Source organism: Candidatus Venteria ishoeyi (assembly GCF_030378065.1).
Taxonomy (GTDB): Bacteria; Pseudomonadota; Gammaproteobacteria; order Beggiatoales; family Beggiatoaceae; genus Venteria; species Venteria ishoeyi.
On the sequence record NZ_JAUCGJ010000006.1, the window covers coordinates 1 to 110,579 of the forward strand.

The window sequence follows — 110,579 nt, forward strand, 5'->3', positions numbered from 1 at the left end:
GGCGTTGCCCTTGGCTATATTAATGCGCCCCGTTGGGGCTAAACAACAGGGCTTGTCCGCCCTGTATCTCGGCTTTCAGCCGCCAAATGCTCTAACCCACCCGTCTTTTAGCGGGTGGTTGTTTAGTTTACTTTGTACCGGGTTTTCCCAGAAAACCAATAAGTTGAACAACGCTATTTTGTTTATCCTCATCGGCATAAACCCGCATTTCCAGTTTGCGCATTGCCGGGTCGGAGGTTGTTGAAACAGTCATAGACCAATACCAACGCTGGTAGCCCATTTCAGTTTCACCTTCATGCTCACCACTTCCCAGCCATGCCCGTTGTAGACGTAATTCCGTCATATGGTTCACCGCCACCCATTGCGCCAGGGTTTTAGCGCGTAAATAGGACAGGGTTTCTGCCTGAGTGCCCGTGCTTTTGATAACGGCTGCCAGCGTGATGCTCAAAATTGCCAAAGCCACCAACACTTCCAGCAGGGTAAAGCCTTTACCAGACAATGCCTTATATATCACCATTGTGTTTTATTGCGATGTTCAATACGGGGGTGACCATATTGCCCCAGTTCCAGGCGATAGCTGTCATTCTGTTGCTGATCCACTGTCTGTAATATACAAATAAAAGGGGTGGTTTCGCCATCGGGTAATAAGAGAATCTGCGGCAGATTTCCCCCTTCATCCATTGGCATTTCATCCACGCCAGTTTGTGTATAGCTATCTAATTCCGTATAAACCCCTTCAATTTCAATTTGCAGTTCAAAACCTTCGGGTAATTGACGTGGGCGAAACACTTGTTTGATGTTCCCAACATTGTCACCAGTGCTTGTTGTGCCATCCACTGCCTGCCAGGTTTGATCTTCCAACCTTAAAAAACGATAACCGTTGGTTTTAAATTGTACGCCAAGCGTACGGCTATTCAGTATCGCTTCCTCTGTTGCTAATTGCAGGAGTTGTTGCAGGCGTTTTGCTTCAGTTTCTAATATTTTTTGATGTCCGCCCAAATTGGTGGATAAGGCAGCGAGGCCCAGAATCACGCCAATAAGCACCATGACCACCAACACTTCCAGCAGCGTGAACCCCGCCACTTGCCGTTGTCTTAATAACATACGGAGTCACCTTGTCCTGCGGCGAGTGCTTGCGCACGTTGCGCGCTTGCTTCAGCCGTAATTTGTGCCTGTTGCAGACTTGGGGACGCATTTAAATAAGGCGATAAAACAGCGGCTAATGCTTTGATATGCGAGGGATTGTCATTCAGTGCCGGAATATAATGGAACGCTTCGCCACCAGCTTGTAAAAAATACCCCCGGTTTTCTTCATTAATCTCTTCCAGAGTTTCCAGACAATCCGCCGCAAAGCCGGGGCAAATGACATCCACCCGCTTGCAACCGGCCTTACCCAGCGCCTGTAGCGTGTGGTCAGTATAAGGCTGTAACCATTCCTTAGGCCCGAAGCGAGATTGAAAAGTAACGCTCCAGTCCAACTGCCAGGCCACTTGCTGCTCAAGCTGCTGTGCAAGCTGCTCGGCAACCAATCTGGCTGTTTTCTGAGATTCACAAAAATACGGATCACCCGCCAGCATGGTCTCTTTAGGAATACCATGAAATGAAAATAATAATTTATCCGGTCGTCCGTGCTGCGCCCAGTAGTCCTTAATAGCATCCACCAGCGCCTGGATATACAGCGGGTGATCGTGGTAATGTGAAATAAAATGTAATTCCGGTATCCAGCGCCAGCTTTTTAATACCTGGGTGATGCCATCCCAGGTCGCACCCGTGGTGGCTGATGCGTATTGCGGATATAAAGGCAGCACAATAATACGTTGGGCATTGGCTGCGCGTAAAGATTCCAGCGCATCGGATAAGGCCGGTTTTCCATACGACATGCCCAATGCAAATTTTAGCGTGCTTGTCTCTGTGGGTGCCAGTTGTTGCTGTAATAATGCTAACTGGCGACGGCTGATATTCAACAAGGGAGAGCCGGTCGGTGTCCAGATTTTCTGATAATTTTTAGCCACCCGCCTTGGACGGGTACGTAAAATAATGCCATGTAAAACCAGTTTCCATAACCAGCGCGGCATTTCCACGATACGGGGATCGGATAAAAATTCAGCGAGATAGCGGCGCACGGCTTTGGCAGTCGGTGCTTCGGGACTGCCAAGATTACATAACAAAATACCGGTGGTGGGCGCGTTGGCGTGAATATATTTGGGGTATATAAAATCAGTCATGACAAGAGCTTATTTATTGATGTTAAAAAAAATTTGTCGTTTATGGCTTCAATCTGCCGGTTGGAAAATTAAAAACCCCTTGCCGCCGGAAATCAAGCAGGCAATTATCGTTGTCGCCCCGCATACCAGTAACTGGGATTTTATTTATGGCATGGGGGCTTGTGATTTACTGGAATTGAATATCCGTTTTGCAATCAAACAGGAATGGGTGCGCTTTCCATTGCGTAAATTATTCCTATCATTGGGTGCATTGCCGATTGAACGCAAGACAGACCACACAAAAAAACGCAGTGGCATGACAAAAAAAATGATTGAATTATTTAGCGACAAGCAACAGCCATTGATGTTATTGGTGACACCGGAAGGCAGTCGCAGTCGGGTATCACGTTGGCACACCGGATTTTATCACATTGCGCGTCAGGCGCATGTGCCGATTGTTGTTGCCTATCTGGATTATGCCAGAAAAGAAGTGGGCATGGGGCCGATATTTTTTGCCAGTGAGGATATGCAACAGGATATGCGCAAAATTCTGGACTTTTGTAATACGATTACGCCGAAATATCCTGAGCAGTATCAGGCCTTATAAACCCTGTCCAGTTTAAAAATCGACAAAAATATTTTCTTAATGTCATACCTGTGCAGGCAGGTATGATGTACACGGGTCTGCATCTGTAACATGACTTTGAAGGTTAAGCAGCAAAACCCTATGAAATCGGGCGTTCCATAGACCTGACAGGTTTTTGCTCCGGCAGTTCCATTCAAAGCTAAGCTTCAAAGTCGTGTGTCAAGTAATTAAATCTCTTCTCATGCAATAATTATTTTTACTAGTACAGCGAACACTAAGTTCACATAATAACTTTGAGCGTAGGACTGGCAGTCCTTTAAGGACTGCCAGTCCTGAAGTTATTATTTGTTTTTACCAGTTACTGTACTAGGCATATTCAGTTTCCGACTCCTGCTTAGGCGCTAACATACGCTCCAGCCGCTGAATATTTTCCGTACTTTCCAAAATGGCCTGTTGCACCTGATCGGTGCGATGTTGTAATTCACTGGCAACATAAGTCAGATTTTTAGTGGTTTCAACCATGTTTTCAGTAATACCACTGACATATTTCTGTTGCCTGTCAAACAGCGACTGAAAACTTTGCACCCCTGTTGCAAATTGTTGCAAACTGTTTTGCTGGGTTTCGCTGAAACTTTCCAAATTTTGCATAATGGGCTGCAAGTTTTGTAATAGCGCCTGCGAGGACTGCAAAGGCGCTTGCAGCATAGGCAGACTCTGCTCCAGATGACTTAAATGCTGCTCTATTGTGGGCGTCATTTGCGTAATCTGTCCACCGCTAGCGCTTAATGTTTCACTCACATCCTGTATTTGTTGCAGACTGTGTTGCAAACCTTGCTGTATTTTTTCAAATTGCCCACTTAAATCCGTGCCAGCCTCATGAATTTTTTGACTTAATTCTGTGCCTGCTTGTGCTAAAGAGGCAGTGGGCGTTAATAACTGTGCTTGCCAGTCGCTGGCAATTTGCTGAAAACGAACTTCCAGTTGTTGCGCTGAATTATCCATCGCCTCAGGTATGATTTTATTCAGATAGCCCAGCATTTGTACAAAGTCATGTATGGATTTACTGGCAGCATCCAGAGATTCCTGTACAACTTGCGCTTGTGGGCTTTCAGTTTGTCTCTCAGTGACAGTCTTTTTGAACTCGGTTAGCAATTTGGCAAACTGCTGCTGCTGAAGTATTGTTAGTTTTTCTAATTCAGCCTGGTTTTGTTGAACGCTGGTATTAACAAATGTGCTGAATTTTTCCTGTTGACTGGAAAATTCCTCTTGCAGACCTTCTTTTAAGGCATTGGCAAATAAACCCATGCTCACCAGATGTTGACTGAGACTGTTATCCAGGGTATTTGCCAGCGTTTCAGACAATCGCAAGGCACTATCAGCAACCGGAATACGTTGATCCAGACGCAGGCTTAAGGCTTGTAAAAACTGAGATAAATGGCGTTTGACAAAATAAAACTGCAACAGCCACCAGGCACTTGCGATTAAACCAGCCATCATTGGCATCCATAACAAAGGTGCCAATATGATAAGCGCTTCATTAAATGACATTTTTTCTGGAAAAAAATCAGCAAAAAACCACAAGGCCCCACCCCAGATGAATAAGCCGGAAACTAAGCCCAGACTGCTAAACATTTTTGCCGTCTGTGGAATGCTGCGTTTTTTAGTGGAATAGATATTAAGTAAAGCCCCGGTATTAAAAAATAGCGCGGCAGATTCCGGGCTGACATAATGTGCTGGCGATTGATGCTTTAAAAACAACCACCGCGTTTGATAACGCTGCCACAGTGGTTGTAACAAGGGATATTTTGAGAAACTTTGGTCTAATGCCTTAAAATCAGGCTGATTACGCAATAAACCGGGTTCAATCTGGTTTAAGAGTGATTTCAGATCGCCAAGCCACTGCTTAAACCGGAAACCCGGCCATAAGCTCCAATACAAAATGGCTAACAGACAAAATAAGATGCTATATAGCAGTGCTGCCTGTAAAAATAAATCCATATGCGCCGCAGTCGCATCAGTGAATATCTCTTTCATGATAAATCTCATTCCATTGCCAGTTTTTACATCCTGTAATGTCATTTCACAATAAAACCTGAAGAGGTTTTAAGCAAAAAAAACCCGGCATCCTTGCCGGGTATATTTAATTTTCATCCCTGAAAAATATAAAACTTAGTATATCATTACTTTCTAATATAAAAAAGTATTAATATTGATTAATCTATGTATATTAGAATATAATGTTTCAATAATATTAAAACCCAAGGATAGAAACTGATGACAATTGTTCGCCGTAAGCTGATATTTACTATTTTATTGCTATTTATAGATACCAGTGTATTGGCCTCAGATAATAAGCGCACAGCTAAAGCGCAAAAGATGCACGCTATCAAATTGCTGGCAGATAAAATTGCGCTAAAACATGATATTCATCCAGATTTATTTCGCGCTTTGATTTTTCAGGAATCTTCCTGGCGTCCTAAGGTGGTTTCTTCAATGGGTGCGATTGGTTTGACCCAGGTGATGCCAGCAACAGCTAAAGCGTTGTGCAAGCTCAATCGGCGGGAATTATACGAACCGGCTAAAAATCTGGAGTGTGGTGCAAAATATTTTGCCTCCCAGATTAAACGCTTTAACAGCGTAGAGATGGCCTTATGCGCCTATAATGCAGGCCCTTCATTGGTGGCGCGTCTGGGGCGTTGTCCAAATATTCGTGTTACCAAAGCCTATGCGCGAAAAATTCAAAAGCAGTGGCGGGAAAAATTCTGGGCCAATAAAAATCCCGACTGGGAATCGGTATTAAAAGTCAAAATGTTTAAAACCGAGCCTATGCGACAATGGCTCCTTAGCCAATCTTATATCCTCCAGACACCGTTAAAACTTATTAATTCCTAATTTGAATTTGATGTTAAACATCAACTTAGTCAATATCCTCACCAAAGTTAAACAAAACCTTGCAAGTTTTTGACAAACAGCACACAATACGCTCGGGAAATGGATCGGGCAATCGCGGTATATTTTAGATATATCGAGGAAAGTCCGGGCTCCACAGGATAGGGTGCCAGGTAACGCCTGGGCAGTTATAGACTGACGGCCAGTGCCACAGAGAATATACCGCCTGCTGATAGCGATGTTTGCATCGCTGTCACTGGGTAAGGGTGAAAAGGTGCGGTAAGAGCGCACCGCGCTTTTGGCAACAAAAGTGGCAAGGTAAACCCCACCTGGAGCAAGACCAAATAGGAAAACAGCCACATTAACAGGCTGATGTTTGTTAATGCGGCAGATGTGATCCGCATCGTTTTCGGGTAGGTTGCTAGAGATCAGTGGTGACGCTAATCCCAGATGAATGATTGCCTCGTCCGGCTTGCCGGATAGACAGAACCCGGCTTACAGATCCATTTCCTTTTTTACATTAGAGAGATTTATTATGAAAAATACTCAACCTTTGTTGATGATTTTATTCACCTGGTTTTTATCCTGCCAGGTCAGCGCCGCAGACCTCAATGTGGAAAACGCCTGGGTGCGTTCAGCGCCCCCTAATGCTCCCGCGTTAGCCGCATTTATGACCCTCCAAAATACCAGCAATAATGACCTTAAATTATTGTCCGCAGATGTCAAAGGCTATGCTCAGGTGGAACTGCACCGCACCATTGCCGCTGATGGCATGATGAAAATGGTAAAACAAAACTTTATCCCGATACCGGCAAAAACTGAACTGCAACTAAAACCCGGTAGCTGGCATATTATGCTGATTCAACCACAGAAAGTACCTGCTGTTGCTGAGTCTGTCAGCCTAAAGTTGTCTTTTGACAATGGCACGCAGCTTGATGTTATAGCCGTGGTCAAGTCAGGAAAAATGCAACATAAAGGTAATATGAAACATGCGCATGATCAATAAAATCCGCACTGTTATTGTCTTGGTAACTTTATTCTTGGCTGCGACGGCTTACGCGGATAATAACAAGGAAACCAAACCAGCGGCAAAAACAAGCGCATCGCCAAAACAAGCGGATGCGCAAGAAAAGTTACAAGATGAACTGGCGTCTGCGGTACTCATTGGAGCCGATTATACGCCTCTGCCTGCATTCTCCTTGCGGGATCACAATAATCAGGTATTTGACAATCAACGCTTAATGGGACACTGGTCGCTGCTGTTTTTTGGCTACACCCATTGCCCGGATGTTTGCCCGACTGAGCTATACCGCTTAAATACCTTGCTGGAAACCATGACGCAGCAGAAAGCAGCGTCCCTGCCGGAAGTGGTATTTATCTCCCTGGACAGCAAACGAGACAAGCCTGCATCACTGAAAAAATATACGGCGTATTATCATCCTGATTTTGTCGGCATAACGGGTGAGCAAAGTGCTATTGATGCCCTGGCGCACTATTTTGAAGTGTTATATGAACGGGTTTATTATGAAGGCAGCAGACTGGTAACGCTGGAAAATGATGAACCCTTACCCGCAGATAAAGCCAAAACCTATTTGATTAATCATTCCGCATGGCTTTATGTGATTAATCCCAAGGGTAAATTACACGCAGTTTTCCCCAGTCCACATGAAGAAGATGTGTGGTTATCTGACTTGCTGCGCTTAATCCACTCCAAATAACGGCTATGGCGCTATAACCGCGCAATGCGCGGTTTGCCGTCTGAAAGACGGCGCTCCCGGCAAATTAATCTTCAAAATCGTATAACAGCAACTTAAACACCCTATTCCAGGTCAAAAGCATCACTGAATCCCCCTGTTTATCACAGGACAGTCCAGCTTAATTCCAGTCCAGCAAACGCTGCTCCCCTTCCAGGGTTTGTATATCGGTAATATCCTGCGACATTTCCACAACGCCACGGTAGTTACGTTGTTTATCACGCACGGCAAAATAACGAATCATGACAAAACGCCCTTTCACATTAATCCGAAAATCGGCAACATCTCGCGTGCCTTTTTTAAATTCCTCGACAATACGCAGTACCGTATCCACTGATTTTGGAGGATGGCACAGATGCACTGCACGCCCAATAATACCGGCGCTACGTGGAAACAGGCGCTCCTGACCACGGTTATAAAATAATACCTTATCATTTTCATCGACATAAGTAATATCTAAGGGCAGGGTTGTAAAAATCAGATTCACCTGCTCAGGTGTCATATAGCCTTCATCAAAATGAAACATACCCGCAGTATCAAAAGGCAGTTTTTTCTTGGGTTTCACCTGCGAAGGATGCACATAGTCCCCGCTATTTTCCTGAGCATCATGATTCACCGTTGGTTTAACCACTTCGGGTTCTGGTGCAGGCGCGGCTTCTTCTTCAACCAAAACCGGAAAGGGGGGTGGTGTCTGTTCCAGCATCCAGCCGATTTCCTCATCCCCCGTGCGCATATCCAGCCAATCCTCTTCATCCAGCAACTCTAATGCCCCTGGCAATAAACGCTGCTCTTCAACCTGCATCATACGCTCTAGCTCATTAAACAAATTTGCTGCACTTTGTTCAGCTGATTGCGCATTCCCCGCATCAAGCGCCTGACGTACTGTTTTTATTAATGCGCGGTTGTCATCATGAAATGCCCACATGTTTTTGCTTGGAGAATCCCAACCATGTTTTTCCAGGCAAGGAAATAACTGATTTTCTTTACGTTGATAATGTAACTCTACCTTACAGATTTTATTAAAATAGAGCTTAAAATTATCCAGATCCTCAAGCGGATTAAACTGCCAGATTTGTTTAATCCAGGAACGCAGCAGAATATTCTCTTCCATATAGACACGTAACGGATGTCCGGCAGGAAACTGCTTAAGTTGATCGGCAGCTATTTTTTCTTCAACCACATGATGAAAAAAATCAATGACCGGCTTACTCTCACGAAAATCAATACCTTCAGCATCTAATTGCTTAAACACCAAAGCCAGATCATCCTGGCTGACACTGTCACAATCACTGCTAAATTTTGCGATTAAATCAGTGGCACTCTCACCATGACACAATAATTGTATAATTTCTTGAAGTGCATCACGATGTGATTCAATAAGGAATTCGCTCAAAACAACCCCCTCCAGGCGTTGGTAATATAAAGACTGAGTATTTTAGTATGATATACTACTACCTTATAAGGCTTAATGACCTGATATAAGTCAATCCTGATACCGAACAAGCTTATCCTAATTAATCACATGAAACCCCGCCCAATACAATGGATGGGCAAAAGGTGGTTTATCTCCTGTTTGCAACAAGTGGTCGTCAGCCTTGAGACAACAGCGTTGAATACGTTCAATAGGCTCTGCAACGTCCGCAGGCAGATCATTGGTTTTCTGCTCACAGGAAGCCAAATCCTCCAGCAACACTTTGAATTCTGCCTTGCTCATTTGCCGCATCCACTGTTGCGCGGCGTAGGTAATACGGGATAAAGACCAATCCGGCTGCTGTTGTTTTAACTGCAACCAGCCATAAGCAAACACCAGCCCGGTTAAATCCGTAATCGACCATAGCGTGCCCAGCACGGCCTGTACCCCGGCAGCGGCAAATCCCGGCCCTAAGCCTGCTGGTGCGGATAAACCCTGGCTCTGCTGCCCATAAAGATTACTTTCACAGGCGGATAAAATCAGTAATTCCACGCCGGATAAGGACAAAGCCGCGCAAGCCCACATCGGTATCCACTGATGGCCTTGCTTGCCACTGCCTAAACTCAGACCGCTGTCCGCCGGATGCTCAGGTGTATAAGCCCCGTGCGCGGTAATATGTACCCATCGGCTGCGCCTCAGTTGCCGCAGAAATGTAGCGGCAGGCAAAGCCTGTTGCGGCAATTCCGCCGTGCTTTGCCACTGTTTTGCCACCCACAGGGCTTCGGGCAGGGCGCAGCTTAAACGCATTTCCTTTGCCTCATGTAAATGCCCGGTACTCAACACCCAATCCTGCTGCCTGTCTTGTTTTGCTGTTGTCTGCCGTTTTGCCTGCTGTTGCTGCCACCAATGACTGAGGCTGACACTGCGTAGCATTTTGTTTTCCAGCGGCAGCAGGGCTTCCCAGGCTAACTGTCCCAGCGGCGCAGGCAGAATCACCCGCAGATGTTCAGCCTGCGCCACTGCCAGCCAGCTTGCCAGTGCTTTGGCAAACCCCGTTACCTGCGGGCTGTCCATGACTTCGTCCCAGCATTGTTCCTGCAAAGCTGGATTATCCTCGTTGCTATGGTCTGTTTTGTCCTTGTCTGCGCTGGCCCAGTTGTCCGCCCAGAGTTTACACAAATCATCCCAGCCTTGCTGCGCCGCGCAGATTTCCGGCAATTCGCGCAGGCTTAAACCCTGCCCATCCAGCCATAACACTTTAAGTTGTTGTGAACCGGAATCAAAAAATGGCTGCGCCAGGACTTCTCCCTGTTGTTGTAAATGTTTTTGGCAGGCGCTGATGTCCGGCAGCGGCGGCAGATATTTTTCCACTTGTTGCAGCCACACATCCAGCGGCGGCCACATCCGGTCTCCCAGAGAAATCCCCTGTTGCTGTGCGCTTTCAATATAAGAAAAACTGTGTTTTAAGCTACCCCACAAGGCTGTGCCGGTGGTTTCCGCCCAGTCTGGCGGCAATTTCACATGCAGGCCGTGCAAACCAGCGCGGCTGTGTTCCAGCGTTTGCCACAGCGCGGCAGTATCGGTTTCACCACACTGCTGACTGATTACAGTTTGAGTCCAGCCCTGTATTGCGCCTTCCAAAGCCCCGGCATGAGGCGGCGACAACAGGGCCAGTAAACGCTCAAAACGGGCATTCAGTCCGGCGGGGCTGTGGGCATCCCCCACTTGTTGGAGAAAATCATGGCTCGCCTGTTGTATCAGTTTTTTGGTTTTACCTTGCACCAGCGCCAGCAATGCCTGAAATTCATGTTCCTGCAAGCAGGGTTTGGGTTTTGCAGGCTCAAATAATAAAGACTGATAATCTTTCAACCAGGGTTCAGGTTCTGCCGAGTCAAATAATAAAGACTGATAATCCTTATGACTGAGCGCAGTGAGTATACGGGCCAGCGGCTTTGCCTGTTTTAACAGATTTTCCCAGGCCAGCGCCAAATCCGCGCTGACATGCTGTTCTTCTCCATTTTTTAAGGCACTGATGGCCTGCTGTAAATTCGGTTGAGATTCATCGTCTAATAAAGAATCCACTTCCAGTTCCGGCAGGGTGCGGATCCATAAGTTTAATATCGGATGCGGATTTTCCGGGTCTTCCGTCACCTCCCACCAGCCTGCGGCGGTAAATAAGGCTTGCAGCCGGGTTGCATCGGTCCAGGGCGGGTTTTGCTGCCAGTCCTGTAAACATTCCGGTGCTTCAATGTGGCGCAAACGGCAATCACCGACCAGGCACAGACCCAGCATCACCCCCGGCAGGTTGCCAATACCCGCCACGGGCAAGTCCAGGTTTTCCATGATATGCCGCATCAGCCAGTCGCTTAAAGCGCTGCTTGCGCTACGGGTTTCGCGGCTGTTTTGCCAGTTTTCCAGCAAAACCTGCTGTTTGCGGGTTATCTGTACTTGCTGGTTTAAGCCCTGAGTTAAAGACCAGCAGGCCAGCGGGTGGGAGAGACAAGACCAGCGCTTGCCGCTTAAATTGGGATAGACCTGTTGTAGCCTTGTAATCTGTTCTGAAATCTTTTGCTGTTGTTGTGATAACAGTTCAAGCTGGTGTAAATCAGGGTGGTTTAAGGTTTTTTCCAGGTTTGCATACACGCCGCGCAAAGTCGCTTGCGCCTGCCCCTGGGATAAGACATACAAGGCCCGGCTCAGGCGTAGTAATTTGGAAACCGGTAAAAACTTAAAATGTAAGCCGTTTTTTTGTGGATCATGCCAGGATAACAGCCGTTTTTGCAGGGAGGATTGCAGGGAGAAACTAAAGTGGGCGGGGTTGGGGGTGGTTTCAAGGTGTATGTGCCAGTTTTTTTGTAAAATAGGCCAGTCATCAGCGGAAATTTGTCCCGCCAAGGCCCAGGACCACAGACCCAGTTCGGGTAATTTTGCCGTGGCTGCGGCATAAAGTCCGGTGTTGTGTAATGTGCCTGTGTCGTGTTCTAACAGTTTTAATACTTGTTCATGCACCCCGGCGCTGGTTTCTCCCGCTGCCAGAAAAGTTTTTGCCTGCGCCAGACCGTCCCGGTAAGTCTCCAGTGCCTGCGCTGTCCGTCCCAGTTGCCCCAGTGTGAATCCGGCACCAATAAACAATTTCAGCATTTGCTCACGCACCCCGGCGCTGGTTTCTCCCGCTGCCAGAAAAGTTTTTGCCTGCGCCAGACCGTCCCGGTAAGTCTCCAGTGCCTGCGCTGTCCGTCCCAGTTGCCCCAGTGTGAATCCAGCATTAAAAAACAATCCCAGCGTTTGCTCACGCACCTTGGCGCTGGTTTCTCCCGCCGCCAGAAAAGCTGTTGCCTGCTTCAGACCGTCCCGGTAAGTCTCCAGTTTCTCCGCTGTCCGTCCCAGTTGCCCCAGTGTCAATCCGGCATTAACAAACAATTTCAGCGTTTGCTCACGCACCCCGGCGCTGGTTTCTCCCGCTGCCAGAAAAGCTGTTGCCTGCTTCAGACCGTCCCGGTAAGTCTCCAGTTTCTCCGCTGTCCGTCCCAGTTGCCCCAGTGTGATTCCGGTATTAACAAACAATTTCAGCGTTTGCTCACGCACCCCGGCGCTGGTTTCTCCCGCCGCCAGAAAAGCTGTTGCCTGTTGCCTGCCGCTTTTATACAGGTCTAAGGCACTGTCTATATTCTGGAAATTATCTTCGGCTACATCTCCTGCCAGCCTATACAGAAACAGCAATAAAACCTTTTGTTCCGCGCTTTCAGGTTCTGGTGTGGTGGCGATGCTCTGTAGCAATTCCCCGGCAAAGTTTTGTACGCTCTCCAGCCAGTCTTCCAGGCTGGTGTCTGCCGGGTATTTAACGGCTACGGGGATTTGTTCGAGTAACTGTTTGTCATTCATAACACGGGTTCCATGAGACATTTTAGCCCTGAAAGGGATAAACATACCAGCCTGGGGCAGCGCCCCAGGTAGGTTATTTGGTTGAATTAGAGCCCTGAAAGGGCGATACATCAGAGGATGCATCATTGATGTATCGCCCTTTCAGGGCTCTGGTATCATCATATTACAAACCCAGGGTGTCGCCCTGGGCTGGTATGTTACGCCCTTTTGGGGCCGGTATGTTACGCCCTGTTGGGGCCGGTATGTTACGCCCCGTTGGGGCTGGTTTTGCGGAAAATATGTCTGCGTAACTTGTGTATAAGGATGAGATAAAGACGTTGGGAATGAGCGTTAATCAATATTTTATCAAGCCGCAGGCTTGATAGTACGCACCTGCCCCGCTGCATCCTTAAACCGGTTATTATGCAAATAACGCCAGGCAATCTGGTATTTTTCCGCTTGCGGACGCTGTGCCAGGTCGTTGATATTCTCCCGCGCCGCCACTTCCGCCAACGCCGCACCCACCTGGGGATCTAACAAACCCCGGTGGCTGTCAAACAGGGATTTGAAAATCTCGCCATAAACCGCGTGGAGATGCAGAGACAGGCGATACAGCAAATAAGCGGCAAGCCAGGACGCACCAGCCAGTGCCAGCAATACCGGGCCATCCGGCAAATAAGTGTAACTGCCGGGACTCAGCATTTGCATCAAGGCGTAGGCCAGCGCCGCAAGCCCGCAGATTTTCAGCGCCACGGCGGTGTATAAGGTGCTGTCCGCCAGCGCCTGCTGGTTATCAAGCTCTTCGCGTAAATCATTATCCAGCAGCAGCCACAGCCTATACCAGTAAAATATGCTATCCATGCCGTAACAGCGCTTGGGGTATTCTTCATAGGCGGTAATCAGATTGCCTATGCGGGTGGGGGCGGCAGCATAAAATTCGCCCTTGCCATCTGTGGGGAAACGCCGCAGTTCCACCGAGGCTTCCGCTGCTGTTTCCGGCTTGTCCAGCGCAGCCAATAAATGCTGTAAACGCCCTTGCTCCCGTTTGATAAACAGATTATGCACCGGGGCAGGCCAGTAACGCCGCCCTTCAAAACCCATATAAATCTGCATATCCAGCACGACCAGCAGCCAGCCGCAGAATACGCTGGAGAGCGTCAACAGGGTTTCCGGGGCAAGCGTTACGCCGAGGCTGTTGAGCAGGCTGTGCAGCAGCGGATACAAAGCCAGCGCAAACACAAAACCCGGCAACAGCAGACGAAATACCAGTTTCAGGTTAAACGCAAATGGCATTTTCATGTTTCGTTCTCACCGTTATCATCGTTATATTTGTCATTCAGGCCACCACCCGTGCCATGTGGCCCGAAACCGTGCAACCCGCCACCGCGCGTAATACCACGCTCCAGGCCTTTACGGGTCGCGCCAACCTTGGCACGTTGCAGCAGCGCCTGATACAGCGGATCATCCGGCTTCAGTTGTTCGCGTAAAGCCAGCAGCAGTTTTTCATCATCGTCGGGATGCTTGCTGTCCAGGGTTTGTAGTAATTTCAGCGTTTCACGTAAATCAGTCATAAGATAAATGCCTCTTTATTAAAAGTTTTTCTGTTGATAATAGCGTGTATTTATTTAAGCGGCATAAAATACCGTTTATCCATTACGCACGCTATTCAGCACCAAATTACCAGACCAAATTACCAGACAGCCATGTAAATTACCAAGTAATTACCTCGTTCCCGGCATTTGCATTGGAAATACAGACCTTGGAAGCTTCTGCTACTTCCTGTATCTGGCAAGCTAGAAGGCTGTCCGAGAATAGCAAAATCAGTGATTTATCCAAAATTAACTTATTATTTATCAATGACTTAGAAATCCAGTTTTTTAAAAAACCGAGTTCTCAGACAGCCTCCTAGACTATACGCGCTCTATCCCAATGTTGTTTGGTATTTTCCGTTATACTGTCCGTCATGGCTCACTTCCTCTGCTAAGCATTTGTTTTCTTATCTAAAAACTTAGCAGTTTATTGGGGAGTGAGTTACCTGATTTTTTAAACAGCCTTGCCAGCAAAAATATCATTACCTGACGGATTGATGACCAAGGCCAAAACAGGCGCACAAGCAGCTTATGTCACGGTTTTCATAACGCAGGAAATGGAAAAAAAGACCAGCCAAGTTGCTGAAGTTATAAAATTCTCACTCCTAAGAAACACACATGAAGCAATTGCGGCATCTTTAACAGGTCTTTGCTTAAAAGACCTTCAAAACAAGCTTGCTGGTATACTAGTAAATGACTCACCCAACAAATCTTAACCACATAAGCACATAATGAAAAACAAACAACGTCCCATCTTAGGTATTGCCGCATTCAGCGGTACCGGAAAAACCACCTTATTAACCCAATTGATACCCTGGCTGCGGCAGCAGGGCTTAAAGGTTGCGCTGATTAAACACACCCATCACGGCGTAGACATGGATAAACCCGGTAAAGATACCTATCGCGCCAGAGAAGCAGGTGCGCATCCGGTCATCCTGGCTTCCGGTAAACGCTGGGCCTTAATGGAGGAAACCCCGGAGCAACAGGAGCCGGATCTGGATAATTTACTTAAACACTTACAGGCATTTGATCTGGATTTGGTACTGGTGGAAGGCATGAAACACGCTGCTATTCCTAAAATTGAACTGCACCGCCCCGAATTAGGCCAGCCTCGTTTATACCCGGATGATGAACAAGTTATCGCAGTTGCTTGTAATGCGCCATTAAACCCTGAACCCAAGGTTCCGGTATTGGATTTGGATCAGGTTGCAGAAATTGGGCTATTTATTCAGGATTTTGTGAAGTCCTCTTGATGACCTACTTAGGAACGAGGATGAAATAAGAACCGAAACCGGGCGCAGGATTTTTGTTCATTTTCAAGGCATGAAAACAGGCGCATAGCAAGCTATGTAACTGCCTAAGTCCAAACAGGCATAACGCAGAAAATGGAGAAAAAGGCCAGCTTGGTTTCGGGAATTATAAAATCCTCGTTCCTTATGCTTGTCGGTATCTGCCTGTCAGACAACAATGTCAATATAGACTTTATTCAAAAAGATGAGAAAACGCTTTAATACCGCAGGTCCTTGCCGTGATGATATTCATTATCTGATTAATCCCTTATCACGTTTACCCGAAACACAGTCTTTAATTGACAGCCAACAATATTTTGCAATTTACGGCCCACGTCAAAGTGGTAAAACCACTTGTCTTTATGCGCTGATGGGAATGCTCAATCGTGAGGCTACTTATACCGCGCTGACTATTGATGTACAGGTTGCGGCAGACTGCCCTGACGAGGCTGCGGCAATGCACCGGATTGCTAATGCGATTTATCATCAGGCAAAGTTGTATCTACATCGCCCCGAACATCCCCCTGAACCCGATGATCCTGCGCATTCTTTTACGACCTTACAAGATTATCTGAGTCGTTGGGCAAAAACAAACCGTAAGCCATTGGTGTTATTTTTTGATGAAATTGATAGCTTGGGTACACATTTATTATTACCCTTCTTGCGTCAATTACGCACCGGTTTTGAAGCGCGCCCTAAAAAATTTCCGCATTCAATTGTGCTGGTTGGCTTACGGGATATTCAGGAATACCAGTTTACAGAAGCACATATTTCACCTTCAGAACAGGAGGAAATGCTGCCAGGTGTTGAAACACCTTTTAACATTTGCAGCAAATCATTAAGAATAAAATGGTTTAATCTGAACCAAGTCGGCCTTTTACTGGAACAGCACAGTGAAGAGACCGGGCAGGTATTCAATGAAGACATACAATACCATCTATACCAGTTAACGAATGGCCAACCCTGGTTAATTAATGCGCTGGCTAATATTTTAGTTGAGCTAAGCCGGGTTAATTCTGCTGATCCACCTTTGTATCATGAAATTGATTTGAACATGGTTAAACAGGCTAAAATTGAGCTGTTGCAACATAATGCTATTCATCTGGAGAATTTATTTAAAAAATTAAAAGAGCCTAAGTTTAAACTGATTATTGAAGCGATATTAACAGGGGGGATTCCTGATTTTAACCATTTTCGGGATGCACTCAATTATGCCTATAGTTTTGGCATCGTCACCCGCCATACGCCGATTACTTTTTCAACGCCTATTTACCAATATGCTTTTATTATTTCAATGTCTGAGCCATTTCAATGGGTGCTGCCACCAGCATTGACCGAAAGTATGCAGTTTGTGCGTGATGGAAATCTGGATCCTGATCAATTACTCACTGCTTTTCAACAATTTTATTATCGTCATGGGACGCAGTGGCTGAGTCAGTGCCCCTTTCAACAAGCGGGTTGTTATTTGCTGTTATTTGCTTTTTTATTACGCACGCTGGGAGAGCAGGCAGAATTTAACTGGCATACCGCAATGGGTGTTGGCTATTGCTCAATGCATGTAGAGTTTGTCGGTCAAACCCATTTATTTTGCATGAAATTAAGTCGGGATCAATATGCGCGGGAAGAGGGCCTGATACAGCTTAGAGAACAGCTTAAACAGCACCAGTTAAACCGGGCTTATCTTTTATTATTTGATGTTTCCCATCAAAACCGGGTGTACAGAGAAGAGATCATAGAGGATAATAAGCATATGATTTTATTTGGTATGTAAGTTTTTTTCAAATAAAGTATCATAAATTTTATTTTATTGGTTAAACTATAGGGCTGTCACACTGGGTTTTAAAAAGCTGCTTACAAAGAGTAGCATCCAATGAGACTGAGATGTTCTATTTTTATTTCTCACAACATAAGGAAGTTGTCTATGAAAGTAAAAAATATGCTGAAAATTTTGCCTGCCGCATTACTCGTTGCTGGCATCAGTTCAAATGCAACAGCCGCTGACGGTAAAGCCTTATATATGGCAAAAGGCTGTATGGCTTGTCACGGCATGGATGCAAAAACCCCGATTATGCCAGTTTATCCAAAATTGGCTGGGCAAAATAAAGACTATGCTACGGCACAAATGAAAGACATTAAAAGTGGCGCACGCAACAATGGTCAGTCTGCGGCAATGAAAGCGATTATGGCGAGTGTAAGCGATGAAGAAACCGCTGCAATTGCTGAGTGGCTTTCAGGTCTGGCGAAATAAGTTTCAGACTTATAGAGATGCCTTGTCAGGCATCTCTATAATTAAATTGCAATAGTATAATCTTTATACTATTTTCTGATTCAATTCATGTTGCCAGTTCTGGTGACTTAAAGATACTGTTTCAGCGTGTTGCTGAAGTGTTTCCAGCTTATATGTTTTTTGATATAAATTAGGTGCATACGGATTTTTATTACGCCAAATTAAAATCTGATGACCACCAATAAAGTCAGCAAGCAGATAATTTTTAATGCGTAATAATAACACGCCTTGTATCTCATTATTCTCCAAGACATGAGTCTCTTCAAGTTGCGCCGTCAGGTTTAATCCTGGCAATTTTTTATTATGCTGACGGCTACATATTTCATCGCCTAATAAGGGATGAATAACCAACCAGCTTTCGTCAATATGTCCGCGTTGCAGCCAGTCCTGCCAGAAGTTTTGTCGATAACGCCAGCGGGGATCGTTGTGATTATTTTCCAGTAAAGTATAAAATACCTGCAACTGGCTTTCCACAAACCAGCCTTGAAAAACCTTAAGTGCCGGTGGTCGAATTTCCTGCCAATATTGTCTGGCAAGTGCCGGATGACCGATATAACGCAGAATAAAAACTTCAATATAATAACGTAATAATGCCGGTGCTTGGTGCCGCTGTTGCCAGGGTGATAATAAACACTGTAATAACAGCGAACACTCTTGCGGGTAACGTAATTGCCGTCCTTGTAAACTCCATTCCAACAGGTGAGATAATGCCGCTAAGGTATCATCAGGTTGTTGCCTTAAACCTTGCTCCAACATCTTTAACGCATGTCGATAAGCTGAGCGCGCATAACCGCCATTTTGCAACGAACCCGATAAACCTGCCGCAACTAACACGGATACAGATTCTTTTAATAGGCAAGCTTGGGCTAAACGAACAATGCCTTGCCTGGGTTCAAACAAATGATATTGCTGTTGCTGCTGTTGCCAGCGATACAAAACTGATGTCTTATCTAATTGCGCAAGGTTGCTTTTAATAAACTGCGCCACTTGCTCAATGTTGGGTTTATGCAAGGAGAATTCTTGCAAATAAATATAAATCAAGCGTTTAAGCGCAGGTGAATTACCGGAAATCTGGCGCCACAATAACGGTAAAAAATCCGTTTGTATGGCGAGCATGTGCATTTTTTGACCATACCATAAAATCCAGGGCGCGCGCCGCCAATCATACCAGCGAATATGCACCCAGTTATTGGTGGCGAGGGCATGACCGAAACGCTGATAAATTTTGTGTAATTCTTGCGCGTCGGGAGGAATGGGCGGAATATTTGCCCATTGTACAAAACCGGTTTGTTCTTGTATTTGCGTGCAGATACCGGGCTTGGCAATTTGCCTGTGCGCCAGTGTCTGTGCGAACTGCTGACAGTCTGTTAAGGTTGCGCGTAACTTCATCCGCGGGTTTTATCGGGGTTATGCTCACAGTTTTTACGATTACACATACCGTAAAGGTACAGGCAGTGGTCGCTTATATCAAACCCTAACTTGCTTGCGATTTCCTGTTGTTTTTGCTCTATCACCTCATCAGAAAACTCAAAAATTTTTCCACACTTCATGCACACCAGATGATCATGATGGGTTCCCTGATTTAACTCAAAGACTGACAAGCCACTTTCAAAGTGATGGCGATGCACCAACCCGGCGGTTTCAAATTGCGTCAATACCCGGTAAACGGTTGCCAGACCAATGTCATCACCACTGTCTAATAAGGCTTTATAGACATCTTCAGCGCTCATATGACGCTGCTCATTATGTTCTAATAATTGTAATATACGCATACGCGGCAAGGTTGTTTTTAATCCTGCGCGCTTTAAATCATTACTTTCCATGAAAATATCCTTATATTTTCAATTTTCAAAGTGGTATCATTTCTCCACTTTTTTAAATTTTCCGATACGCTGCTGGTATAAACCAGCGCCTTACCAGCGTTTTATCTTACAGCAGTGTCTCCAACAGAAATGGATAATATTGTACATGTTAGCAAAGCGTTTTCTGGCTGTTTTCTTATTTGCTTCGCTGTTATTACTCAATGGCTGTATTTATCAACTGGATATACAACAAGGCAACCTGATTACCCAAGACATGGTTAACCGTCTGGAACTGGGCATGTCTAAACAAAAGGTACGCTTTATTATGGGAACGCCTTTGTTAAAAGATATGTTCCACCCACAACGTTGGGATTATTTTTATAGTTTTAAACCCGGTCATGATGCAGCAAGCAAGCGCCACATCAGCCTGTTTTTTGAGCAGGAAGTTTTAGTGCGCGTGGAAGGGGATATGCAAGTTGATCTCAAACAACCAAAATCCGCGCCGCTTACCGAGCCTCAGGGGCAGCCACCTTTATTGTAGTGGGTCAAAGAAATAACAATAGCCTTGGTTGCTTAATGTGGTTAGCAGGCTTAATAATTCAGGATCGCTTAAATAGCCTGCTAATTCTGCATAATGAAAATCGCGCTGTCCGGTAAATAATTTGGCAAACTCGCTTTGTTGTACAGATAAAGAAAACATCTGACCTTCAACAAAAAGCCGATAGGCTGCGTCTTCGGCAATAAAAAAGGCGCGTCCTTGCCGCCGCAGGTTATCGGCGGCCTGAAATGCCTGTTGCCATGCTGTTGCCGACAAAGGTGGCGTGATTTCTTCTAAAGGCAAGGCATCACTGCTTTCACTGGTATAGCGCCCAAACCAGTGATTGATATGTTGTTCATTTTCTGACAGTTCACGAATGATCGCCTGAATTTTTTGCAGGCTGTCGCCGCTGATTTCTCCAGCGTGTTCCTGTAATTTTAGATCAGGATCCGAATAACGTTGCGCTTCATCTGCCAGGTGAAACAAGCGTTCTTCGACATATTGATCAATTAATTGGCTTTTTGAAGGCGCAAGAAAACCGATGGAAAATGTTAAACTATTTTCCAGTGTCACGCCGTGATGCGCAACGCCAGGTGGTAAATACAATAAATCACCAGGTTCCATCACCCAGGATTGTTGCGGGGTGAATTGTTTTAATAATTTAATATCTAAATCAGGCACCAATTCAGGATCGGGATCGATTTGTATTGACCAGCGCCGCCGCCCTTCAACCTGCAATAAAAAAACATCATAGCTGTCCGTATGCGCGCCAACACTGCCTTGTGGCGGTGAAAAACTCACCATGAGATCATCAATTCTCCAGTTTGGAATAAATTGAAACGCATCCAATAAATCTGCTGCTTCCGGCACCAACCTGTCCACGCCTTGAACTAACAAGCTCCAATGGCTTGTTGGTAACTGCGCAAAATCGTCTTCTGTAAACGGGCCATGAGACACCTGCCAGGGTGTTTTTGCGTCTTTTTCAATAATTAAACGTGACTCTACTGTCTCATCACAAGCCAGGCCAGCTAATTCGTCAGGTGTCAGCGGACTTTGATAAGCAGGAAAAGCCTGACGTATGATTAAAGGTTTTTTCTGCCAATATTGGCGTAAAAACCATGCTGGCGTCTCATTTTGACTGTCAAAAAGGTTAGTTTTTTCCATGTAACTCTCATTTATAAAATAAACTATAATTTTAGCTTTTCAATTGCTGGAAATATGATAACTTTACTAGTATAAAGGTAAAATTAAATATGCGATGATAAAGTTAAAGGCCGAATCCAGACTGATAACATAATGCGCACCTGATTAGCGAAGCAAGTCCTTGGCAAAACGGCTTGTTTCGCTAAGTGGTGCCTAGGAGCAACCCATGAAGACCCGATGCCCACATGCTCTAAATTTAATAGCAGGTACGCTTTTTGCTGCCTTGCTGATAACACTCACACCTTACCCTGTTGTTGCCGACATGGTTAAAATCAGTGACCAACCTGTTTATACGCCACCGGTGGTGCTGGGGAAACCTAAGCAAACAGTTGGTGGTGCAACAAGGGGACATGATGATGTGATTGCAGAAATGTTTCTTGCAGTATTAGCAACACCCGATCATATGGGCCGCACCATACATGCTCAGCCCACCCTATATTGGGTGCTGACAGTACCATTAAATGAGCAAATAAATATCACTTTAAGTAATATGGAACAGGACATGCGGGGTGATCCGCCTTTGCTTGATTTCTATATCGAAAAACCACACGCTGGCATCCATAAGCTGGATCTTGTGCAACATGGCGTCACGCTGGAACCGGATATTGAATACACATGGGGCATTGAAGTATTGTTAGATACTCATAACCATTCCCAGAACATCAGCGCAATGGCTGATATTGTCCGAATACAACCGGATTTCACGTTACGCCAAAGCCTGGATGTCACACAATTGTCACAACAGGCTTTTATCTACGCAAAGGCTGGACTTTGGTATGATGCAATCAATGTATTGGGAAGCATGATTGAAAAATACCCGGATAAGTCAAAGTTTTATCAACAGCGCGCCGCCTTATTAACTCAGGTTGGGCTTAAGCGGTTAGCGAATTACGACAGGATGGCACCTGCCTTTGAAAAATACGATGCAAAAATCTATTAAAAAAATATTTTCTTCTCACCTGTTTATAAAAATTCATCATTTTTTATTTCGCTCCGAACATTTTCGAGGCATTTCTGTCACTGTCGCAAGCTTTGTTTTGGTCTTTTTGTTACTGGGAGGGAATCAGCTTGGCTGGTTTCAATCCATAGAGCTCAAAATGTATGATTGGATGATGCGTCAGCGTCCTGCCTTAGCTCCTGATCCCCGTTTATTAATCATTTCCATCAGCGAAGCTGATATTCAAAAACACAATAGTTGGCCACTCTCTGATGCAGTGGTCGCGCAAACATTAAAAATTATTGCAGCTCACAAACCCACAGCCATTGGTTTGGATATTTACCGTGATGTGCCACACCCACCTGGACAAGCTGCGCTGCTTGAGCAGTTACAAGCCTCCAATGTCTATTCTGTGTTTAAGGTTGGGAAAGAAAATACCCATGTACCGCCACCAAAAGGGGTGGACAGTTCTCATTTTGGCTTTAGTGATCTGGTACTCGACTCTGACAGGGTGTTGCGACGTAATTTATTATACTTGAGCGATTATGGCAAAACCCAGTATTCTCTAGCCTTGCGCTTGACGATGTATTATCTCTGGCAACAGGGTGTCGTCATGAAAAATAACCCTAAAAACCCAGAGGAATTTAAGCTAGGCGATCTCACCGTTGTCAAATTGACACAAAATGCAGGGGGCTACCGAACATTTGATAATAATGCCGGTTATCAAACGCTGCTGAGTTATCGCTCAAAAGGTGCCATTGCCCGCGAAGTCAGTTTAAGTGATGTCTTAGATGGTAAATTAAAAGCTGAATGGGTCAAAGATAAAATCGTACTTATCGGCACTACTGCGCCCAGTGAAAAAGACATGTACTTCACCCCTTTTACCGGGCAAACGACTGATGGCATGGTGCCTGGCGTGATGATACACGCACATGCAATCAGTCAATTATTAACCGGCGCACTGGATACGCCGCAACAACGTGGCAACTGGCCATTGCGCTATCAGGCAATTTTTGATTTTTTGCCGGAATGGGCCGAAGCCTTATGGATAGTTTTATGGCTATTGTCCGGTGTATTACTGGGTTGGTTTATTAAACAGTTAATACGCCAATTTATCTTTTTCAGTATTGCTGGTGGTTTGCTGTTACTGATTGGCTTAGGCTTTTTTATACAAGGCATCTGGCTGCCTGTCGCAAGTGCCTTCCTGGCCTTTTCTTTGGCGCTGATCTCGGTAATTACCATTCGCCGCGCCTATCTTGCGCTGTATGATAACTTAACCGGTTTACCTAATCGGACGCTGTTTAGCCAACAATTGCGCAAAGCGCAATATGGCCCCATTTTTTCCTGGCTCCGCAAGAAAACATCCGGCAAACAAATTGAATTAGCAGTGCTGTTGCTGGATTTAGAGCGCTTTAAAGTGATTAATGCAGTTTTAGGCCCGGAAACCGGAGATCGTCTGTTACAGGCTTTTGCTGAGCGTCTGTGTACACAAAATCATTTGTTTAATCAAAAAAATCCACAGGTACGCAGTTATCTGGCGCGAGTGGGTGGTACTGAGTTTGCGCTGCTATTGCACCGCCCGTTAAACAGTGAAAATACACTGGCGTTTGCCAAGAAAATTCAACATCATATTATGCAACCTTTTCAGGTGCAGACCCAGGATATTTTCACCTACACCAATATTGGTATTGCCCTTTATCATGGAGAAACAGATCGCGCTTTATTACGTGATGCCCACGCGGCGATGAATCGCGCTAAAGCCCTGGCTAAAAATACACCGGAAATTTTTGAAGATGCCACCGGCATGGATGAAATTGAACATTTTCAGGTCGAAAGTGATTTACGCCGTTCAGTCAGGCGTTACCAGGTAGGGTTTGGTTTCACACAGGGCACGGTGGTTGATTTCCCGGTGTATTATCAACCTGTGGTATCACTGAAAACAGGTAAGATTGCAGGTTTTGAAGCCTTGGTACGCTGGCGTCACCCGGACAAGGGACTGGTCTCGCCAATTAAATTTATTGCCATTGCTGAAGAAACCGGTTTAATTGTCTCCATTGGAGAATGGGTTTTAATTGAAGCGTGTCGGCAGGCACAACGCTGGAAAGATCAATATCCTGAATATGAGGATCTCATTTTAAGCGTCAATCTTTCCGGTAAGCAGTTTGAGCAAACCGATCTGACAGAACGTGTCACCCGCGCCCTGGAAAATAGTGGACTGGCACCACACAGCCTGAAACTGGAAATTACAGAAAGTATGATGATGAAGGATTTATCAACCACAGAAGCGGCATTGGAAAGGCTTAAAGCACTGGATATTCAACTCAGTATTGATGATTTTGGTACAGGTTACTCCTCATTGGCTTACTTAACGCAGTTTCCAACCAATACCTTGAAAATTGACAAGGCCTTTATTACCAATATGACCTTAAGCAGCCAGGATCGCACGATTGTGCGTACCATTACCTCTTTAGCCCATGATCTGAAAATGGATGTGACTGCTGAAGGCATTGAAGAACCTGAGCAATTTAAACACCTGCGCAGCCTGGGCTGTGAATACGGTCAGGGCTATTTATTTGCCAAACCCTTGCCCGTTGAAGAGGCCGAAGCGCTACTGGCCAGTAATCCCATATTCTCCCCGTAGAGACGTAGCAGTGCTACATCTCTACAACAATAATGATTAATAACACTGACAATATCGATATGATATATAAAGATTTAAGAGAATTCATAGACTTGCTGGAGCAGCGAGGTCAATTAAAACGCATTACCCAGGCGGTTGACCCGGTACTGGAAATGACTGAAATTTGTGATCGCACTTTGCGTCGCGGCGGCCCTGCTTTATTATTTGAAAACCCCAAAGGCTTTGATACGCCAGTGCTGGCAAACTTATTTGGCACCCCGGAACGGGTGGCTTTAGGCATGGGGCAGGACTCTGTACAGGCACTGCGTGAAGTGGGCAAGCTACTGGCTTTTCTGAAAGAACCCGATCCACCTAAAGGCGTGAAAGATGCCTGGGAAAAACTGCCAGTATTCAAACAAGTGTTGAATATGCCGCCTAAAATTATCAAATCTCCACTGTGCCAAAGCCAGCAATATCATGGGGATGAGGTGGACTTAAATCAGTTACCCATTCAAACTTGCTGGCCGGGTGATGCCGGGCCGCTGCTGACCTGGGGACTGGTGATTACCAAAGGGCCACTTAAAAAACGTCAGAATCTGGGGATTTATCGCCAGCAGTTGATTGCTAAAAATCGGCTGATTATGCGCTGGTTATCCCACCGTGGCGGGGCGCTGGATTTTAAGGAATGGCAACAGGAACACCCTGGAGAACCTTTTCCCGTGTGTGTTGCCTTAGGTGCTGATCCCGCAACAATTCTCGCCGCAGTAACGCCGATTCCCGACACCTTGTCAGAATATGCCTTTGCTGGCTTATTACGCGGTAGCCGCACAGAATTGGCGCACTGTTTAAATAGTGACTTACAAACCCCTGCCAGCGCAGAATTTGTGCTGGAAGGGTTTATTTACCCCGATGATATGGCTCCTGAAGGCCCTTTTGGCGATCACACGGGTTATTATAATGAAGTTGAATCTTTTCCGGTATTTACCGTGGAAAGCATCACCCATCGCCCCAACCCGATTTATCACAGCACCTATACCGGACGTCCGCCGGATGAACCCGCGATTTTAGGGGTTGCACTTAACGAAGTTTTTGTGCCTATTTTACAAAAACAATTTCCTGAAATTACTGATTTTTATTTGCCACCTGAAGGCTGTTCTTACCGGCTTGCAGTCGTCAGCATGAAAAAACAATATCCCGGCCATGCCAAACGGGTGATGCTGGGCGTCTGGTCTTTTCTACGCCAGTTTATGTATACCAAATTTGTAATTGTTACGGATGATGATGTCAATGTACGTGACTGGAATGATGTCATCTGGGCGATTACCACGCGCATGGACCCGGTTCGCGATACAGTAACCATCGACAATACACCGATTGATTATTTAGATTTTGCCTCTCCCGTATCGGGTTTAGGCAGCAAGATGGGATTGGATGCAACCAACAAGTGGCAAGGTGAAACGCAAAGGGAATGGGGAAAACCAATAGAGATGGATGCGCAGGTAAAACAGCGGGTTGATGCGTTATGGGATGAGCTGGGTATTTTTCCTGTAGAGACGTAGCACTTGCTACGTCTCTACCACCAGGAGCCTGATAGCCCTATTTAGGCAATGGCAGCGGTGGCGGCGTATTGTTATTCTGTTGCGGCAGATAACCATAAGGATACGCACCAGGATAACCATAAGGCGCACCATAACCACCATAACCACCATAAGGGCCGTGACCATGGGGGCCATAACCGTAAGGTCCATAGCGATCATAACGATCATAGCGGTCATAATAATAATCTCGATCATTATTATTATTATTACCCATCCATTTAGAAGGATTCATCATTCCAAAAAAACTCCATGCTGTATGGCTGTAAGCCAAGGCCAGCAAGCCCATGCAAGCGAACAATAATTTTTTTGTCATATCATATCTCCATAATTTACCAATCAGATAGTATCTATTTTAACGCCTATGATTCATCATAACAATATAAATGCGAAGAGGTGCCTTCAGTACTGACGTAAGTCACCAAACACGCTTTTTTAGCTACGACATCATGAACTTTACGTACAATCAGATCTTCTTGTTGCAGGTGTTCCGACTGATATAAGCCGCCTTTGGTACCAATCGGTGAGTCATAACACAATACCGCAGGTGAAGTGCCTTTAGTGACAACATAAGCCACAATGCAGGTTTTCATAGCGGCACCATCAACAATACGGCGCACATCCAGATCACCTTCACGCAAATGACCTTCTTCTATCATGCGTCCTTTAGCAGGCGGTGCTGCTGGTTGCCCTGTAGAATAACAATCAACTGCCGGGGAAGTCCCTGGGGTGCTGATATAAGCAACCAGACAGGCCACATTATTTTTAGAATCTTCCAGCTTACGAATAACCAGTTCATTGGTTTTAATATGCCCCACTTGACTGAGTCTCGCGCCAAAACCGGAAACGGCTGGATAACATTTAATGACAGAACTGGTACCTCCTGTACTGATATAAAAAGCCAAACAGGTCTGTTTGCTGTTTAAATCAGTGATATTGCGCACAATCAAATCCCCTTCGCGCATTTCTCCCGTCTGTACCAACAGGGATGAGGTATAATCGGTGGCCAAAGAAGACAGGGGAAGACCCAACAGGGATAGGCTTAATAATAAAGCAGGCAATCTAGTCATAACAGTGTCTCCAATTTTTATGAAATCGATTATATTGCCCACTTCCACTGATGAAATCAAGCTGCATATTGATGCCGGTTCAGCACCGCAGGGAATGCCGACTGACATTGCCTTCAGAAAAGTTCAGCAAAATATTCACAAAACAAGAAAGAAAAACAAAAACTCAGTGAAATCGACCTTCAGTTCCAGGAGTCTGTCCGAGAACTCGGTTTTTCAAAAAAACTGGATTTTTAAGCCATTGATAAATAAGGGGTTAAATTTAGCAAAATCATTGATTTTGCTATTCTCGGACAGCCTCCTAGGAGGTTGTCCGAGAACAGAGGCCGTAGCGAGGGAAAGCTGGTTTGAGGCAGATTTTTTCATTATTTGAGGCGAATATTGGGTATATTTAACGAAAATAAGGGAGAAACCTGACCAAATCCAGCTTTTCCGCAGTAGGTCTTGTGTTCTCAGACAGCCTCCTAGCTGCAATGCCTTACTCCTTATTCCATTTTTACTCCTAATGCAGATTATTTGCTAAACTATAACAAAGCCATTCTGGAATCATCATGACTGAAGAAACTGAAGAACACGAAGAAGAATCTGAATCAGAACATTCGCCCAAGCGGCGCGGCATTTATTTATTACCAAATTTATTCACCACAGCCGCTTTATTTTCGGGTTTTTATGCCATCGTTGGTGCGATGCAGCAAAAATTTGAAATTGCGGCGGTTGCCGTATTTATCGCCATGGTTCTGGATGCCATGGATGGGCGTATTGCGCGTTTAACCAATACCCAAAGTGCTTTTGGCGCAGAATATGACAGCTTGTCTGACTTGGTGTCTTTTGGGCTGGCACCGGCTTTATTGATGTATCAGTGGAGTTTATTCAGTTTGGGTAAAGCCGGTTGGCTGGCGGCGTTTATTTATACGGCGGCGGCTGCCCTGCGTCTGGCACGTTTTAACACACAACTGGACACCATGGATAAGGCACATTTCCAGGGCTTGCCAAGCCCTGCTTCCGCAGCGGTTATGGTAGGGCTTATCTGGGTCTGCGTATTATATGAAATCAATGGCGCTGCACTAAATTTTCTGGCCTTTTTTATTACTATTGCCACCGGTTTGTTAATGGTGAGTAATGTGCGTTATCGTAGTTTCAAAGATTTGGATCTTAAAGGCAAGGTGCCTTTTGTACGCATTTTGGCTGTAGTTTTGATTTTTGTTTTGATTTCAATCGATCCCGCACAGATGTTATTTTTTTCTTTTCTGATTTATGCACTATCCGGCCCATTGCTTACCTTGTGGGATTTACGTAAAAAGCACGCACACAAACAGCATAAAAATCATGAAACCTGATAATATAACCGTTATTGAGACAATGGATGTCGCTGATTTAATATTAGCCATTGAAGCGGAATTGCGTATACTGGATATCTGGGACAAACAGCAGCCCGCTCCGGCAGCACTGCAAAGTACAACGCCATTTTGTTATGATACGTTATACCTGCACCAGTGGTTGCAATGGATTTTTATTCCCGGGATTAAAAATCTGTTGGAAAATAATGCGGCCTTACCTGCAAACTGTGCCATCGCCCCTTTAGCCGAAGAAGTGTTTCCTAAGCAAATTCAAGGCGACTGTACTCACTTATTACACTTATTACAACGTTTTGATGTCGTTTGTCATAGCAAATAATTTGGGAAAAATCATATAAAAATGCCCTACAATAAACGAAAAATTTTAAAATCCAATTATTTTTTCCATTCATGTTTCAGTTATTAAGAACGCTTACAACCCAGTCACAATATTTATTGTTGACCTTACTGAGTGGATTCAGTGCCGCTGTATTTGTGAGTATTTTTTTGGTCCAGGAACATTTTCAGCATCAGCATCAGGTACATCTTGAAAGTATTCAGACCTTGGCTGCATTGACCATTGAGCAACTGCACCTGCCTTTGCAAGCACAACAGGCAAAGCAGGTGTTGCAAGGCTTAAAGACCCAACCAAGTATCACTCAGGCACAAATCTATGACACCCAGGGTCAGTTAATTTCAGCTTATACCGCCACTGTGGGTACTTCCTTCCCTGATTTGAGCATATCTGTTGCGAACAACAGCTTGATAAACTGGAAAGAACAATCTAATTTTATCACCCTAACCGTGCCTGTTTATGGCAAGCAAACCAACCCCCAAGCCTGGCTGCAACTACAATTAGACTTATCAAGTCTAAAGCAAGGCACGCTTGCTTATTTAGGTTTTGTCAGCTTGATCTTGCTGGCAGCTTTGATTTTTCCATTGTTAATTAATCGCCTGCTGTGTCGACGCTTAAATACACCTTTATTAAATCTGAATCAGGAACTACAGAAAATTCTATTGGAAAAAAACTATAATTTGCGTATTCCCGTTGCCGATGAGATTGCAGGTACTACGACGGTAGTAAATGAAGTTGACCAATTAGTTTTTGCCTGTAATCAACTGCTGGATAAAATACAAAAAACAGAAATCCATGTAAATCAGGCTTTATCTGAGGCTTCACTTGCAGCTAAAACCAAATCCCGTTTTTTATCCACCATGAGCCATGAAATCCGCACACCAATAAACGGGGTGCTGGGTATGACGGAACTTTTGCTGGAAACTTCGCTGAATAAACAGCAAAAACAACTGGCTAAAACGGTACAACAATCCGGGCAAAGCCTGCTGAGCATTCTCGATAATATTCTCGACCTTGCCCGCCTGGAGGCAGGGCGTCTGGAATTAAATATTACAGAATTTAAGCTGGATGACTTGACCGCCAGTATTGCGGAACTTCATGCCACCACGGCTCAGCAAAAAGGGCTGGGGTTTTATATTTTACTGGCAGATAATCTGCCGGAAGTCTTGTTGGGTGATATTGCGCGCCTGCGCCAAATCCTGTCACATCTCATCAGTAATGCCATTAAATTTACCGATGCCGGTTTTATTTTCATCCGCGTTAACTTATTTAAAGAAGAAAAAGAGCGAATGCTGGTTGCTTTTGAAATTGAAGACAGCGGTATCGGCATCAGCACCCACGCCTTAAAGGAATTATTTCAGGCTTTCAGCCAGGGGGATTCTTCGTTTAACCGCAAATATGGCGGCACGGGACTGGGGCTGGCTTTGAGTCGGCAACTGGCTGAAAAAATGGATGGTAAAATTGGTGCGCAAAGCAATTATCAACAACATAAAGGCACCACATTCTGGTTTACGGCATGGCTGGGTAAACATCCCTCACGCTCAGTACCCCCTTACCAGGAACACCTCACCCTGGCTTACAAACGTATTTTGTTAGTCGATACAGATCGTTATCAACAACAGGTATTACAACAATATCTGACTTGTTGGGACATGGCGGTTGATATTGCTGAAAGCAATGAGCAGGCTTTAGAAAAACTGCAACAGGCTTCAGACAAAACGACATACGATGTTTTATTATTACAGCATCAAGCTGAAGACGGTGAACTAAACCCCTTAGTGCAGAATATTCGGAAAAAAATGGAATGGGCTTCATTAAAAATTATACTGCTGTTGGAAGCAGGGCAGCTATTGCCACCTTCTGGTTTTAAGGCGGTACAGGGTTGGTTGCATCGCCCTATACAGCGTCAAGCATTTTATCGTTGCTTATGCCATGTACTGGAAGAAGGGGAAGGACAGGATGAGGATACGGAATTTGCACATTTAAGCCTGAAAAATATTAAACTGTTTCAAGCCAATGTCCTGCTGGCAGAAGATAATCCTGTCAACCAGCGGGTGACAACCATTATGCTTAATGCCCTGGGGTGTGAGGTTGATATCGTTCATAATGGCCTGGAAGCCATAGAAACCCTGGAAAAACGTATGACTATCGGGCAAGTGCCCTATGATCTGGTATTTATGGACTGCCAAATGCCAGAAGTTGATGGCCTGGAAGCAACGCGTCGTATCCGTATCTGGCAAAAAGCCTTAGGGAAAAAAGTTAAAATACCCATTATTGCATTAACAGCACACGCCATGAATGGTGATCGGGAACAATGTCTGGCGGTGGGTATGGATGATTATTTAAGTAAACCTTTTACCAAAAAAGCACTTTACCAGATTTTAAAAAAATGGCTGAAACCAGCAACAGGTATAAATCATGATGGAGAATAAACAATATTGCGTTTTAATTGTGGATGATGACGCAACCATGCGCCTGTTGATGTCTCATACATTGAAAAAAGCTGATTTTCAGGTAGAACAGGTCGAAAATGGCCCATCTGCATTAGAATTTTTTAAACGCCAAATCCCGGACATTATTCTGCTGGATGTGATGATGCCGGAAATGGATGGTTTTACCGTCTGTCAGACGATTCGCGGTTTACCGGGCGGTGAGCATATTCCCATTTTATTAGTCACCGGCCTGGATGATATTGACTCCATTAACCAAGCCTATGAAGCGGGTGCGACTGACTTTATTACCAAGCCCATTACTTTCCCACTGTTGCCACACCGCGTGCGTTATGTCTTACGTGCCAGTCAGGCCATTGAAAATATCGGTAAAAGTGAAGCCAGATTGGCTCATGCGCAAGCCATTGCGCATATGGGAAACTGGGAATGGGTACCCAGCAAAGAAAAAATGCATTGGTCTGATGAAATTTACCGTATTTTTGCACTGGATAAAATAACACAACATGCGAGTGCAGATACCTATTATACCTTGGTGCATCCTGAAGATTTGGAAGAGGTGAAACAAACGATTGAAGGCGCCTTAAAAAATCGGGCCTGCTTTAATATGGATCACCGTATTATTTTAGGTGATGAACAGATACGCAGTGTGCATATACAGGGTGAGTTCGGCATGGTAGACGGGCAACCGTGGCTCAACGGCACATTACAGGATGTCACTGAACGCAAACGCACAGAAAATGAATTGCAGCTTTATCGCCAGCATCTGGAAGAACTGGTTGAGCAACGCACGGCTGAACTGACCGAAACCAATGTTCAGTTAGTGGAAGCAAACAAAGAAGCAGAACAGGCAAACGCCTTAAAAGACAAGTTTGTATCACTGGTTGCACATGATTTACGCTCACCGTTGGCAGGTATTTTATCAGCGTTGGAATACATTCATACTGATGAAGAAACCCCCTTAAACCAGGAACACCAGAAAATTGTCGGGCGTTTGCTGGAAATTGGCAAATCACTGGTGCAGATGATTGGCGACGTGCTGAATATTGGTCGTCTGAAAAGTGGCAAAATGAGCATACAACGTGAATATATCAATTTAAACGATTGTATTGAGCAGGTGATTGCTAATCTCAGCTATTTAGCCCAACAAAAAGGGGTCAACTTACATAATAAAGTCCCTACAGACTGGTTTCTCTGCGTTGATTCCACTTTATATGGCGAGGTAGTACAGAACCTGACTTCAAATGGCATTAAATTTTGTAATAAAGGTGAAGAAATTCATTTTTTCTGCCCGGAAAAGTATCCGCGCACCCTGGCTGTGCAGGATAACGGCATGGGTATTGAACCTGAAAAAATACAAAAATTATTTAATATTGAAGAAAAAACAAGCACGCCAGGGACAGCAGGAGAGCAGGGCACTGGTTTTGGTTTACCATTCAGTCAGGATATTATCCAGGCACATGGTGGAAAACTGTGGGTTGAATCCATAAAAGGAGAAGGTTCAACTTTTTATATCCAACTTCCTGAAGAAAGTCATCAGGAACACAACTGTGTATCCACAGAACAATAAAACCCATGAAAAAAAATCTCACATTCGTAGCTGGCAGTCTCCTTGGAGGGCTGATACTTGTCGCCTGTCAGCCTGACGCGATTAAAAACCCAAAATCCGGTTTATCCACGCAACAAAGCATGGCAGCGCAGCAAGCGACTGTCAGTGGACAATTAAATCATGCTGAAGTATTAGCACTTTTTAATGACCGCAGCGTAGAAGGCCGCAACCTGATTAAACAGTTCACCTTTAAAGCCTGGTATACCGATGACGGTCTGGTGCGACAGCGCGTCACAAAAGGAGGAGAGAGTGTACGTCTGCACGGATGGTGGCATATTGATGAACAAGGCAGGCACTGCCTCAAGTGGTCAGGTCGTGATGAACATTGCCGTATCATTATTCAGGAAGATGACATGTATAAAAAAATATATTCTTCTCCCAATGGTGAACAAACCACCATTTCTGAATTTTGGAAATTTGCAGATGGGAATTTCTATGGCTTGTAACAAACTGATATGAAGTAAGGTAGATATATTAATGTCCACTCAAATCCCCACCGTCGGTTTTATTTCTCTGGGCTGCCCCAAAGCCACCGTTGATGCAGAACGCATCCTCAGTCAACTGCGTAGCGAAGGTTATGCGATTGTGCCTGATTACGCCGATGCGGAACTGGTCATCGTTAATACCTGCGGTTTTATTGATGCCGCTGTGGAAGAATCGCTGGACGCCATCAGTGAAGCACTGGCAGAAAATGGGCGGGTCATTGTCACCGGCTGTCTGGGCGCGCGTGGAGATGTGGTAAAAAGCGCGCATCCCGCAGTGCTGGCAGTTACCGGCCCGGACAGCCTGGATGAAGTGATGCAGGCGGTACATGAAGTCCTGCCACCACAACACGATCCCTATCAAGACTTATTACCCCCCGGTGGCATTAAATTAACCCCGCGTCATTACGCCTATATCAAAATTGCCGAAGGCTGTAATCAATCCTGTAGCTTTTGTATTATCCCCAGCCTGCGCGGCAAACTTAACAGCCGCCCCGCAGGAGCCGTGCTGGATGAAGCGGACAGTCTGGTTAGCGCGGGAGTGCGTGAACTACTCATCGTCTCACAAGATACCGCCGCTTATGGCGTAGACAGCCGTTATGCCCTGGATTTTCAGGGTGGCAAGCCGGTACGCCGTAAAATTTTTAATTTGGTACGCGAGCTGAGTAAATTACCCGCCTGGTTGCGCCTGCATTATTTGTATCCCTACCCACATATTGATGAACTGGTGGAACTGATGGCAGAAGGTCTGGTGCTGCCCTACCTTGACGTGCCACTGCAACATGCCAGCCCCGGCATACTCAAAGCCATGCGCCGCCCGGCAAATACGGAAAACATGTTAAAGCGGATACAGGGCTGGCGAGAAACCTGTACTGAACTGACCTTACGCAGCACATTTATTGTCGGTTTTCCCGGTGAAACCGAGGCAGATTTTGAGCAGTTATTAGACTTTATCAAAGCCGCGCAATTAGACCGCGTAGGTGCATTTGCTTATTCACCGGTAGAGGGCGCGCCAGCCAATGCCTTGCCGGGACTAGTCTCAGAAACAGAAAAAGAAGCACGTCTGGCACAGTTCATGGAAACTCAACAAGCTATCAGCAGCGCCAAGTTACAACAACGTATCGGCGAACAGACCACGGTATTAATTGACGATGTTGTTGATGGTACCTGCTATGCCCGCAGCCCTGCCGAAGCACCGGAAGTGGATGGTTTTGTGTTATTAGCGCAAGACCCGGAACAAGTCTGGCAAGTGGGAGATTTTGTTAATGTCCAAATCACCGGAGCTGATGCGCATGATTTATATGCGGTTGCTGATTGATATGTAAATTCAGTGCCGTATAAGCAGTGATTTTTTTGCTGAGGGATAACACCCCTTCAAGGGGTGTTATCCCTGATTCAACGCTCCAGCGTATAACGAATATCCATGCCATTAGCCTTAGCGCTGGTATCTGCTTCAACCGTGATATTCCGGGTCAAATTGTAACGCACCTTAAAAATATTCACGGCATCAAATAAACCGATGCCGTAACCCATATATAAATCCGGGGTGAGGTATTTGCCTAACATGAAGGTGCTGCCTTGCTCTCCATCCTGAGATTCCAGACCCGCAACATCCAGACCCAGTTCGTTACGCAGATTATTAACCACTGAGCTATCTTCATCCAGTGCCATTGCACTGACTGCCTGCATCAATACCTCGCTGTCATTACCCCCACCTTTCCCCAGTTCAGAAGCGGGGCGGCCTAATACCAGCCAGGACAGAATGTTCGTTTGATCCATTTGTGGTTGCGAGAACAGTTCCAGGTGTGGTTTTTTGGCATTACCGGTGACATCAATACCCACTGTAACATCTTGTAGTTCACGCACTGCGCGGACATCCAGACCGGGGTTGTCCAGGGGGCCATCGGTATATAAAGCATAACCTTTGGTAATTTTAAGATTTTGCCCATACGCCTTGTAAGTACCTTCAGCCACGCCAATGCGACCATTGCCGGTGAGAATTTCCCCCGGCTGCTGGGTGATGCCAAGCTCGCCTTGCAGACGGCCTTTAAAACCCATGCCTTTGACCCGCACCTTGTCACCTAAAACCACCTGAATCTGGGCATTCACGGGCATGTTGCTGCCGGTTTTCTGTTTTTCTTCTACCGCTTCGATAGGATTGATGATACGCACATCGCTAGATGGCTGCACGCTGCCTTGTAATTCCGGCGGCGTGATCAAGGCTTCAGGAATCAGCAACTTGCCATTGACCTTAATTGCCTTTGCATCGGCTTGCAGCATAATATCAGGTGAAGCCAGCAACCAGATTTGTGGCGTATTAAGCATTTCAAAGTTTTTACCCGAAATACGGCCTTGAACCTGCCAGTCTGGTTTCAGTCGAATGGCAGCATTTAAGTCAAGCTTGCCGGTATCAGTATTTATTGAACTTTTGGCTTCGCCAGATACAATTTGTCCTTGTAATTTTAAGCTGCCCGTTTGATCGCCAGCTAAAGCCACCTCAATATCACGTAGTCTTAAGCCCAGCGGCTCAATTTCAATTTTGCCATCCTGGAGCTTGATTTCACCCGTGATAAGCGGCTTTTCCAGATCACCATTGATTTTGAGCTGGCCTTTAATCGTGCCTTGTGGGTTGTTAAGGTCAGGCAGAAAAATCGGTAACAGGGAAAAATCCTGCATGTGCAAATTTAACAGGCCATTCAGGGGTTGCTTTTTTGCCAGGGGGTAGTGATTCAAAGCCGGTAATTTAAGCTGTGCTTCCAGTTTATCCTGCTGGTTAAACCGTAACTGAAGCTGACTGTGTAAGCCTTTGTTATTTAAGCGAGCCTGTAAATGACCACCTTGGTGTTCCAGCAATTGCAAACGCTGTTGTTCTGTCGTTTCTTCCGGGTCTAAGTAACTGATTTTACCCGCAGACAGTTGAAATGCTGCCTTGCCATGTAAACTGCCGTTTTTATCCAGTTGGGCTTGCAGTTGTCCATCCAGTTGCGTGCCACTGATGTCTAAGCCAGCAGGCAATAAACTACCGGCTTGCGCGGCGGTCAGTTGCTTAATATCCAGAGAAACCTGCACCTGTTGTTGTAACCAGCGTCCGTCAGCACATAGTTTTGCTGTTTGTTGTTTTTTGGGGGGCGTTGTCAGTTGCAGGCAAAGTGGAGTGAATTCTAATTGCTGCTCTGCAAACGCCAGCGTGACAGGCTTTTCCAGTTGTAACTGATATTTTTTCAGGGCATTCAATTGTAACTGTGACAAGCTGCCGCGCCAATGCTTTGTTTTGGGCTGCGTACCTGAGAGTTGCAATGTGCCATTAACATCCTTGCCCTGCACATCCACTTGTAAGGTATGTTGTTTCAGGTTGCCTTGTGCCAGAAGATTGATGTGATTGATATTGATATCCTGGTGTGTCAGTTCTCTGGCAGTGAGTTTCAGTTGTAAAGGCTGGGTTTCACTGAGTGTACCTTGCGCCCGCAAAGTCAATTTGTTCAGTTTGCTATCCTGCCATTTCAATTTTTTTCCATCAAGTTGCATATCCACAGCAAGCTGTTTTAATGAACCCGCTAAAGTCCCTTTGCCCTGTACGCTGCCAAATAATTGCGGCAGCATGTCTTCCAAATGCCTGGCATTTAACTGCCATTGCAAATTCAGCTTTTCCTGCCCCTGCATGTGTCCTTGCAACTGGAATTTGGTCTTGCCAATTTGTGCATCAAATTGTTGCAAATGATATTGCTGCTCATGAATTTCAACCTGGCTTTGCAAATGTAGCGGATGTTTTTGTAAAGTACCATGCAGCAATAGTTTGGGAATGCTTGCCTGCAATTGACCCTTATCTCCCAGTTTCCCGCTACTGCGCATGTTCAATGCCAGTTGCCCCGGCCATGCCTGCCATTGCACGGCAGGATTGATGTGTTGTGCATCCAGCGCAAGCTCCCAGGATAAATGGGGTTTTAAGCCCACATCACCGCTGAGATTGAGCTTACCACCCAATATTTCAGCACTTAGGCTTTGCAGTTGCAGGTGTTTTTGACTACCACTGACAGTCAGTTGCCATTGGCTCTCTGGAATATCCAAACCTTGAAAGTCACTGTTGCCTTGCAGTTGCCAGTTATCCGGGGTACCGCTGATTTGCAGTTGACCTGTTGGACTGAAAACCTGCGGTGTTTTGCTTTGCAGTGGCCATTGCAATGATTTCCAGTTAAGCGTGGCATTAAACTCAGGTGTTTTTTGTAAATTCAGCGCAGCATTGGCATGAATTTCCAGCGCAGAATCCGGCTGAGATAATGTCATCTCATCAACAGCCCAGTGTAACCAATCGTTTTTGTTTTTCCCGCTGATGTGTAATTGCAGCGGGCCATACGGTGTAATATGACCGTGTGTTTCTGATTGCACCTGGATATTTTTTAAATCCCCGTTAAACCGCCACTGACTACGCCCCTGGATGTCAGGTAAGTCTTTGACCAGTGCCTGTAACCAGGGTTGGCGGCTGTCAAAATCTTTTAGCATCAAATCTGCCTGCCATGCCAATTGTGGCTTTAACAGGTTTTCAGCCGAAAAATTTAATTGAATCTGAATGGGGTCTTGTGGACTGTCTAACTTTAAAAGGCCGGATAATTTTTTGCTGTCTCCCGCCAGTTGTAATCGCCCTTTGCTTTGTGGCAATTGCACAGACGCAACAGCCTTGCCTTGGGATACTGCTGCCAATAAATTCCAGTGCCCTTCCAGGCTGATATCATAAGGTTTTTGCAGGTTCAGCCTGCCTTGTAAGCGTAATGCCGGGATGTGTATATCCGGTTCTAGTTGCACGGACTTTAAGGCCAACTGATTTAATATCAGGTGGTTTTTCTCGCTATGTACAGACAAATTTGCCTGTTGCAACTGGTAAGTTTGCTCACCCTGCTGTAATTGAAATTGCCTTAATAAGACATTATCAATTTGCAGGGCAACAGGCAGTTGTATGTCGGGGATTGTTAACGGGGTTTTATTTTCGCTATCAGCAGGCGCAGCAGCAGGTAATTGAATATGCAGCACCGTTGCGCTGAAAGTTTGTATATGTAGCTTCAAACGCAGCAGAGACGCTGGTTGCCAGCGCAGTTGCAATTGTTCGCTATGTACCTGCATTTCACCAGTTTGCCAATGCAGGCCCTGCAAGCGACTATTGCCCAGAATTTTGCCTTCAACCTGCCGAACCTGCAAGTTTGGCACCCAGGCCAGAACAGCGCGCAAACCTGTGGTGGTATTGAATATAAAATAAAAAAGACCCACAACTAGAGTCACTATAAAAAGCGCCGTATAAAGACGCCAATGGCTACGCACGGCAAGGTCCTTGTGAAAATTGCTTAAACTGAGATAACAATATCCGTATGATAATACGATAGCTTGTTTATGACCCAGAGAAATTTCCAATAAAAATCATCAATATCATAAAATAATTCGAGTACACTATTCTCACTCAAAAAACCGCTAAAAAATAAGAGTGGTATGAGTGATAAATAATCAGGAGATACCACCATGTATTTTTTTCATTGCAGCTTAATCCGGCACCTTTTTTTTATTACCGGGTTAATCAGTCTGTTATTAATAACGATGATCGTGTCAGGAGACAAGGCGCAAGCTGCGCCTGTATTGTTTAAAAATCCGATTACGCTGGTTACTGGCAACCATTACGCACCTTTTGCCGATAGCAGCCTGTCTGGAGGCGGTATGAGTGTTGAAGTGGTTAAAGCTGCATTCAATGCGGTTGGGCGTCGGGCTTATGTGGCGTTTATGCCTTGGCGGCGTGGCTTTATTGGTGTTCAGCGTCGATCCTATGCAGGCACCTTCCCACATTTTCGCAGCGCGGAACTTGCTGAGGAATTTTATTTTTCTGACTCGCTGTACCCGATACAACAACGTATTTATGTCAGTGCAGGCAGTAAAATTGATTTTAATACGCTGGATGATTTGACCAGTTACCGCTTGTGCTCCCCAATTGGGCATACCATAGACAAAGGTTTACAAAAACGCATTGATACGGCGGCAATTTCAGTTATTTCGCCCAGCTCTACTAAACTGTGCGCCAAAATGCTGGAAAAAAACCGAGTGGATTTTATGGCACTGGATGAAACGGTTTACCGTTATATGTTTAAAGGCTTTAAATTAAAAGCAGTGGGTCGTCCACTACAACGCGCGGACTTGTTTTTATTATTGCCCAAACAGGATCCAGAGAGCAAAACCTTGTTACAGGAATTTAACGCAGGGCTTGCGGTGATTAAAAAATCTGGACAATTTGATAAAATTGTAAAAAGACATCTTAAATATCCGTAGACTTTTTTCTTTTTCAGACAGAACACACTATATGAATATATTGTATATACTTATTCCACTTTCTTTTGTATTACTTGGCGCAATTATCTGGGCGCTGCTGTGGGCGATTAAAAGTGGTCAGTTTGAAGATATGGAGGGTCCCGCACATGAGATCCTGATGGATGATGATGACATTAAAAAAACAACAAATAATGAGAAACAAAACTAATGCCTGTGTATGCCAGTAAAACGGGAAAACGCTATCCATTGGGGGCCGTTGCCGACAGCAATGGGGTTAATTTCTGTATTTTCAGTCGTAATGCGGAAGCAGTGGAACTGCTATTGTATGAAAAAGCTGAAAGTCCCACCGCTTTTCAGATCGTTTGCCTGGACCCACAGGCCAACCGCAGCTTTTTCTTCTGGCATGTGTATGTGGAAAAATTGCCACCCGGTATCCATTACACCTGGCGGGTGAACGGATTATATGAACCCCGCGCAGGTCATCGTTATGACTCCAGTAAGGAACTATTGGATCCCTGGGCGCGCGCAGTCACTGATTGTTTATGGAAGCGTGAAGAGCATACAGAATGTTTCGAGTCCTATCCGGGAATGCGTGCTATCGTACTACCACCGGACACTTATGATTGGGAAGGCGATGAACCACTGAAAAGTCCGCATGAAGACAGTATTATTTATGAGCTTCATGTCGGCGGTTTTACCCGGCATAAATCTTCCAAAGTCAAATACCCAGGCACTTTTTCCGGTATTATTGAAAAAATCCCTTACCTGAAATCATTGGGTATCACCCATGTGGAATTATTACCCATCATGGCTTTTGATGAACAGGATGTTCCCCCAGGTGCGGCGCGGCTGGGTTTGCATAATTACTGGGGATACAGCACCCATAGTTTTTTCAGTCCACACCCGACTTATTGCAAACATCCGAAAAAAGGCAAGCATCAGCAGGAATTCAGGGACATGGTCAAAGCCCTGCATCAAGCGGGTATTGGCGTGATTTTAGATGTCGTATTTAACCATACCGCAGAAGGTGGTAATGGTGGCCCGACGATTAATTTCAAAGGCCTGGATAATGCTATTTTTTATCATCTGGATGCCCTGGATCAAAGTATTTACCGAGATTATACGGGTTGTGGCAATACCATTAACTGCAATCATCCGCTTGTCACCCAGTTTATTATTGACTCATTAAAATACTGGGTGCAGGAAATGCACGTTGACGGTTTTCGTTTTGATCTCGCCAGCGTTTTGGTACGCGATGAAAATGGCGAGCCGATGCACAATGCGCCCGCTACCTGGGCGATTGAGTTCTCCCGCGAACTGGCAGGCACTTATCTGATCGCTGAAGCCTGGGATGCTGCCGGTTTATATCAGGTGGGCGCGTTTCCAGGTTATCGCTGGATGGAATGGAACGGACTTTACCGCGATGTATTACGCCGTTTTCTACGTGGTGAACGCGGTCTGATTGGCGAGCTTGCCATGCGCTTGACCGGTAGTAATGACCTGTATCAGGTAGATGGGCGTTTACCGGTTAACAGCATCAACTTTATTACCTGCCACGATGGTTTCACCCTGCATGATTTAGTCAGTTATGAATATAAAAACAATGAAGGCAACGGTGAAAATAATAACGATGGTTGTAACCATAATCTCAGTTGGAATTGTGGTATTGAAGGCAAAACCTCAGATCAGAATATTCTGACGCTGCGCAACCGCCAGATACGCAATGCTTTCACCCTGTTATTGCTCAGCCACGGCGTGCCCATGTTACTGGCAGGGGATGAAGTGCAACGCACGCAAAAAGGCAATAACAATGCCTATTGCCAGGATAATGAACTGAGTTGGTTTGACTGGCACCAGACTAAAAAACACCCCGGACTGTTACATTTTGTGCAGGAAATGACTGCATTTCGCAAGCGCCACAAAAACCTGATGCGCCGCCATTATCTGACCGGACAGCCCTGTCCCGGCAGTGGTCGCCTGGATGTGCGCTGGCATGGTTATCAGCTCAATCAACCCTTATGGGATGATCCAGATGCGCAATTACTGGTTTACACCTTAGCCGCTCCAGATGAAGACGAAGAAGATTTACATATTATGATCAATATGTCAGATCGCCCCATACGCCTGTCACTGCCCAGAATTAAAAACCAACGCTGGCATCGGGCGATTGATACCAGCATGGAATCACCACAGGATATTATTAGTAAAAGCGAGCAACACACTTGGCCAGGGCTGCATTATCAGGTTTCTGCGCACAGTATTGTGGTAATGGAAAGTCGGGTATGAGCAAGAACACAAACCTGCGTTGGCACAGTATCTTATTTGATTTAGATGGCACACTGATTGACACCAGCCAGGATTTAGCGGCAGCACTGAATACCGTGCTCCAGAGCAAAGGGCGTGACCCCCTGCCTTATCAGACCATACGCCCCTGGGTGAGTTACGGCGGTAAATTCATGATTGCTCAGGCTTTTGCTTATCCTTTTGGCGATAGCATTATTGATCCACTGTGGGAACACCTGGTTGCGGACTACCGGCAAAATATCGCAGTTCACAGCCGTTTGTTTCAAGGCATGGACAGGGTGTTAGAACAGATAGAATCTGCGGGTAATAACTGGGGTATCGTCACCAATAAAGCCAGTTGGCTCACCAATCCCTTATTAATTGCGCTAAACCTGGATAAACGCAGCGGCTGCACGGTCAGCGCCGACAGCCTCATTGCCAAAAAACCTCACCCCTTGCCCTTGTTATACGCCGCTGAGCAATTGGGCAGCGCACCTGAAGACTGTTTATATATAGGTGATGCGCAACGTGACATTGAAGCCGGACAGCGCGCGGGCATGGATACTGCCGTGGCTTTGTTTGGTTATCTGGAAGCCGATGCCAAACCGCAGGCATGGGGCGCGGATTGGTTATTAGACAGCCCGCAGGCTTTGGCTGAAATACTGTAAATGCGATTATCTTTATTGGTGCTATCTGCCTGCCTGCTGCTCGGACTTGCTTATTTTCTTCTATGGCCATCTCTGGATATTGAACAACTCGATAAACGTGGACGCAGCGCCTTATCCCGCGCTGCTGAAAGCGGAGATGTGGTACAACTGAAACAACTGCTGGCACAAGGCGCGCAGGTGAATCAACGCGATTTATGCCAATGGACACCGCTGTTACATGCCGCGCTTAATGGGCGCACGGAAGTGATTCATTATTTGTTAAAACACGGCGCTGCCGTCAATGCGGTGGATAAGGGCGGTTATTCCGCGCTTATGCTGGCAGCCTCTAATAATCATGTGCAAAGTATTGTTTATCTGGAAGCCAAAGGTGCGGATTTAAATTTACAGGATGACAGCATGGGCTGGACGGCCTTAATCTGGGCGGTAAAGCAAGGCCACCAAGACGCCATGACCGCTTTGTTTGCCCTGGAAGCCGATGCTTCACTGACTGATCATGAAGGCAAAACTGTGTATGACTGGATACGGGCGGGAAGTTTAGAACCGGAATGAACTATTACAGCGTAGGACTGCCAGTCCTGAAGTTATTATTTGTTTTTACCAGTTACTGTACTATTAAATTCAAAAAGGATGAATCATGTTAAACAATAAAAACCCATTAAAACACTTTTTTATCTTAATCGGATTAATTGCTATTAATACCGCAGCCTATGCTGAAAATCCAAAAATCAGCCCAGCGCAGGTATTGGGTGTCGTGACCCACGATTGGAATGATGATGGCGCATTTGACAGAGCGGTTTTAGCCTTATCAACAGCAGATGACAGTGAAACGGAGCTGTTTATTTATCTATCAGATGCAACAAATAACCGTATGCAATTAGCCCTGCATAAAAAAAATATTGCCTGGGTTGGTGGTTTATGGGGTGCCTTGCCGTCAATCACCACTAATGGCAGGGGTTCGCTGATAGTGAATGTGGCTAATGACAGTATTGGGCGTAATCGCTGGAGCCAGAAATTAACCATTGCCTATCGCAAGCAGGTGTTTATGGTTGCCGGTTATACTTACATGGCGCGTGATACCCTGAACCCGGATTATCAACTGGATTGTGATGTTAACTTACTCACCGGGCGCGGTATCAAAAATGCTAAGTTATTCCAATCCTCAACCAAGGCAATGCTGCTGTCAGCCTGGTCTGATGCCGCTATTCATAAAGACTGTCAATAATGTCACGGTCATTTGAGTGTTTTTATTTCAAAGCCTGTCAGTTTGATGCAAAGCAAGGTTTAATTACACTGGAATACGCGCTGGATGACGAGCATGTCTTCTGTGAAGAAATCCAGTTTCCCAATCCCCCTGCACAACTGCCAGCCAAACGTTTGCAGGCCATTGAGCGTTTGCTGCCTTTATTACATTTTATTGCCGGTATCAGCTATTACAAAGCCGCTGTGCCGCCCAGAATTGCCATTGAAACCGCCTTACCCGACCCGGAAACTGCGGCATTTTTGCACAATCTGTATTGGCAGGGATTGGGCGAGTTTGCCTGGCAAAATGGCCTGGATTTAAAAGCGCGTTTACAATTTCCAGCACAAACCCAGGATTTAGCCCCCGCAGTGTTCGCTGGAGAGAAACAGGCTTTGCAACGGCGTTCACTGCTGCCGGTGGGCGGTGGCAAGGATTCTATTGTCAGTCTGGAAACCCTGCGCGCCAGTGGTGAAAGCTTGACTCAGATTTCAGTGGGCAATCCACATATTATTCGTCAAGTTGAGCGCAGCTCAGGTTTACCCTATATCGTTGTGCAACGGCGTATCTCGCCTTTGTTGCTGAAATTAAATGCACAAGGCGCGCTGAACGGTCATGTACCGATTTCTGCCATTCTTGCCAGCATCCTGGCGATTGCCGCCGTGTTATACGATTATGATCGCATTGTCATGTCCAATGAACGCTCTGCCAATGTGGGTAATTTCCGGCAGGGGGCGCTGGATGTGAATCACCAGTACAGCAAAAGTCTGGATTTTGAACAACAGATGCAACAACAACTTGCGCGGCGGGTCGCAGGCTTGCACTATTTTTCCTTGCTGCGCCCCCTATCTGAACTGGATATTGCCCGCCGCTTTGCAACCATGCCCAGCATTCAACAATATGACAGCGTATTTTCCAGTTGCAACCGCAATCATCGCCTGCACAACAAAAGTAATCACCCAGGCAACTGGTGTCTGGATTGTCCAAAATGCCGTTTTGTTTTTCTTGCGCTCGCACCTTTTATGCCGCAAGCGCGTTTATTAAAAATTTTTACTAAAAACATGCTTGACGACCCGGCGCAGCAAGATGGTTTTGACGCTTTAATCGGCGTAGGACAACACAAGCCTTTTGAATGCGTGGGCGAAGTGGAAGAATCACAAGTGGCTTTTTATCTGCTCAGCCAGCAAGCTGACTGGCAGCAAAGCTATCTGGTCAAACGCTTCCGGGCAGAGATTTTACCCGGCTTAAACAATCTTGAAACATTATTGGAAACTGCCTTAAGACCTGCTCAGGCGCATCAGTTGCCTGAAGATTATTGGGACTTGATAAGCTGAAAACGACGACATCAGCAACCTTATTTTGATGGGCTTTCCAGGTTTTCAAAACCTGGAAGGTCTTTTGAGAAATTATCTGTTTTCAGGTTCAATTTTTAATTGCCTGACCACTTGTTCCATTGCACTGCCGCGTGAGCCTTTAATCAACACCTGACAATTTTCCGGCAGGGTTTGTTGTAAATGGGCAATTAAAGCTGTCTTGTCGCTAAAGTGCTGCGCATTGCTGCCAAAATTTTCCGTGGCTGCCAGGCTTAATTCGCCCAGAGTCAATACCCGTTCTATACCCGCCTGTTTTGCCAGTTGCCCCACCTGCGCATGAAGTTCCTGGGCCTGTTCACCTAGTTCCAGCATATCACCGAGTACCAGCCAGCGCGGGGTTGGGCAGTTTGCCAAAACATTTAAGCCAGCTTTGAGTGAACCGGGGTTGGCGTTGTAACTGTCATCAAAAATACGACTGTTGCGCAGACCAGGCTGGGCCTGTAGACGCCCTGCCACTGCCTGTAATTGCGATAAACCTGCCTGAATGCTGTTTAATGATAAGCCGCAACTCAGGCAACAAGCACTTGCCGCCAGGGCATTATAAATATTATGCTGTCCAGGCAGTGGCAATTGAATTTCACAGTCACCGACCGGGGTGTGCAGATGGAAAAAGCTGGATTCACTGTTGAGGCGTATATCACTGGCAAAAATATCAGCCTTGTCTGTCAAGCCAAAGGATAAGTGACGCGCTTCAGTCAAACCTGACCAGTAATCTGCATACTGATCATCCTGATTAATAATCGCCATACCCTGCGCGTTTAAGGCTTGATAAATTTCACCTTTGGCCCGTGCCACGCCTTCTATGCTGCCAAAGCCCTCCAGATGCGCGGGCGCGCATTGGGTAATCAGGGCGATTTGTGGTTGCGCCCAGTGGCTGAGTCGGGCGATTTCGCCGGGATTATTAGCCCCCATCTCTATCACTGCAAAGCGATGATGGGCATTTAAGTTTAATAAGGTCAGCGGTACGCCGATTTCATTATTTAAATTACCCTGGGTTGCCAACATGGTGTCTGGCTGGCTGGTGGACTGGCGTAAAATCGCTGCCGTCATTTCCTTGACGCTGGTTTTGCCATTACTGCCGGTGATGGCAATAATTCTTGCAGGGTTTTGCTTGCGCCACCAGGCGGCAAGTTCTGCTAATGCGCGGTGGCTGTCCTGGACTAATATTTGTGCGACGTTTAGGGCTTGTCGTTGTTCCACCAGCAAGGCTACCGCGCCTTGTTCCACGGCGGCGGCACAAAAATCGTGACCATCAAAGCGCTCACCACGTAATGCCAGGTACAAGCTTCCCGCCTGTAGGCTGCGGCTGTCTATGCTACAGCCTTGGAAACGGGTATCATCTGCACCGGAAATTTTAAGTGGCAACAAAGCCCGGCTGATTTGCGCTAAAGAAGCTTCAATCATATTAACGCTGATCCATTGCCACATAATCGCGCTGTGCAGCACCGGTATATAACTGGCGCGGACGACCTATACGCATATTGGGTTCTTCCATCATTTCTTTCCATTGCGCAATCCAGCCAGCGGTGCGTGCCACAGCAAACAATACGGTAAACATTTCGGTTGGAATGCCCAGGCTGCTTAAAATAATGCCCGAATAAAAATCAACATTGGGATAGAGTTTGCGCTCAATGAAATATTCATCTTCAAGTGCGATACGCTCCAGTTCCATAGCGATTTCAAATATGGGTTTGAGTTCAGGGTTATCCAGCTCTTGCAGTAATTGATGACAGATATTGCGGATGATGGTGGCGCGGGGATCAAAGTTTTTATAAACACGATGCCCAAATCCCATCAGGCGGGTGTGATTATTTTTGTCTTTAACTTTTTCAATATAGCCCGGTACATTTTTTACATCGCCAATTTCATACAACATTTTAATCACAGCTTCATTGGCCCCGCCATGCGCAGGCCCCCACAAAGTTGCGATACCCGCAGCCACGCAGGCATAAGGATTGGCTTGAGAGCTTCCTGCCAGACGCACTGTTGAGGTACTGGCATTTTGTTCATGATCGGCATGAAGAATTAACATAATTTCTAATGCTTTAATCGCCACTGGACTCATATTCAGTTTACGATTAGGCAGATGAAATAACATGTGATAAAAATTTTCCACATAGCTGTATTTATAGCTGGGATGCACATAATAACGCCCCATTTTATAACGCAGGGTACGGGCGGCAATGGCAGGTATTTTGCCAATCAAACGCAGCGCGCAGAGATCCCGGTGCGCAGGGTCTTCAATATCTAATTCCTTATGATAATAACTGGATAAAGCACCAACGACGCCAACCATCATGCCCATCGGGTGCGAATCGCGGCGAAAACCATTATAAAAATTAACCAGACCTTCGTGTAACAGTGATACATTACACAGACTTTTCTGAAAAGTCGTAAATTGTTCCGGCGTGGGCAGTTCTCCGTTTAACAATAAATAACACACTTCAATATAGGAGCTATTTTCAGCTAATTGCTCAATTGGATAACCGCGATAGAGTAAAATGCCTTTTTCACCATCAATAAAGGTAATTTTACTGGTGCAACTTGCGGTTGTCACATAGGCGGGATCATAATTGAACATGCCCAGCTCTGTAGATAAGGCCCGGGAGTCTATCACCGGCTGCCCATGCGTGCCTTCCAGCACGGGACATTCCAATGTTTTACCTGTAGCATTATCAGTAATCGTGACGGTTCTGCTCATCATCATCCCCTTCTGTCTTAGGCTCTTTTTCAAATTCTCTGTGTGGTAATATACTTCATTTGAAATAACTCAAATAAAAGTAATAACCGCAGGCATTATAACAGCAAAATTTATTGGCACAGGAACCCGAGAACAATGAAGCAAAACCATTTTAATCAGTGGACAAGACAAAACCTTATCCATTACCCCCTATTTTGTCTGTTGTTTTTACTGAACAGCGCGGCCTGGGGTGGTCTTGTTGAAAACCCGGGATTTGAAACCGCAACAGATATCGCGCCCTGGTTTGTATTTGGTGGCAGCGCAGATTTATCAGTGGATAGGGAAAACCAACACAGTGGCAGCTATAGTCTGCGGGTGGAAAACCGGCAAGATAACTATGTCGGCCCGGCACAGGATTTATTGGGGAAACTCGAAACCGGTGTGAACTATACGATATCCGCCTGGGTAAAATTAAAAACAGCGCAGGAAGCACCGCCTTATTTTAAACTCAATATTAAACGTGAGGATAATCGCGGTAAGCAGTATATTGAAGTTGATAGAATGCTGATTCAGCACACAGGCTGGATCAAATTATCCGGCCCGTTTCAGCTTGATAGTCAGGATAACTTAAAAGCTTTAAGCTTATATATCAGTAACGAGGATGCATCTATTGATTTTTATGTAGATGATATAGCCATTGAAGCACCACCGGCTTATGTGCCTACAACAGCAACCGCCACGGATATAGTTCGTGTACAGGGCCGGGATCTGGTGATTGGCAATTCTGCACAAAAAATACAACTACTGGGTATTAATTTCACAGCTTATAGCGATGATCTCAAAGACTCGGCTGATGTTGTGTTTAAATCAAAAAATTATGAGGAAATTGATTATCAGCGCGTTGCAGACATGGGTATGAATGTCGTGCGTCTGAACATGTATTACAAAGTATTTGAAGATGATGACAAGCCGTTTCAATATAAACAGGAAGGCTGGGAGTGGCTGGAGAAAAATATTGTCTGGGCGCGTAAATATGGTCTGGGTCTTATTCTCGATATGCACGCCCCGCAAGGCGGCTATCAAAGCTGGGGTTATAACGGGCCATTTTGGAAAAAAACCAGCTACCAGCAAAGGCTGACCGCATTATGGGTTGCAATTGCTGCCCGCTATCGCCTGGAGCCTACCATTGTTGCTTATGATCTGATTAATGAACCTGCACCAAAAAAGATGGCGCAATGGCAAAGCTATGCCACGCAACTCATTGCTGCAATTCGTGAAGTTGATCCTTACCATGCCATGATCATTGAAGAATCTTTTAGTGACGATGGCGAACCTTTTGTGCTTGATGATAATAATCTGATTTATGATTTTCACCTTTATGAAACCTGGGCCTATGTCAATCAGCTTTTATATCATCAAGGTCGGGGGGATGGTGGCACTTATCCCGATCCCGGCATTAGCGCATTCCCTTATCATTCACGACAACAAGACGGCGATTGGGTCGGCAATGCTTCAATTCCGACAGGTAACAGCGACTGGACTTATTACGAAGGGCAACTACACCCGATCAGCAGCGAACGTATTTTTGCAGCAACCCCGGTTTTTATTTCAGAAAAAAATAGTGGCAAAGCCTATTTTGATGAATTTGTGGTGCATGAATATGACAGTGATAAACGTTATGTACGCCAGGTGATTCACGCGGAAATTGAACCCAAACCGTTTGATTGGTATTTTTTAACCAGCTTAAATCCCTTTCTCAGTTATGCAGAAGAATGGAAAAGTCGTAAACTCAGTGGCAGCGGTAAGCGCAGTGTTGAAACAGAGGCCAGAGTGGGTGAAAAATCCATTGCTATCAGTAACGCCAGTGGCGTGTATCTGTTGCGTAATGAAAAAATGATGTTTCCGGTTAAAAATGGTCATTTTTATCAAATCAGTGGCTGGATGAAAGGTGAAAAAATTCAGGGTCAGGGCGCAAAGCTGGGCTTTGAATTTAAGGTGCTTAAAGATGGCGTAGAGCGTTCACCTTTCACCAAACAGCATCTGGAAGAAACTTTGTTAAACGCGGGATTAAGCTTTTACCGTGAACATAATGTGCCGGTTAATGTGGGAGAATTTGGTATTTCCGTGAATGCCTTTACCGCAGAGCGTGGCGGCATCCGGCAACTCAATGACTGGCTTGATTTATTTCAACAATATGGTGTACATGCCCAATATTATCGCTATCATGGGGTTAATTATGGTTTACACAGCAATGTCATTGGTTTTCCGACAAAAGAAACCGGCAATCAGGATGTAATTGATTTTCTCACCCAGAAATTATCTGGGCAGGAACCGGTCATTCTTCCTGCGCCGCCAGCAGGTAGTCTGCCCGCCCCAAGTGGTGCGCCGGAAAATACACCGCAAATTCCTGGTCAGGATATACTATCTACGGAACCGGAGGACTTGATTCCAACGCCACCTGATACAGAGCCAGCAGAGAGAAATGTCTCAGACGCAACCCCGATTTTTTCAGAAACCTGCATGGCAGCTTATACCAGTCATGCCAATGGTGCGACCTTAAGCATTCCCTGTGTTGCCGTTGCCGAACAGGTTTATCAGGTGGTTCTCCAGGAAAGTTTCTCCCCTTTTATTTTTTTGCTGGATTTGCTACAGATTAATGATGTCACTGCCAGTATATCCAACACCGATCCCTGTTTAGGACGCTATTTTGCAGACTCCAGTTTATATCTGCCGTGTGTTCGGCAAAATAACACCCAGTTAATATGGGAGGCTTATTTTGCTCATCTGATTCCAAGTGCTTTGTTCTGGATTAATCTTGAACAACTGACGTTACGGTGATAGAAATAGCTAGCTTATCCGTTTTATTAACTTTTTTATAAACCATTGATTTTCAGGCTTTACCCTATGCATTTAACCAACGCACAAACCCGCCATTTACGTGGGCTTGCTCACCACCTTAAACCGGTTTTACAAATCGGTGACAAAGGTATCACCCCTGCGCTGCTCAACGAGCTGGATCAGGTGCTCAATGATCATGAATTAATTAAGGTATCCATTGCCGGTGCGGATCGTGAAACCCGTCGTGAACTCACCCAGGAATTATGCCAGCAAGCGCAGTGCCAGTTGGTACAAATTATTGGTCGTATCAGCGTGCTTTATCGCCGCGCTAATCCTCCAGCGATTTTATTGCCTTAGAAACTGTTGCTAACGCTGGATTTAAGTGTTTTTTGGAGAAAAAACTTGAGATGGACAGGGAGGGTAAATTGAAAACTTACCCTCCTTGTGAGTCATAAAACAGGGCAGTTTACAAGCCAATCATGGTTGCTTTAACGCTGTGACTTTGCACACAGTCTAAAATATCATGGCCTTTAAGTTTATCGCGATTAAAGTCAACTAATACCAAATGCGCGTTATCAGTCTGAAACCTTACAGAAACCACGCCATCTAGTGCCCGCAGACTATTTTCAATATTGGCTTGCGTTTCCAGATCGACTGGGTTGATGATATGCACGTTAACATCAGCTAAGTTAATGTCCATGAGAAACCTCCTTATACCTTTGATCTTTATGATGGTATATTAAGAATATGAAAAAAATCCTGCACCCATTGCGCAAGTTATTTAATTCCCATTCCTAAGCTTTTATATTTTTTTATATAAACGGTGACCAAGCCGCTTACTGATAAACCTGACAAAACAGCTTTAGCAACACCTTTGATGAATAACTCAGGGTTTTATCATTCAGTACCCAGCCACTATTCTAGAGTGTAGTTTATAATTCAGAATTTTTCCTGGGGTCGCTTGGCTTTTCTTAACGCCAGCATTATAATTGCTGCGGCAATGTACTGATATGTTGCCGTATCACACTTTAATAGAATGACTATTTGCTCTAAATGAATAAAAAGTTTCTCTCAATCCTGCTGCCCCTTGTTATGATTTTCTGAATCTGACAGCGTTCGAGTACCCACAATGCAAATTTCCAGTATCTTAACGCCAGGGCGGATGGCTCATTGTCCGCAAGTTGGCAGTAAACGGCGTATTTTTGAAAAGCTGGCAGACTTATTGGCACAGGATCAACCCTTGCTAGAGCAAGAGGAGATTTATAACCGCCTGCTGGAACGGGAACGCCTTGGCAGTACGGGGCTGGGCAAAGGTATTGCAATACCCCATGCACGAATATCAGAATTGACGCATACTTCGGGGGCTTTCATTCAATTACAGCAAGGCGTGGACTTTAATGCCCTTGATGAGGAACCTGTCGATATTGTATTTGCTTTATTAGTACCCGATCTTACAGAAGCAGAGCAAGCTGGACATCTGCAAACTTTAGCAAATCTGGTTGCCATGCTCAGCGATCAACGGCTTTGTCAACAGTTGCGTAAACCAGAGCTGGAATTAAGCGAGAAATACCGCTTAATGGAACAATGGCACAAATCCACCGCAGTCAACACATGAATACTCCCCCCGAACCTTTAGCCGAAACCAGTCAAGAGACAGCGCCTGCACCAAATCCTGATAACGCTGCTGCAACATTAGCGCAATTACAGATCACTATCGAGGCGGCATTAATGGCAGCAGGGCGGGCGCTGACGCCGGATCAAATTTGTAATTTATTCCTCACGGTGCATGATGATGAAGCCTTAGCCATTAAAGAACGTAAAGCTTTACGCAAACCCGTGCGCCAAGCTTTGAGCGCATTACAAGACAGTTATGAAAACCGTGGCGTGGAACTCATTGAAGTCGCCAGTGGTTATCGCTTTCAGGTTAAGCAAAATATTGCGCCACAAATTGCCCATCTGTGGGCTGAACGCCCCTCGCGTTATTCCCGTGCCTTATTAGAAACCCTGGCAATTATTGTATATCGTCAACCGATTACACGCGGTGATATTGAAAAAATTCGTGGCGTGAGCGTCAGTTCAGAAATTATTCGAAAGCTGCTGGATTATGAATGGATACGTGTTGCCGGGTATCGCAAAACACCGGGAAAACCACGTTTATATGCCAGTACGCCAGTATTTTTAGACCATTTCAGCTTAAAAGATTTGCAAGACCTGCCAGCATTGGCAGAATTGCAAGACAACGCACTGGAAGAAGAACGCCAATTGCGTTTGGAAGAAGCGCCCGCGCCAGAACCTGAACAAGAGTCGGCGGATAAGGTAAAACAAAAATCAGTGGCAACTGCAAGCAGCGAAACACTGCAAGGGGATTTATTTGCAGAGAATACACATTTGGAAACCCCGAAAACCCAAGAAACCCAAGAAACCCCAGAAACCCCAGAAACCCCAGAAGGTTCAGAAGGTTCAGAAGGTTCAGAAGGTTCAGAAGGTTCAGAAGGTTCAGAAGGTTCAGAAGGTTCAGAAGGTTCAGAAGGTTCAGAAGGTTCAGAAGGTTCTGCGAACTCAGCACATTCAGAAAATACCCCCTAATGGATACTGAAGCCCCTATTTTTCCCTGGCATGATAAGCTTTGGCTGCAACTGCTCAACAGTTTCCAACAGCACCGCCTGTCTCATGCCACGCTGTTAGCCGGAACGCAAGGTATGGGAAAATTACATTTTGCACAGCGTCTGGCGCATTTAGTGTTATGCAAAAACCCTGATGTTCATGGCAAAGCTTGCGGGGTATGCAAATCCTGCTTGCTGTTAGCTGCACAGACGCACCCGGATTTGCATATTGTGCAGCCGGAAACAGGTAAAAAAATCATTCGCATTGACGATATCCGGGCCTTATTACCCAAGGTGGCGTTAACCCCAAAATATCATCGTTCCCATGTGGTGATTGTGTACTTAGCGGAACAAATGAATGACAATGCCGCTAACAGTTTATTAAAACTACTGGAAGAACCCCCACCGCATACACTGTTAATATTAATCAGTCATCAAACTGCGCAATTGTTACCGACCTTGCGCAGTCGCTGCCAACACATGGATTTCAGCCAGCCACCCGTTGCAGTCTGCCAAGCCTGGTTGCAAACACAACTGCAAGCACAAAACAAACAACTGGATATGCCGGTAAATTGCTTATTAACGCTCTCTGCTAACGCACCATTATCCGCTTTGCTTTTGCTTGACAAACTGCCACAGCGTGATGCCGTATTTCAGGCTTTAATGGCGTTAAAGCAAGAAAAACAAGATCCGATTAATACCGCAATCCACTGGCTGGAAACCGCGCCAGATGACAGTATATTATGGTTGACAGACTGGCTTATGGATATGATTCGCTGGCGCAGTGGTGGTTTTACTGCTTCAAGTCAGGCGCAATGGCATAATCAGGATAAGGTCGATGCATTACAACAACTGGCAGATAGCTATGCCTTGAGTGATTTATTTCAATTATTGGATTTGCATTTACAAAATTACCAGCAACTGAAATATAGCAATGTCCGCCCACAAGGATTGATGCAGGAACTGGCCTTGGCCTGGGTTGGTATCATGCCAGCGTGAAAGTTAAAAAACCTATCGTAGCAACTTGTAAATCTCAAGCAAGCCGTTAAACTTGTACATTATTAAGTACAGGTTATTTGGAGGCAATTATGCGCATTGTATCTTTTACTGAGGCAAGAAATGGTTTGAAATCCGTGCTGGACGGTGTTGTGAATGATGCTGACTGTACCGTGATTACCCGGAGAGACACAGAAGATGCTGTAGTGATGTCTATGGCCTATTATAATAGCTTGATAGAAACAGTTCATTTATTAAAGTCACCAGCAAATGCCGCGCATCTGGAGAAATCTATAGCACAATTTAACGCAGGCAAGGTGGTGCAACGAGATATTATTGATGAATAGGTTATTGTCCTGGACGGATGATGCCTGGAGTGATTATATTTATTGGCAAGGTCAGGATAAAAAAATATTAAGACGTATCAATAAATTAATTACTGATGTAAAACGCTCACCTTTTGATGGCATAGGTAAACCTGAGATACTCAAAGAAAATTTATCGGGCTTTTGGTCGCGGCGTATTGATGAAACAAATCGGTTGGTTTATGCCGTAGATGACGTGAATATTACCATTATCTCTTGTCGTTACCATTATTAAAAATTATTAGAAATAAAAATTTTATAATCCCGGATACTCATGTCAGCACAACAAATAGCGCCCGATTCAGCAAATGAAGCCTCCTCGGAAAATATCTCATTAGCATCTCCTTCAAGCAAGCAGGAAATCCAGGAAGTAGCCGATAGTATATCAACAGAACCCGTACAGGAAGTTCTGGCACTGGTTGAAGGTGAAGCAATCACAGAATTACCAGGGGATTTATACATTCCCCCCGATGCTTTGCAGATTTTTCTGGAAACATTTGAAGGCCCGCTGGATTTATTGTTATACCTGATTCAACGTCAGGATCTGGACATCCTGAATATCCCGGTTACAAAAATTACCCAACAGTATTTGCAATATATAAAACTCATGCGAGAGTTAGAGCTGAATCTGGCGGGTGAGTATCTGGTCATGGCGGCCTTGTTGCTGGAAATTAAATCCCGGTTGTTATTGCCAAGGGATGAAGAAGAGGATGGGGAAGAAGAAGCCGATCCCCGTAAACAACTGGTACAACAATTACAGGAATATGCGCGTTTTAAAAAAGCGGCAGAGGATATTGGGCAATTACCGGCAATGGGGGTGGATACTTTTTTACTGGATGTGGAGATGCCGCCCATTCCACAAACTAAAAAGCCCCCTAAAATTCCACTGGAGGCACTACTGCAAGCCATGCAGGATGTGTTATTGCGCATAGAAATGCACAGTGCGCATCAAATCTCCCGTGAACCGCTATCCGTGCGGGAGCGCATGACCCAGTTGCTGGAATTATTAAGCCAACACCCGGAACTGGATTTTCAGTTACTGTTTAATACCGAGGAAGGGCGTGCGGGTGTGGTTGTGGCGTTTTTAGCTTCACTTGAACTGGTCAAGGAGAAATTGGTAAACATTCGTCAGGAATATGCTTTCGGGCCAATTCAATTGGTGGAAAAACTCGAAATGGAAGTCGCAATGGAAGCAATGGAAGCAGGGGAAGCAGGGGAAGCAGGGGAAAATACAGCTATCGATACTTAGTACAATACTTACTTATACAAGTATCTCACACTTGTCTCTCCAGTCTTTTCTTGTATCTCAAATAAACATTCACAATATTCCTGATTTTCTTCAACGGGTGAGGGATCATCGGCGCAATTGCACCCGGCAATGACACCGCTATAAAAAATACCCACCTGGGCTAAAATAATGCCCTCAGCTTCAGAGACTTTGAGTATCATTGCCTGTACTGGCGTGTCTGTCACATAACTGCTGTGCGCTAAACCTTGTTGCAGTGGTAATTGCGCAATGCCTAATTGTTCAATTTCCTGTTTAAGTACGGCTGCAAATCCTGCTGTTCCCCATGCTATAGCGGCTTCTTTTAAGTTAGTCATATCCAATGTATTAATCTGAAGTTGATTAGAAAAGCCCTATTTTACCGTGTTAAACTATTGCGATAAAACTTAACTTTAACCTGAACCCAGGGAGAACCCGATGGAAGCCTATGAACAGATTATCAGTGTCCTTGCGTTAACGATGGGGGCATCCTGGGCCAGTGGCATTAATCTATATGCAACATTAGCCGTTTTGGGATTAAGCGCACAAGCTGGCGGGGTCGAGTTGCCGCCTGATTTGCAGGTCTTAGAAAGCCCGATGGTAATTGGTGCAGCATTATTAATGTACGCAGTGGAATTTGTGGCGGATAAAATTCCGGGTGTCGATTCCGCATGGGACAGTCTTCACACCTTTATTCGCATTCCTGCCGGTGCCATGCTGGCAGCAGGTGCTGTTGGCGAAGTCGGGCCAATCATGGAAGTAGCCGCTGCAATTCTGGGCGGCGGCATGGCAACTGCAACTCATGCCACTAAAGCGGGCAGTCGAGCAGTCATTAATACCTCGCCAGAGCCGTTTTCCAATTGGACAGCTTCTGTGGGTGAGGATATAGCGGTCGTTGGCGGCTTATGGACGGCTTTACACAATCCGGTATGGTTTCTGATTTTTCTGGCAGTCTTTATTTTATTAATGGTGTGGCTGTTGCCAAAAATCTGGTCAGCAATTAAAGGTATTTTTAGTTTCCTTGGCAGGCTACTGGGGGGCAAAAGTGCACCTGAACCTGAACAGAAAACAGACACATCTGTCAATCTTAATGATGATAAGCTGGCACAACTGGAAAAATTGAAGTCGCTACTGGATTCTGGTGCTTTGACCGAAAAAGAATTTACTGAGCAAAAACGTAAGTTATTGGATAATTAATCGGAGTTAAATATAAGGTTTTTTATCTAAAAATGCCAAAATAAACCATATACTATCAATAACTTAGCGTAAAGTAAAAGCGACTTTTAATGCGATGAGTGACGCTTGAGCTTACGTGGAATTTGGATTAATTAATATGAAAAATTTAGGCTGGCTCCTGTTATTATTGCCGCTGCTGGCAACAGCAGAAGGCATACGCATGGAAATTAACACAGTGCGTAATGGTTATGATTATCGCAGTTTTCCAACGCATAAACCGGGTAAGTGTCTCAAGGTCTGTCAACGTGAAAAGCAGTGTAAAGCGTTTAGTTATATTCTTGATCAACAGCGCTGTTACCTGAAATCAAGCGTGCCAAATGCCTCACGCGATCATAATGCTGTTTCCGGGGTAAAGCCAAAACGCAGCAGAGACAAGCATCGTGATAAGCACCCACCGAAACGAAATCGACCTGATAAACACCGACCAGATAGAAATAAACCCGGCTGGGATAAGCCCGATCAGAGAAAACCGGATTGGGGGCAGCCCTATCGTGGCAGACCTGATAAACACCGGAAACCTCATAAAAAGCAACGCATGTTTATTGAATACGATACGGATCGTTATGGTAATGATTATCGCAGTGATCACCGTCGTTCTACCCGTGCCTGCGCAAATTGGTGCCAACGGGAAGCAAGGTGCCGTGCTTTCAGCTTTTTAAAAACCAGCAAACGTTGCCATCTAAAAGATGGGGTTCCTCGCGCCAGTTTTAACCGGGATGTTGATTCCGGTATTAAAAAAGAACGACGTAGAGGCAGAGGCAGAGGCAGGCATCGTAACACTGACAAATATCGGGACAGACCATCCAATGCTTATGAGCAACCGGATGCGCCACCTTATCAGGGTGGCTTTCGCAGGCTACCGTAAACATCCAGGCAAAAATCATGAAAACTGACTTTTATACTTGCTTGGAACCATTAAGCCAATGCTTATTAAGTAAAAACTGGTTACTGACTACTGCTGAATCCTGTACCGGGGGCTGGGTTGCTCAAGCCGTCACTGCGCTTGCAGGCAGTTCCAACTGGTTTGATCGGGGTTTTGTCACCTATTCCAATGCTGCAAAACAGGAAATGCTGGGGGTTGCAGCCAATACGATTGCAACTCAGGGCGCGGTAAGCGAGGCAACTGTGCGCGCGATGGTACAAGGTGCCTTAAAACACAGCCATGCCCAAGTTGCAATCGCTATCAGCGGTATTGCCGGCCCTGGCGGTGGCTCCGTGGATAAACCCGTGGGTACAGTCTGGCTGGCTTGGAAAACGCCTGAGCAGGAACTCGCCAAATGTTTTGTTTTTGCCGGTGATCGCCTTGCAGTGCGACATCAGGCCGTTACCATGGCTTTGCAACAGTTATTGGAGTTGTTGGAATCATGAGCCTGTTAATGGATGCGCTGAAAAAAGCAGAAAAAGATCATGAAGGCGTACCGGAAAGCCAAAATATTGAGTTGGATCATGAAGATACTGTGCCTGAGCTGGAGCACGCAGCAGACGAACACAAGCCCACATCAGATAATGAGCAGGCCAAGATACAAGCCGAAAGCATCAGTGACAATGAAGTAGATAAAGCGCTGGAACACCATTATGCCTATGGATGGGTGGATGGTGTTTTAAAAATGGAGGAAGAGGACGGCGTAGATAATCAGCCAAATACAACCACAACGCCGCCGCTATCATCTACGGAAAACCCACAGCAAACAGCCACACCTATCTGGTCTCATGAACTGGCTGAAGATGAAGTGTTAGAATGGGATTCCAGTATAGATAGCAGTGCAAATGATGTGCAAGATAATGTAAAACTCAATGCTGAAGCAACGCAGCAAGAAGCGACAGTTAGTACACCAGAAAATAGAGCCAGGTTAGAGGAAGCCAGATCAGATAAGGTATTAGAAAAACCAGGGATACAAAAAAAGCGTTCAGCAACGCCTACACTGGAATGGCTGGATGAAGAAGGCCCCGAAGGATTGACAGGCCGCAGCGCAATAGATAGTGTGCAATGGCTGGATGAAACGGATAAAGAAGATATCACTTCAACTTATCCCAGTCCCGAAACCCAGCCCCAGCAACAAGCCGCAGCAGTAAAAATTTTTTCTGCGGGCAAGCGGGTGAACAATGGTATGCATCGCGGCATTATCTGGTCTTTAGTTGCGCTGGGGGTATTATTATTTGCAGCTGGCGCAGCTTATTATTTTTATCAGGCCTTTAAAGATTTATCTGCCACGCATTTTGTTAATGGCCCTCAATCAGGTGCCAAACCTGCTTTCACTAAATTTGCAGAAAAAATACAATCCCTGAAAAGCCATCAAACAGATAGTAAAACTTTAAGTTCAGAGCAAGCAACTGCAACAGCAGAAAAAACTGAAAAACACCTAAAGCCTGCGACAACAACAACCGAGCATCCTGAAGTTGCGCAATTAAAACCAGCACTGACAGAAAAACCGGTCACTAAAAAAACTGAACCTGTCCAACAGCCAAAATCTTTACCGCCCCCTGCAAGACCGTCAAAAGCTTTAAGCCCTTTTTTAGCACTGAAAAAAACACCAAATCTATCTGAAAAGCCACTATCGCCTAAGCTTTCTACGATGCCGTTCAATACCCAGGCCGGGATACAGGATAGCGAGGAAGCAATACCAACCCCACCTTTATTGGAGGCACTGAGCAAAGCAGACTTGGATGCCTTATCCAAAAAGGGGTTTGTGGTACAGCGTGCACCTAAAAATAAGCGCCTGCAAGCGCGTCTGCAACAAGCCTGGCAGCAATACCAATTAAAAAACTACCAACAAGCCTGGAATCTCTGGCAACAGGTATTAGCATTTGCACCCAACAACCGGGATGCTTTATTAGGCGCGGCAAATTCAGCATTACAGCTCAACCAGCAGCAACAGGCGCAGCAGTATTATCAACGGGTATTAAAATATTATCCCGATGATGCAATTGCGGAAGCGGGTCTTGCGCGTTTATTAAAATCGTTGCCAATTCAGAGCCGGGAACGCCGCCTGCGTCAGCAATTACAGAAACAGCCCGATGCTGCGACCATACATTTTGAATTAGGTAACTTATATCACCAGCAGGGGGATTGGTCAAAAGCGCAGCAAGCCTATTTTGATGCCTGGCGCTATGATAAACAGCAGGCAGATTATGCGTATAATCTTGCAGTCAGCCTGGATCACTTAAAGCAGACACGTACTGCACTGGATTATTATTACAAAGCCTTAAATTTAATTAAAACAAAGCCACTCAACGCCACTTTTGAACCGCAAAGGGTTCAAAAACGAATTCAAACCCTGGAAAAGCAAATACATGGAAATTGATAACAACTTAAACCCTTTAGATCATGCAGTGATTGCTGTTGTTGATGACAACCTGACTAACTTAAACTTATTACGCAGCATATTGGAATTTAGTGAATGCGTTGTGCATAGTTTTGTTGATGGCAACAGTTTTTTACAAGCCATGCCTAATCTGCAACCCGATTTGGTGTTATTAGATATCATGTTGCCGGACATTTCAGGTTATACCTTGTGCGAACGATTAAAAACAGATGTCAATACGATGAATATCCCTATCATCATGATCAGTGCGCTTAATGAGGTTGATGACAAGTTAAAAGCCTTTTCAATGGGTGCTGTTGATTACATCAGTAAACCTTTTTATGATCAGGAAGTGCTAGCGCGTGTGGCAACCCATTTAAAATTACGTGCACTGCAACAACGCATGAGTAAAGAAGTTGAAGAGCGTAAAGCAGCACAGCAAAGCTTACAGGAAACCCACGATGTATTAGAAACACGCGTTGCAGAACGTACTGAAGAGCTGAATGAGCTGAATAATGCTTTAAGCAAGACACTAAATTTTAAAGAAGAATTTTTATCACTAATGAGCCATGAGTTGCACACCCCGCTCAATGCCATTTTTGGTCTGGCAGAAGCACTGCAAGATGGTATCTATGGCGAGGTAACACCCTTACAGCAGCAACGCTTGATAATGATTCAAAAAAGTGGAAAACAGCTTTTACAATTAATTGATACCATTTTAAACTTTTCCAAACTCAGTAAAACACAACTGAACCTGCAACATGCCATTGACCTGGAAAAAATATTTTCAGATAGCTTGGCGGGTGTTGCACAAGATGCTGAGCAAAAACACTTAGTCGTAAAGCAACAATTTAATGCTTTGACACAATCCCGTGTCTATCTCGATGCGCCACGTTTACAACAGATTGTCGATAAATTACTCAGTAACGCCATAAAATTCACACCAGAAGGCGGAGAAATTGGATTAGAGGCTTCTTTACTCAGTGCGGAACGGCAGTTGTTATTGACGGTATGGGACACTGGCATTGGCATCAAGCAGGAAGATCAGGAAAAAGTTTTTCAACCTTTTTTACAACTGGATCACAGTCTGGCAAGACAATATGAAGGGCTTGGCCTGGGTCTGGCGCTGGTTTCCAACCTGGTTAAGTTACATGGCGGCAGCGTGGAATTAAACAGCAAAGCTGGAGCAGGGAGCCGCTTTAGTATTTATTTACCCTATTAAGGAGTGAGAATTTTATAACTTCAGCAACTTGGCTGGTCTTTTTCTCCATTTTCTGCGTTATGAAAACAGTTACATAGCTTGCTATGCGCCTGTTTTCACGCCTTGAAAATGAATAAAAATCCTGTGCCCAGTTCCTGCACTTATTTCATCCTCACTCCTAAGGTATAAGCTCAGTCAGTACTAAAGATGCTGAAAGCTGCTTCTACCTCACGTTTTACCCTCATTCCATAGCATTTTATGTTATCCTGCTGGGTTCTTTAATAATTTTAGCGAGTTTCTTTCATGTCAGCTTTAGTCTGTGGTTCTTTTGCATTTGATACCATCATGGTATTTGAAGATAAATTTGCCAATCATATCCTGCCGGAAAAAGTACATATTCTGAATGTTTCTTTTATGGTGCCCAGTATGCGCCGCGAATTTGGCGGTTGTGCGGGTAATATTGCCTATACCCTGAATATGTTGGGTGGCGATGTCATTCCTATGGGGACGGTGGGTAAAGATTTTGGCGCTTACGGACAGTGGATGGACGAATGCAGTATTGATCGCTCCTTTGTCATAGAAATTGACAATACGTATACAGCCCAGGCTTTTATTACCACTGACATGGCGGATAACCAAATCACCGCATTTCATCCGGGTGCGATGAATTTTTCACATCAGAACCGTGTTAATCAGATTTCTGGCGTATCAATGGGCATGGTCTCACCTGATGGGCGTGATGGTATGATTGAACATGCCGCACAATTTGCACAGGCCGATATTCCTTTTTTCTTTGATCCCGGCCAGGGTATGCCGATGTTTGATGGTGAAGATCTCAAACGTTTCGTTGAACAGGCAAGCTGGGTCATCGTTAATGATTATGAATTTCAATTACTCAGTGAACGCACTGGCTGGTCAGCCGAAATAATTGCTGCTAAGCTTGAAGCACTGATTGTGACACGGGGTAGTGAAGGTTCCATTATTTACGCCAATAATCAAGAAATTGAGATTCCATCTGCACCCGTTACTAAAATTAATGATCCAACCGGATGTGGCGATGCTTACCGTGGTGGTTTATTATATGGTTTGCAACGAAATCTGGACTGGGCAACAACCGGGCGTATTGCCGCTTTATGTGGTGCCATTAAAATCGAACAACACGGTACCCAAAACCACCAATTTACCCTGGAAGAATTTCATGCTCGCTTTCAACAGGCATTTCAGTATGATTTTTAAGCCTGATTTAAAACAGGTTTGCAGATTAAATATCTAAATATAATGGTTAAATAAGAAGGCCCACCATGTCAATTCTTGTTTGTGGCTCATTGGCTTTTGATACCACGATGTTGTTGACTGAAAAAGTACAACGTCCTGTACACAATGCTGTGTCCCAGAACCCAAAAAACACCCCGGAAGATACGGAAACTTATTATCTGGTACCCGATTTGCGCCGGGAATACGGTGGTTGTGCCGGGAATATTGTCTACAACCTCAAGCAACTGGAAAAAAGTGCTGAAATGATGTCCACTGTGGGAACTGATTTCAGCACTTACCAAACCTGGCTGGATAAGTGCGCAATTTCAACACAATATGTGAAGCGTATCGCCCATACTTATACCGCACAGACTTACATCACACAGGACATGGATGATCACAAGATCATTGCGTTTCATCCTGGTGCGATGAATTTTTCACATTATAACCAGGTACCCACCGAGGCGCGTTTCAATTTAGCGGTGATTGCGCCCGATGGCGAGGAAGGTATGCGCACCCATGCGCGCCAACTGGTGCAACTGGGGATTCCCTTCTTATTTTATCCCGGTCAAAGTCTGTATGAAATGCTTAATGAAGATATTATGACCTTTATTGAGCAGGCAGACTGGGCCGTATTTAATCAGGATGAGTATCAATTTCTGACGCAAATCACGGGCTTGCAACCTGTGCAAATCAGTCGCCGTATGCAGGGATTAATTATCAATAAAGGTGAACAAGGCAGCATCATTTATGTTGATGATCAGGAATACAGCTTACCCGGTGTGTATCCGCGTACGATGTCAGATCGCTCAGGCTGTGATGATGCTTATTGCGCGGGTTTATTATATGGTTTATATAATGACATTGACTGGGAAACCAGTGGACGCATTGCCAGCCTGATGTGGTCAATTAAAGCCGAACATCACGGCACCCAGCAACACAGCTTGAACCTGGAACGCTTTAAACAATTTTTTCAGCAGGTTTATGGTTATGCGCTGATTAGCTAATGAAAATGAATTCGACACAAGCTTCATTTAGTGCTTATCGCACTGAAAACCGCTTCCGTCTCATGCTATATTGATAATTCAGATACCAGATTTCAGCATTTTAAACAAGGATTTTCCAGGCAGCTTAAAAATGCCTTTTCCGGGCTGTCGCTCTGATAATACTCCAGAAATGCCTGCGGTGTGCCGGTAAAATACACTTGTCCTTGTTCCAGTATCAGCATCCGATCACACAGGCTGATGACATCTTCCAGGCTGTGCGCGGTAAACAGCAGCGTGCCACCCGCTGTTTTCCAGCCTTGCAAGGCTTGTTTTAATAATAAACGCGCTTTAGGGTCCAAGCCACTCATTGGCTCATCCAGGACAAAGACCTGGCGACCACTGAGAAAGCAACTGATTAAGCCCAGTTTTTGCTGTGTACCTTTGGAATAGGTGCAGATTTTTGTTGATAATAAATCGGGCTGAAAATCCAAAGTTAAACAAGCCGCCTCAATTTCATCTGCAACCCGGGGGCGTTGATAAAAACGCAACATTAAATGCAGAAAGTCTCGCCCGGTCAAATAGTCCGGCAGGCTGCTTTGTTCTGGAAAAAATACCAGGTGCTGGCGGGATTGTGGGTCTTGATGACTTTGTCCATACCAGAGAATTTCTCCACACTGGACGCTTAATATATCTAAGGCCGCTTTTAATAAGGTGGTTTTACCCGCACCGTTTAAACCGGCTAAACCCAGCGTTTCCCCTTCAGCTAATTGCAAATTGACTTGATTGAGCAATAAACGTCGATTACGTTGCAAACTGAGATTGCGGCATTCCAGCGCAAAATGTGGCCTAATCATCACGCGCCCTGTAAGTCATTAAGAAAAACCTGTAATTTTTCCAGCCAAAGTCCGCTATGTGATAAAAATGGCATGTGTCCGCCATTGTCGATAATACAGCTTTGTAACTGCGTCAGTCCATGTCTATTCCAGTCTTGTGCTACGCTGACTGGCACCAGGGTATCGCGTTCACCTAATGATAGCCAGACGGGACAGGCAATATGTGCTAACTGCGCTCTTAAATCACTGGTTTGCAGCAATCTCAAGCCATTTTCCAGTGTTGCACTGCTGGGTGGGGGAGATTGGCTTAAGTCCTGGCGTAATTTGCGCAAATGCACACGCGCATCAACGCTACCTTTGATTTGCAAGCTCATAAAACGTAATAAGGTGGCTTGATAATCAGTTTTCAGATTCTGCGCAAAATTTGCCAGCGTATCAGCAGGCATGGCATGTGACCAGTTTTTTGCCTGCATAAAACAGGGGGTGCTTGCCACCAGACAGAGGGCGGAAACCTTGTCAGGATAACTGACAGCCAACTGCTGGGCCAGCAGACCACCGAGTGACCAACCCAGCCAGATTCCCGTGGGTAGTTGCTCAGCCAGCCATGTGACCTGCGTGAGCAGTGAATTATTGCCTGCTGGCAGAGGATCGCTGTTGCCATATCCCGGCAAATCTACTTGATGGACACAATAATGCTGACTTAACGCCGCTGCAACCGGATCCCAGACCTGGTGCTGAAAGCCCCAGCCGTGTAATAAAATCAGCGGTCTTCCCTGACCTGAGGTGTGTATAAATAACTTCAAAAATACTTTCCTATACCAAACTCAAGTTTACTTGAGTTTTGCCATCATTGCTCGTTGCAACTGTCGGGAATCAGGATGTTTGAGTTTTTGCAGCGCGCGCACAAGGCGGCGATCCCAGTTATAAACATCCTTGCGAAACTGCACCTTATCCTGTTCATCAACCCAGGCAGTCCAGTAGGTTAAATATACAGCAATCGGCACTTGCAATTTAACTTCTTGAGTTTGACCTTTTTGGAGTTCTATATCCAGACGTTTTTGATTCCAGTTTTTTCCCAGCAAATGATTTGCCAGTGCCAAGGGTTTTTCCAGGCGAATACACCCGGAACTGAACGTCCGCTGGTTTTTTTTAAACAGTGCGCGTTTGGGCGTGTCATGCAAATAAATACTAAATGGGTTGGGGAACATGAATTTAACCTGCCCCAGCGCATTGCCATTACCCGCCATTTGCTGTAAACGGTAAGGAAAATTATTCCCCTGAAACAAAGCATTTTGCAAGGTTTGTGTATCAACCAGATGATTACCATTAAAAGCCTGGATACCTTTGCGCAACAGATATTCGGCATCTTGACGGGCCTTGGGTAAAATATCACGCAGAGCGATGCTGCGCGGCACTGACCAGGTTGGATTGAGTACCAGATAGCTTATTTTTCCAGAAAATACAGGCGTGCGTCTATCCTTGCGCCCGACAATAACGGACATTTGCTGGGTGACTTCCTGATTTTCAATCACTTTTAAGCTGAAATCAGCAATATTCACCCAGATATAACGTGATCCCAATTGCCGGGGAACCCAGCGCCAGCGTTCCATATTCAATCGAATTTGTCCAATGCGCTGTTCCAGACCGACATTAAGCATTGCGCGGGTATCCCGCCCCAATTGTCCATCAACCTGCAAGCCGTGACGCGCTTGAAAATGACGTAAAGCCTCAGTGAGCATTGGGTCCAGTTGTTCCGGTCGGTCTGCGCATTGTTTAATCTGAAAATCCCCGGTTTCCTGTAAATGGGTGCGCAATAAACCAATGGTTGGGTGGGACTGCCCCGGCTCAATTTTTTTTCTGCCAGAGAATAGCGGCCATAGCGTATTGTCCTGATGACGTAGATAGTTTGCCAGGAGATTTTTTAATTTTTGATATTGGGGATGGGGAGGGGCTAAACTGTGCAAGAAAGGAGATAAACGGCCTTGCTCTAAAGCGACTTCCAGCATATCCAGGGCTTTCCAGTTCTCATCCTGCTTTAAGTGCCAGTCACGAATAACCTGTTGCGGATCTAAGCGTCCAAAGCGTACATGCTTACTGTAACGCAGATAAGCTTCACTGAGTAACAACTCTAAATCAGCCTCTTCACAAGTGCCTGTCCGTAAGTGGTTCAGGCATACGCTAATCAGTGAAACATAATAGTCTTCCGGCTCCAGACCTTCACGCCAGGCCCAGCGTAAAACCTGGAATAATATCTGTCCCTGCTCATTAATCCCTTCTGGCTGAATCCAAATCGGGCGATAAGCGCGTTTACCATAAAGTTTACGGAGTAAATCGGGACTTTGCAGCATAATACCCGCCACGCTTATACGCTCAGAAAATAAGCGCTGCGCTAAACGGTAACTTTGCAGGGAAAAGGTTTGGGCCAACTCCGTGACCGGTGGCGGTACAAAAGTTTCAAAGGGATTGAGAGTGGGTGCGGCAGAGCTTGCGGACGCGCATAGTAACATCAGCCACAGAGCTTGCAGCCGATGCGATAAACAGGCAGTGATGCGCGTTGGAAACATAATATTTAATCTGAACTCGACTTAAGGTTTTTTAATAAAAAACGATAAAACCCGGTACCCACTATCAAAAACTTCGCGTAAGACGGCAGTGGTTTTTTGTGCCATTAGCGCAAATCGAGCTTATGCCGAAGTTATTGAATTTGTATGGATAACCCCTGCAAGCCTTCTGCCCTGGCTCGCGTGAGCGTGGTTTTCGCCTCAATATGTGCCACTTCATTATGCCTGATACCCTGGTAGAACTCAGCGAGAAAACCCGCATTGGCATCCCGGTATTCCAACCATTTACGCTGTGCATGGCGTAATTTTTTCTGGCTGTTTTTATCCAGTTTTTTCATTAAGTCTCCATAAACCTGGTTTAAAACCTGATCAGCTTTTTGGTATTCATTATCAGCACATTTTTTCCGGGAAGTGGGGGCGCTGGCATATTGGCATAAAAACTGGCTTGCAAAGTCCGCATCATAGGTTTTAATTAATTTTTCCAATCCCTGATAAAACTGTGCTGCCGTACCATCAATACCGCGCCGCAGCCAAAATAAAACCGCACCTGAAACAATATTGCCGTCATAACCGGCTTGTTCTAAACCTGCAAATTCATAATATTCATCACGGTAATATTGCGGCAGGGTTTGATTGACAATCAGATCCTCATATTTTTGCTGCTGGGCAATATGAAAAGCTGGTTTCGACTGTAATTCCTGGTAAACCATATAATAAATTCTGGCAGGTATACTAACAAATTGAGCATACATTGTTTGCGTCAAGGAACGGAATGTCTGGTCTTTTTCACCGGGAATCGCATGTTCTACCAGCCAGGTGACAAACTCAGGATTGTAATAACCAAAATTATAACGCGCATGTAAATTCAATTGTGTATTGCTGTGTGGGCCGCGCAAAAATATGGGTATATTCGACAACTGTTGCAGTTGTTTATAATCCATAAAATTTTTAATATGACAGTAAAATATACGCATACCACCATTAGGATAATAGTCATATTCATCAGGACAATTATTCTGCGTTTTATCCAGACTGGCCCAGATTTCACGAAATCCTGCGCTGAATTGGCTTAAGTTTTGTTTGGGCGCTGCAATGGGTGATTTTGCATAAACACTGATAGATTGTGAGACAAACCCAAGCACTATCAGACTTATACTCAAAATTAAAGTACGCATACCATCCCCCCTCCTTAAGAAAAAATACCAAACATAAAAAAACATTGCATGAATTGTATACCATGCAATGTTTGAACACACTTGAAATGCTGAAAAGTTTATTTTCCATGCACAAGGTTAAAACCTTCGCCTTTCAGGCGAACAGATTTATCTCTAATGTTTAACGGTAAAACTTAAAATATGGGTTTTAGCGCTAACACCCCAAAGGGGTATTTTAATATAGCCTGGGGCAACGCCCCAGGGTAGAGAATGGCACGAATACAATTTCAGGGGCGTTGCCCCACTACCATTAACTTAAGAAAATATTCAAGCCCCAAAGGGGCAAAACATACCAGCCCAGGGCAACGCCCTGGGTGTGTAATGTGATGATACCAGAGTCCTGAAAGGGCGATACATAAATGATGCGCCCTCTGATGTATCGCCCTTTCAGGGCTCTAATTCAACAAAATAACCTGCCTGGGGCGCTGCCCCAGGCTAGTATGTTTATCCCTTTCAGGGATATACTTGCTCACCCAATGAGAATAAAGCAATAATTTTTAACCAAAAGTCTAAACTTAATACTGGCACAAAAGTTTAAAGGAGGTCAAGCCTTGGCTTGGGTGTGCTTTTTAGACTCCCAATCCGAGGATTGGGCTCTTTAAGTTAATGGCAGTGGGGCGTTGCCCCTGGCTATATTAATGCGCCCCGTTGGGGCCAAACAACAGGGCTTGTCCGCCCTGTATCTCGGCTTTCAGCCACCAAACGCTCTAACCCACCCGTCTTTTAGCGGGTGGTTGTTTAGTATCTATAACTTAGCGCAAGGTAAAAGCACTTTTTAGCTGTGCAACGGCGGATGAAGCTTATTAGTCAGCTAAAGACAAAACCCAACTCACCAGAATGTTAATATTTTCATCTGAAACCGTAGCATTAGGTGGCATAGGAATATTACCCCAGGTGCCACTGCCACCATTTTTCACCTTATCCCGCAACTGCTGAATCATGGCTTCATCCGCACCTTTGTATTTGTTGGCAATTTCTTTATAAGCCGGGCCAACAATTTTATTATCAATACTATGGCAGGCCAGACAAGAGTTTTTGCGTGCCAGTTCGACACCATCTTCTGCTTGTGCCAAAGCACTGACTGCTAACATGGAAAAACCTGCGATACTACTGAACATAACTTTAGAAAAATATTTCATCAAATCGTTCTCCGTTTATGATGAGTGTGTAAACCTAATTTTATTATAAACCAGAATATTTTAACTACATGCTAAAACTGTGCCTTACGTTTTTGTTCCCTGGCCTGTAATTGTTCAACAATTAAACGATAAGCAATAAAATACTTATAAATATTACTGACATATTGCACAGTTTCACGACCAATAATCTTAGCAGCTGCGACCTCAACATTACCAAACCAGATATTGGGATTCAGTTTCATCGTTTTAGTACGCTTGCGCAATTTGCGTACTTTTGCAGGGCCTGCATTATAGGCGGCAAAACTGAACAGCATTTGATTGAGCAGGTCAATTTCTGACTTATCAAAATAACGCTTATGTAAAAAATGTAAATAACGGGTACCGGCATGGATATTATTTTCCAGTTTGTGAATGTCTGGAATATTCACATTCGGATCTTTAGCCGTGCTGGGTAAAATCTGCATAATACCGACAGCCCCGGCTTTGCTGCGCTTACTGTGATCCAGTTGTGATTCCTGGTAAGCCAGGGCACCCAGCATCAACACATCAAAAGCATATTGATCGGCATATTTTTTAAATAAATTAAGGGTATCCTGAAACTTTTTAATTTCTCCAGGACTCATGGTGTTACGCGCCCATTTATTGTGTTTCAGGTAACGCTTGAAAATAATATTACCAAATAAGGTGCCTTTTTTATGTTTTTTAATAAAGCTGTTGAGCTGTTGTTTTAATTGTGGACTATTTTTACGAATTGCCCAGCCAATGCTGCCACCGGTATTAACCGCAATATCAGAATAGACCCGAATCTGGTCAAAGACTTCCACCCAGAATTTTGCCTTATGGCTATCAACAATCACCATTGGAATCATGCTGGCATTCACCATTTCCAGCAAATCAGCATCTTCTAAATATTCATCGGCTGCAATAATCTGCACCGGCTTTAGGTTTTGTTCCTTAAACTGCTGATTTAGACGCTGTAAGCTGCTGTAATAACTACTAGATTGCCTGACATGAAGTGTTTTTCCTGATAAGTCTTGCAGGGTTTTAACGGGGGGTGCATGGATGCCCGTTACCAATACTTCATCAACGCCGCTAAATACCGGATCACTGAAATCCACTTGTTGCTTGCGCACTGCGGTAATGGTTAGATTACTGACAGCAATATCACCCAAGCCCTTGATTAAGGCGGGAATCAGCTCATCGCGCCGCACCGGAATAAAAACAACTTTAATTTTCAGCGTGCCATTATTCAGTTTTTTATTCAGATAGTTTTCAAAGGTTTTTAAGGCTTCGTAACTAGCACCCCGTTGCCGCATTGCATCAAGAAAATATAACATCTTGTTATATACCACCAGGACGCGGATAAGGCGACGCTGTTTCATGCCCTCAAAGTCCCCAAGCCAGGGCGCGTCTGCTAAAAATATTTCCCGTCCATCAGCAGTGACAGGAATTTGTTCAATTAAATCCTGGGCTTTTTGCGCTGCTATGGAGGGGTCTATATTGGCATTATCGGGCGCAGCAAAAACCGGGTTATGCGTCAGGAACAATAAACATAAAAAATAATAAAGCGGTTTCATGGGCAGCACCTTGCTTATCAGGTATTGGGGAGTTTATGCTTTTGACGGTTTCAGCGTTGGTTTTCATCTGCCAGACGATGTTCCTGGCAGCAATAAACCTTATCGCCACGATGAATTGCTTCTTGTTCCGGTATATGCATACCACAAAAAGCGCAGGGCAGCATGTGCTGCTTTTCCGGCATTGCCTGATTTTGTTTTTTCTGCTTGGTCTGGTTTTCTGCTTCATTTTCCAACGAAGCTTTATAACCCTGGAAAATTCGCCATAGCATCCAAATTCCGATAAGGATGATCAATGTGCGTATAAACATAAGGCATAATCCTAAACGGATAACACCCCTTCGAAGGGGTGTTATCCATAAAACATTTACAGGTTATTTATTTTGCTTGCTTCTGGCGATCCGGACGATTAACCGAAGCCCGATCCAAAATGCCATTAATAAATTTGTGACTTTTGTCCGCACCAAAACGGTGGGCCAATTCCACTGACTCATTAATAACCACCCGCCAGGGCACTTCCGGGCAATAGTTCAATTCATACAGACCCATACGCAAAATAGTATGCTCAATGGGATCCAGGCGGCGCAAGGGGCGATCTAACAAAGGCTCCAATTGTTTGTCCAAGGTTTTAACCTGTTCTGCAACTTCATAGAGCAAACGCCGGAAATACAGCACGTCAACCTGTGCAATATCTACTTCATTTTCATCATCAGCCGCAAGAAATTGTTCTTCAATATCAACCAGAGAGTGTTTAGCGATCTGCCATTGATATAAAGCTTGCAGTGCGCGATGTCTGGCATGGCTGCGTGGGCTGGTTTTACGTTTTTTTCCGGCGCGTTTTTTACTTGTTTTTTGCATTATGAATCTGCTGACAGTTTATGCACTAAACTGACCATTTCCAGCCCGGATAAGGCTGCTTCCCCGCCTTTATTACCCGCTTTGGTGCCTGCGCGCTCAATCGCCTGCTCGATAGTATCGACGGTTAAAACACCAAATACCACAGGCATATCATATTTTAAGCCAACCTGAGTTAAACCTTTGGCGCACTCTCCCGCAACATAGTCAAAATGCGGCGTACCGCCACGAATGACCGCGCCAACCGCAATAATGGCATCATATTTATCGGTTTCAGCCAGCTTTTGCACCACCAGCGGAATTTCATAAGCACCCGGTGCCCAGACAACGGTGATATTTTCTGATTTAACGCCGTGACGTTGCAGCGTATCCACTGCGCCTTCCAGCAGTTTTTCAGTAATAAAGCTGTTAAAACGCCCGGCAACGATGGCATAAGAGGCGGTTTCCTGTACCTGGGTCATAAAATCCCCTTCTATGGTTTGATATTGGCTCATATTTGCTCCGTTAAAACACAAACGCTTGGCGCGAGATATGTTTATAAATCATTAGTCGTTGATGTATAGTTGATCCATTTTAGCGTAATTCAAGGTTTTGGACTTAATGCCTGGATCTGTTCTATGGGTAAACCTGTAACCTCTGCAATAGTCTCTATCGCTATCCCTGCCTGCTTCAGGTTTTTCGCCGTCATTAAAATACCTTCTGCTTTTACGTATCACCCACCCTCATACCCCTGCTCTAATACCACAAATGCCACCACATGACTGTGTTCATCACTAAGGCTAATATGAGATTTGCCAATTTCCTGCTGCAATACCCGGAGATTGGTTTTGCCATAAAAATATAACAGCGGCTTACCCAGCTTATCATGGCGCACTTCAATATCCTTAAAAGCAATACCATCACGAAACCCTGTACCTAAAGCCTTGGCAGTGGCTTCCTTGGCGGCAAAACGCTTGGCCAGAAAAGCACTGACTTGTTGTGGATCGCTTAATGCCTCCAGTGCTTTTTGTTCATTAGGATGCAAAATACGCTGGGCAAAACGCTCGCCAAATTCTTTCTGACTGCTTTGTATGCGCGCCAATTCGACAATATCAACGCCAATACCATAAATAGACATTTATAGACTCCGACATAATTTACGCAATTAAGTTGGCAGTTATTTACCTGAAAACCTATCGGTTTAATTTTGAGAAAAATACTGCGCCAAATAATCGGAATAACTGCTGCTGTCTTCAGCTTCTATCGTCTGCTGGCGTAGCAGAGAATCTTGTGCTGCTTTTTGGAAAAAAGCCTGTTTTTCCGGATTTTTGGGCAGATTCATAAAATAGTTTAAATGTTGTTGTGACAGGCGGCGCGTAAATTCATAAAAACCTTCGCGGGTATCACGCATCTCGGTCAGCATTCTTTGCGAAGGCGTGAGTTCACTATTATGTACCACTTCCTGCTGTTCTTCCAGCGCATCCATATAAGCGGTTTTTCCTGTACCATAATCCAAAATCTCGCAAACGCCTTGCATAGCGCAGCATAACTCTGTGGCCCAGGTGCGCAATAAACGGGTTTTACCCTTGCGGCGTAATAATAAAGAGGGATCGCGCCCGTAATGTGCCGCCTGGGTCTGATTACTATCAATTTCTTCAATCTCTTCACAACTGAGATCCGGGCTTTCATGCAACAGGCAAAATAAAATCAAGGCTTCCAGAAAACGCAGTTGGGTTTCATTAATACCCAGCGGATCATAAGCATTGACATCTAAAGAGCGCAATTCAATATAACGCACCCCCCGGCGACGCAGGGCCAGACTCGGCGTTTCCATATCCTGCGTGATTTGCTTGGCGCGCACCGTGCTGTAATATTCGTTTTCAATCTGCAATTGATTGGCATTAAGTTGCCGGTAAACCCCCGCAACCTGCACTCCGATTTTTTCATATTCCGGGCAAGGGGTGCGGGTGGCAGTCATTAAGCTGTCGGTATAGCGTTGCAAATCGTTATAACAGGCTTTTACCCCGCTATCGACTTCTTTATTATTCTGATAACCAATATCACCCATGCGCAAAGAAGTGGCGCGGGGCGAATAATAAGTGCTGTCATCAAAAGGTTGTAAACTGCGCGGACGTTGATCCTGTAAAAAAGAGGTGCAAACCGCAGGGGAAGCCCCGAATAAATAGGGAATTAACCAGCCAAAACGTTGCAGATTACGTAATAAGCCAAAATAATGTTGATCAATAAAACTTTGCAGCGGTTGCTGATCGCCTTCCAGGGTTTGATAAGCCGCCCAGAAATCCGGTGAAAAAGAATAATTAAAATGCACCCCGGCAATCACCTGCATGATGCGTCCATAACGATAACCCAGACCACGCCGATATACGGTTTTCATCACACCGGGATTGGATTCACCATAATAAGCCAGCGGAATGCCTTCATCGCCACTACCTGCAAGTATACAAGGCATACTGGTGGCCCAGAGAATTTCTTCATCCAGGTTTTGATACACAAACTGATGGGTGGCACAAAGAAATTCCAGGCTCTCTCGCAACGACTCAAAGGGCGGCGTGATCAGTTCCAATAATGCTTCAGAATAATCTGTGGTAATCCAGGGATTGCTTAAGGCTGAACCCAAGGCTTTAGGATGCGGCGTTTGCGCAATTGAACCCCGCCTGGCAACCCGTAGGCTTTCTTTTTCCAGACCAATCTGGCTGTTTTGCAGCAGGTGCTGAAGTTGGTTATCTGACAAGGCTTGGAGACGTTGCTCGGCGCGAGAATACAAAATAAAAACCTTTAGACGTTAGCGACGTTGATAACGCAGATCCCAAACGCCATGTCCCAGCTTAAGGCCGCGCTGCTCAAATTTGGTCAGCGGACGTTGGGGAATACGTGAAGAAAAGCCTGAACCCGCCAGATTATCAAAATCCGGGTGCGCTTCTAACAGCGTTAACATTTGCCGGGCATAATGCTCCCAGTCGGTCGCCAGATTCAGTACACCATCAGGGCGCAGCGCTTTTGCCAATACATTTAAAAACGGCGTTTGAATCATGCGGCGTTTTTGATGGCGTTTTTTAGGCCAGGGGTCAGGAAAATAAATATAGACTGCATCCAGCGCGGAAAGCGGCGTATGCATGGACAACACCTGCATGGCATCGGCGGTAGAGACCCGCACATTTTCGACTTCATATTTTTCCAGCAAAGATAACAAATGCCCAACGCCGGGTTGATACACTTCAATGCCAATATAATTATTTTCAGGATGGGCGCGGGCCATTTCCAGCAAGGCATCGCCCATGCCAAACCCGATTTCCAGATGCAGGGGTTTATCGTCGCCAAAAATAGCAGCGGCTGTCATTTTTGCATCGGGTTGAAGCACATAACGATCCCACAGTTGTGACAAGGCGCGTTTCTGGCCTTGCGTGGTGCGCCCTGAACGGCGCACAAAACTGCGTATGGTCATGAAAATTTCCTGTTAAAGAGGGTTAAACTATAGGGAATAATGATAGCACTTAGTGCTTGGGTAAAACTTATTAAGTATACCTGAATCCATAAGGTGGGGCAGCAAAAATGCTGAGCTATAGATTTTCAGGTGAATCATTTCGATGTAGGGTGGAATAGCGCAGCGTATTCCACCATTTTCAACTTTTCGGTGGAATACACTGCGTGATAGGGCATTGCCAAAATCAAATATTACAGACGCACCTATTCCACCCTATATTTTTTTCTCGTTTTTTTCTCGTTCCCACGCAGAGCGTGGGAACGAGAGGAATATCTTGCTCATGAGGCCATGCCACTGTTCCATCAATCACTTTTGCCTTATTGAAATAATGTTTGTATTTCAGTTCCTTAAATACACCAAAATTGGGAGCTGATTTTTATTGATGTTATATTTTTGGTGAATTTCCTTCATCAACGTAAAAATTACAAGGGAGTAAATTCATGACTAAAATTCTGAAAACGCTGAAAAAGTCCGTAAATCATTGATTTTATTAGAGGTAAAAAGTTCTTCGGAGTTTTCAGTTAGCACTGAAATAAGCTTAGGAGTGAGGATGAAATAAATACAGAAACTGGGCGCAGGATTTTTATTCATTTTCAAGGCGTGAAAACAGGCGCATAGCAAGCTATGTAACTGTTTTCATAACGTAGAAAATGGAGAAAAAGACCAGCCAAGTTGCTGAAGTTATAAAATTCTCACTCCTTAGGTAACTCAGATTGGATTACTCCAGGCGTTGTGGCGTGGATTCCGCAGTCGCTTCAATATTATCATGTAACTCCTGTGCATAATGTTCCTGGATTTCCCCGGTACTGGTGTCCATATGTTGTCCAGGTTTAAGTCTGACCGCACGCTCCAGACTGTGAATATAAACCGGAATTGCGATATCTGCGCCATTTTGCTCCTGAAGATTTTGTATATCAATATCGAGGCCGTATAAACTGCTTTTCTGGGGGTTGCGCTGTTCATTCAGCCACAATACGTTTTCCCCATTTTGTTTAATGATTAGACCATTGACACGTACTCTAGGCGGGATAATTTGTTCTTCTTCAATGAATATACTGATGTCTTTGTTCATACTGCGCTGGCGCAGCAAATCCATCTGTTTGCGTTCATTGGCAGTAAAAAACAAACGGATCACATCATCTTCAGCGGCAACTGGCACGGCAACCGCTGCCAGCAAACCTGAAAGTAATAACAGTAATAAGCGGCTTTGTGCTTTATTCCATGTCATCTTTCACCTCAGCAGTATACCAATGCAAATCACAATGCGCTTCCAGATTTTTTTTACCGGGTGATTTTTTCCATTTGTAATTAAGGGCGTGCAGCCGATTGATACTGCAACTTTTAAAGGTATATAGGCGATTAGTTTGTTGGCGGGCAATACTTTTTATAAAACGAAAAAAATCATTCATGTGCAATAAGGGCAAATCAAAGCTGGAAGACCAGAGCTGAACCTTAAACCCTTTGCTGACAGGGATACCTGGCACATGATAAATACGGTTTTCCGTATCCCGGGGATTAAGCCGACCAGGTAATTCAAGTTCATTTTGCATATTACGCAACACCTTAATCCAATCATTAAGGCGTTGCTCCGCTGTCAGAAAGTGATGCTGTTCCAGTTTTTGGAAATCCGGGTAAAAATCCTGGGCGATGCTCAGCGCTTCCTGAGTCTCCTTAAAACGCTCATCAGCTTGTTGCTGGCGTTTCTTCTGTTCAATATTATGTTGTCGCGCCTGCGTTTCATAATAATCACTGACTTTGACTATCGCTATTGAAATAATAAAACTGAAAATAAACAAAAATAAAGGAAAACGTAATAAGGAAAAATCAATATCCAGTTGTATTCCAATATTCATGCGATTTCCTTAACTGTGCTTTTCCGGGATCAGTTCCAGTTTCAAACTGGACGCAGGCATATGTCCTACTAAGCGCCAGTCATCCGTTTCCAGTTGCACTGTCCATTCACCTGCAATTTCCTGGGTATCACGTTCCAGTGCTGCGTCATAAATACCCTTATCCGTCTGGGTCAATTCAATACTTTGATCAAAACCCGTGCGGGTATGATGTGTGAACGATAAATTTAATTTTTCCGGTAACGCATAACTGGCATCAGAACGCAGATAAAGGCGCGCTTTTAAGGTATTTGGACTGAGATGTAACACACCACCAATACCGTACTGGCTGGCTGCTTTGTCGCGGGCAAAGCTGCGATTAAGCTCCAGGCCACGTTTATAATAATCATCGACTACCAATCCATCATCAGATTTTATTGCGATCCAGATGGTGATTGAACCTGCCAACACAGCAAGAAAAGGGAAAAAGATAATCATCCAGACATAAGGCTCGCGATACCAGGGTCTTGGCTGGGTGTTCTCTGTACTCATAAAAAATCCTTTTTGTTGAAAAAATTGAAATCAGATTATTTTAGCATATACAAAATCCAGGCTTGGATAAGCGGGTGTAGATTTTCAGATATTACAATCTCCAAATTAAGTTCGGTGCTTCGGTGCCGGGAAATTATTTGCCTGAAAATCTATAGTATAATGGGCATTTTTATCACAAACAAAATACCAGACACGGATAAGCAATGCTGAATATCTACAATACCCTGACCCGAGAAAAAGCCCCGTTTCAGCCGATGGAAGATAAAAAAGTACGCATTTATGTATGCGGGATGACGGTCTATGATTACTGTCATGTGGGCCATGCGCGGGTGATGGTCGCCTTTGATGTGATAGTCCGTTATCTGCGCGAACAGGGATATGATGTCACCTATGTGCGTAATATCACGGATATTGATGACAAGATCATCGCCAGAGCACAGGAAAATGGTGAAGACTTTTCAGCATTGACTGCGCGTTTTATCCAGGCCATGCATGAAGATGCCGCCGCCTTGGGCGTATTACCCCCGGATCAAGAACCACGCGCAACCGACTCGCTGGATTTGATTATTGAAATGATTCAAAGTCTGTTTGACCAGGGTTATGCGTATGTCGCCAAAGATGGTGACGTGTGTTATACCGTCAATAAATTCAAATCCTACGGCCAACTTTCTGGTAAAAATCTGGAAGATTTGCAGGCGGGTACCCGGGTAGAAGTGAATACCGCCAAGAATAATCCGCTGGATTTTGTATTGTGGAAAATGGCAAAACCGGGCGAGCCAGGTTGGGACTCGCCTTGGGGTAAAGGCCGTCCCGGCTGGCATATCGAATGTTCCGCCATGTCTACCCATTGCCTGGGGAATCATTTTGATATTCATGGCGGCGGCATGGACTTACAGTTCCCCCACCATGAAAATGAGATTGCACAATCAGAAGCGGCAACTGGTGAAAAGTTTGTGGACTTGTGGATGCACAATGGTTTTGTACGCATTAATGAAGAAAAAATGTCTAAATCATTAGGGAATTTTTTCACTGTGCGGGAAGTACTGAAAGCCTATCACCCGGAAGTTGTGCGCTATTTTATTCTCACCAGCCAGTACCGCAGCCCCTTAAATTATTCCGATCAACAACTGGATAACGCACAACAGGCCCTGACCCGTTTATATACGGCGCTGCGTGGCTTGCCAAATAGTGCAAATGCTGCCACGGGTAATATCTACCAAACCCAGTTTCATGAAGCGATGGATGATGATTTTAATACCCCGGAAGCCTTGGCGGTATTATTTGAAATGGCACGAGAAATTAACAAGCTGCGTACAACTGATATGGATGCAGCCGCCGCTTTAGGCGCACAATTATGCAAGCTTTCCAGCGTCATGGGCTTGCTGGAAAATGATCCGGAACAATTTCTGAAAAATGCCTCACCGCAAACAGAAGGTGACTTGTCCGATGAAGCCATTGAGCAATTGATTATTGATAGAAAAACTGCGCGCACAGAAAAAGACTGGGCTAAAGCCGATAGCATTCGCGGACAATTGGATGCAGCCAATGTGATTTTGGAAGATGGCGCGGATGGCACTACCTGGCGGCGAAAGTAATATATTTGAATATACCTGTCACGTAAATATTCCGTCTCCCCATTCCCAGTAATATCAACTGATTGGCACTTTATTTAGGCACCATTTCAAGGGATTACCCTATAAGTCTTTGATTTGAATACGCTATTTGTTAAGTTGTGATGATAAAACTGAGCAGGACGATTGCCTGGTTTCCAGCAATGCAGGATATCCCCATTCAACAGACACAATGGCAGCAGAGTATCCTCAAGTATCAGAGTTATTTACTGCTGAAATTGTGTCTGCAGTAATGCTTGCTCATGAGTTGAGATGAGTTTGTACTGAATTTGCAGGAGGTGCTTGGGAGGGATAGGGACGAGTCAATTCTGCCCTGCGCGTTTCATCCATCAACCAGGGGATGAATGAATTTATGTCTTGGGGTGCTTTGCCAGCATTTTCGGCACAGGCAGTAAGATAAGCCATTAACCAGTGGCGCTGATTGATGTCCCAAACCCCCAGGTTGGCGGAAATGCCAGCAGTAGTGATTTTGTGAGCTTCGTTTTGCACTAAAATAGTGCGATACCGCGAAGGAAACCACTTCAGTAAAGTGGTTTTTAGATACGCTAATCAATAGATATAAAAATCAATCATTTATTACTGAAACTTGATTCTATTTATTGGATTTCTCCGCGGCACCTATAAAATCAATTGCTTACAATTGATTTTGACTGCTTTTTGAGTGATTTTTTGAGGATTTGTGAAAAATGACAGCTATTTTAAAGAGCTTCGCGGAAACGGGGTCTAAAGTGCTTGATTTCAAAGGGGGAATATGGTGTACTGTTTCAGGCATGCTGGCCGCTAAGGCTATTGAAACAACACGATGAAACTTCCTGCTTTCACTGATTAAGTTTCAGGCATGCTGGCCGCTAAGGCTATTGAAACAAAAAACGTGGTAAGAACTCTAGATGGTTGCCAGCGTTTCAGGCATGCTGGCCGCTAAGGCTATTGAAACTTCGTGTTGTGGCTGTTGCTATTATCTGTGTCGCCGTTTCAGGCATGCTGGCCGCTAAGGCTATTGAAACAATCTGTGTTATATTTGGTGGTGGATTATATTCGAGTTTCAGGCATGCTGGCCGCTAAGGCTATTGAAACGTTGAGGAATATCCATAGGCTGAGAAATCCGTACAGTTTCAGGCATGCTGGCCGCTAAGGCTATTGAAACTCCGGCTCAGGGGCGGAAACGGGGGCAACCCGATGTTTCAGGCATGCTGGCCGCTAAGGCTATTGAAACTCTAATTTCAATGTCATCTACCAGGCGCACGGTATGTTTCAGGCATGCTGGCCGCTAAGGCTATTGAAACAGCTAAACCAAAAAAAATATAGACAGCCAAGAAAATAAAAAAATAAAACTACACTATCGTTCCAATATTCTCAACCAGTCAAATTATTGAAATTCAGAAATAAGTTAGAAAAAAAAGCCTAATTGTATGGAAAAAACCAAAAATCAGCCATAACCTACCTATGGCAGGCTATTTGGTGCCATAAATATAACTTAATGAGAAATGGAAATATCAGCTATTGGTATAACAAGCGGGCAGCACTTTGTCCCTTAAACCATTTTCGCCCTTGCCGTTCAGTTTCTTCCAGCAAATGCCGCATAATGCCAACAACCTTATAAAAATGATTGCCATAATGCTGTATGCCATCTATCCAGTTGTCTTGCTTGATTTCCAGACGTTGCAAAATAGGCTGAATATGTGCAGGAATAGCGCCACGCTTACCATCACGAATACAACGCCCTGTCCAATCGACCAGTTCAAAGTATTCTTCCTGGCTGATGGGCAGGCAAACATGTGTATTTTGCGTGGCTTGAGGTTTCCCGGTCTTTTTAGTCTCAGCAAAAGGTAGCAGCCATTGGCTTTGTGGTTCTGGTTTTGAGACTGATTTCTTTTGAATCTCAACTCTTGCTGCAAAAGAAGTAAATTCAGAATCTTCCGGAGTTTGTGCAATCGCGGCTCGTACCGGGTTAAGGTCAACATAGGCCATGCAGCTAACTAAAGCGGCATCATCCAATAAAGCCTGAGACTTAAAACGCCCTTCCCAAAACCGCCCGGTACACTTATCTTCTTTATTCGCCTGGCGTGCAACCGGCTCATTCAGACAACGCATAAACCAGCTTAAATCTGCCAGACGCTCGCGCCATAAAGTTACTTTTTCCTCATCGGCTGCCAGACGTGAAAAATAAGCGTTAACCACTTCAACATCAATTTGATTGTCATCAGAATCTTTCAAAGCCTGCGGTGGAAACAAGGTACACCAACGCTTGACCACTTCATCAGCATCCCAGGTCAAACTCTGCTCATAATCAACATGCAGTACCAGATGATAATGATTACTCATAATGGCATAAGCACAAACCTCAACTGAAAACTGTCCGGCAAGTATTTCCAACCTGTCCAGTATCCATTGCCGCCTGTGTTCGTAATTACAACCACTTTGCTTATCAAAGCCGCATAAAAAAGCCCGGCGCACGGCGCGACTGACGCAGTGATAATGACCGTTGCTGTGTTTGCTAACTTGTTCTTTGCGAGGTGTAGGCATGGTTTTATCCCTCTTTAGGTTCAGGTTTTAGGACAGAATAACAGGAATGGTGTTTTTTCTAAAATTTACATGGATGTCTCCTAAATTTTCGAAACTCAGGATTGGCTCATTGGCTTGTCGTCACTTATGGTTTCAATAGCCTTAGCGGCCAGCATGCCTGAAACAGCGCGCCGGTGGGGCGGCAAGGTTAAGCTGGTAAAGTTTCAATAGCCTTAGCGGCCAGCATGCCTGAAACACAGTTTTCACAAGTGGATTGAAACTCCAACAGGTTTCAATAGCCTTAGCGGCCAGCATGCCTGAAACGGTACTGCCCAGTATTCGCAAAGGCATCTGAAAGTTTCAATAGCCTTAGCGGCCAGCATGCCTGAAACAAGTTAACAACCCAGACAAAAAAAGATGGCGGCTTTGTTTCAATAGCCTTAGCGGCCAGCATGCCTGAAACGGAATAACCTATAATCAATGGGTGTTTGGGGGAAGTTTCAATAGCCTTAGCGGCCAGCATGCCTGAAACAAAGGGAAAAATATTAGTGAAATCTCCGAGGATGTTTCAATAGCCTTAGCGGCCAGCATGCCTGAAACAGTACACCATATTCCCCCTTTGAAATCAAGCACTTTAGACCCCATTTCCGCGAAGCTCTTTAAAATAGCTGTCATTTTTTACAAATCCTCAAAAAATCACTCAAAAAGCAGTCAAAATCAATTGTAAGTAATTGATTTTATAGGTGCCGCGGAGAAATCCAATAAATAGAATCAAGTTTCAGTAATAAATGATTGATTTTTATATCTATTGATTAGCGTATCTAAAAACCACTTTACTGAAGTGGTTTCCTTCGCGGTATCGCACTATTTTAGTGCAAAACGAAGCTCACAAAATCACTACTGCTGGCATTTCCGCCAACCGATCACCCTCTAAGGTGTGGGAGTCCTGCCGACAATTAGCGCATAAACGATATAAACCAATTTTGGTGTCTTCATCGGCAATGATTTTGAGACGATTACAGAGTATCTCAAGCTCGTTTTCGTTTTTCAGGGAAATTTCAAACACGGAATATTGCACCCGATCACCGTATTCTTTGAGTACCCTGGCGATACGATTACGGATTTTATCTTCCGTGACATCGTAACAGACGATATAGGCTCTCATTTGATTTTCCAAGCCTGAAAATGATCGGTTTTTCCATGTATCCAGTCTATCAATTGCAGATTTTGCCGGTGCAAATGCTCGTGCAGTTTATAGGGTTGTTCATCACGATACGCCTTAAACGGTTTTTCAAAGGCTTCACTGAGCAAAATCAGGTATTTTTTACGTGCTTCGTTTGCCATGTAACAACTGCCATCGGCTTTTATGGAGAAATCATCCGGGTTAATCTGGTTTTGGCGCACGGCAGTAAGCGCGACCCGTTCGATGATGTGGCGAAACGGTTCCATTAAGTCCGAGGCGAGCACGGCATGGCGACCGTGGGGCTGGTGGTATAAACCCACCCAGGGTTGCAGACCGCTGGCGTAACAGAGGGTTTCGACATGATTGTATAAAATGGTGTACCCCAGTGAGAGCAGGACGTTAAACGGATCTCGGGGTGGGCGGCGGTTGCGTCCTCCAAAACCCAGTGCTTCAGGGACGAGTTTTTGTAATGCCTGGAAATAAATTTTTGCGCCCTGGCCTTCGTAGCCATTGAGGTTTTCAAAATCCTGGGTATAACGGGCTTTTGCCAGCAGATTTTGCAGTTGGGTGAGACTTTGGTTAAATTGTTTATCGGTGTTGTAGCGGCGCAGCACTTCGCCCTGGTGACGCAGGCGTGATTGCACGAGGGATAAAGCGGCATTAAGGCTTTGCTGTTTGTCCTGAAAGCGCAGGTGTTGTTCCAGCCACAGGCGGCTGTGTTGGTGACGGGTGTGAATGCTGCTTGCCAGCCCTTGATATTCGCCACTGCGGGTGGCGTAGTGTATCGCAACCTGGTGTTTGAAAGCGGCTTTCAGGGCGGGGGTGGTGAGGTGATGACTGCCAAACAGTATTACCGTTTCGAGGTTGCGCCAGGGGTAGCTATGGGTTTCCGGTTGTTCCGGGTCTTCGGTTTGTTGTTGGATATGCAGGCGTTCTTCGCGGGTGGAGAGCAGGGCGGAACTGCCATTGATAAACAGGTAGATACCGAGTTCTTCGCGTTCGCCAATGCGGGTGTCGGGATTTGTTTCAGGTGCTTGCGTCTTGTGGGACTGGGTTTGTAATCCGGCGTTGTTAAAACGTTCGGGCGCAGGTTGCAAACCTGCGCCCGCCTGCGCATTTGTTGTTTGTTGCAGCGTCTCAGGCGTTATTGTTGTGTCTGCCAGCCAACTGCCGGGTGGGATTTGTGGTTGGTAATCGGGGTCTTTTTCACCACCTGCATCCAATGCCAAGCCGTTGACAAATAAGTAGCCGAGAAAACGAAAGCCTTGTTCAAAGTCGGTGATGGCAGTTTTTTTGGGGTTGAATGTCATGCCCAGTTCGCTGATGGAGGCGTTCGCGTGGCGAGCGGCATCTTCAACTTCAGCGCGAGTTTTGCCGAGGATGACAAAATCATCGGCAAAACGCAGCAACAGGTAGCCTGCGGTATCCAGGTCACTGTCAAAATCATCCAGTAGCAAGTTGGCGAGCAATGGGCTGAGAGGACTGCCTTGCGGTAATCCTGCGCGGCGTTGAATCAGTTTACCGTCAAACTGCACCGGCGCGCTAATCCAGGTCATGATGAGTTCGATTAGCGGTTCATCACCGAACAGGGCGTGCAGGCGAGTGTGAAGTTGTTCCCAGGATACGTTATCGAAAAAGTCTTCAATATCGGATTCAAATACCCAGCGATAACCTTGACGGTAGGCTTGCTGGATTTTTTGTGCAACTTGATGGCGTGAGCGTCCGCGCCGGTAGCCGTAGCTGTGCTCATACATCAGGGTTTCCAGCGCGGGGGTGAGAATTTGGGTGGTTGCGCGTTGGCTGATGCGGTCAAAAAACGGAGGCACGGCAAGTGGGCGCGGATCGCGTCCAGTTTTTTGCAGGATAATGCCTTTAAGCGGGGGGATGGCGTAAGTCTGGTTTAGCAGTTGCTGCGCTTGTTGTTCGAGTCTAGCGGCAACTTTGTCCGTGGGGATGTCGGATTCCATCTGGTGCATGGTGCTATCAGTTATGCGCTCTACTTGTTGTTGGCGCGAGACGTGCTGCCATGCGCGTTGCATGTTGTCAGGCGTGCAGACGCGCTGGAGCTGGGTGCTGGCCTGCTCACTGCGTTGCAGGCTGATTTCACCTTCCATGCCTTCGATTTGGTAACGCCCCCAACCAAAAATACGAAACCGCCCAATGCCAAGGTATTGACCTATTATCCAGTTTTGCCAGTGTTGTGGGGTGAATTGGCGGCAGTCAAGTTGCAGTAGACCGAGAAATCCGCCCATAGGTTTTTGTTGTTTGCCGTAGTGTTGATCCATCCAGAATAGTTGATGATGATTAAGTGTTCCAGAGGGAATGTCGGGCAGGGAAAAGCCAGTTTGCTCACGTTGCCGCAGCAGGGTGTTGATTGTGTTATAAAGGGCTTCGTTGAGGTGTTTGTAGTTAAGTTCACTTGCTTCGCGGCAGAAACGGGCTTCACCTTTGGCATTTTTATCGCGTTGTGCTTTTGGCAGCAGTAAGCGCAAGGGGGAGAGCCAGCGGATGTAACAGGTCTGGGCGTATTGCCAGAGATTGGTTTCAGCTTGCAGTTGCGGCAGGTCATAGACGCTGAGTTGTGTTGTGTGTTCAATCGCTTTGCCGGTAAACAGATCGCAGGCTTGATGCAGACGCAGGTTGTCGCGCAACGGCTGCTTGGTTTTGCTGTGGCGGACACTGTGCGGCAGTTGTTGTAATTTTTCCAGCAGGTGTTGCAGGCCGGTTTCACCGCCGCGTATGGCAATCAGGGTAAAGCGGTAATAGTCTTTGGCGCGGTAGTCTATGCAGCCGGTTTCAGGCGTGTCGATACAGAGATAGTTTTCGTAGGCAGTATCAGGCAGTTCAAATAAATAACGCAGCCAAGCGTTGACGATGGATTGGTGGTAAAACGGCAGTTTGCTGTTTTCAGTGAATTGCAGGGTGACGGAGATGGCACGAAGTGGAAGCAGGCTTGAGAGGGGCATGGTTTAGTTTTTTAGCTGATGTTATGCAATGAGTTTGTATTTTTCTTCAATTGCTTGTTTTTTGGTTTTTATTTTGGTGCAAAAATCCAGGCAATAAACCATCAGTGAGCATTGGTCTAATTGAAGCATATTTTCCTGTGGCAGAAAATCCAGTGATTCAATAGGTTCATCAATCATGGCTGATAAGAGTAAAACCGCACTGGCGCTGTCTTCTTGCAAAAATTTGAATACACTATCGTAAATGGGATTGGCAATTTGCATGGTAAAATTTCTTGTATCAGCTTATTTTTCAAAAATCAGAAAATCTATTGTGAATGGTTATTTTGGTGTCACTACCTTGATCTCATATTGTTCTAAACGGGCATCACAAGCCAACATCTCTTCAACACTAAGTTCTTTACCACGCAGATCAGGTGGTATATTTAATGACAAATGATAATACAGGCCGCCTCTGGCGCAGACAATTGCGGCAAGGTGAACCGGTAATGTGCCCAGTATCCTATCACCGGACTGGGTATCCCGGGGTTCAAAGTGACTGACCTGCTTGTCAATTTTAAACCCGGTTTGCGCTGCCCAGACTTTGGCACCGAGGTGGCGACTGATGAAATAGGTGGTCATGGTTTTAGTTCAGATAGGTGACATCATAGGCGCGCACTTTATAGTCATGCATACTGACATATTGAAATTGCCTGCCTTCCATAAGTGCGATGGCGGTTGCCGCCGCGCTTGAGGGTTTTTGACCACCAGTAATATCAACGATGATGTCACACAATGACATGTCTTTTTGCTGTAAATACTCATAAGCATAATTCGTTACATCTGCCAGTTCACGAATGTCTTCAAAGTCAATTCCAGAGGCGTATTCAGGCTTAAGTTCACTGATACTTTTGATGTCTGGAGAAAATGGGTGGATATTGCAAATAAGTTGCCTAAAATCTTCCATGTCTTTAATGGTGCCTATTTGCTTTCTGGTTTGCGTTTCAGTGGTTTTGGAAGGAATAATGATAATGGTTTTAAGCCGCCCCAAATGATAATTAATAGCTTCAATAGGCATGCGCCAAGGGCCTGAAAAACTTTCCCGGAATACCTTGTCCGTCATATTATGAGTTTTTTTATCTGGTGCCTGATTGATAGCTTTTATGGTTTGCTCATCTCTACCCGGTGGACTGAGAAATAAAATCAGACCTTTGACTTCAGCCGGTTTGTCATCCTGTATCACTATAGGTCTAATTTGCCCGGTTTCCACTCTTGCCCGGTATAGTAAAATAATGAACATTATTGGGAAAGTCCCCAGACTGATAATCATTTTCCAACTCCATAACTGCTGCCAGTCCTGGTTATCAAACAAGGTGAGCATTTCATAAACACCATTAATAAAAATGCCAACAGCAACAAGTACTACAATCATAACACTGACAATCAGTAAATTAGCTGAACCCAATGTTTTTTGTAGTACACGAATGGCATATTCGGCTTGTTGTTTATGGGGGCGATTATTGTTCATATTTCCTCATCATAAATTTTACGGGTTTTTGTCATTTTTTTTGACATATTAGGTTTATTCCACCAATCAAAATCGATAGACCACCTTTTTGCAATTTCTACCCGTAATGCTGGTTTAATAGTTTCATCGGCTTGTTGCCAGCGTTGCGCCAACTGTTTCCCTGTTATGGCTTTAAATTCATCTGATCCCGCTGCCATTATTTCTTGTATTTGCTTATCAACCCATTGAACATAAGGATTTATCTCTTCTACAATGGTGGGAACCTCATCTATTACCTGTTCTGTGGCCTTTTCTTCACTTTCAGTACTGGCAGCTGCCAAATCATCTTCCGAATAAGAGGCTGAACGCTGATCCAGTGGACGCTGTGGACGTGAAAATATCTCTTTATCATCCTTCTGCATCGAAATGTAGGGAGGTAAAACCAGGTGATCTTTCTTGGCCTCAACAAAATCATTTAATGGCATATAGGCTAAATTTCCTTTATTTGCCTGTGCTAATGTTGGATTAGCCATTGCCAGTAATTGTTGCATTTGTGGTGAATTTAACCAGTTAATGCCACTTTCCTGGTTATATTGCGTATTAATATGTTGTTCAAATTCCTTACAGAGCTTTTCTAAATTATTTTCTGCCAGGGGGTTTTCATTAGGATCATTTGCTTGCGCCTCCATTTTTGTAATATCAAGCTTGATTTGCCCTAAACCAAAAGGTTTACCCATGCCTATGGCATGATAGCAGTCAGGCTTAAATCCCCATTTTAATACCCAAATCAATGCGCCTAATTCTAAACGGGTGAGGTTATGAAAACGGGTTGTACCTGCAAATACACTGCCTTTTTGCAGTGGAAATAATTTTACTTGTGTTGCTTTGCTTTCCTGCCCCCGGTTATTTGCATTAATCGCACCGCTGGGTTCTGGAATATTGATTTCTTCCTCGTTTCTAACCGGATAACGTTTCCAGCCACGAATCTCGCTGTCATGCTGCATATAAGTCCGATATTGCTGTTTATTGTCCACCTTATCTCCAGCAGCATTGGTTTCCTGGGTGATGTAATTAGGAAAATATGTGGGTTTTGGCCCATTTAAGATGGTTGCTTGCCCATAGCGTTGCGTGGTTTTAAATTGTGCCATGGGTGCTGCCAATATTTTTTCACCTTGCAGGCGACAACTGCCAAAACTAACCCGGCTTTTCAGGCTGGGTTTATTTTCATCAGGATGGATTTTGCCCAGTATCAATTCAGCTAAATCACTTTTATCAGGATTGGCGTGTTCAGGGTTCGTGTAATCTATGGTTTCACCGATGCTGTAGTTATAGGCCAGTTTGTACATGTAGGCCAAACCAATAGATTTGACTTGATCAGGTTTATGTTTATCAAAGCGGTAGAAAACGGGGATTTCCTGGTGATTAAAGAATTGTTTTCTCCAATATCCGCACCAGGGGCTTTTTTGTGTATTAATATTTTTATCACAACTATCTTCCCCATGAATTTGCAGGAAGTCTTTTAATGTTTGTGGGCGAATTTTTATAGGACTGCTTTCATCACGGTCAAAAAAAACAAAATCATGTTTTTTCTGAGAAATAGGGCCTGTAAAAACGACAATACCTTCATGACTCCCCGTATCATCAGGATTGGCTATGGGTAAATTATTACCTTTGGATAAATTAAATCGAATGGTAGGTAAATGATGTTGAATCTGGGTTGTGTGGTTATTAGCTTTTACTATTGCTTTTCTATACCTATCAGCAATACTGGTTGAATCATTTATCCAGTTACCCAGATCATCTGATTTGCCCTTAGCCAAGCCTGTGCAAGGCACAATTTCAGTCTGCCCCGTTTTTTCATTTAAACGTAAAAACCCCGCTTTTTGCCCTGTATGAATATAGTTGTCCCCAATACTGGCGGAACAGGAAATATCCCGAATACCCAAACGCTGATCATTAACCCTTTGCATTTTGCCAAAGCTGATGATTTCCAATACAGCGCGTGTCATGCCTTTTAGACTGCTACCGGGAATGGTCGGCATATTGTTCATTTCAAAAAAGTGAACTTCTCCTGCATGACGACTATCAGCACTTTTAGGCTTTCCCCCCACTAAAACAGGCGTATTGGCAGTAATTTTAATCTGTAGACTACCGCTAAAACCTTCTTTGAAGGGTATGTCATGCGAGACTTTATCCGCCCATTTTGGGAAATAAATAAAGTGGGACAGTGGCACAAAGTTATAAGGTGAAGTAATTTTCTCAGGCATGACGATTTCTCTTATAAAAATCCACAAAAATGAGCATGGGCTTGGCAATAGCGTTGTGTTTTCGGATCAAACTGCCAGTAAACCCGGTAATTGGGCTGGCCAATTTCATCAAACTCTGCCATTTGGGTGATTGATTCAAGCAGGTAACTATCATTATCTGTTGGCGCGTATGTCGTAACAATCCAGCCTGCCTGTCCATCCTGGCGTATATGTAACGCGGCATCACCCTTAGCAAGTTCGCCATAAAGCAGATACCCATAATGTTCTAAATTAAATTGTTTAAACAGGCTGGCATGATCATCATAAAACTGGACTTCATTGAGTCGCTTATCATAGAGTTTAAGTTGACCCGCTTCAGTTTTAACGGCAATAGGTTGTTGTTGAAAACATAACCAGGCTTGGGTTGTCTCAAAAGCTTGTACATCGGCTAATAATTGTTCATGTTGCTCAAAATTATAGTTTTTTGTTTGGATAGATAAACCCGACAGTTGTATTTCATCAGATAATTGCAGATGTGCTTTTACTTCTTCAGGTAGTTTTTTTAGGTATTTTGATAAGTCATCAGCTTGCATAGAAATACTTCCTTTAATCCGTTACAGCACAAAAATAGCCCCAGCCACTGCGACCACTGCCAGCCCCTAAAGCCAATCTGGAGTTTTTCAAATCGTCCAGACTTAACTCAAAGGCCTTGAGAATATCTTCATCTTCTATTGTTTGTAGCAGACTGATATCAAGCTTAAGTTTGATATTTGGATCATTGATAATTTCTTCCACAAACAATGCACCATTTAATACCCCACCGGTAAAACGATCAATGCTGTTGTGAATTAAGTCCCCGGCTTTACGGCTGTCAATATCCAGATATAAGTCATCAAATAATACAATGCCCCGCCGTCCTTTTTCTTTGTCTTGATCATTGCTGTCTTTGGCATAACCAAACAGGGCTTTAACGGCCTCATTATTTTCACCGACATGACAGGCATAATTATCAGATTCAATTTCTTCACAAAAAACCTGTTTAAGCCGATTGTAATGAAAGGCGGTACGGTGACTGATTGCGCCTTTAATACTGCTGGCAGGCACAAGCACATAGCGTTTGGTATCTAAAGTACCTTTGTCTTCAGTCCAGCTAATCTTTTGCTCTAACACTGGAACATCATCAGCCTCACTGGCCGGGTTTAAGCTGCGTTTACCGCCACCAAACCGAAATGGCTCTAATGGCTTGAGCTTTAGCTGATAAGTTGTCACAGCACTGCTGTCAGTATTGAGTGCGGGGAGGGTGGTTTCAGTATCCAGGCTATTTAAATGACGCGCTAACGCACTAAAGTCATCAAAGCCCTGCTCAGTGCTTAAATCAAAGCAGGTTTCCTGGCATTGAATCAATTTAACCTTACCCAAACCGCTACGAGTATTACCTCCCAGGCGAAATTCAGGGTGTTGCAAAAGGGTGAGCAGTTGCTGCCAGGGTTTTGGGTCTTGATCAGAGCCGCGCCAGAAAGATAATTCAACACTAAAACGGTGCCCTGTTCTGAGGCTGGTACGATCAAATTTACCTTGTTCGTCACTGGCCGCCACACCCTGGTGATTAATCCTTACTTGATCACGGCTAATACCCTGCCCCAGCGCATCTTTTAATACACTATCAGTAAGCGTTGCCAAGTTGGGATCAAATTTTTCTACGGGTTGATTATCTTGATTATGTAATACGCCCCAAGAGACTTGCACCGTAGAGGCAAGTTCCCGTTCATCATTTTTATCTTTTGCTTTGCCAAACAATTCATTGGCCGATGTTTCAGTATAAACTTGTTGGTATAAGTGGCGTAAAACACCCGCGAGGCTGCTACCAGGAATAGCGGGTAAACCATTGGCATCACGTACCAATAAATTATCAAATAAACCATCACCCCGCCCGGTAGCAATGGATAATGGCGTGAGGGTTTCTAAAACCAGTTGGGCAATATGAAAACAGGGCTTGCTGGCTATCATTGGCTGTTTCCTTGGATTTGTTTAATATCACGACGGATATGATGAGCGAGGCGGGCAATAGTTGCAGCAATGGTTGCGGGTGTTTGGTTTTCTTTTTCACAAAGCTTAACTTTTGCTTTTAACCATGCGCGAAAGTTCTTGATGTCGCCAGGTGCATAAAAAGCAAGCCCCCAGGCCTCATCTTTTTCTTTACAAACCGCATGCTCACCTGAAAATAAGTTATTTTTAAGCATTGAGAGGTCGGAAACAGTTTGTGCAACCTCCAATACCCGCCCCCATTGATTAGGGCCAGGGCCTGCGTAGTCACCCGGTGCAATTTTATGGAGTTTAGTGGCTTTGAGATAATAAGTTTGATACTCATCAAGCCAAACTTTCACAGTTTTTTCAATTTCATCATCTTTTCTAATTTTATCGTGCTGATTAACAAGCCACTGTGCCAAAGGATGTTCAGGCATTGAAACCGCAGGCACGGGTGGTTTTTTTTGCGCTTTATAAATATAGGGCCTGGGTGGATTAATCCACACCCGTCCCAATCCTGCCTGACGATAAAGCCCCAGACCTTTTTGTTGCAGTTGCTGCAAATCTTCAATACTTGGGGTGTTTTCACAGTCAAAATGTAACATGCTACCCATTTGTAACACGGGGCGTTCCAATTCTCGCTGACGATAATGCCCATTAAAAGGGCTGTAACTACGATGACGAATAAAACTTTTAGCCAGGTTGAAAGAAGCTTTCCAAGCCTCAGGAAAACTGAGATGGGCAGGCTCAGGATAAAACGAAACTTGTCCATGCGAATCTTGCAATGCCATATCCGCCAATAACCAAATGGAGAAGCCTTTATCTGCCTCTTGTATCAACAAATCATCTTCTTCCCAATCTGCAACAGAAACCTCAACCCGACCATATTGTGCCGAGCGGGAACGCCCCAGGTGCAGGATACCTTGCAGACAATTTTTTACCTTGCTTAATAAGGCATCATCAATATCTGTATCAACATCAAGACTGAAACCAAAAGATAAACCCGCAGGCAAACTGGCATAACCGAATAATGCTGAAGTTTTATTACGCCCTGTTTCAGGATCTACGGCGGTTTTCATTTGTAATTGTTTATTGGGCGAAACATATTCACTACAAAAACTGATATAACCCCGGCGCAATTGTTTGGGCTGCTGCGTTTTATCCGCTAAATCACAAAGGTTTTCCAGGCAGACATGATCGTCACGAACAACTTTTGTACCCGTTTTGGCTTCATGCCAGCTAAAAGGGATAGGGTAAGTTGGATGACGATGCGGACTAAGCGGTAAGGCATTGTGGAATCTCAGTTTGCCGGAATGAAACAGGAAATAACTGTCTTTGGCACTGAGTTGGGTATACAGACGATTGGCAACTGCACCCAATAAACTCGCGCCGCTGATATAATCCAGACTGCCATGACCACCTTCATTTGCGCCACGTTCGCTGATGATTACAGGCTCTAATAATTTCAGGGTATAGTTAAGACGCTGCATGATTATTCTCCACCAAAGTCACAACCGCACGCCCCAAACCACGATTGCGCCAGGAACCCACTGCACGCATTAAAACTAAACATTTTTTTAGATTACTTTGCCAATCAGGATAAGCCGTCAATTGTTCGGGTTTGATATTATCTAACTGTGCATAAAGTGTCAGCGGGATACTTGCTTCAATACTACGCAAAGACTTATCAAAAGCTGTACCGCTATCATGCTCAATCCGGGTTGCATATAAAGTGGTAAAAAGATGTTTTTGCAATGCGGCGGCATCATATGATGCAGGGTTTTTAAGCCAGCTTGCCAGTGCTGGTTCCAGTGTTGCATTACAAAAACGCAAAGCACCTGAATCCGTGTCATGACGGCGTTTTCCCTGTTCTTCTGCGCGTGTGCCAAATAAGGTGTTGGTCAGGTTTTTTGGAACCCGCCCCCATTCCTCAGCACAATACACCGCATCCCGCACCAGGCCTTTTAAGTTACGCCCCGGTAAATACGGTATACCATCATCTTTTTCTACCAGTGCATCTATAGTGGCTCCGCCAGACTTACCGGCTCCCGTGTGCCAATAAGATAAAATTTCTATTTTTAATTGCATTACAGTTCCCTGCCCTGACTGACTGCATTTAACATCAACGCATCACCGATAGGGGTTTTATCATCGCTAAACAAGCAAGATAAGTTCATCGCTTTACTACCTGTCAGTTTGCTGAGCTTATCAATAAATCCTTCCCAATCCTGTAATTGGCTTTTTTGCATATTTTCACGCCAGCGATTAAAGGCATGTTCCGCCTCAATTGGATTTAAATGCAGTAGATTAAGCAGTTCGCGTGCTGCGCCTTTGCTGATATGATTATCTTCATCTTTCATAAAACTGGCAAAGTCCTGCAAGTCTTCCAATGAAGCTAAAGCGGAAGCATCCATTTTATTGACTTTATAGGGTTGCATAGTCAAGAACTTCTTATCCGCTAAGCTTAATTCTTCACGGAGAAGACCTTTATAGTCGCCGATCACACTGTTGGTAATGCGATGAAAAGCCAGGCATGAAGTCTCACGTTTTGATTCATCTTTAGCATGATCACAGAGCTTCCCAGCCAATTGATAAGCCAGATAAAAAGGTTGATTCGCTTTAACAAAAGCAATACCGGCACAAGCTGTTAAGGATTTAATTTTAATGCCATACTCACTCACCAAAGGTGCTAAGTTTTTTTGGCTAAGCCGCTCAAAATTTTGCAGAAAATCTGAACAAAAATCCAAAGCCAAATCACCGCGAACAACAAACGTCACATCATCACCACCAATAACCAAAGGGCGGGCGGGCATGGTATCTTTTCCATCAGGATGGAGCTTAAGGCGGGTAATTAATTTATTTAGAGTTGTTTTTATCGCCTGTAAAGTCGTGTCTTCAATCGCTTTAGAAAATGCTAAAAAGGCAGCTTTATAAGCTTTATCATTCAAATCTTGCGCTTTAATATTTACTTCTAAATCACGCAATAGCTGCCCTAAAGCATTGCCATCGGCATGGATAATCCCGACATAACGGTTGTCACCCAAAAAAGGAAAACTATCTTGCTGATAATTTTCCACATCGGCATCTGCGTCTTCAGCATTTAAGTCCACTGGCCAGTGAAATTTAGCAAGATCCTGATTATCGCCCTCAACATCAAAAGCTAATTTTTTGAATAAGCGACTGTTACCCGCTTCATACACCTTGGAGCCAAAAGTACACCGATAAAATTCATGTTTTTGGGTAATCGCCGCATCCATTTGTTCTTGTTGCTGGTCTCGACGCTTACGGCTGCTATAAGCCGCCTGCCCTGTTCTGGGACTGCGGAAACTAAAAGGACTGGCTTGTGGTAAAGAAGGGAAGTGAATATTACGATTGCTCACCAGTTTAGCCCGAACTTGCTCAACTGCTTTGGGTAAAGTCTTATCGCTGGCAAACCCCTGAGCAAAACTGACACCGGGTAAAAATCGCTGAATAGCAAGAGTCCAAACAGCTTGTAATTGTTGAGCCTGTTCTTCATCATCCAAACAGATTAAAAATGCCCCACCTGCCTTGCGAACAAACTGCGGTTGCGGATTATTAATTCCCAAGACTGCCAGGACTTCATCAATTAAACTTAAATTTTTAGTATTGTTTGTATTAAAGCAAATATATTCAATTTGTTCACTCGCCCCAACCATATCCCTTAATTTATTACCATCCAAAATATAATTTTGGATCGATTTTATTTCAAATCCATAAACAGTGGGCATTACAACTCCTTAGCAACTATTTTTGTTTTTGTGTGAATTCACCTCATTCACTATGTCCACATTAGGAACGCAGAAGATAAATTCTGATTTGTTATTTTTTTCTGTTTGGTGCTACCACGCTAATTTACCCTATCAAGTTTTTATTGCTATATCAACTGTAAAAGCAAGGGAAATGCGTGGGTCTGAGTTTGTAACTCAAATCTGGATATTTCAACATTTGGGTTGCAGTTATAAACCACGACCCATTGGTGGAATATTAAAAATCAGGTTAGAGGCAATAAAAAACCCCGGTACTTAAACAGTACCGAGGTTTTTTGTTTTCAATAGCCTTAGCGGCCAGCGTGCCTGAAACGTTGTATTGGTTGGTGGTGTTTTGTTGATCGGAGTTTCAATAGCCTTAGCGGCCAGCATGCCTGAAACGGCGTAGCTTACCCACTACGGGCTATTAAAAAGTTTCAATAGCCTTTAATATTAAAAGATAAATCTGAATATTTTGTTAAACCCATGCCACTTCAATGGTTTTCTCCGCAAAATCGCACCATTTCAGTGCAAAATACTGATTACAAAATCACCACCGCTGGCATTTCCGCTAATCGATCACCATTTAAGGTGTGTAAAAATATAGACTAAAAATATACAAAATATAGACTACAAAATATAGACAGCCAAGAAAATAAAAAAATAAAACTACACTATCACTCCAATATTCTCAATCAGTCAAATTATTGAAATTCAGAAATAAGTCAGAAAAAACAGCCTAATTGTATGGAAAACATTAAAATATGGATGTCATCAAAATACGTTATTAATGCGCCCCGTTGGGGCTAAACAACAGGGCTTGTCCGCCCTGTATCTCGGCTTTCAGTCACCAAATGCTCCAACCCACCCGTCTTTTAGCGGGTGGTTGTTTATTTCTGCATTGTAAAAACCATTACATAGCTTACTATGCGCCGGTTTTCACGCCTTGAAAATGAATAAAAATCCTGCGCGCTACGAGGGTGTTATTTCTTGCGAGTTACTTTAACCCGGTTCCTCTCCCATTTGAGACAGGGCATTTTTACGCATTTCCTTCAGCTCGTGAGAAAAGCCACCAGAGAGTATAGGAAAACGGCACCAGGTTTTGGGGTCGAGGCTTTCGTCATCAAGGTGAAAACTCGGTGCGTAACGCTCGCGTTTCCATTGGTTGCGTATCCAGAGCTGGAAAAAACGTTCTATCCATGTCAGCAATTGTTCGGCTGTATAATCAAAACGGCTGTTTAATAAGCAATAAATTTCCCAGGGTGTTTGCCGATCCCGAATCGCGGCTTTTTCAATGGCGTTGAGCAATACATAGGGCATTAGATCCGCTTCGTCAGTTTGTTCCGCGCCGGGACGCAATTCTGCGGTGGGTTGCTGGGTGTTGATATAAGAGAGCGCGGGGATGGGGTTCACGCCGGGGCTGTTTGGTGCGTTTTGCTCCAGCCAGTGCAACCAGTGGCGAATAAAGTGTTTGTCTATGCCTGCCAGCGGACTCAGGCCGCCGCTGGTATCACCATCCATTGTTGCATAACCCACTGCCGCCTCGGAACGGTTACTGGTGGCGAGCAATAAGGCATTACGCAGGTTTGCCAGCATCCACACGCCAGGGGCGCGGGCGCGGGCCTGGATGTTTTGCAGCGCCAGATCGTCTTGTGCCCAGTTCAGGGAGCGCCCAATAGCCTGCTCAATGTGTTGCCGATAACCGGAAACCATGTTTTCAATATCCAGTTCGAGATATTCCGCGCCAACGGCATGGGCTATTTTTTCAGCCGCGTTGCGGGTGGTTTCCGAAGAGTTACGGGTGGCCTGATACACGCAGACCAATAACACCGGCATGAGTTGTTCTATGGTGTTCAGCTCAGTTTGCGGCAGATTCAGGCGGGCGCAAAAGTTTTCTATGCCCACTTCTGCCACGCCCAGTTCCACCATTAAACGAATCAGGCAGGCGACAGCCGCAGAGTCCGCGCCACCACTGAGCGAAAGCGCAAAGCCTTGGGAACGGCTTTTGGCTGAGTAATCATATAAACCCAAGGCCACGGCACGGGCAAATTCTTCTTGCTTGAGAGATTCCCCCGTTTCCCAGGCGGGATATACCGGCTTGCTCTCGCTTTGTTTTTCCGGCAAGCGTTGCGGGTAGTTAAAATCCAAATGTACACATGCTTGCGGGTTGCCAACAAAACGACTGGTGCGCGCCTGGTTCATGCGGGTACGATCCACGTCCACCAGCGCAGAAATCAAACGCCACGATGCAAAACTGAGGCGCTCGCCAGCCGCTAACATCTCGCCGTTGCTGGCAATCAAGGTGTCGCCATCATAAATCACCCGTCCGGCTTCGTTGCCCAGCAGATTAGCGTAGACATAACTGCTGCTGAAGGCGCGTGAACCTTCCAACACTAAACGTTTGCGAGTTTCACGTTTATCGAAGGCAAAATGGCTGGCGGTGGGGTTAAGGATAATGTCGATACCCGCCTGCGCCAGACGGGTACCGGGACGACGCGCCACCCAGGCTTCTTCACAGATTTCAAAACCAATGCGCACCCCACCGCAATTAAAATAAATGTCACCAAAAGGCACGCAGTCTTCGCCAATTTGCAGACTGTCCTGCACTTCAACGGGCCAGGGATGAAACCAGCGTGGTTCATAATGAATGCCATCACCGGGTAAAAAACGTTTGGCAACAAAACCACCGATTTTGCCATTATTAAGCAGGCACACGGTGTTATATACACGGTTTTGATGTAATACCGGCAGACCGACTGCAACGATAATATCCTGGGTGAATGGTACAATTTCCAGCAGCACCCGCAACGCCTGTTGTAATAAACCCGCACCCAGAAAAGCGTCTTCACAACCATAACCGCTGATACACAGTTCCGGCAGACACAGAATATCTACTTGTTGGGAGCGCGCTTGTTGAATGGCTGCCAGTATATTTTTTTGATTGCCGTCCCAATCCATCGGTGTCTGGTTCAGACAGGCGGCAGCAAGTTTAATCAGATGCATGAGTTTAATCGTAGTTTTTTAGTTGCGTTAATTAAGGAGTGAGAATTTTATAACTTCAGCAACCTGGCTGGTCTTTTCCTCCATTTTCTGCGTTGTGAAAACAGTTACATAGCTTGCTATGCGCCTGTTTTCACGCCTTGAAAATGAATGAAAATCCTGCGCCCAGTTTCTGCATTTATTTCATCCTCACTCCTAAAGAGAGCATAATAGCAATTTATTCATCATGCTTAATTATCTTTATATCACACCATTCGGGATCGGCTGATGAATTGCTGGATAAAATCATAGGCATAATTCACTTATCTACTAAAGATGCTATTAACCTGTTCGTGTCTTTCAGGCTATAATGCACTATTTCTTATATAATCTTATTTTCCCAAGCCTGTTTCAACTTGGCAATCCGGTCAGGAGTATAAACCGTATGAATAAACCCCTTAATCCGTATAGTTCCCGTATCACCCAGCCTAAATCTCAGGGCGCATCGCAAGCGATGTTATACGGTACAGGTTTAACCACCGAAGATATGGACAAAGCCCAGGTAGGCATTGCCAGTGTCTGGTATGAAGGTAATACCTGTAATATGCATTTACTGGAACTGGCCGGGGAAGTGAAAAAAGGGGTGCAGGCGGCAGACTTAGTGGGGATGCGTTTTAATACCATTGGTGTGAGTGACGGTATTTCCATGGGTACGCGGGGTATGAGTTATTCCCTGCAATCGCGGGATTTAATTGCCGACTCCATTGAAACCATTATGGGTGGGCAATGGTATGATGGACTGATTGCGCTGCCTGGTTGTGATAAAAATATGCCGGGTTGCATTATTGCCATGGGACGGCTGAACCGTCCAGCCTTAATGGTTTATGGCGGTACCATTAAACCGGGGTATGATAAAAATAATCAGCCGCTGGATATCGTTTCTGCTTTTCAGTCTTATGGTGCTTTTCTTGCTGGCAAAATCACTGAAGAAGAACGCCAGGATATCGTGGCGCACGCTTGTCCCGGCGCGGGTGCCTGTGGCGGCATGTATACTGCAAACACCATGGCTTCCGCCATTGAAGCAATGGGCATGAGCCTGCCTTACAGCTCTTCCATGCCTGCCGAAGAACACGGTAAACGGGAAGAATGCGAACGCGCAGGCAAGGCAATTCGTTATTTGCTGGAGCAGGATATTAAACCCCGCGATATTATGACCCGTGCCGCATTTGAAAATGCGATGGTGTTGCTCATGGCGCTGGGTGGCTCCACCAATGCGGTATTACATTTAATTGCGATGGCGCGTTCAGTTGATGTGGAACTGAGCATTGATGATTTTCAGGCTATCAGTGATCGCATCCCCTTCATTGCCGACTTAAAACCCAGTGGTCGTTATGTAATGGAAGACCTGCATAATGTGGGTGGCACGCCAGCGGTCATGAAGTACCTGATGAGCAAAGGTTTGATTAATGGTTCCTGCCTGACAGTCACCGGTAAAACCGTAGCGGAAAACCTGGCTGAAGCAGCAGATTTAACGCCTGGGCAAGAAGTCATTTTGCCACTGGAAAAACCGATTAAGGAAAGCGGTCATATCCAAATCTTAAAAGGTAATCTGGCTCCCGGTGGCAGCGTTGCTAAAATCACCGGCAAAGAAGGTTTACGTTTTTCAGGCCCGGCTAAAGTCTATGATTGCGAAGAAGACATGCTGGCAGCACTGGAGCGCAAAGAGATCGTAAAAGGTGACGTAGTCGTGATTCGTTACGAAGGGCCTAAGGGCGGCCCTGGTATGCCGGAAATGCTAACGCCCACCTCCGCCATTATGGGCGCAGGGCTTGGCAACGATGTTGCACTATTAACCGATGGACGTTTTTCCGGTGGTTCTCACGGCTTTATCGTGGGGCATATTGTCCCGGAAGCACAGGAAGGCGGCCCTATTGCATTGATTCAAAATGGCGATCAAATTACCATTGATGCCGGAAATAACCTGCTGGCTGTGGATGTCAGCGACACTGAAATGGAACAACGCAAAGCCGGTTGGACGATGCCTGAATATAAAGCCAAACGCGGCACCTTATACCGTTTTATTAAAACGGTGAAAAATGCCTCGGAAGGTTGCGTGACTGATGCCTAAAAGGCCATAGCCGATATTACGAGACCAGCGTTATCAGAAGTTGTTGCTAAACCGTCATGAGCGAAGGCAGAGCAAGGCGCAGCCAGTGCGAAAAACCGGAGTGTATATAAAATACATGAGGATTTTTCACACTGACTGCAACGCCGCTATGTCGAGCGCAATAGGTTTACCAATAGCTTCTCAGGCTGACCCCTGATAACGCACTATAATATATATAAAGAGGAACATTCAGATGAAAACGATTAAAGTGCTATTAAGCATTTGCCTATTAAGCTTGTATGCGCAGACAGCATTTGCCGAAAAAGCAAATATCAACCAGATTAAACAGAATATCAGCAGCGATGTCGATAAACGTATTCAGATTTTAAACACCTATAAAATCTGTGTTCAGGCCGCTAAAGTCAGGCCAAATATCAAGACCTGCCGTGCCAATAAAAAGGCAGCGATGCAAGCCTTAAAAGCTGAGCGAAAGCTTAAGAGAGCACCACATAAAGGGCAGTAGCCATGGAACATCGAGAGCAACGACGTAAAAATCTGTTTTTATACCTGGATGTCTTTGACCGGGAAACTGGACGTTTATTAGGCCATCTGGGCGATATTTCTGACGAAGGCTTAATGATTATTGCCGATCATGCCATGCCTTTGAATGTACTGCGTAAATTAAGAATCAGATTACCTGAAGATGAGGATTTTGATCAGGATCATCTGGATGCTGAAGTTGAAACTCGCTGGACGGCACCGGATATTAATCCTGAATTACATTGCACCGGTTGTCTGTTCATAGAAATCAGCAATGCTGATTTAGAACGTGTTGAAAAAGTCAGTCAGTTGTTAAGCTTTGATGGTTAAAACTTAGGAATTGCCCAACAAGACCAGTAATAACGGGAAGTTGTTGCAGGCCAGTTCCTTATTGCAGCCATTTTGCGCATACCCACAAGCAAAAAATCGCAGGAAACGCAGTCGCATGAGTGATGAAGCAAACACTTCCGACAGGGAAGAAACACCTGTTTCCAATGTTTCGGAAACAGCGCAAGTGACAGAAAACAAGCCTGTCAATCCACCGCCAACACAAAAAAAACGGGTCTGGTTGTGGTTGGTTTTATTAGCCGCTCTGGCTGCGGGTAGTAGCTTCCTAAGCTGGCAATTATGGCAGCAGTTACAAACCATTTACGCCAAACTGGAAACCGGGAGCCAGCCGGATCGTGGCTCGCTGGGACAACTGCAACAACAATTTGCCGATTTGGAACAACAACAGCAACAACAAACCCCGTTGCAAAGCCAGTTCCAGCAACAAATAAAAACCCTGCAACAACAACAGCAACAGTTACAGCGTGCCTATCAGACCTTATACCAGCGTCTGCATAAAGTCGGTGATGAGGATGACTGGAGTTTGGCAGAAGTGCGTTATCTGCTGCGTATTGCCCATCAACGTCTGTTGCTGGGACAGGATGCCCGCGCTGCTTTACTGGCATTAACCACCGCAGATAGCAGAATGCAAAATGCAGGGCCGCTGTTTTTATCCGTTCGCCGGCAACTGACCGAGGATATTGAACAACTACAAAAAGTTAAAGCCCCGGATATTAATGGCATGGCATTTAAACTGGCAAGTGCCAGCCAAAAAATTGGGGATCTACCGCTTGCCCAGGGTATGCTGCATCAGCGTCCAGTGCTGGAGAAAAAACGGCGTAATGATACCGGTAACGAGCAAAAGCAAGCCCCCGTATCCGAAGATGACAACTGGGAAAATATCTCTGCGGCAGTCTGGAATGAACTGCGTCAACTGGTCGTGGTGCGTTATAATCAAAATAATGAAACCGGTTTATTATCCCCTGAACAGCGTAATTTCCTCAGCGAGAATATGCGTATTAAACTGGAAATTGCCCGCCTGTTATTGCTCAATAAAAGCACCCGACAGTTTCATGTAGAAATTCAGGCCATACAACAGGGTCTTAAGCATTATTATGATTTAGACGATTCTGCGGTCATACATTTGCAGGACAATCTGACTGCCATGCTCAATACCGAGTTAAATCCACAGTGGCCGGATATCTCACGTTCATTACACGCTTTAGAACGCTTGAACCAGAAAATGCAGACAGGTATGATGAACAATAAGCAGAATGAGCCAATCATACCGGTACCATTGGCTAACGAAGAAGCCCTGGAAAAGCATGAGAGTGAAATGCCAGAAATAGAAAATACGACCAGCGAAGAGGTGCCTGCAACATGAAGTGGCTGTTTTCTTTACTGATTGTACTGTCAGTGGCTGTCGGGCTGGCCTTGCTGGCTTATGATGATCCGGGATTCGTGGTTATCAGTCGCGGCCCCTGGACGGTGGAAGGCAGTCTGGCTGTTTTCTCAATGTTGGTTTTATTAAGTTTTATCCTGCTGTATTTTCTGATTCGTCTATGGCATGGTTTGTGGTATTTACCGGAACGCTGGCAAAGTCGTTACCAGAAAAAAATGCGTACCCGCGCGCAACTCGCTTTGCAACAAGGTTTTACCGAACTGGTTGAAGGTCAATGGAAAAAAGCCGGACGCAGCTTTTTACGCAGCCAGCCGCAATTTCTGCATTATCTGGGTGCAGCCTTTGCCAGCCAAAGACTCGGACAGATCAATAAACGTGATAAGCACCTGGAAAAAGCACTGGAATACAGTCCCAGCGAGTATCAACTCAGTGTTTCCCTGCTGCAAAGTCAACTGCAAATTGAACAACAACAATATAATCTCGCCCTGGCAACCCTCAAGCCCTTACACGAAAAAATGCCACAACAAGTACAGGTTTTAGGTTTATTGGCGCAGGTCTATAAGCATCTGGGAAGTTGGGCAAATCTGGCAGCACTCCTGCCGGATCTGCGTAAACGCAAAGTACTGGATGCTCAGCAGTTACAAGTATTGGAAATCAAAGCGGTACAGGGCATCTTAACCGAAGCGGCGCAGCAAAGTCTGGAAGCTTTAAGATTAAACTGGGAGCGTCTGCCCAAAGCCACTCGCCTGCAACCTGCAATTGCCGCCTGTTATGCGCGAAAACTATTGCAGGAAGGTCAGACCGAAGCGGTTGAAGGTTTATTGCGTGACACCCTGAAACAGCACTGGGATAAAGATTTATTGTCACTGTATGCCCATGTCAATACCAACCCCACCCAGCAGCTCAGCCGTGCAGAAAGTTGGTTAAAACAGCATGATCAGGATCCTTTTTTATTATTGACCTTAGGCCAGTTATCCACGCGCAATCGTCTCTGGGGCAAGGCACAACAATACCTGGAAGCCAGTCTGGCATTAGAAAAACTGCCGGAAACCTACCAGGCCTTAGGCGATTTAATGCTGCAAATGGGAGAAACCCAGCGCGGCGCGGATTATTATCGGCAAGGTTTGTCGTTGGTTAATCCTACCCAATCTGGGTCGGGTTTATCTACACGATAGGGGGGACGATAGCTGTGAAGCGAACAAAAACCCCTGCATCAACTGTACAAGTTATTTAATCCCACCCCTTAAAGCAACAAGGATAACTTTGCAAAATCTTCCAAAGTCAGATTTTCTGCTCTAAGGCCGGGATCAATATTAGCTGAAGCAATCTCCTGCTCACTGAATAAACCTTTTAAGCTGTTACGCAGGGTTTTTCTGCGTTGGGAAAAAGCGCTGCCAACGATATTAGACATTTTTTCAGGATCGGCTGTTACCGGTGCTGAAGCGTGAGGCCGCAGCGATACAATGGTGGATTCAACTTTGGGGGCGGGTTTAAACGCCCCGCGTGGTACATCAAATAAAGGGGTGATCTGACAATAATATTGCAGCATGACCGATAAACGTCCATAACATTTATTGCCAGAATGCGCCGCCATGCGCATGACCACTTCCTTTTGCAACATAAACACCATATCTTCAATACAGTCGAGCTGCTGCATCAGATGAAATAACAGTGGCGTGGAAATGTTATAAGGTAAGTTACCGATAATCCGTAACTTTTTCGTTTTTTTCAGGTCGCAAAAATCAAATTTCAGTGCATCTGCCTGGTGAATTTTTAAGTTGGCCCTGTCCCCATAAGTTTTCTGGAGATAATCCACTAAATTCCGATCCAGTTCTACGACATTCAGAAAGTCTGCATACAATAGCAAAGCGTCTGTCAGCGCACCCATGCCGGGGCCGATTTCAACCAGGTCTTGGCCTGTTTGTGGCGCGATACTTTGTACGATACGGCGAATGATATTGGGGTCATGTAAAAAATTCTGACCAAAACGCTTTCTTGGAGTATGAAAATTCATAATTATTCGGGGTTATGCAATAAACGCTGCGTGTCGGGGCCTAAGGGTAAGCGGAATAAATAAGAAGACAAGGTTAGTCCATCAGGTCTAATGAGTTTTAAAGTAATATAAACCGATTGTGCCGCCACGCTGTAGGTGCCGGTGGCAATACCGTATACCGAGTGCTCACGACTGATTCGCTCAAGATTGCGGGACAGTATAAATTCCCCGCTTTTGTGCTGCACGCTAAGATCTTCGCGGGTGCGTGGATCAATCACCTGATAGCCACGCACAGTTAATTGCGCGGCAAGTTGCTCACCTAATAAACGTCCTAAAGCGGTGCTTTTTTCCAGGTGATTGAGATCTGCAATGCTGGTCACCAATAATCTTTGATCGGTTTGCAGTGGTTCGCTCAAGTTTTTCAGCAGCGCCTCTGCCGCCTTACCCATGACGACAATCAAGTCCTCGTCAGTGGGTAAGTTTGCCGTCATGTGGGGATCGGGGTAACAATCCCCGGTCTGCATACGGTAGGCACAATCGCCAAACGCAGGACGTGGCGCACAACCTGATACCAGGGCTTGCAATGCAAGACCGCAGAGCAGCAGGCAATAAGCAAAAAATGTACGCTGAGACATAATAGGCTTTCTTGTCAGTCAGTTTCTGGCGACTTGCCAGGGTTGCTTGCAATGACTTCTGCTTTAGGCTTGGTAAGCTTTAACAACCAGATCACTTTAACGATAATCAGCGCAATCACCACAATGCTGGCCAAGCTGATAATCAGCCATAATTGTGTATCCATATTTTACGCTCCTTGTTCTGGCAATGACTTGTTTTGACGGAAGTGCAGACCTGACAGGTTTTAAAAACCTGTCAGGTCTTTGCTATGAAGCCCGACAATAAAATGTTGCTGATGTACTATGTTGAATTCAGCTTAGAAAGACATACCCGGCGGCATCTTGCCTTTCAGGCCCTGCATCATTCTCGCCATATTGCCTTTTTTCTTCATTTGTTTCATCATTTTTTGCATTTGCATAAACTGCTTGAGCATTTTATTAACGTCTTGTACCTGAGTACCACTACCGCCGGCAATGCGGCGCTTGCGCGAGCCTTTAATGACTGCGGGAAAGCGTCGCTCATGCGGGGTCATGGAAGAAATCATCGCTTCCATGCGCACCAGTTGGCGACCATCAACCTGATTTTTTACGGCTTGCGGCACCTGATTCATGCCGGGGATTTTATTCATCAGGTCATCTAAGTTACCCATGTTACGCATTTGCTCTAGCTGTGCGGCAAAATCTTCCAGGGTAAAACCTTTACCCTTAACCATTTTTTTCGCCAGCTTCTGCGCTTTATCCTTGTCAACCTTGCGCTCGACTTCCTCAATCAGGCTCAGGACATCACCCTGACCGATAATGCGGGAAGCAATACGTTCCGGGTGGAAGGGTTCCAGCGCGGTGGTTTTTTCACCCACCCCCATGAACTTGATGGGCTTGCCGGTAATTTGACGCACGGACAAGGCTGCACCGCCACGCGCGTCACCGTCAGTTTTGGTGAGGATAACCCCGGTCAGTGGCAAGGCATCATTAAAGGCTTTGGCGGTATTTGCCGCATCCTGCCCGGTCATGCTGTCAACTACAAACAGGGTTTCGGTAGGCTCAACCGATTGATGCAGGGCTTTGATTTCCGACATCATTTCCGCATCGATATGCAAGCGCCCTGCGGTATCGATAAGCAGCACGTCCATGCCTTGTTTACGTGCTTGTTTTAAGGCGTTGGCGGCAATTTTTTCTGGTTTTTGTTTGACATCACTGGGAAAGAAGTTAGCTTCAACTTCATCTGCCAGGGTTTTTAACTGCTCGATTGCTGCAGGACGATAAACGTCACAACTGACCACCATGACTTTCTTGTTTTCCCGCTCTTTAAGCAGGCGCGCGAGTTTGGCAACACTGGTGGTTTTACCACTACCCTGCAAGCCCGCCATCAGCACCACAACCGGTGGTGCTGCGCGTAAGTTCAGCGACTCGTTTTGCTCACCCATGAGCGCGGTTAATTCATCGCGCACCACTTTAATCAGCGCCTGCCCCGGTGTCAGACTGCCAATGACATCCTGACCAACGGCTTTAGCGCGCACTTGCTCAATGAAGTCTTTGACCACTGGCAAGGCAACATCAGCTTCCAGCAAAGCCATACGCAGTTCGCGCAGGGCATCTTTGATATTGTTGTCACTTAAGCGCCCCTGACCACTGATATTTTTCAGGGTTTGGCCCAGGCGTTCGGTTAAATTTTCAAACATGTTATTTACCCGTACTCAATATATTTAGCATGAGACGGAAGCGGTTTTCAGTGCATTAAGGAGTGAGAATTTTATAACTTCAGCAACTTGGCTGGTCTTTTCCTCCATTTTCTGCGTTGTGAAAACAGTTACATAGCTTGCTATGCGCCTGTTTTCACGCCTTGAAAATGAATAAAAATCCTGCGCCCAGTTTCTGCATTTATTTCATCCTCACTCCTAAGCACTGAAAAAAGCTTACGTCGAATTCAGATTACTTACAACTGTTCCAGAATATCATCAGCAATAGACGCATTGGAATACACTTCCTGTACATCATCTAATTCTTCCAGCATACCGACCATACGCACGACTTTTTCCGCATCTTTCAAGCCTAATTCCGGTTGTACGCTGGCGCGCATGGTGACTTCGGCATCGTCTGGCTCCAGACCTGCTTCTTTCAGCGCATCTTTAATCTGTAAAAAGTCATCAGGATTGGTCAGTACGTCCACAGAACCGTCATCATCGCTGGCAACATCATCTGCGCCTGCTTCCAGTGCCACGTCCATAATCGCTTCTTCATCCGCGCCTTCGACATAGCTGATGACACCAATTTTTTCAAATAAATAAGCCACTGAGCCGCCGGTACCGAGATTGCCGCCGCATTTAGTAAAAGCATGGCGCACTTCAGCCACCGTCCGGTTACGGTTATCGGTCATGCAATCAACCATCACTGCAACGCCACCTGGCGCATAACCTTCATAACGGATTTCTTCGTAATCATCGCCTTCGGTTGCACCAGCGCCGCGTTTAATCGCGCGCTCTATGGTGTCTTTGGGCATGTTGGCACTCAGCCCCTTATCCACAGCCAGACGCAAACGTGGATTATTATTCGGTTCAGGATCGCCCATTTTAGCGGCAACAGTGATTTCACGAATCAAACGGGTAAAAAGTTTGCCTCGTTTAGCGTCCTGCGCGCCTTTACGATGCTTGATATTTGCCCATTTACTATGTCCAGCCATGTTATTCCCCGTAGGTACAGATATTAAGGAACGAGGATTTTATAATTCCCGAAACCAAGCTGGCCTTTTCCTCCATTTTCTGCATTATGAAAACAGTTACATAGCTTGCTATGCGCCTATTTTCATGTCTTGAAAATGAACAAAAATCCTGCGCCCGGTTTCGGTTCTTATTTCATCCTCGTTCCTAAGAAATCTTGTCGAATTCGAACTAAATAAAATAACCGCATATCATAACATTAAATGTATAATTGACCCCCATTTTTTATTCAGGATAATAATCAGTGCATACCATGTTGTTCTTTATTCTTGCCACCCTGCTGGGTTTAGGTTTACTAGGCTGGAGCGCCGATCGTTTTGTCACGGGGGCTGCCAGTCTGGCGCGTAACCTGGGCATTTCCACGCTGATTATCGGTTTGACCATTGTTGCCTTTGGCACTTCTGCACCGGAAATGCTGGTATCAGCCATGGCGGCATGGCAGGGCAACAGCGGCCTTGCGATTGGTAACGCCATCGGCTCCAACATCGCCAATGTTGGACTGGTATTGGGCTTAACCGCTTTACTGATGCCGTTAACTGTACAATCAAACACCTTACGCCGGGAATTTCCCTTATTGCTGGTGGTGACATTGGGTACATTTGCCCTGCTATGGGATGCGCAATTAGGCCGTATTGACGGTATTATACTGGTCGCTGGTTTATTCATGATTATTGCCTGGACCGTTCATCTGGCGCGCCAGACCAAAACCGATGATCCGATTACTCAAGAAATGCAGGAAGAATTAGCAGCTGGTTTATCCACCCGCCAAGCCTTCTGGCTATTATTATCGGGTTTAATTTTATTGTTGCTGGCTTCACGTATGCTGGTATGGGGCGCTGTAGGTATTGCTGAACATTTTGGTGTCAGTGATTTAGTGATTGGTTTAACCATTGTCGCCATTGGTACCAGTCTGCCGGAATTAGCCGCCTCTATCGCGGCAGTGCGCAAAGGTGAAGATGATATTGCCGTGGGTAATATCGTCGGTTCCAACCTGTTTAATCTGCTTGCAGTGCTGGGCATTGCCGGTTTAATCGGCCCCGGCCCGGTGGATGCGATGGCACTAAGCCGCGACTATCCCTTAATGCTGGGCATGACCATTATGCTATTTATACTGGCGGGTGATTTCCACAAACCTGGGCCGGGGCGCATTGTACGTTGGGAAGGCGCAGCATTGTTTTCGGCCTTTATTGGCTATCAGGGCTGGTTGGTATATATCAGCTATGCGGGATAATTTAAGCTGTAGAGACGTAGCACTGCTACGTCTCTAAAATAGAAATGAAAAAATAGTAAGGCTTATAAGGTTTTTTAATGGATAGTCACCTGCTTCAAGAAATTGAAATTAAAAATTTCAAGTGTTTTGATAACTTCAAAGCCAGTGGTTTTAAGCGCGTCAACCTTATTGGCGGCAAAAATAATGTGGGTAAAACGGCTTTGATGGAAGCTTGTTTTATTAATGTTCACGCACAAGATATAAAAAAATTTACAGGTGCTTTAGTTGATATTAAAAGAATGCGTGAAACACTAAATAGACTCATGGCATTTATACAAGATAAAAACAAGTCAATCTCTGTTCAAACATACCTTGAAAAAAACAATCATTTTTTTTCCAGTTCAAATATT

Annotated in this window: 100 protein-coding genes, 1 other RNA gene and 1 CRISPR repeat array; of the genes, 50 read left to right on the forward strand and 51 right to left on the reverse strand. The window is 45.1% G+C overall.

Features of this window, described 5'->3' with window-relative positions:
• Positions 1–127: 127 nt before the first annotated feature.
• The 3 genes from gspI to hemH are packed head-to-tail and all read right to left on the reverse strand — an operon-like array spanning position 128 to position 2,225.
• Entirely contained in the window at positions 128–517 is a 390-nt protein-coding gene (gene gspI / locus QUF61_RS02855; RefSeq protein ID WP_289680356.1) for a type II secretion system minor pseudopilin GspI, read from the reverse strand.
• Complete coding sequence (gene gspH / locus QUF61_RS02860) at positions 511–1,104, reverse strand: type II secretion system minor pseudopilin GspH (protein ID WP_289680357.1); 594 nt, start codon at positions 1,102–1,104, stop codon at positions 511–513. The genes gspI and gspH overlap by 7 nt, the downstream gene beginning before the upstream one ends.
• A complete protein-coding gene (gene hemH, locus QUF61_RS02865; protein ID WP_289680358.1) occupies positions 1,095–2,225 on the reverse strand; it encodes a ferrochelatase in 1,131 nt (376 codons plus the stop codon). The genes gspH and hemH overlap by 10 nt, the downstream gene beginning before the upstream one ends.
• 19 nt (positions 2,226–2,244) lie before the next feature.
• On the opposite strand from hemH, the gene QUF61_RS02870 reads away from it, so the two are divergent.
• Complete coding sequence (locus QUF61_RS02870) at positions 2,245–2,811, forward strand: 1-acyl-sn-glycerol-3-phosphate acyltransferase (RefSeq protein WP_289680359.1); 567 nt, start codon at positions 2,245–2,247, stop codon at positions 2,809–2,811.
• 345 nt (positions 2,812–3,156) lie between these two features.
• Here the strand turns inward: QUF61_RS02870 and QUF61_RS02875 are convergent, their stop codons facing one another.
• Complete coding sequence (locus tag QUF61_RS02875) at positions 3,157–4,824, reverse strand: coiled-coil domain-containing protein (RefSeq protein WP_289680360.1); 1,668 nt, start codon at positions 4,822–4,824, stop codon at positions 3,157–3,159.
• A gap of 240 nt (positions 4,825–5,064) precedes the next feature.
• On the opposite strand from QUF61_RS02875, the gene QUF61_RS02880 reads away from it, so the two are divergent.
• From QUF61_RS02880 to QUF61_RS02895, 4 genes are all read left to right on the forward strand, one after another.
• Positions 5,065–5,682 (forward strand): lytic transglycosylase domain-containing protein, encoded by a 618-nt coding sequence (locus QUF61_RS02880; RefSeq protein ID WP_103918673.1) that lies wholly within the window; start codon positions 5,065–5,067, stop codon positions 5,680–5,682.
• A 96-nt stretch (positions 5,683–5,778) separates the two neighbouring features.
• An RNA gene (gene rnpB, locus QUF61_RS02885) (RNase P RNA component class A) lies at positions 5,779–6,193 on the forward strand.
• A 21-nt stretch (positions 6,194–6,214) separates the two neighbouring features.
• Positions 6,215–6,685, forward strand: a complete 471-nt coding sequence (locus QUF61_RS02890; protein WP_103918674.1) for a copper chaperone PCu(A)C — start codon at positions 6,215–6,217, stop codon at positions 6,683–6,685.
• Complete coding sequence (locus tag QUF61_RS02895) at positions 6,669–7,397, forward strand: SCO family protein (protein WP_289680362.1); 729 nt, start codon at positions 6,669–6,671, stop codon at positions 7,395–7,397. Before QUF61_RS02890 ends, QUF61_RS02895 begins: the two co-directional genes overlap by 17 nt.
• Before the next feature lie 157 nt (positions 7,398–7,554).
• Here the strand turns inward: QUF61_RS02895 and QUF61_RS02900 are convergent, their stop codons facing one another.
• The 4 genes from QUF61_RS02900 to QUF61_RS02915 form a co-directional block, all read right to left on the reverse strand.
• Entirely contained in the window at positions 7,555–8,826 is a 1,272-nt protein-coding gene (locus QUF61_RS02900) for a DUF438 domain-containing protein (protein WP_289680363.1), read from the reverse strand.
• A gap of 117 nt (positions 8,827–8,943) precedes the next feature.
• Positions 8,944–12,726 carry a CHAT domain-containing protein gene (locus tag QUF61_RS02905; RefSeq protein WP_289680365.1) on the reverse strand — a complete coding sequence of 1,261 codons (3,783 nt, stop codon included), beginning with the start codon at positions 12,724–12,726 and terminating at the stop codon, positions 8,944–8,946.
• 345 nt (positions 12,727–13,071) lie between these two features.
• Complete coding sequence (locus tag QUF61_RS02910; RefSeq protein WP_289680366.1) at positions 13,072–14,004, reverse strand: hypothetical protein; 933 nt, start codon at positions 14,002–14,004, stop codon at positions 13,072–13,074.
• Positions 14,001–14,276 carry a hypothetical protein gene (locus tag QUF61_RS02915; RefSeq protein ID WP_289680368.1) on the reverse strand — a complete coding sequence of 92 codons (276 nt, stop codon included), beginning with the start codon at positions 14,274–14,276 and terminating at the stop codon, positions 14,001–14,003. The genes QUF61_RS02910 and QUF61_RS02915 overlap by 4 nt, the downstream gene beginning before the upstream one ends.
• 515 nt (positions 14,277–14,791) lie before the next feature.
• Between QUF61_RS02915 and QUF61_RS02920 the strand changes: the two genes are divergently transcribed.
• From QUF61_RS02920 to QUF61_RS02935, 4 genes are all read left to right on the forward strand, one after another.
• Positions 14,792–15,010, forward strand: a complete 219-nt coding sequence (locus QUF61_RS02920; RefSeq protein ID WP_289680370.1) for a hypothetical protein — start codon at positions 14,792–14,794, stop codon at positions 15,008–15,010.
• A 15-nt stretch (positions 15,011–15,025) separates the two neighbouring features.
• A complete protein-coding gene (mobB, locus tag QUF61_RS02925) occupies positions 15,026–15,547 on the forward strand; it encodes a molybdopterin-guanine dinucleotide biosynthesis protein B (protein WP_103918680.1) in 522 nt (173 codons plus the stop codon).
• Positions 15,548–15,788: 241 nt separating this feature from the next.
• Entirely contained in the window at positions 15,789–17,354 is a 1,566-nt protein-coding gene (locus QUF61_RS02930; protein WP_103918681.1) for an AAA family ATPase, read from the forward strand.
• A gap of 150 nt (positions 17,355–17,504) precedes the next feature.
• A complete protein-coding gene (locus QUF61_RS02935; RefSeq protein WP_289680373.1) occupies positions 17,505–17,831 on the forward strand; it encodes a c-type cytochrome in 327 nt (108 codons plus the stop codon).
• 63 nt (positions 17,832–17,894) lie between these two features.
• Here QUF61_RS02935 and QUF61_RS02940 read toward each other — a convergent pair whose 3' ends face one another.
• Both QUF61_RS02940 and fur read right to left on the reverse strand, forming a co-directional pair.
• A complete protein-coding gene (locus QUF61_RS02940; protein ID WP_289680374.1) occupies positions 17,895–19,259 on the reverse strand; it encodes an EH signature domain-containing protein in 1,365 nt (454 codons plus the stop codon).
• Entirely contained in the window at positions 19,256–19,693 is a 438-nt protein-coding gene (fur, locus tag QUF61_RS02945) for a ferric iron uptake transcriptional regulator (protein ID WP_103918683.1), read from the reverse strand. The genes QUF61_RS02940 and fur overlap by 4 nt, the downstream gene beginning before the upstream one ends.
• Before the next feature lie 145 nt (positions 19,694–19,838).
• Between fur and QUF61_RS02950 the strand changes: the two genes are divergently transcribed.
• A complete protein-coding gene (locus QUF61_RS02950) occupies positions 19,839–20,213 on the forward strand; it encodes an outer membrane protein assembly factor BamE (protein WP_177428163.1) in 375 nt (124 codons plus the stop codon).
• On the opposite strand, the gene QUF61_RS02955 is transcribed toward QUF61_RS02950, so the two are convergent.
• On the reverse strand, positions 20,205–21,374 hold the full coding sequence (locus QUF61_RS02955) for a cupin domain-containing protein (RefSeq protein WP_103918685.1): 1,170 nt from the start codon (positions 21,372–21,374) through the stop codon (positions 20,205–20,207). The two genes, QUF61_RS02950 and QUF61_RS02955, sit on opposite strands and share 9 nt — an antisense overlap.
• Positions 21,375–21,579: 205 nt before the next feature.
• On the opposite strand from QUF61_RS02955, the gene QUF61_RS02960 reads away from it, so the two are divergent.
• The 3 genes from QUF61_RS02960 to ubiD are packed head-to-tail and all read left to right on the forward strand — an operon-like array spanning position 21,580 to position 26,529.
• A complete protein-coding gene (locus QUF61_RS02960) occupies positions 21,580–22,353 on the forward strand; it encodes a DUF928 domain-containing protein (protein ID WP_103918686.1) in 774 nt (257 codons plus the stop codon).
• Entirely contained in the window at positions 22,337–24,991 is a 2,655-nt protein-coding gene (locus tag QUF61_RS02965) for an EAL domain-containing protein (RefSeq protein WP_289680377.1), read from the forward strand. Before QUF61_RS02960 ends, QUF61_RS02965 begins: the two co-directional genes overlap by 17 nt.
• A gap of 59 nt (positions 24,992–25,050) precedes the next feature.
• Positions 25,051–26,529, forward strand: a complete 1,479-nt coding sequence (gene ubiD, locus QUF61_RS02970) for a 4-hydroxy-3-polyprenylbenzoate decarboxylase (RefSeq protein WP_289680379.1) — start codon at positions 25,051–25,053, stop codon at positions 26,527–26,529.
• A gap of 37 nt (positions 26,530–26,566) precedes the next feature.
• On the opposite strand, the gene QUF61_RS02975 is transcribed toward ubiD, so the two are convergent.
• The gene (locus QUF61_RS02975) at positions 26,567–26,881 is read right to left on the reverse strand and encodes a hypothetical protein (RefSeq protein WP_103918688.1); all 315 of its coding nucleotides are present in this window, start codon (positions 26,879–26,881) and stop codon (positions 26,567–26,569) included.
• A 46-nt stretch (positions 26,882–26,927) separates the two neighbouring features.
• Positions 26,928–27,635 (reverse strand): hypothetical protein, encoded by a 708-nt coding sequence (locus tag QUF61_RS02980; protein WP_103918689.1) that lies wholly within the window; start codon positions 27,633–27,635, stop codon positions 26,928–26,930.
• 34 nt (positions 27,636–27,669) lie between these two features.
• Between QUF61_RS02980 and QUF61_RS02985 the strand changes: the two genes are divergently transcribed.
• The 7 genes from QUF61_RS02985 to rimO all read left to right on the forward strand — a co-directional run bounded on the left by QUF61_RS02985 (position 27,670) and on the right by rimO (position 35,177).
• A complete protein-coding gene (locus tag QUF61_RS02985; protein WP_289680382.1) occupies positions 27,670–28,005 on the forward strand; it encodes a hypothetical protein in 336 nt (111 codons plus the stop codon).
• A gap of 178 nt (positions 28,006–28,183) precedes the next feature.
• Entirely contained in the window at positions 28,184–28,969 is a 786-nt protein-coding gene (gene pssA / locus QUF61_RS02990) for a CDP-diacylglycerol--serine O-phosphatidyltransferase (protein WP_289680384.1), read from the forward strand.
• On the forward strand, positions 28,959–29,306 hold the full coding sequence (locus tag QUF61_RS02995) for a YqcC family protein (protein WP_286018975.1): 348 nt from the start codon (positions 28,959–28,961) through the stop codon (positions 29,304–29,306). The genes pssA and QUF61_RS02995 overlap by 11 nt, the downstream gene beginning before the upstream one ends.
• Positions 29,307–29,461: 155 nt before the next feature.
• On the forward strand, positions 29,462–31,753 hold the full coding sequence (locus tag QUF61_RS03000) for a response regulator (RefSeq protein WP_177428164.1): 2,292 nt from the start codon (positions 29,462–29,464) through the stop codon (positions 31,751–31,753).
• A complete protein-coding gene (locus QUF61_RS03005) occupies positions 31,740–33,338 on the forward strand; it encodes a response regulator (RefSeq protein ID WP_289680388.1) in 1,599 nt (532 codons plus the stop codon). The genes QUF61_RS03000 and QUF61_RS03005 overlap by 14 nt, the downstream gene beginning before the upstream one ends.
• Positions 33,339–33,343: 5 nt before the next feature.
• Positions 33,344–33,823 carry a hypothetical protein gene (locus QUF61_RS03010; RefSeq protein ID WP_289680389.1) on the forward strand — a complete coding sequence of 160 codons (480 nt, stop codon included), beginning with the start codon at positions 33,344–33,346 and terminating at the stop codon, positions 33,821–33,823.
• Positions 33,824–33,854: 31 nt separating this feature from the next.
• The gene (gene rimO, locus QUF61_RS03015) at positions 33,855–35,177 is read left to right on the forward strand and encodes a 30S ribosomal protein S12 methylthiotransferase RimO (RefSeq protein ID WP_289680390.1); all 1,323 of its coding nucleotides are present in this window, start codon (positions 33,855–33,857) and stop codon (positions 35,175–35,177) included.
• Between the two features lie 77 nt (positions 35,178–35,254).
• Here the strand turns inward: rimO and QUF61_RS03020 are convergent, their stop codons facing one another.
• Entirely contained in the window at positions 35,255–39,127 is a 3,873-nt protein-coding gene (locus QUF61_RS03020) for a translocation/assembly module TamB domain-containing protein (protein ID WP_289680391.1), read from the reverse strand.
• A 234-nt stretch (positions 39,128–39,361) separates the two neighbouring features.
• On the opposite strand from QUF61_RS03020, the gene QUF61_RS03025 reads away from it, so the two are divergent.
• From QUF61_RS03025 to QUF61_RS03055, 7 genes are all read left to right on the forward strand, one after another.
• The gene (locus QUF61_RS03025; protein WP_289680392.1) at positions 39,362–40,156 is read left to right on the forward strand and encodes a substrate-binding periplasmic protein; all 795 of its coding nucleotides are present in this window, start codon (positions 39,362–39,364) and stop codon (positions 40,154–40,156) included.
• Between the two features lie 31 nt (positions 40,157–40,187).
• A complete protein-coding gene (ccoS, locus tag QUF61_RS03030; protein ID WP_103918698.1) occupies positions 40,188–40,364 on the forward strand; it encodes a cbb3-type cytochrome oxidase assembly protein CcoS in 177 nt (58 codons plus the stop codon).
• Positions 40,364–42,442, forward strand: a complete 2,079-nt coding sequence (gene glgX / locus QUF61_RS03035; RefSeq protein ID WP_103918699.1) for a glycogen debranching protein GlgX — start codon at positions 40,364–40,366, stop codon at positions 42,440–42,442. Before ccoS ends, glgX begins: the two co-directional genes overlap by 1 nt.
• The gene (locus tag QUF61_RS03040) at positions 42,439–43,107 is read left to right on the forward strand and encodes an HAD family hydrolase (protein WP_103918700.1); all 669 of its coding nucleotides are present in this window, start codon (positions 42,439–42,441) and stop codon (positions 43,105–43,107) included. Before glgX ends, QUF61_RS03040 begins: the two co-directional genes overlap by 4 nt.
• On the forward strand, positions 43,108–43,656 hold the full coding sequence (locus QUF61_RS03045; RefSeq protein WP_289680393.1) for an ankyrin repeat domain-containing protein: 549 nt from the start codon (positions 43,108–43,110) through the stop codon (positions 43,654–43,656). It abuts the gene before it with no gap.
• Between the two features lie 85 nt (positions 43,657–43,741).
• A complete protein-coding gene (locus QUF61_RS03050) occupies positions 43,742–44,329 on the forward strand; it encodes a hypothetical protein (protein ID WP_289680394.1) in 588 nt (195 codons plus the stop codon).
• The gene (locus QUF61_RS03055) at positions 44,329–45,678 is read left to right on the forward strand and encodes a MurL-like N-terminal domain-containing (protein WP_289680395.1); all 1,350 of its coding nucleotides are present in this window, start codon (positions 44,329–44,331) and stop codon (positions 45,676–45,678) included. The genes QUF61_RS03050 and QUF61_RS03055 overlap by 1 nt, the downstream gene beginning before the upstream one ends.
• Before the next feature lie 72 nt (positions 45,679–45,750).
• Here the strand turns inward: QUF61_RS03055 and QUF61_RS03060 are convergent, their stop codons facing one another.
• Both QUF61_RS03060 and QUF61_RS03065 read right to left on the reverse strand, forming a co-directional pair.
• Positions 45,751–47,121: a UDP-N-acetylmuramoyl-tripeptide--D-alanyl-D-alanine ligase gene (locus QUF61_RS03060; protein ID WP_289680396.1), complete on the reverse strand. Its 1,371-nt coding sequence runs from the start codon at positions 47,119–47,121 to the stop codon at positions 45,751–45,753.
• A gap of 1 nt (position 47,122) precedes the next feature.
• Positions 47,123–48,424, reverse strand: a complete 1,302-nt coding sequence (locus QUF61_RS03065) for a citrate synthase (RefSeq protein ID WP_455423316.1) — start codon at positions 48,422–48,424, stop codon at positions 47,123–47,125.
• 129 nt (positions 48,425–48,553) lie between these two features.
• Between QUF61_RS03065 and QUF61_RS03070 the strand changes: the two genes are divergently transcribed.
• Both QUF61_RS03070 and yhbY read left to right on the forward strand, forming a co-directional pair.
• Positions 48,554–51,235 carry a cellulase family glycosylhydrolase gene (locus tag QUF61_RS03070; protein ID WP_289680397.1) on the forward strand — a complete coding sequence of 894 codons (2,682 nt, stop codon included), beginning with the start codon at positions 48,554–48,556 and terminating at the stop codon, positions 51,233–51,235.
• 66 nt (positions 51,236–51,301) lie between these two features.
• On the forward strand, positions 51,302–51,592 hold the full coding sequence (gene yhbY, locus QUF61_RS03075; RefSeq protein WP_103920487.1) for a ribosome assembly RNA-binding protein YhbY: 291 nt from the start codon (positions 51,302–51,304) through the stop codon (positions 51,590–51,592).
• A 109-nt stretch (positions 51,593–51,701) separates the two neighbouring features.
• On the opposite strand, the gene QUF61_RS03080 is transcribed toward yhbY, so the two are convergent.
• Complete coding sequence (locus QUF61_RS03080; protein ID WP_103920486.1) at positions 51,702–51,935, reverse strand: ATP-binding protein; 234 nt, start codon at positions 51,933–51,935, stop codon at positions 51,702–51,704.
• A gap of 429 nt (positions 51,936–52,364) precedes the next feature.
• On the opposite strand from QUF61_RS03080, the gene QUF61_RS03085 reads away from it, so the two are divergent.
• From QUF61_RS03085 to QUF61_RS03110, 6 genes are all read left to right on the forward strand, one after another.
• The gene (locus QUF61_RS03085) at positions 52,365–52,850 is read left to right on the forward strand and encodes a PTS sugar transporter subunit IIA (RefSeq protein ID WP_103920485.1); all 486 of its coding nucleotides are present in this window, start codon (positions 52,365–52,367) and stop codon (positions 52,848–52,850) included.
• Positions 52,847–53,821, forward strand: coding sequence for an SMC-Scp complex subunit ScpB (gene scpB, locus QUF61_RS03090; RefSeq protein ID WP_289680400.1), 975 nt, complete (start codon positions 52,847–52,849; stop codon positions 53,819–53,821). Before QUF61_RS03085 ends, scpB begins: the two co-directional genes overlap by 4 nt.
• Entirely contained in the window at positions 53,821–54,837 is a 1,017-nt protein-coding gene (gene holB, locus QUF61_RS03095) for a DNA polymerase III subunit delta' (RefSeq protein ID WP_289680402.1), read from the forward strand. Before scpB ends, holB begins: the two co-directional genes overlap by 1 nt.
• A gap of 89 nt (positions 54,838–54,926) precedes the next feature.
• Positions 54,927–55,181 carry a type II toxin-antitoxin system Phd/YefM family antitoxin gene (locus QUF61_RS03100; protein WP_289680403.1) on the forward strand — a complete coding sequence of 85 codons (255 nt, stop codon included), beginning with the start codon at positions 54,927–54,929 and terminating at the stop codon, positions 55,179–55,181.
• Positions 55,174–55,434 carry a Txe/YoeB family addiction module toxin gene (locus QUF61_RS03105; protein WP_103920481.1) on the forward strand — a complete coding sequence of 87 codons (261 nt, stop codon included), beginning with the start codon at positions 55,174–55,176 and terminating at the stop codon, positions 55,432–55,434. The genes QUF61_RS03100 and QUF61_RS03105 overlap by 8 nt, the downstream gene beginning before the upstream one ends.
• Positions 55,435–55,473: 39 nt before the next feature.
• Positions 55,474–56,448 (forward strand): segregation and condensation protein A, encoded by a 975-nt coding sequence (locus QUF61_RS03110; protein ID WP_289680404.1) that lies wholly within the window; start codon positions 55,474–55,476, stop codon positions 56,446–56,448.
• Between the two features lie 8 nt (positions 56,449–56,456).
• On the opposite strand, the gene QUF61_RS03115 is transcribed toward QUF61_RS03110, so the two are convergent.
• Positions 56,457–56,801 carry a hypothetical protein gene (locus tag QUF61_RS03115; protein ID WP_289680405.1) on the reverse strand — a complete coding sequence of 115 codons (345 nt, stop codon included), beginning with the start codon at positions 56,799–56,801 and terminating at the stop codon, positions 56,457–56,459.
• A 100-nt stretch (positions 56,802–56,901) separates the two neighbouring features.
• Between QUF61_RS03115 and QUF61_RS03120 the strand changes: the two genes are divergently transcribed.
• The 7 genes from QUF61_RS03120 to QUF61_RS03150 all read left to right on the forward strand — a co-directional run bounded on the left by QUF61_RS03120 (position 56,902) and on the right by QUF61_RS03150 (position 64,463).
• Positions 56,902–57,660 (forward strand): DUF4126 family protein, encoded by a 759-nt coding sequence (locus QUF61_RS03120; protein WP_289680407.1) that lies wholly within the window; start codon positions 56,902–56,904, stop codon positions 57,658–57,660.
• Positions 57,661–57,796: 136 nt separating this feature from the next.
• The gene (locus QUF61_RS03125; RefSeq protein WP_289680408.1) at positions 57,797–58,564 is read left to right on the forward strand and encodes a PAN domain-containing protein; all 768 of its coding nucleotides are present in this window, start codon (positions 57,797–57,799) and stop codon (positions 58,562–58,564) included.
• A gap of 17 nt (positions 58,565–58,581) precedes the next feature.
• Complete coding sequence (locus QUF61_RS03130) at positions 58,582–59,067, forward strand: CinA family protein (protein ID WP_103920476.1); 486 nt, start codon at positions 58,582–58,584, stop codon at positions 59,065–59,067.
• Entirely contained in the window at positions 59,064–61,001 is a 1,938-nt protein-coding gene (locus QUF61_RS03135; RefSeq protein WP_289680411.1) for a tetratricopeptide repeat protein, read from the forward strand. Before QUF61_RS03130 ends, QUF61_RS03135 begins: the two co-directional genes overlap by 4 nt.
• Entirely contained in the window at positions 60,991–62,223 is a 1,233-nt protein-coding gene (locus QUF61_RS03140; RefSeq protein WP_103920474.1) for an ATP-binding response regulator, read from the forward strand. The genes QUF61_RS03135 and QUF61_RS03140 overlap by 11 nt, the downstream gene beginning before the upstream one ends.
• Before the next feature lie 282 nt (positions 62,224–62,505).
• Complete coding sequence (locus QUF61_RS03145; protein WP_103920473.1) at positions 62,506–63,438, forward strand: carbohydrate kinase family protein; 933 nt, start codon at positions 62,506–62,508, stop codon at positions 63,436–63,438.
• 65 nt (positions 63,439–63,503) lie between these two features.
• Positions 63,504–64,463, forward strand: a complete 960-nt coding sequence (locus tag QUF61_RS03150) for a carbohydrate kinase family protein (RefSeq protein ID WP_289680414.1) — start codon at positions 63,504–63,506, stop codon at positions 64,461–64,463.
• A gap of 92 nt (positions 64,464–64,555) precedes the next feature.
• On the opposite strand, the gene QUF61_RS03155 is transcribed toward QUF61_RS03150, so the two are convergent.
• The 15 genes from QUF61_RS03155 to QUF61_RS03225 all read right to left on the reverse strand — a co-directional run bounded on the left by QUF61_RS03155 (position 64,556) and on the right by QUF61_RS03225 (position 78,480).
• Positions 64,556–65,296, reverse strand: a complete 741-nt coding sequence (locus QUF61_RS03155; RefSeq protein WP_289680415.1) for an ATP-binding cassette domain-containing protein — start codon at positions 65,294–65,296, stop codon at positions 64,556–64,558.
• Positions 65,296–66,078 carry a pimeloyl-ACP methyl ester esterase BioH gene (gene bioH, locus QUF61_RS03160; RefSeq protein WP_289680417.1) on the reverse strand — a complete coding sequence of 261 codons (783 nt, stop codon included), beginning with the start codon at positions 66,076–66,078 and terminating at the stop codon, positions 65,296–65,298. Before bioH ends, QUF61_RS03155 begins: the two co-directional genes overlap by 1 nt.
• A gap of 27 nt (positions 66,079–66,105) precedes the next feature.
• Positions 66,106–67,839 carry a L,D-transpeptidase family protein gene (locus QUF61_RS03165; RefSeq protein WP_289680418.1) on the reverse strand — a complete coding sequence of 578 codons (1,734 nt, stop codon included), beginning with the start codon at positions 67,837–67,839 and terminating at the stop codon, positions 66,106–66,108.
• A gap of 131 nt (positions 67,840–67,970) precedes the next feature.
• The gene (locus QUF61_RS03170; RefSeq protein WP_289680421.1) at positions 67,971–69,011 is read right to left on the reverse strand and encodes a lysozyme inhibitor LprI family protein; all 1,041 of its coding nucleotides are present in this window, start codon (positions 69,009–69,011) and stop codon (positions 67,971–67,973) included.
• Between the two features lie 842 nt (positions 69,012–69,853).
• Positions 69,854–70,189, reverse strand: coding sequence for a c-type cytochrome (locus QUF61_RS03175; protein WP_103921542.1), 336 nt, complete (start codon positions 70,187–70,189; stop codon positions 69,854–69,856).
• A gap of 71 nt (positions 70,190–70,260) precedes the next feature.
• Positions 70,261–71,766, reverse strand: a complete 1,506-nt coding sequence (locus QUF61_RS03180) for an MltF family protein (protein ID WP_289680423.1) — start codon at positions 71,764–71,766, stop codon at positions 70,261–70,263.
• Between the two features lie 50 nt (positions 71,767–71,816).
• A complete protein-coding gene (locus tag QUF61_RS03185) occupies positions 71,817–72,074 on the reverse strand; it encodes a PP0621 family protein (protein WP_103922015.1) in 258 nt (85 codons plus the stop codon).
• 67 nt (positions 72,075–72,141) lie between these two features.
• On the reverse strand, positions 72,142–72,621 hold the full coding sequence (gene nusB / locus QUF61_RS03190; RefSeq protein ID WP_103921545.1) for a transcription antitermination factor NusB: 480 nt from the start codon (positions 72,619–72,621) through the stop codon (positions 72,142–72,144).
• Positions 72,621–73,112 carry a 6,7-dimethyl-8-ribityllumazine synthase gene (gene ribH / locus QUF61_RS03195; protein WP_103921546.1) on the reverse strand — a complete coding sequence of 164 codons (492 nt, stop codon included), beginning with the start codon at positions 73,110–73,112 and terminating at the stop codon, positions 72,621–72,623. Before ribH ends, nusB begins: the two co-directional genes overlap by 1 nt.
• Before the next feature lie 218 nt (positions 73,113–73,330).
• Positions 73,331–73,735, reverse strand: coding sequence for a holo-ACP synthase (acpS, locus tag QUF61_RS03200; RefSeq protein WP_289680426.1), 405 nt, complete (start codon positions 73,733–73,735; stop codon positions 73,331–73,333).
• Positions 73,736–73,798: 63 nt separating this feature from the next.
• Complete coding sequence (gshA, locus tag QUF61_RS03205; protein WP_289680427.1) at positions 73,799–75,382, reverse strand: glutamate--cysteine ligase; 1,584 nt, start codon at positions 75,380–75,382, stop codon at positions 73,799–73,801.
• Positions 75,383–75,400: 18 nt separating this feature from the next.
• Positions 75,401–76,060: a tRNA (guanosine(46)-N7)-methyltransferase TrmB gene (trmB, locus tag QUF61_RS03210; RefSeq protein WP_289680429.1), complete on the reverse strand. Its 660-nt coding sequence runs from the start codon at positions 76,058–76,060 to the stop codon at positions 75,401–75,403.
• A gap of 757 nt (positions 76,061–76,817) precedes the next feature.
• On the reverse strand, positions 76,818–77,327 hold the full coding sequence (locus QUF61_RS03215; RefSeq protein ID WP_289680430.1) for a hypothetical protein: 510 nt from the start codon (positions 77,325–77,327) through the stop codon (positions 76,818–76,820).
• On the reverse strand, positions 77,314–77,952 hold the full coding sequence (locus QUF61_RS03220) for a hypothetical protein (protein ID WP_103921746.1): 639 nt from the start codon (positions 77,950–77,952) through the stop codon (positions 77,314–77,316). The genes QUF61_RS03215 and QUF61_RS03220 overlap by 14 nt, the downstream gene beginning before the upstream one ends.
• Before the next feature lie 9 nt (positions 77,953–77,961).
• Positions 77,962–78,480, reverse strand: coding sequence for a FixH family protein (locus tag QUF61_RS03225; RefSeq protein ID WP_103921745.1), 519 nt, complete (start codon positions 78,478–78,480; stop codon positions 77,962–77,964).
• A gap of 203 nt (positions 78,481–78,683) precedes the next feature.
• Between QUF61_RS03225 and cysS the strand changes: the two genes are divergently transcribed.
• Positions 78,684–80,075, forward strand: coding sequence for a cysteine--tRNA ligase (cysS, locus tag QUF61_RS03230; RefSeq protein ID WP_103921744.1), 1,392 nt, complete (start codon positions 78,684–78,686; stop codon positions 80,073–80,075).
• Positions 80,076–81,608: 1,533 nt separating this feature from the next.
• Here cysS and QUF61_RS03235 read toward each other — a convergent pair.
• From QUF61_RS03235 to nadE, 13 genes are all read right to left on the reverse strand, one after another.
• Positions 81,609–82,634 (reverse strand): hypothetical protein, encoded by a 1,026-nt coding sequence (locus QUF61_RS03235; protein ID WP_289680431.1) that lies wholly within the window; start codon positions 82,632–82,634, stop codon positions 81,609–81,611.
• Between the two features lie 129 nt (positions 82,635–82,763).
• Positions 82,764–83,213: direct repeats of the CRISPR family, unit length 35 nt; unit sequence GTTTCAATAGCCTTAGCGGCCAGCATGCCTGAAAC.
• 286 nt (positions 83,214–83,499) lie between these two features.
• The gene (gene cas2 / locus QUF61_RS03240; protein WP_103921741.1) at positions 83,500–83,778 is read right to left on the reverse strand and encodes a CRISPR-associated endonuclease Cas2; all 279 of its coding nucleotides are present in this window, start codon (positions 83,776–83,778) and stop codon (positions 83,500–83,502) included.
• Positions 83,775–86,762: a CRISPR-associated endonuclease Cas1 gene (cas1, locus tag QUF61_RS03245; RefSeq protein WP_289680433.1), complete on the reverse strand. Its 2,988-nt coding sequence runs from the start codon at positions 86,760–86,762 to the stop codon at positions 83,775–83,777. Before cas1 ends, cas2 begins: the two co-directional genes overlap by 4 nt.
• A 21-nt stretch (positions 86,763–86,783) precedes the next feature.
• Complete coding sequence (locus QUF61_RS03250; protein WP_103921738.1) at positions 86,784–87,023, reverse strand: hypothetical protein; 240 nt, start codon at positions 87,021–87,023, stop codon at positions 86,784–86,786.
• Between the two features lie 57 nt (positions 87,024–87,080).
• Entirely contained in the window at positions 87,081–87,380 is a 300-nt protein-coding gene (csx16, locus tag QUF61_RS03255) for a CRISPR-associated protein Csx16 (protein WP_289680435.1), read from the reverse strand.
• 4 nt (positions 87,381–87,384) lie between these two features.
• Entirely contained in the window at positions 87,385–88,266 is an 882-nt protein-coding gene (locus QUF61_RS03260; RefSeq protein WP_289680436.1) for a hypothetical protein, read from the reverse strand.
• Positions 88,263–90,512, reverse strand: coding sequence for a TIGR03986 family type III CRISPR-associated RAMP protein (locus QUF61_RS03265; protein WP_289680437.1), 2,250 nt, complete (start codon positions 90,510–90,512; stop codon positions 88,263–88,265). Before QUF61_RS03265 ends, QUF61_RS03260 begins: the two co-directional genes overlap by 4 nt.
• Before the next feature lie 11 nt (positions 90,513–90,523).
• Positions 90,524–91,084 (reverse strand): hypothetical protein, encoded by a 561-nt coding sequence (locus tag QUF61_RS03270; protein WP_289680438.1) that lies wholly within the window; start codon positions 91,082–91,084, stop codon positions 90,524–90,526.
• 13 nt (positions 91,085–91,097) lie between these two features.
• On the reverse strand, positions 91,098–92,498 hold the full coding sequence (locus QUF61_RS03275) for an RAMP superfamily CRISPR-associated protein (protein WP_289680439.1): 1,401 nt from the start codon (positions 92,496–92,498) through the stop codon (positions 91,098–91,100).
• Positions 92,495–94,006 (reverse strand): RAMP superfamily CRISPR-associated protein, encoded by a 1,512-nt coding sequence (locus QUF61_RS03280; protein ID WP_289680440.1) that lies wholly within the window; start codon positions 94,004–94,006, stop codon positions 92,495–92,497. The genes QUF61_RS03275 and QUF61_RS03280 overlap by 4 nt, the downstream gene beginning before the upstream one ends.
• On the reverse strand, positions 93,993–94,604 hold the full coding sequence (locus tag QUF61_RS03285) for an RAMP superfamily CRISPR-associated protein (protein ID WP_289680441.1): 612 nt from the start codon (positions 94,602–94,604) through the stop codon (positions 93,993–93,995). Before QUF61_RS03285 ends, QUF61_RS03280 begins: the two co-directional genes overlap by 14 nt.
• Positions 94,604–96,265 carry a Cas10/Cmr2 second palm domain-containing protein gene (locus QUF61_RS03290; protein ID WP_289680442.1) on the reverse strand — a complete coding sequence of 554 codons (1,662 nt, stop codon included), beginning with the start codon at positions 96,263–96,265 and terminating at the stop codon, positions 94,604–94,606. The genes QUF61_RS03285 and QUF61_RS03290 overlap by 1 nt, the downstream gene beginning before the upstream one ends.
• 1,020 nt (positions 96,266–97,285) lie before the next feature.
• Complete coding sequence (gene nadE / locus QUF61_RS03295) at positions 97,286–99,286, reverse strand: NAD(+) synthase (protein ID WP_289680443.1); 2,001 nt, start codon at positions 99,284–99,286, stop codon at positions 97,286–97,288.
• A gap of 421 nt (positions 99,287–99,707) precedes the next feature.
• On the opposite strand from nadE, the gene ilvD reads away from it, so the two are divergent.
• From ilvD to QUF61_RS03320, 5 genes are all read left to right on the forward strand, one after another.
• Complete coding sequence (gene ilvD, locus QUF61_RS03300) at positions 99,708–101,390, forward strand: dihydroxy-acid dehydratase (RefSeq protein ID WP_289680444.1); 1,683 nt, start codon at positions 99,708–99,710, stop codon at positions 101,388–101,390.
• Positions 101,391–101,622: 232 nt separating this feature from the next.
• Positions 101,623–101,892, forward strand: a complete 270-nt coding sequence (locus tag QUF61_RS03305) for a hypothetical protein (RefSeq protein ID WP_103921226.1) — start codon at positions 101,623–101,625, stop codon at positions 101,890–101,892.
• Between the two features lie 2 nt (positions 101,893–101,894).
• Complete coding sequence (locus tag QUF61_RS03310) at positions 101,895–102,239, forward strand: PilZ domain-containing protein (protein WP_103921227.1); 345 nt, start codon at positions 101,895–101,897, stop codon at positions 102,237–102,239.
• A gap of 115 nt (positions 102,240–102,354) precedes the next feature.
• Entirely contained in the window at positions 102,355–103,620 is a 1,266-nt protein-coding gene (locus QUF61_RS03315; RefSeq protein WP_146066822.1) for a uroporphyrinogen-III C-methyltransferase, read from the forward strand.
• Entirely contained in the window at positions 103,617–104,813 is a 1,197-nt protein-coding gene (locus tag QUF61_RS03320; RefSeq protein WP_289680447.1) for a heme biosynthesis HemY N-terminal domain-containing protein, read from the forward strand. The genes QUF61_RS03315 and QUF61_RS03320 overlap by 4 nt, the downstream gene beginning before the upstream one ends.
• Before the next feature lie 68 nt (positions 104,814–104,881).
• On the opposite strand, the gene rsmA is transcribed toward QUF61_RS03320, so the two are convergent.
• The 5 genes from rsmA to QUF61_RS03345 all read right to left on the reverse strand — a co-directional run bounded on the left by rsmA (position 104,882) and on the right by QUF61_RS03345 (position 108,922).
• Positions 104,882–105,652: a 16S rRNA (adenine(1518)-N(6)/adenine(1519)-N(6))-dimethyltransferase RsmA gene (gene rsmA, locus QUF61_RS03325; RefSeq protein WP_289680448.1), complete on the reverse strand. Its 771-nt coding sequence runs from the start codon at positions 105,650–105,652 to the stop codon at positions 104,882–104,884.
• 2 nt (positions 105,653–105,654) lie between these two features.
• A complete protein-coding gene (locus QUF61_RS03330; protein ID WP_103921231.1) occupies positions 105,655–106,266 on the reverse strand; it encodes a FlgO family outer membrane protein in 612 nt (203 codons plus the stop codon).
• A gap of 14 nt (positions 106,267–106,280) precedes the next feature.
• Positions 106,281–106,430: a hypothetical protein gene (locus tag QUF61_RS03335; protein ID WP_177428560.1), complete on the reverse strand. Its 150-nt coding sequence runs from the start codon at positions 106,428–106,430 to the stop codon at positions 106,281–106,283.
• A gap of 132 nt (positions 106,431–106,562) precedes the next feature.
• The gene (ffh, locus tag QUF61_RS03340) at positions 106,563–107,924 is read right to left on the reverse strand and encodes a signal recognition particle protein (RefSeq protein ID WP_103921232.1); all 1,362 of its coding nucleotides are present in this window, start codon (positions 107,922–107,924) and stop codon (positions 106,563–106,565) included.
• Positions 107,925–108,178: 254 nt separating this feature from the next.
• On the reverse strand, positions 108,179–108,922 hold the full coding sequence (locus QUF61_RS03345) for a YebC/PmpR family DNA-binding transcriptional regulator (RefSeq protein WP_103921233.1): 744 nt from the start codon (positions 108,920–108,922) through the stop codon (positions 108,179–108,181).
• A 290-nt stretch (positions 108,923–109,212) separates the two neighbouring features.
• Here QUF61_RS03345 and QUF61_RS03350 point away from each other — a divergent pair, with 290 nt between their 5' ends.
• Together QUF61_RS03350 and QUF61_RS03355 are read left to right on the forward strand one after the other, a co-directional pair.
• The gene (locus QUF61_RS03350; RefSeq protein WP_289680451.1) at positions 109,213–110,190 is read left to right on the forward strand and encodes a calcium/sodium antiporter; all 978 of its coding nucleotides are present in this window, start codon (positions 109,213–109,215) and stop codon (positions 110,188–110,190) included.
• A 77-nt stretch (positions 110,191–110,267) separates the two neighbouring features.
• The coding region (locus tag QUF61_RS03355) for an AAA family ATPase (RefSeq protein WP_289680450.1) at positions 110,268–110,579 on the forward strand (312 nt) is incomplete at its 3' end.

Excerpts from the sequence above, each read along its gene's own strand:
- QUF61_RS02890 (WP_103918674.1), top strand. The coding sequence starts at position 6,215 with ATGAAAAATACTCAACCTTTGTTGATGATTTTATTCACCTGGTTTTTA.
- QUF61_RS03335 (WP_177428560.1), bottom strand. The coding sequence starts at position 106,430 with ATGGATACACAATTATGGCTGATTATCAGCTTGGCCAGCATTGTGGTG.
- QUF61_RS02895 (WP_289680362.1), top strand. The coding sequence starts at position 6,669 with ATGCGCATGATCAATAAAATCCGCACTGTTATTGTCTTGGTAACTTTA.
- QUF61_RS03235 (WP_289680431.1), bottom strand. The coding sequence starts at position 82,634 with ATGCCTACACCTCGCAAAGAACAAGTTAGCAAACACAGCAACGGTCAT.
- QUF61_RS02995 (WP_286018975.1), top strand. The coding sequence starts at position 28,959 with ATGAAACCTGATAATATAACCGTTATTGAGACAATGGATGTCGCTGAT.
- QUF61_RS03100 (WP_289680403.1), top strand. The coding sequence starts at position 54,927 with ATGCGCATTGTATCTTTTACTGAGGCAAGAAATGGTTTGAAATCCGTG.
- QUF61_RS02975 (WP_103918688.1), bottom strand. The coding sequence starts at position 26,881 with ATGACAAAAAAATTATTGTTCGCTTGCATGGGCTTGCTGGCCTTGGCT.
- QUF61_RS03270 (WP_289680438.1), bottom strand. The coding sequence starts at position 91,084 with ATGCAAGCTGATGACTTATCAAAATACCTAAAAAAACTACCTGAAGAA.
- ubiD (WP_289680379.1), top strand. The coding sequence starts at position 25,051 with ATGATATATAAAGATTTAAGAGAATTCATAGACTTGCTGGAGCAGCGA.
- QUF61_RS03120 (WP_289680407.1), top strand. The coding sequence starts at position 56,902 with ATGGAAGCCTATGAACAGATTATCAGTGTCCTTGCGTTAACGATGGGG.
- hemH (WP_289680358.1), bottom strand. The coding sequence starts at position 2,225 with ATGACTGATTTTATATACCCCAAATATATTCACGCCAACGCGCCCACC.
- QUF61_RS02880 (WP_103918673.1), top strand. The coding sequence starts at position 5,065 with ATGACAATTGTTCGCCGTAAGCTGATATTTACTATTTTATTGCTATTT.
- holB (WP_289680402.1), top strand. The coding sequence starts at position 53,821 with ATGGATACTGAAGCCCCTATTTTTCCCTGGCATGATAAGCTTTGGCTG.
- QUF61_RS03280 (WP_289680440.1), bottom strand. The coding sequence starts at position 94,006 with ATGCAGCGTCTTAACTATACCCTGAAATTATTAGAGCCTGTAATCATC.
- QUF61_RS03315 (WP_146066822.1), top strand. The coding sequence starts at position 102,355 with ATGAGTGATGAAGCAAACACTTCCGACAGGGAAGAAACACCTGTTTCC.
- QUF61_RS02950 (WP_177428163.1), top strand. The coding sequence starts at position 19,839 with ATGTTAGCAAAGCGTTTTCTGGCTGTTTTCTTATTTGCTTCGCTGTTA.
- QUF61_RS02905 (WP_289680365.1), bottom strand. The coding sequence starts at position 12,726 with ATGAATGACAAACAGTTACTCGAACAAATCCCCGTAGCCGTTAAATAC.
- QUF61_RS03275 (WP_289680439.1), bottom strand. The coding sequence starts at position 92,498 with ATGATAGCCAGCAAGCCCTGTTTTCATATTGCCCAACTGGTTTTAGAA.
- cas2 (WP_103921741.1), bottom strand. The coding sequence starts at position 83,778 with ATGAGAGCCTATATCGTCTGTTACGATGTCACGGAAGATAAAATCCGT.
- QUF61_RS03045 (WP_289680393.1), top strand. The coding sequence starts at position 43,108 with ATGCGATTATCTTTATTGGTGCTATCTGCCTGCCTGCTGCTCGGACTT.
- QUF61_RS03115 (WP_289680405.1), bottom strand. The coding sequence starts at position 56,801 with ATGACTAACTTAAAAGAAGCCGCTATAGCATGGGGAACAGCAGGATTT.
- QUF61_RS02965 (WP_289680377.1), top strand. The coding sequence starts at position 22,337 with ATGCAAAAATCTATTAAAAAAATATTTTCTTCTCACCTGTTTATAAAA.
- QUF61_RS03060 (WP_289680396.1), bottom strand. The coding sequence starts at position 47,121 with ATGATTGAAGCTTCTTTAGCGCAAATCAGCCGGGCTTTGTTGCCACTT.
- QUF61_RS03180 (WP_289680423.1), bottom strand. The coding sequence starts at position 71,766 with ATGAAACCGCTTTATTATTTTTTATGTTTATTGTTCCTGACGCATAAC.
- QUF61_RS03110 (WP_289680404.1), top strand. The coding sequence starts at position 55,474 with ATGTCAGCACAACAAATAGCGCCCGATTCAGCAAATGAAGCCTCCTCG.
- QUF61_RS03040 (WP_103918700.1), top strand. The coding sequence starts at position 42,439 with ATGAGCAAGAACACAAACCTGCGTTGGCACAGTATCTTATTTGATTTA.
- ccoS (WP_103918698.1), top strand. The coding sequence starts at position 40,188 with ATGAATATATTGTATATACTTATTCCACTTTCTTTTGTATTACTTGGC.
- QUF61_RS02935 (WP_289680373.1), top strand. The coding sequence starts at position 17,505 with ATGAAAGTAAAAAATATGCTGAAAATTTTGCCTGCCGCATTACTCGTT.
- QUF61_RS03260 (WP_289680436.1), bottom strand. The coding sequence starts at position 88,266 with ATGAACAATAATCGCCCCCATAAACAACAAGCCGAATATGCCATTCGT.
- ribH (WP_103921546.1), bottom strand. The coding sequence starts at position 73,112 with ATGAGCCAATATCAAACCATAGAAGGGGATTTTATGACCCAGGTACAG.
- QUF61_RS02955 (WP_103918685.1), bottom strand. The coding sequence starts at position 21,374 with ATGGAAAAAACTAACCTTTTTGACAGTCAAAATGAGACGCCAGCATGG.
- csx16 (WP_289680435.1), bottom strand. The coding sequence starts at position 87,380 with ATGACCACCTATTTCATCAGTCGCCACCTCGGTGCCAAAGTCTGGGCA.
- gspH (WP_289680357.1), bottom strand. The coding sequence starts at position 1,104 with ATGTTATTAAGACAACGGCAAGTGGCGGGGTTCACGCTGCTGGAAGTG.
- QUF61_RS03320 (WP_289680447.1), top strand. The coding sequence starts at position 103,617 with ATGAAGTGGCTGTTTTCTTTACTGATTGTACTGTCAGTGGCTGTCGGG.
- QUF61_RS02875 (WP_289680360.1), bottom strand. The coding sequence starts at position 4,824 with ATGAAAGAGATATTCACTGATGCGACTGCGGCGCATATGGATTTATTT.
- QUF61_RS02920 (WP_289680370.1), top strand. The coding sequence starts at position 14,792 with ATGACCAAGGCCAAAACAGGCGCACAAGCAGCTTATGTCACGGTTTTC.
- ilvD (WP_289680444.1), top strand. The coding sequence starts at position 99,708 with ATGAATAAACCCCTTAATCCGTATAGTTCCCGTATCACCCAGCCTAAA.
- QUF61_RS03005 (WP_289680388.1), top strand. The coding sequence starts at position 31,740 with ATGATGGAGAATAAACAATATTGCGTTTTAATTGTGGATGATGACGCA.
- QUF61_RS02960 (WP_103918686.1), top strand. The coding sequence starts at position 21,580 with ATGAAGACCCGATGCCCACATGCTCTAAATTTAATAGCAGGTACGCTT.
- QUF61_RS03135 (WP_289680411.1), top strand. The coding sequence starts at position 59,064 with ATGAGCCTGTTAATGGATGCGCTGAAAAAAGCAGAAAAAGATCATGAA.
- QUF61_RS02940 (WP_289680374.1), bottom strand. The coding sequence starts at position 19,259 with ATGAAGTTACGCGCAACCTTAACAGACTGTCAGCAGTTCGCACAGACA.
- fur (WP_103918683.1), bottom strand. The coding sequence starts at position 19,693 with ATGGAAAGTAATGATTTAAAGCGCGCAGGATTAAAAACAACCTTGCCG.
- nusB (WP_103921545.1), bottom strand. The coding sequence starts at position 72,621 with ATGCAAAAAACAAGTAAAAAACGCGCCGGAAAAAAACGTAAAACCAGC.
- nadE (WP_289680443.1), bottom strand. The coding sequence starts at position 99,286 with ATGCATCTGATTAAACTTGCTGCCGCCTGTCTGAACCAGACACCGATG.
- QUF61_RS03085 (WP_103920485.1), top strand. The coding sequence starts at position 52,365 with ATGCAAATTTCCAGTATCTTAACGCCAGGGCGGATGGCTCATTGTCCG.
- pssA (WP_289680384.1), top strand. The coding sequence starts at position 28,184 with ATGACTGAAGAAACTGAAGAACACGAAGAAGAATCTGAATCAGAACAT.
- QUF61_RS02910 (WP_289680366.1), bottom strand. The coding sequence starts at position 14,004 with ATGAAAATGCCATTTGCGTTTAACCTGAAACTGGTATTTCGTCTGCTG.
- QUF61_RS03080 (WP_103920486.1), bottom strand. The coding sequence starts at position 51,935 with ATGGACATTAACTTAGCTGATGTTAACGTGCATATCATCAACCCAGTC.
- rimO (WP_289680390.1), top strand. The coding sequence starts at position 33,855 with ATGTCCACTCAAATCCCCACCGTCGGTTTTATTTCTCTGGGCTGCCCC.
- QUF61_RS03265 (WP_289680437.1), bottom strand. The coding sequence starts at position 90,512 with ATGCCTGAGAAAATTACTTCACCTTATAACTTTGTGCCACTGTCCCAC.
- glgX (WP_103918699.1), top strand. The coding sequence starts at position 40,364 with ATGCCTGTGTATGCCAGTAAAACGGGAAAACGCTATCCATTGGGGGCC.
- QUF61_RS03350 (WP_289680451.1), top strand. The coding sequence starts at position 109,213 with ATGTTGTTCTTTATTCTTGCCACCCTGCTGGGTTTAGGTTTACTAGGC.
- scpB (WP_289680400.1), top strand. The coding sequence starts at position 52,847 with ATGAATACTCCCCCCGAACCTTTAGCCGAAACCAGTCAAGAGACAGCG.
- QUF61_RS03345 (WP_103921233.1), bottom strand. The coding sequence starts at position 108,922 with ATGGCTGGACATAGTAAATGGGCAAATATCAAGCATCGTAAAGGCGCG.
- QUF61_RS03170 (WP_289680421.1), bottom strand. The coding sequence starts at position 69,011 with ATGCGTACTTTAATTTTGAGTATAAGTCTGATAGTGCTTGGGTTTGTC.
- rsmA (WP_289680448.1), bottom strand. The coding sequence starts at position 105,652 with ATGAATTTTCATACTCCAAGAAAGCGTTTTGGTCAGAATTTTTTACAT.
- QUF61_RS03055 (WP_289680395.1), top strand. The coding sequence starts at position 44,329 with ATGTCACGGTCATTTGAGTGTTTTTATTTCAAAGCCTGTCAGTTTGAT.
- QUF61_RS03125 (WP_289680408.1), top strand. The coding sequence starts at position 57,797 with ATGAAAAATTTAGGCTGGCTCCTGTTATTATTGCCGCTGCTGGCAACA.
- QUF61_RS02870 (WP_289680359.1), top strand. The coding sequence starts at position 2,245 with ATGTTAAAAAAAATTTGTCGTTTATGGCTTCAATCTGCCGGTTGGAAA.
- QUF61_RS03165 (WP_289680418.1), bottom strand. The coding sequence starts at position 67,839 with ATGTTTCCAACGCGCATCACTGCCTGTTTATCGCATCGGCTGCAAGCT.
- QUF61_RS03025 (WP_289680392.1), top strand. The coding sequence starts at position 39,362 with ATGTATTTTTTTCATTGCAGCTTAATCCGGCACCTTTTTTTTATTACC.
- QUF61_RS03155 (WP_289680415.1), bottom strand. The coding sequence starts at position 65,296 with ATGATTAGGCCACATTTTGCGCTGGAATGCCGCAATCTCAGTTTGCAA.
- QUF61_RS03220 (WP_103921746.1), bottom strand. The coding sequence starts at position 77,952 with ATGAATATTGGAATACAACTGGATATTGATTTTTCCTTATTACGTTTT.
- QUF61_RS03285 (WP_289680441.1), bottom strand. The coding sequence starts at position 94,604 with ATGCAATTAAAAATAGAAATTTTATCTTATTGGCACACGGGAGCCGGT.
- acpS (WP_289680426.1), bottom strand. The coding sequence starts at position 73,735 with ATGTCTATTTATGGTATTGGCGTTGATATTGTCGAATTGGCGCGCATA.
- QUF61_RS03330 (WP_103921231.1), bottom strand. The coding sequence starts at position 106,266 with ATGTCTCAGCGTACATTTTTTGCTTATTGCCTGCTGCTCTGCGGTCTT.
- yhbY (WP_103920487.1), top strand. The coding sequence starts at position 51,302 with ATGCATTTAACCAACGCACAAACCCGCCATTTACGTGGGCTTGCTCAC.
- QUF61_RS03050 (WP_289680394.1), top strand. The coding sequence starts at position 43,742 with ATGTTAAACAATAAAAACCCATTAAAACACTTTTTTATCTTAATCGGA.
- trmB (WP_289680429.1), bottom strand. The coding sequence starts at position 76,060 with ATGACCATACGCAGTTTTGTGCGCCGTTCAGGGCGCACCACGCAAGGC.
- QUF61_RS03310 (WP_103921227.1), top strand. The coding sequence starts at position 101,895 with ATGGAACATCGAGAGCAACGACGTAAAAATCTGTTTTTATACCTGGAT.
- cysS (WP_103921744.1), top strand. The coding sequence starts at position 78,684 with ATGCTGAATATCTACAATACCCTGACCCGAGAAAAAGCCCCGTTTCAG.
- QUF61_RS03105 (WP_103920481.1), top strand. The coding sequence starts at position 55,174 with ATGAATAGGTTATTGTCCTGGACGGATGATGCCTGGAGTGATTATATT.
- QUF61_RS03185 (WP_103922015.1), bottom strand. The coding sequence starts at position 72,074 with ATGTTTATACGCACATTGATCATCCTTATCGGAATTTGGATGCTATGG.
- QUF61_RS03130 (WP_103920476.1), top strand. The coding sequence starts at position 58,582 with ATGAAAACTGACTTTTATACTTGCTTGGAACCATTAAGCCAATGCTTA.
- gspI (WP_289680356.1), bottom strand. The coding sequence starts at position 517 with ATGGTGATATATAAGGCATTGTCTGGTAAAGGCTTTACCCTGCTGGAA.
- QUF61_RS03175 (WP_103921542.1), bottom strand. The coding sequence starts at position 70,189 with ATGAAATATTTTTCTAAAGTTATGTTCAGTAGTATCGCAGGTTTTTCC.
- ffh (WP_103921232.1), bottom strand. The coding sequence starts at position 107,924 with ATGTTTGAAAATTTAACCGAACGCCTGGGCCAAACCCTGAAAAATATC.
- QUF61_RS02980 (WP_103918689.1), bottom strand. The coding sequence starts at position 27,635 with ATGACTAGATTGCCTGCTTTATTATTAAGCCTATCCCTGTTGGGTCTT.
- QUF61_RS03145 (WP_103920473.1), top strand. The coding sequence starts at position 62,506 with ATGTCAGCTTTAGTCTGTGGTTCTTTTGCATTTGATACCATCATGGTA.
- QUF61_RS03010 (WP_289680389.1), top strand. The coding sequence starts at position 33,344 with ATGAAAAAAAATCTCACATTCGTAGCTGGCAGTCTCCTTGGAGGGCTG.
- QUF61_RS03140 (WP_103920474.1), top strand. The coding sequence starts at position 60,991 with ATGGAAATTGATAACAACTTAAACCCTTTAGATCATGCAGTGATTGCT.
- QUF61_RS02930 (WP_103918681.1), top strand. The coding sequence starts at position 15,789 with ATGAGAAAACGCTTTAATACCGCAGGTCCTTGCCGTGATGATATTCAT.
- QUF61_RS03215 (WP_289680430.1), bottom strand. The coding sequence starts at position 77,327 with ATGACATGGAATAAAGCACAAAGCCGCTTATTACTGTTATTACTTTCA.
- QUF61_RS03250 (WP_103921738.1), bottom strand. The coding sequence starts at position 87,023 with ATGCAAATTGCCAATCCCATTTACGATAGTGTATTCAAATTTTTGCAA.
- QUF61_RS03305 (WP_103921226.1), top strand. The coding sequence starts at position 101,623 with ATGAAAACGATTAAAGTGCTATTAAGCATTTGCCTATTAAGCTTGTAT.
- QUF61_RS03225 (WP_103921745.1), bottom strand. The coding sequence starts at position 78,480 with ATGAGTACAGAGAACACCCAGCCAAGACCCTGGTATCGCGAGCCTTAT.
- QUF61_RS03070 (WP_289680397.1), top strand. The coding sequence starts at position 48,554 with ATGAAGCAAAACCATTTTAATCAGTGGACAAGACAAAACCTTATCCAT.
- QUF61_RS02915 (WP_289680368.1), bottom strand. The coding sequence starts at position 14,276 with ATGACTGATTTACGTGAAACGCTGAAATTACTACAAACCCTGGACAGC.
- QUF61_RS03150 (WP_289680414.1), top strand. The coding sequence starts at position 63,504 with ATGTCAATTCTTGTTTGTGGCTCATTGGCTTTTGATACCACGATGTTG.
- QUF61_RS03065 (WP_455423316.1), bottom strand. The coding sequence starts at position 48,424 with ATGATGATGAGCAGAACCGTCACGATTACTGATAATGCTACAGGTAAA.
- QUF61_RS03290 (WP_289680442.1), bottom strand. The coding sequence starts at position 96,265 with ATGCCCACTGTTTATGGATTTGAAATAAAATCGATCCAAAATTATATT.
- cas1 (WP_289680433.1), bottom strand. The coding sequence starts at position 86,762 with ATGCCCCTCTCAAGCCTGCTTCCACTTCGTGCCATCTCCGTCACCCTG.
- mobB (WP_103918680.1), top strand. The coding sequence starts at position 15,026 with ATGAAAAACAAACAACGTCCCATCTTAGGTATTGCCGCATTCAGCGGT.